Below are 87,087 nucleotides of genomic sequence, written 5' to 3'. Positions count from 1 at the left end.
AAAATCCCCTTCCGCGAACGAAAGGGGAGAGACGGCGTGCGCCGGATGCACCTACGCTGGCATTACCCAGATCAGGTCGGGTCAATGACGGATACGTCATACTCTCAGCCCGGTTCCCCGAGCTCCCCTCTTGTTCGATTCGATTATATCACGTTTTCTGCCGTAAGGCAACTCAACGGACGACGTCGAGGATGATCGGCGGAACCGGGACCGCCTGATCGACGATCTCGAAGGCCTCGCGGACGGATCCGCGGATCTCGTCGGTGATCGCCGCGTCCGCATAGATGCGGGCGAGGGTCTCGCCCTTCTTGACCTTGGCGCCGACCTTCCGTTCGAGCACGACGCCGACGTTCGGATCGATCACGTCGTCCTTGGTGGCGCGGCCGCCGCCGAGCTTCATCGTCGCGAGGCCGATCGGCAGCGCCCGGATCGTCTTCACGAATCCAGCGCGCGGCGCCTTGACCTCCTCGATCCGTTTTGCGGTCACGAAACCGTCGAGCGTTTCGAGCCGGCCGCCCTGCGCGGCGATGAATTCCTTGAACTTGGCGAGCGCCTTGCCGTTACGGAGATTCGCGCGGAGGAGGTCCTTCGCGGCGGTTGCGGACGAAGCCTTCCCGGCGCGGTAGACCATCTCGGAGCCGATCTCGAGGCAGAGCTCCTCGAGGTCCGCGGGACCGTGGCCGGAGAGCGTCTCGTACGCTTCCGCGACTTCGAGGCGGTTTCCGACGGCGAAGCCGAGCGGCTGGTCCATGCCGGTGATGAAGGCGGCGACCTGCCGGCCGCAGGCGTTTCCGATGGACACCATCAGGCGCGACAGCCGGGTCGCGTCCGCGAGCGTCTTCATGAAGGCGCCGTCGCCGATCTTGACGTCGAGGCAGATGACGTCGGCGCCGCTCGCGAGCTTCTTCGACATGATCGAGGAGGCGATCAGCGGAATCGACGGCACCGACCCGGTGACGTCGCGGAGCGCGTACATCAGCTTGTCGGCGGGGACGAGTTCGGCGGTCTGGCCGGCGACGGCGATGCCGATGTCGTTCACCTGGCGGACGAACCGTTCGGGCGTGAGGGCGATCGTGCAGCCGGGGATCGACTCGAGCTTGTCGAGGGTGCCGCCGGTGTGGCCGAGGCCGCGACCGGAGAGTTTCGCGACCTTCGCGCCGGCGGAGGCGACGAGCGGGCCGAGGATCAGGGTCGTCTTGTCGCCGACGCCGCCGGTCGAGTGCTTGTCGACCTTGACGCCGTCGATCGACGAGAGGTCGATGACGTCGCCGGAATGCCACATCGCCTCGGTGAGGAGCGCGGCCTCCGCGTCGGTCATGCCCTGGAAATAAACGGCCATGAGCCAGGCGCTCATCTGGTAATCCGGAACCGTACCCTTGACGTAGCCGTGGATGACGTAGTTGATTTCTTCGGCGGTGAGGGCGTGCCCGTCCCGCTTTTTCTCGATGATGTCGACCATTCTCATGAAAATCCACCTCGCGAATCAATTATATCACAAACTGACGGTCCCTTATAGTATAATTGTGGACGGTGATTCCAATGAACCGGATCTGCATGGTGCGTCACGGCGAGACCGACGCCAACAGGAACATGATCGTCCAAGGACGGATCGACAACCCCCTGAATGAGAAGGGCGTCGCCCAGGCGAACGCGATCGCCGCCTCCTTCATCGCCAAAGGCGAGGTCTTCGACATCGTCGTCTCGAGCCCCCTGAAACGCGCGCAGGCGACCGCGGCGATCATCGCCGCCCGTCTCGGGCATCCTGCGGTCGAACTCGACCCGGGCTTCCTCGAGCGCGATTTCGGCGACCACGACGGAAAGCCGATCGACGCCGACTACGCGCGGGCGGTCATCGAGAACCGGATCCCGCGGATGGAACGGCACGAAGTCCTCGAAAAGCGCGTCTTCTCCGCCCTGACGGCGCTCTGCGCCCGTCACCCCGGCAAGCGGATCCTGATCGTCGCCCACTCGCACGTGATCAAGGCAGTGCTGGTAAGTCTGCTTCCGCCGACCGAGTTCCACTACGCCTCGTATCTCGCCAACTGCTCGGCGAACCACCTCGAGTTCAAGGACGGGATCTTCCGCGTCCTCGACTACAACCAAACCACCCAATGACGACAAAGGACGGCCGAAGCCGTCCTTTTTCATATTCATCGACCGAAGACGATGGCTCCTGCCTGGCGATTCAGACGAGGAGCGAATCCTCTTTGCGGATCGCCGGGAACCAGGCGACGGGTGTCGGAAAGGCGGTGCCGTTGGCCGGATTGAACGCCGTCGTGTGGTTCCGCAGGTCCTCCACCAGGAAGTCGCGGATCAGAAAGGAGGTCGTCGTGATGTTCCTCCCGTCGAGGAAGTCGTAATAGGTCTTGTCGAAGATGTAGTCGACCGCGCCGACGGTGTACCACGCGTCCGGATCGACGGTCATCCCGTCGATCGTCAGGAGCCCCATTCCGTACGAATAGCCGACGCCGTCGTCGAACACGACGTCGTCGCTCTTCTCCATCACGCTCTCGTAGAACGCGGTGATCTGCGCGCCGGTCATTTCGCAGGTCTTGATGTAGTTGTCGAACGGATAGATCGTGATCATGTCGCCCATCGTGACGGTTCCCTGTTCCATCGTGACGCGGAACCCCCCCGCGTTGACGGCCCCGATGTCCACGCCCGCATAGTCGCGGATGGCCGAGGCTCCCCACGGAGCGAGAAGCGATGACGAGAACGCGTACTGCGCGGTCGCCAGCGCCTCTCCGACGAATTCGACGTAACCGGGTTCGGTTTCGTACTCCGCGAGGATCGCGTTCGCCTCCGCGCTTTGCGTGAGCCCGGTGTTGCCGATGATCTCGGCGGCCCCGGCGGACACCTGGCCAGCCTGGCGGTCGTAGACCAGCGTGATCTTCGCGATCAGCGAGTTGGGATAGCTCGAAGTCTGAGCGAAGGGCAGGGCGGTCCCGGAGCGGACGATCGACGAGGCGATCGAGGTATGGCTGTGTCCGTTGAAGATCGCGTCGACCTTCCTGTTTCCGGTCAGGTTCGCGATCTCGTTGTTCGTCGCGGAAGAGTATTCGTGGATCGAGGCGACGATGACCCGGCATCCTTCCGTGGTCCGGAGATATTCCGCGTATTCGGCCACGGTATCGGCCGCGTCGAGGAATTCGTAACCGACCACCCGGGACGCGGAGATCGAGTTGATGACGGCGCCGATCACGCCGATGATCCCGACCTTGACGCCGTTCACGTCGACGATCGCGTAGGGCCGCGTCCAGGGCATCGGTTCCCCCGTCTCGACCGAGACGATGTTCGCGGCGAGGAAGGGGAAGTCGGCTTCGCCGTTACTGGTATTCCCGTCGGCGTAGGCGGCGATCTTGTCGATGCCCCAGTCGAACTCGTGGTTTCCGATCGTGAAGGCGTCGAACCCGACGTAATTCATCACTTCGAGGAGCGGGCGTCCGTAATAGTAGTTCGAGAGCGCCGTTCCCTGGAACATGTCGCCGCTCGCGAGCACGATCACGTCGTCCTCGTTTTCCTGTTTGTTCGCCAGCAGGGCGGCGGCCTTCGAGAATGCCTTTGCGTCATAGTTGTAGGAGAGGGACGTATAGTAGGCGCCGCCGTGGACGTCGTTCATCGAGAAGAGTTCGATCGTCTGGTAGCGTTCCGCCGTGGTCGTCGAGACCGTCGATCCGGACGTCGGCGCGGTCGTGGTGGTCGTCTCCGTCGTGGTGGTTCCGGTCGAGGTCGGAACGGTTCCGGTGATCGGAAGCGTCGACGTGGTCGATGTCGGTGCCGACGTCGTCGCGGTCGTGACGGTCGTCGTGGTGGAAATCATCCCGCATCCCGCGGCCGACAGGACCGCGAGGAGCGAAAGGAGCAAAATCAGGATTCGTTTCATGGGTACACTCCCGAAAAAGGCATCATTTTATTATATCCCATCCCGTCGGAAAAGGAAAGACGGCATTTTCGATGAAAAAAAGGGGGGAGGATCGCTCGGGCGATCCTCCCCCGCCGGGAGTCCGGTGCTTACGGCAGATAGTTGAGGTAGTCGGTGATGCCGGTCTTCGTGAGGAAGAGGGCGACGTTGCCGTCCATGTAGTCGGCGGCGTCGAGGGCGTAGAACGGGTCGAGGCCGTCGGCCGCTTCGATCTGCGGGGTGAGCGTGTCGCGCACGATCATCGAGTCGAGGATGATTCCGAGGTCGGTCTCCGACTTGCCGGAAAGACCGGCGATCGAGAAGTCGGCGTCCGTGAAGTCGCCCGTACCGAGGACCGAGACGGCGCGGATGAAGTTGCGCACCTCGACCTTCGTGGTGACGCCGGCGATGCCGTAGTACGAGGATTTCGCCATGTCCGGAGTGGTGATCTCCATGTTCCCCTGAAGCATGTTGTGGATCGTCACGTGGATCGAGGCGGAGACGAGCAGGGCGTCGATCTGCGCTTCGGAGAGCCCGGTGATCGTGCCCGCCGGCATGGCCGCGCCGTAGCCGCCGAGGCCGAGGACGTTGAAGGCCTCGAGGAGGGCGACGAGCTCGTCCTGGACGATCTGGACGGAAGCGACGCCGTCGACCTGGATCGCCGCGCGCATCTGCGTCGGGACCACGAGGTCGGTCGCGCCGGCGACCATCGTCGTCTCGTCGTCGGCGACGGAAAGCATCGCGTCGGAGATCGTCGCCTGGAGCGACGCCGAGGCGAGGAGGTCGTTCATGTCGACGGCATTGGCGAAGAGCGTGCCGATCGAGAAGTCGAGCGAATCGAAGCCGTCGAGGTCGAGCAGGTCGAGGGCGCCGATCAGGGCGACGATCTCGTCCTTGGCGACGTATTCGACGGTGCCGCGCTGGATCCGGATCGGGCTGTTCGCATTCTCGACGTCGACGTCGGGGATGAGGAGCGTGCCGGCGGCGGTGGTGAGGAGCTGGTCGGAGATGGTCGCGTGGATCGAGGCCGAGGCGAGCAGGGTCGCGAGGTTGCCTTCTTCCGTCAGGTTCGAGAGAGTGAATTCGCCCGAGGTGACCGCGGTGACGTCGGTGACATCGAGGACCTCGAGGGCGTCGAACATCGCGCCGATCTCGGCGGCGGTGACGTAGGTGGTCTGGTTCCCGACGGGACCGACGGTGACGACGACGTCCTCGCCGTCCTCGTCCAGGGCCGGGACGATCAGGATCGCGCCGCCGAGGGAAAGGAGCTGGTCGGAGATCGTCGCCTGCATGATCGCGGAGTCGAGCAGGGCCGCGCGGATGTCGGGATCGCTGAAGAAACTGAGCGACACCGTTCCTCCGAAGGCGGTCGGGTCGGTGATCTGGAGGGCGTCGAGCGCGGCGATGACCGCCTCGAGCTCGTCCTGGGAGATGTATTCGGTGGCTTCGATGCCGTCGCCGACGGTGATGCGGACTTCGGTCGTGCCGTCCTCTTCGACGTACGGGACCGTGATCGCGCCGCCGGCGATCGAGAGCAGCTGGGCGGAGATGGTGGCGTGGAGGATGGCCGAATCCAGCAGGATCGGCATCTTCTCGAGCAGGGCGGATGCGTCAAGCGCGTTGAAGTTCGCGAAATCCTCGACGTTGAGCGCATAGACCGCCTTGAGGACATTCCCGAGTTCGGCGACGGAGATGACGACGACGTCCCCGAGGGTTTCGCGGATGGCGTTGCCGTCCTGATCGTAGTAGGGAACGGTCATGACCGATCCAGCCTCGGCGGTCGCCGAGATGATCAGGTCGGACATGGTCGCGTGCAGGATGTCGGATCCGAAGAGGGTCGCGATCTTGGCGTCGTCGAGGACGCCGGGGGTGTCGCCCTCGAGGTTCGCGATGATGCCGGCATCGAATCCCATGTTGTCGAAATCGGAGATGCCGAGGACGCGGAGCGAGGCGAAGACCGCTTTGATCTCGACGGCGGAAACGACCGTGACGGCGACGCCGTCGACCTCGTACGTGGTGGCGTCGAGGACCGTCGACGGGATCACGAGATCCTCGCCGGCGATGTCGGCGATCAGGTTTCCGACGGTGGCGGACAGAATCTGGCTGTCGAGCAGGACGTCGACCTGGGCGTCGCTGAGCGAGAGTACGGCGGCGAAGTCGAAGTTCTCCGGATCGGCGCCGGCGGTCTCGACGAGCAGCTTGAAGGCGTGGACGAGGGCGAGCATCTCGCTCTTGAGGAGGTAGCCGTCGCCGTCGAAGACGGAATCCGGAATGACGAGCGGGTTGTCGCCCGTCGGCAGCTGGGTGGTGACGACGTTGGAGAGGGTCGCGGTGAGGATCGAGGAGCCGAAGATGGCGTCGATGGCGTCGTCGGAGAGGGCGCTTACGACGTCGAGGCCGATGTTCTCGAAGTCGATCGAGCCGGCGACCTCGACGATCGCGTTCAGGGCCGTGAGGAGGTTCCTGAGTTCGCCGTTTTCGACGATGTTGCCTTCGTCGTCGAGCGTGTCGTACCAAACGACGCCGTCGGGGACGATCAGGATCCCGTCGAGGTCCTCGATCCCTGCTTCGCCGGAGAGGACGTAGACGAGAGCGGTCGTGATCAGCTTGGAATCGAGAAGCATCGTCAGGTCGGCGGAACCGACCGCGCCGAGGAGCAGGGCGATGTCGACGTTCTCCATGTTCGTGAGGTCGATGCCGGCCGCGTCGAGGGCGTCGAAGATCGTGCCCGCGACGTTCGCGACGACCGCGAGTTCCCGACGGAGGGCGATCGTCTCGCCCTCGTAGGTGAAGGACATGACCGAGTCGAAGAGGTAGAGCGAGAGCGGCGCCGCCGCCGTCCCCTCGCCGATCACGATCATGTCGCCGATCTGGACGAGCGGATTGGACTCGTAGGCGTCGACGAACTCGACGACGTAGGCGGTCGCTTCCGCGAGACCCGCATCGCCTTCGGCGAGCGGGATCAGCGACTGCGACGCCTCGTAGATCCGGTCGCGGTCCAGGGGCGCCGCAAGCGGCACCGACGGCACCAGTTCGGTCACGCTGCCGACGATCGAGACGACGCCGCCGAGCATGATGAACAGGACGAAGAGCGCGAGCGCGCCGTTGGCGAGCCCGAAGACGCCGCCGAGCAGGCGGTTCTTGGATGAACCGGACTTTTCGTGGATGAAGATCATCCGGACGATCCACATCAGGATCTTCCAGACGATCAGGCCGACGGTGAAGTAGGCGACCGTGTAGCCGATCTTCACCACGAACTGGCCGATGCCCAGAAGCAGAGCCGTCAGTTCGGGTCCTCCCGCGCCGAGGTCGAAATCCCCGGCGAAGAACTGGAGGAGCGGCGTCATCGCCTCCCCGATGCTCGTGTATGAGGACAGCGAGGAATCGATCTGGCCGAGGGCGGTGCCCAGAGCCGGATTCTCGTAGGTCCACAGGAACCCAACGACCGCGTCGAGGGTGAGGAAGAACAAAGCGTAGAAGGCCGCCATCGTGACAAACGAGAAGAGCGACTTCTTGAAGCCTTTGGCCAGTCCGCCGAGCAGACCGAGGCCGAGGATGCCGAAAAACACGATGTTCAGGATCATTGACATGCTGAGGTTATCTGGCATTTCGTGCGACTCCTTCCGCGCGCATGGTGTCGCGCTTATCTTTATTATATAGCATCGATGGGCGATATCAACGGCGCGCGCTCGGTTTTTTCCGGTTTTTTTCCTTGCGCGGACGGACGCATCCCTCTTCATATACGCGAGAGGAATGGCTCCGATTGGCAGAATGAAAAAAAGGGAGGGACCGAAGTCCCTCCTTGAAGCAGTGGCGGATGTTGCGGATCAGTCGACGAAGGCGATGTAGCGCTCGATGCCGGCTTCGGTCATGAACGTGGCCGCGTTGTCGTCTTCGTAGTCCGTGGCGACGATCGTGTAGAGCGGCGGCAGCGGGAAGACGGCGGCGTTCATGTCGCTGACGGCCTGCTCGACCTGCGGCGTGACGATGTTGCGGATGATCATCGAGTCGAACATGATGTCGCGCTTGTTCGCATCCATGGTGACGAACGACGTGAGATCGAACGAGGCGTTCGTGAAGTTGACGCCGACGAGCTGGTTGACGCCGACGATGAAGTACGCGACCTCGGCGGCCTTGGTCAGTCCGACGATGCCGTACAGCGTTTCCTTGGCCTTGTCCGGGACGTCGACCGTCGGGTTGCCGAGAAGCATGTTGTGGACGGTGACGTGAAGCGATCCGGACTCGTAGATGTCCATCTGGGTCGCATAGGAGAGCGAGTTGATCGTGCCGACGTTCATCGCGGAGCCGAACGAGGTGAATCCGAGCTTGTCGAGGCCGTCGAGGAGAGCGAGCAGTTCCGCTTCCTCGATCTGCACGTAGGCGGCGAGGCCGACGGTGATGTCCTGACGGAACACGGTCGGGACGACCAGGTCGCTGGAACCCGCGACCATCGTCGTCTCGTCCTTCGTCGGGGCGGCGAGGAGCGAATCGGAGATCGTCGCCTGCATCGAGGCGGAGGCGAGGAGGACGGCGAAATCGGCGTCGAAGATGTTCTCGAGCGAGATGTCGAGGGCGCCGAAGTCCTTGAGACCCATCGCGTCGAGGGCGTCGAGCAGGTCGCTGATCTCGGCGACGGTGATGAATTCGGTGCCGGAGACGGTCACGCGGATCGCCGCGTCGCCGTTTTCGACGTCGGTGTCGGGGACCAGGAGCGCTCCGCCGGTGTCGTTGAGCAATTGGTCGGAGATCGTCGCGTGCATGATCGCCGAGAGCAGGATCGTCGCCTTCTGGGCGAAGAACCGGTCGGAGGAGATGCCACCGCCGAAGCTGTCGAGGTCGGAGAATCCCATCGCGTCGAGGGCGGTGAAGAGCCTTCCGAGCTCGTCGCGGTCGACATAGTCGACGGTCCCTACGGTCCGGCGGATCCTGTTCGCGTCGGCGTCGCCGGCGATCGTGTAGGCCGGAATCGTGAGGGCGTCGTCGAGGCCGCCGTCGTCCCAGGCGAGGACTTCCGCGGAGATCGTCGCCTGCATCGTCGCGGAGGCGAGGATCGTGGCCGTTTCGGTGAAGAACTTGGAGGTGTCGATCGAAGCCGCGATCGAGAGGTCGCCGTACCCCATCGCGAGCAGGGCGTCGATCAGGTGCTTGAGCTCGCCCTTGGCGATGAAGTCGGTGCCGGTCACGGCGAGTCGGACCGCGTTTGCGGCGATGGCGCCGTCCTGGGTGTAGGCCGGGACGATCAGGATGTCGTCGTCGTCGAGGCCGAGGACCGTCTGGGAGATGGTCGCGTGCATCGACGCCGAGGCGAAGAGGATGTCCTGGTCGGAGGAGTCTTCGACGTTGGCGAGGTTGACCGCGCCCGAGAAGTTGGTGTCGCCGGAGAGTCCGAGGACGCCGAGCGCGTCGAACAGGTGGCCGATCTCGGCCTTGGTGATGTAGTCCGTCTCGAGTCCGAGGGGACCCGCGGAGAGGCGGACGACGACGCCGTCGACGTCGGTCGTCGGCACGAGCATGGTGCTTGAGCCGAGGTTGAACATCTCGAGCGAGATCTTCGCCTGGAGGATCGCCGACCGGAGCACGGAAGCGCGCTGGACTGGATCGTAGAAGGCGGAGATGTTGATGTCGCCGGAGAACTCGGTGAGGACGTCGCCGGAGAAGCCGAGCGTCTCGAGGCCGTCGAACAGGTATCCGAGTTCGTCTTCGACGATGTATTCGGTCGTGAAGCCGACCGCGCCGACGGTCGTGCGGACGTGGGTCGCGGCGACGAGTTCGTCGTAATCTTCGGTCCCGTAGGGGATCGCGAGCGTGGCGGCTCCGAGGTTGGCCAGCTCCGTCGAGATCTTGGCGTGGATGATCGCGGAGGAAAGGACCTGCGGACGCTTGATGTCGTCGAAGAGCGGGGTCAGGTCGAAGTCGCCCGTGAATCCGGCGCCGAGGACGTCGCCCGAGAAGCCCAGCAGTTTCATCGCGTTGAAGAGGTTGTCGAGTTCGCCTTCGACAATGTATTCGGTCGTGAAGCCGACGTCCCCGACCGTCTCGCGCACGGCGCTCGTACCGTCCGCGGCGGTGTAGGGGATCGCGAGGGTGGCGGTGTCGAGGTTGGCCAGTTCGGTCGAGATCTTGGCGTGGATGATCGCGGAGGAAAGCACCTCGGGACGCTTGGCTTCGTCGAAGAGGGCCGTCAGGTCGAAGTCGCCCGTGAATCCGGCGCCAAGGACGTCGCCCGAGAAGCCGAGCAGTTCCATCGCCTCGAAGAGACTGTCGAGTTCGCCTTCGACGATGCATTCGGTCGTGAAGCCGACGTCGCCGACCGTCGCGCGCACGGCGGTGACGCCGTCCGCGGCGGTGTACGGGATCGCGAGGGTCGCGGCGCCGAGGTTGGCCAGCTCGACCGAGATCTTGGCGTGGATGATCGCGGAGGAAAGCACCTCGGGGCGCTTGACCTCGTCGAAGAGCGCCGTCAGGTTGAAGTCGCCGGTGAAGCCTTCGCCGAGGACGTCGCCCGAGAATCCGAGCAGTTCCATCGCTTCGAAGAGATTGTCGAGTTCGCCATCGACGATGTATTCGGTCGTGAAGCCGACGTCGCCGACCGTCGCGCGCACGGCCGTGACGCCGTCCGCGGCGGTATAGGGGATCGCGAGCGTGGCCCCGAGTCCGATCAGTTCCTCGGAGATCTTGGCGTGCACGATGGCGGAGGAGAGCACGGTCGAACGCTCATAGGTCGGGTCGTCGTCGCGGAAGAGGGCGGCGGCGGAGATGTTGCCGTCGAAGCCCTGGATGTCGCCGGTGAAGCCGAGCAGTTCGAGCGCCTCGAACATGCGGGCGAGTTCCGTGGCATCGACGTATTCGGTTTCGTAGCCGACGTCGCCGACGGTCGTGCGGATCTCGGTGATGCCGTCTGCGCCGACGTAGGGGATCGAAAGCGTTTCGGCGCCGAGACCGGTCAGTTCGGAGGAGATGCGGGCGTGAAGCGTCGCGGAAGCGAGGATCTCCGCGCGCGGCACCGTCTCGAAGAGCGACGTCATGCTCACCTCGCCGTCGAAGTTCTGGATGTCGCCGGAGAAGCCGAGTTGCGCGAGACCGACGAAGAGGTTCACGAGCTCGCTCTTGAGGACGTACTCGGTCGCGGTCTCGTCGCTGCCGACGGTCACGCGGATCGCGGTCGTCCCGTCCGCGGCGAGGTAGGGGACGTCGACCACGGCGGCGCCGAGGTTGAAGATCTCCTTCGAGATGCGCGCCTGCAGGATGACGGAGTCGAGGACGTCGTCGCGCTCGGTCTCGTCGAAGAGGGCGGCGAGGTTCAGGGTGCCGTCGAAGTTCTCGATGTTGCCGTCGATGCCGAGGGTGCGGAGACCGACGAAGAAGGCGTCGATCTCGACCTTCTTCACGAATTCGGTGGTGAAGCCCGGATCGCCGACGGTGATACGGACCAAGTCCGCGGGCGTCGAACCGGTCTCGGCGTAGAAGGGCACCTGGACGGTTTCGGGATCGAAGTTGACGAGCGTGTCGGAGATCATCGCGTGCATGATCGCGGACGAGAGGATGACGGTCCGCTTGGCGTCGTCGAAGAACGCCGAGTAGTCGACGTCGCCGGAGAACTGCGAGAGGTCGCCGGAGATGCCGAGTTTCTTGAGCGCGTCGAAGAGGTCCGCGAGTTCGGCCTTGTCGATGAATTCGGTCGCAAGGACGGTGACGCGGATGTCGGTCGCGCCGGTGGCGTCGACGTACGGGACGACGAGCATGTCGATCCCGAGGATCTGCTTGGAGATCGTCGCGTGCATGATCGCGGAATCGAGGAGCACGTCCATCTCGGCGATGATCGTGTCCATGTCGAGGGCGTCGACGGCGTTGAAGTCGCTGACGTTCAGGGCATGGAGGGCGTAGAGGGTGGCGTCGAGTTCGGCGATCGAGACATACTCGACGAGGAGGTCGGTGTAAAGGACGGCGATGCCGTCGACGTCCTGTTCGGGGACGACCACGAGCGCTTCTTCTCCCGGATCGGCGGCGGTGAGGTCGAAGAACATCTTCGAGAACGACGCGTGGATGATGGCCGAGGCGAAGAGCGTGTTGAGTTTCGACTGGTCGAGGGTGGTCGGGTCGATCTCGTCCTCGAGCCGGTCGATGACGGTCGCGTCGAGCGCGACCGAGAAGTCGGTGAAGCCGAGCAGTTCGAGCGAATCGAACATCGCGCCGAGCTCGTCGGCGGAGATCATCGTGACCGGATCGACGGCGCCGATCTGGCGTGTGATCTCGATGGCGGTCTCCCCCGGCAGTCCGTAGTTCATCGTATAGTCGTCGGGAACGACGATCATCTCGGCCTCGATGTCGAGGATCTGCTTGGAGATCGTCGCATGCAGGATCGCCGAGGCGATCAGTTCGTCGAAGTGCGCCATCACGTTCTCGAGCGAGAGCGAGGAGACGTTGTCGAAGTCGGTGATGCCGAGGCTGTTGAGGGCGGAAAGGACGCTCTCGAGCTCGGCGACGGCGATGTATTCGATCGCCGTGAGCGGATCGTCGTAGATGACCGGGAGCCCGTCCCAGTCGGTCTCGGGAACGATCACGAGCGGATCCTCGCCGGGATCGGCGGCGGTCAGATCGTCGAACATGTTGGAGATCGAGGCGTGGATGATCGCGGATCCGAACAGGACGTCGAGTTTCGCGGAATCGAGCGTCGTCGGGTCGCCGTCGACCTGGAGGGTGGAGATGATCGAGGCGTCGAGCGAGACCGAGAAGTCGGTGAAGCCGAGCAGCTCGATCGCGTCGAACATCGCGCTCAATTCGTCGGGGTCGACCAGGTCGACGGGATCGGCGAGCCCGACGGCGCGGACGATCTCGACGTCTTCTTCCGTCGGAAGTCCGTAGTCGCGGGTGTAGTCGGAGGGAACGACGATCATCGCGGCGTCGATGTCGAGGATCTGCTTGGAGATCGTCGCATGGAGGATGGCGGAGGCGATCAGATCGTCGAAGTGCGCCATCACGTTGTCGAGCGAGAGCGAGGAGACGTTGTTGAAGTCGGTGATGCCGAGGCTGTTGAGGGCGGAGAGGACGTTCTCGAGCTCGGCGACGGCGACGTACTCGATCGCCGTCAGCGGATCGTCATAGACGACCGGGACTCCGTCCCAGTCGGTTTCGGGGACGATCACGAGCGGATCCTCGCCGGGATCGGCGGCGGTCAGGTCGTCGAACATGTTGGAGATCGAGGCGTGGATGATGGCGGATCCGAAGAGGACGTCGAGTTTCGCGGGATCGAGCGTCGTCGGGTCGCCTTCGACCTGAAGGGTGGAGATGATCGAGGCGTCGAGCGAGACCGAGAAATCGGTGAAGCCGAGCAGTTCGATCGCGTCGAACATGGCCGTCAGCTCGGATTCGCTGATCAACTCGACGGGGGTGAGGACGCCGACGGTGCGGACGATCTCGACGTCCGCTTCGGTCGGAAGACCGTAATCGAAGGTGTAGGCGTCGGGGACGACGATCATGTCGGCCTCGATGTCGAGGATCTGCTTGGAGATCGTCGCATGCAGGATCGCCGAGACGATGAGGTCTTCGAAATGCGCCATCACGTTGTCGAGCGAGAGCGAGGAGACGTTGTTGAAGTCGGTGATGCCGAGGCTGAAGAGCGCCTTCAGGACGTTCTCGAGTTCCGCCTGGGAGACGTAATCGACGCCGTGATCGAGGTACTTCACGGGGATGCCGTCCCAGTCGGTCTCGGGGACGATCACGAGCGGGTCTTCCCCCGGATCGGCGGCGGTCAGGTCGAGGAGCATCTTCGAGATCGTCGCGCGCAGGATATACGAGGAGAACAGCGTGTCCAGCTTGTCGCCGTCGAGCGTCCCCGGGGTTTCCTCCGATTCGAGGTTCTCGATGATCGAGGCGTCGAAGGCGATGCTTTCGGTCGAGGTGATGCCGAGGATCGTGAGCGAGTCGATGATGTTGATCAGTTCCGACTTGGCGATGTAGGTGGTGGTTCCGGACACGGCCTGGACGTAGAACGCGTCGAGACCGTCGCCGTGGACGGTCGGGATCACGATCGTCGCCTCCTCGCCGACCGGCGGGGTGGCGAGGTCGAGGAGGACGTCGGAGATGGTCGCGTGCAGGACCGCCGAATCGAGCAGGGTTCCGATGTTGTCGAGGATCGGACCGAGGTCGGTGAAGGACATGGTCGCGAAATCGTTGAAACCGAGCGCCTTGAAGGAGCGCAGGATCGCCTTCAGTTCGTCGGTCGAGACGTAGTCGAAGCCGTGGTCGACGAAGGTGACGGGGACACCGTCGACGTCGAAGTCGGGGATCACGACCATCGCCTCCTGGCCGGGTTCGACCTCGATGAGATCGAGCACCATCTTCGAAACGGACGCCCGGAGGATCACCGAGGCGAACATCGTGTCGAGCTTGCCCTCGTCGAGCACCGTGGGATCGGCCTCGGAGGCGAACTTGTCGATGATCGTGGCGTCGAGCGCGAGCGCGTCGAAGTTGGTGATGTCGAGGAGCGTGAGCGCGTCGAAGATCCTGTCGAGTTCGGCGCGGACGATGAACGGCGTGCCGCCGACGGTCAGCTTGACCGCTTCTTCCGGATCGCCGTAGGCGTCCGGGACGACGATCATCCCGCCCTCGAGGTTGATGAGCAGGTCGGAGACGGTCGCATGCAGAATCGCCGAATCGAGCAGAAGGTCGATGTTGTCGATGATCGGGCCGATGTCGTCCATGCTGAAGTTCTCGAAGTCGAGGTCGAGGGCGTAGACGCCCTTGAGGATCGCGGCGAGTTCCCCGGCGTCGATCATGTCGGTGCCGTCGATCGGGTCGTCGTACAGGATCGGGTCGCCGTTGACGTCGAGCGACGGGACGACCACGATCGAGTCCGCGCCGCCGGTCATGTCGAGCAGGACCTTGGCGATCGTGGCGCGGAGGATCGAAGAGGCGAAGAGCGAATCGAGTTTGTCGTCGTCGAGTTCGCCGGGGACGTCGCCCTCGAGGTTGACGAGGATCGCAGCGGAGAATTCGAAGTTCTCGAAGTCGTCGATGCCGAGCGCGAGCACGGCGGCGAAGACGTTTCGGATTTCTTCGGCGGAGATGACTTCGAGCGGGAGTTCGTCGACCAGGATCGACGTGCGGGCGCTGCCGGGGACGACGAGCTGCTCGATTTCCATCGTGTTCACGTAGTTGCCGAGGGTGGCGGTGAGGACCTGGGAGGCGAGGATGACGTCGAGGTCTGCGCCCGTGAGGGTGAAGATCTTGCCGACGTCGAAGCCCATCTCGGCGCAGGCATCGTCGCCCTCGTCGCAGAGGAGCGTCTCGGCGGCGAGCTTGAGGGCGCGGGCGACGGCGATGAATTCTTCCTTGACGATGTAGCCGTTCGCATCCTTGACGGCGTCGGGGACGATCAGCTCGAATCCGCCGGTATCGAGCGCGGCGAGTTGCGCCGACAGCGACGCGACGAGCACCTGCGACTGGAAGAGGGCGTCGATCGTGTCGTCGGTCAACAGCGCGATGTCGGCGATGCCGATGTTCTCGAAGTCGATGCCGGCCGCGACCGCGACGACCGCGTTGATGGCGAGGAGGATGTTGCGGAGTTCGCCGGCGACGACGAGGTTGCCGTCGTCGTCATAGACGTCGTACCAGACGATGTCGGCGGGGACGACGATGAAATCGGCGAGTCCCGGCAGCGCGACGGCGCCCGAAAGGACGTTCACGACCGCGTTGGTGAAGAGTTTGGAATCGAGCAGGAGGGTGAAGTCGACGGCGGCGACGGCACTCAGGATCGCGCTGTAGTTCGCTCCGGCCTCGCCCTGGATGTCGCCCATCGTGAGGCCGGTGTCGAGCACCGCCCCGAGGAAGGCGCCCATCGCGCGGAACTCGTCGGCCCAGACGATGTCGGCGGGAACCGTGATGATGGCGTTGACCTGGTCGCCGGCCATTTCGAGGACCGGTTCGATCGCGACGAGGACGGCGAGGTTGACGAGGTCCGAGTCGGCGAGCGAGTCGAACAGGTCGCGGACCATGTCGCCGTCGACGGTGACCGTGTTCAGGTCGATGTCGTCTTCGAAGTAGCCGGTGGCGTTGACGATGTCGAAGCCGACCGCGGCGATGACGCCGAGCTTGTCGAGTTCGGCCGCCCAGTCGAGGGCGTAGAGTTCTTCCGTCGGCAATTCGAGTTCGATGTCCGAGATGTCGGCGGCGACCTCGATTCCGAGCGGGATGAGGGTGGTGATCAGGTCGGACTGCCCGAGCATGTTGAAGACGGCGGTGACGTCGTCGCTCGTGATCGTGGAGAGATCGCCGGTCTCGACGACCTCCATGCCGAGGGCATAACCGGCGATGCCGGCGAACACCGAGAGTTCGTGGCGGAAGGCGATCCGTTCGGTCTCGGTTTCGGACGTATCGACGTCGATCGACAGGACCGTGTCGAACAGGTGGAAGGTCAGCGGAACGGGGGTGCCGCCGTCGTCGAAGGTGAGCTGCGAGGACAGTTGGACGGCGAGGTTCGCGTCGTAGGCCGCGACCAGTTCGTTCATCATGTCGAGCTGGTCCTGGAGTTCGGGCGGGATCGTCGGCATCGTGAACGCCGTGAGCATCGATTGCGAGGCCTCGTAGACGCTGCTACGCGGGAACTCGAGCTCGACGGTCTCCTCTTCGGTCGGGATCAGGGTCGTCATGCTCTTGACGATGTCGAACAGGCCGGAGAGCGAGACGATCAGGACGAAGACGCCGACGGCGGCTTCGAGGACGCCGAAGACGGCGCCGAGCAAGCGGTTCTTGGAGCGGTACTTGTCGTTCTTGGAGCCGCCCTTCAGGAAAATCGCGAAGAGAATCGCGCAGATGATTTTATAAATGAGCCAGAATATGGTAAAATATAGGACGGCATAGACGATTTTTAGGACGAACGTCCCGATGCCCTCGACGAGGGCGAGAAGATGGGCGTTGGCGAGCAGGTCCGCGTAATCCGTGCCGGCGAAGTGGCCGGCCGCGACCGTGACCGCGCCGCCGATCGAGTTCGCGGTCCCGATCCCCGGGATCATCCCCTCGAGGTACTGCCCGAGCAGGGACCCGATCTGGGGGTTCTCGTAGGACCACAGGAAGTCCGAGACGGGTCCGATCGTGACGAAGAACCCCACGATCAGAAGCAGGTACGTGAGGAACGACCAGATCGACTTCTTGAATCCTTTCAGAAACCCGAACAGGGCGCCTAGTCCGAGCGCACCGTAGATGGCGAGATCGAAATAGGTCTTGAAATCGAGATTGTCAGGCATGGGCACCTCCGGGTACGAAATCATAGATATCAACTTCAATTATATAGCATTCCTCGGAAATCACAACCTCGTCCCCGGCTTTCTTTCGGTTTTTATCTCCATTCCGTATGTTTTCCCGCTCCTTCGCGGCAATTGCCGCGAGGGCGCGCAAAGGTGGGTGAGTCCATGAAACGGATCCTGGCGCTTCTCGTCGCAGCCCTTTCGCTGTCGCTTTTCGGCTGCGCCGGCTTCTACTTCCCCTTCCCCGTCCGCACCACCACCGCGACGACCGCGGCGATCACCGGAGAAGGCACCTTCACCTACCTCGACGGGGACTACTACGCCTACCCGTACTACAGCTCGCCCAACTACCACCTGAACAACGTCGACGCGTACAACGACGTCCTCCTCGCCACCCGCAACCACATCCGTCGGGTCAACGTCCAGGTCCATTCGACCGTCTACCGCATCGGTCAGATCTTCCCCGGCATCACCCAGACGCTCGTCGAGGCGTCCTCCTCCGGATCCGGAGTCGTCTTCCTTGATCGCGATGGCTACTACTACGTTCTGACCAACCATCACGTGATCGACGACCTCGGCTATACCGCCTCGTACGAGATCATCGCCTTCGGCGACGACGAAGCCCAACCGGCCGAACTCGTCTGTCAGGACGCCGATCTCGACCTCGCCGTCCTCCGCTTTGCGAAGCAGAACCGGACGACGGTCGAACTCATCGACTGGACGACGCGGCTGCGCACGCGGCTGACTCCCGGGGAACTCGTGCTCGCCGTCGGAAATCCGCTTTCGGTCGAGAACAACGTCACCTTCGGCGAGTTCATCGCCCTCGAGACGATCGAGAACGCCCCCTACAAGGTGCTCTACCACAGCGCCACGATCCACGAGGGTTCTTCGGGCGGCGCGCTCGTCGACCTCGACGGGAACCTCCTCGGCATCAACGCCTGGGGATCCGAGGATTCGGACGAGGAATCGTTCGCGATCCCGGTCCAGGTCGTCTACGTCTTCCTCGCGAACAACGGCCTGGCCGATTGACCGACATTGAAAAAGGATTCCGGCCGGAATCCTTTTTTTTGTATCGTTTCAGTCGATTCGGATCGCGACTTCCAGGGCGGGGCGCCCTTCGGGACGGATCGTGACGGTCTGTTGCCCGCGGATCCCGGTCGTCTTCACGTAGACGCCGACGGAGCCGCCGAGCAGCGACTGGACCCTCGGTCCGATCACCGCGAGGCCCGGAGTCGTTTCCACCGTGAACGCGTCGAAGGCGTAGGGGAGCTCGTTTCCGCGCTCGTCCGTCATCCGGACCACGATCCGGGTGGCGTCGTAGGTGTCGCCGTGGACCAGGACGGAATCGTCGGCGACGGCCGAGAGGACCATCGACCGGTGCGCGCCCTTCGTGACCGCGACGACCGGCTTGTCGTCCCGATACCCCTCGTAGACGTATTTCGCGCCTTCCTTCCCCCAGTCGCCGATGTACTTGCCGTAAAGGCGTTCGGCCTCGGCGAAGGTGAAGCCCTTGACGGTCATCAGCCAGAGGGCGCGGAGCTTGTCGGAAAGCGGCAGGTCCATGCCGTGCCGGCCGAAGGCGACGAGCACCTTCTTCACCATCCGCGCGGTCCGCTTCGGATAGTCCTCGTTCTTCTCGATCTGGTCGCCGTAGTAGTCGTCGACGACGACCGGGGCGTAGGGAGCGTTCGGATAGTCCTTCCAGGCGGAATAGAAGGTGTCGATGTAGGTGTCGTTCTTGTACACCTTGACGTAGTCGCAGTTCGTGAAGACGACGGTCGGCGGGATCCGCGAGAGGGCGTGGTCGCCCATCGCCATCGTCGAGGCGACGACGAGCATCGGGCGATCCTGCCGCTGCGAGGCGTAGGCCGCCGCGGCGTATTTCGGGAGGCGGAACATGTCCATCACCCCGTGGTAGCAGATCCGGTCGCCGGAACCGAAGTCGACGTGGGTGTTGTAGTCGTTCATGCACCAGCCGATCGCGCCGCAGGCGTCCTCGCGGGCGAAACTGGCGTCGATCACGCGCATGTGCCGGAGCGCGTGCTCGACGCGCTTCGCCTCGTGGTCGTACTTCTTCGTCGGGAAGATGTGGCCGTTGTGCTCGGTGACGAGGTAGGGAACCTCGGCCTTCGCCGCCTTGCGCGGCCTTATCAGGCCGGGGTTGTCGCCGACGTGGCTGAAGTCGTTGTAGGTGTACACGTCCTCGAGCAGCTCGCTGCCCCTGAAGTTGCGGACGCCGCCGGTCTGGCGGGAATCGTCGAGGGCGTGGGCGATCTCGTTGGTCTTCTCGTAGAAGTCGTGGTCGTCGGGGGATTCGTTGATGCGGACGCCCCAGAGCACGATCGACGGATGGTTCGCGTGGGCCCTGATCATCGCCTCCAGGTTCTCGCAGGACAGCTGCTTGAAGTGCTCGTCGCCGATGTACTGCCAGCCGGGGATCTCCTCGAAGACGAGCAGGCCGAGTTCGTCGCAGCGGTCGATGAAGTGGTCGCTCTGCATGTAGTGCGAGGTACGGACGAGATTCACCCCGAGTTCGTTCTTGAGGATTTCGGCGTCCTTCGCCTGGATCCGCTTCGGCATCGCGTAGCCGACGTAGGGATAGCTCTGGTGGCGGTTGAGACCGACGAGCTTGATCTTGCGGTTGTTCAGGACGAAGCCCTCGTGGGTGAACTGGGCGGTGCGGAAGCCGAAGCGCACGACCTCGCGGTCGAACTCGACGCCATCCAGCAGGACGGCGACCTCGATGTCGTAGAGGACCGGCGATTCGAGGTTCCAGCGTTCGACCCCGTGGCACTCGTATTGCACATCGAAGGTCCGGCCGTCGATCTGCGGCACGATGTCGAACCGGAACGCCTCGACGGCGTCGCGACGGATCGAAACGACCGCCGAGAGCGCGCCGGCGGATTCTTCGGAGAGGGTTCCGCGGACGTCGAGGATCATGTCCTCGAGCGCCAGGCTCGGCGCTTCGGAGGTTCGGACGAACAGACGCTCGAGGTGTCGTTTCGGACGCACCTGGAGTTCAACCTCGCGGTAGATCCCGCCGTAGCAGAGGTAGTCGACGACGTTCCCGAAGGGCGGGACGTCCTTGATTTCGCGGGAATCGACCTTGACGAACAGGCGGTTGGTCCCGTCCTTCTTCAAGAGGTCGGTGACGTCGAACGCAAACGGGGTGAAGCCGCCCTCGTGCCTGCCGACGAAGGTGCCGTTCATCCAGACCTCGGCGACGGTCATGACGGCGCCGAAACGGATGAAGGTGCGGTCGCCTTCATCGGTCGCGGGAGTCTCGAAATCGCGCACGTAGGAGGAGACGAACTGGTAGTCGCGCTCGTCGAAGTCGTTCAGCGGCAGTTCCTTCACCGTGTGCGGGATCGACACGGAGGTCATTCCCTCCGGCAGCGCGGCTGCGGTCGGGTAGCCTTCTTCGAAAACGGGTGCGAAGAGCCAGTCGAAGTTCAGGGGAATGTTCTTTCTCATCGTGGGGTCGTCCTTTCCAATGCCTTGAGGTGGTAGACGCGGGAGCCGAAATCGCCCATCAGGCGGACGTCGGCGTTGTAGCCGGAACCGATGAAGCGCTGCTTCGGAACGAAACCGAGGTTTTTCAGGACGTCGCCCCCGACGGTCAGGTCCTCCGTCTCCGCGGGCATCAAGTAGTGGTTCGCGAGGAGATGGAAGAGGACGCCCTTCGCCGGCAGGCGGATCGGCAGCGCGTGCCGTGCGAGGTCGCCGAAGGTGCGCAGGTTGAAATACTGGCGGCGGTTCTCGATCCGGTACTCCGCGTCCTCGGTGAGGCCGGCGACGGGCACGCGTTCGGCCGGTCCGTTCGGCTTCGCGAGCACCTGGTAGAGGCCGACGACGGCTTCGCGGCCGTCCTCCGCGACGCTCATCCAGAGGCAGTCGTTGCCCGTAAAGGGACTCTTCAGGCGGTAGAAGCGCCCGAACTGGAGGAGACGGCGGTGCTCCTTGTAGAAGGCGATCTGACGCCGGATTACGGCGCGGTCGAAGCGCGACAGCTTCGTGAAGTCGAGTTCGTAGCCGAGCAGTCCGAAGATCGCCGTGTTGAACCGGGTTTCGAGCGGCGTCGAGCGGATCGTCTGGGCGTTCGGGACGGCGCTCACATGCGCCCCCATCGTCGACGGCGGATACGCCATCGAGGTGCCGTACTGGATGTAGAGCCGCTCGATCCCGTCGGTGTCGTCGGAGGTCCACGTCTGCGGCATGTACCTTAGCATCCCGAGGTCGAAGCGGTTTCCGCCGGAGGCGCACGATTCGAAGAGGATTCCCGGATAGCGGCTTGTCAGACGCTCGAGGAGTTCGTACAGGCCGAGGACGTAGCGGTGCCAGAACTCGCCCTGGTGCGACGCGTCGAGCCCGCCCGAGAAGACGTCGGAGAGGCTGCGGTTCATGTCCCACTTGCAGTAGGCGACGTTCGCCCCGTCGAAGAGCGCGCACAGCTTCGCGTAGAGGTGGTCGCGGACCTCGGGCCGGGTCAGGTCGAGGACGAGCTGGTGCCGTCCGAGCGAAGCGGGGCGGGCGGGATGGCGGATCGCCCAGTCGGGATGCGCGCGGAAGAGGTCGGAATCGGGACTCACCATCTCCGGCTCGACCCAGATCCCGAAGGACAGGCCGAGGCGGTTGATCCTCTTGGCGAGGCCGGCGACGCCGCCGGGCAGCTTGCGGCGGTCGGCGTCCCAGTCGCCGAGCGAGGTGGTGTCGTCGTCGCGGCGTCCGAACCAGCCGTCGTCGAGCACGAAGAGTTCGACGCCCGCCTTTTTGGCGAGGCGGGCGAGTCTCATGATCCGGCGTTCGTTGAAGTCGAAGAAGGTGGCTTCCCAGTTGTTGGCGAGGATCGGCCGCTCCTTCTTCCGCCAGGCGGGGTTGACGAGATGGTCGTTCACGACCGTATGGAGGTTCTGCGAGAGCCGCGTCATGCCTTCGGCGGAGTAGGTGAGGACGGCCTCCGGCGTCAGAAACGAGGCTCCGGGCTCGAGCCGCCATTCGAAGTCGAAGGAGTTGATCCCGATCATCGTCCGCAGGAGGCCGTGCGGGTTGACCTCGGCGGTCGCCTCGAAGTTTCCGCTGTAGACGAGCGCGAAGCCGTAACAGTCCCCCGCATCCTCGGTCGTGTACGGCCGCTTGACGGCGACGAAGGGATTGTGGTCGGCGGAGGAGACGCCGCGCTTCGAATCGATCTTGACGATGCCGGGGCGGAGCGTCCGGTCGTGGACGTGCCGCTCGCGGATCCAGGCGCCGTCGAGCGTCACGAGCTCGTAGTCGCCGGCGGGGAAGTCGACGCCCGCCGACAGGCACTTCCTGATCGTCGCCGGCTCGCTCGACGCGTTCCGGACGACGATCCGGCGGACGATCGCGTCCGCCTGTTCGAAGACGGCGTAGTAGAGGTCGATCGCCAGTCCCGCGACGGGATCGAAGACCTCGACCCTGAGTGTCGGGATCGGTCCGCGGTCGCCCGCGTCGGTCTCGGGAAGACCCGGGAACGACGGCTTGTCGGCCAGGATCTCGTGACCGACGACCTTGAAGTCGGTGATCCGGGATCCGTCCGAAAGCTGGAAGTGGACCATCGGGTCGCGATAGTCTCCCTTGCCGTAGGAACTGATCTCCAGACGGGCGAGGTTGAGGTTGAAGGAGCGGTCCGCCTCGTCGTAGACGATCTGCGAGCCGACCTCGATCCTGTGCGCGATCTCGAGCGCGGCGGGATCGACGGGATCGGCGAGCCGGGCGCCGTAGTAGACGTGGCCGAGATGCCCCGAGGGCAGGATCCGGCAGACGTATGAGGTATTCGCGGTGAAGAGGTGGAACGTCTTCTTCGCTTCGTCGAAAAGGATCATCGGTCGTGCCTCCCGCCCGCGTCGTCGAAGAGGCTCCGGGCGATCATCGCGGCGGCGTGCGCCGGATCGTACAGGGGACGGATGATGCGGATCGAGGGCGAGACTTTGCGGATGTTTCCGAGGAACAGGTCGCGGTAGATGGTGTCGGCGTTGCCGAGACCGCCGACGACGGTGAGGTCGCAGTCGGTGAAGCCGAGCTTCTCGTAGACCGTCTGGACGAGCAGGCGGATCTCGTCGGCGGCGTCGACGACGATCTTGTAGGCGTACTGGTCGACGGTCGCGAACGCCGTGACGATCGGCGCGAGCTTCGCGACCTCGGTGCGGTTGATCTGGTCGAAGTACTTGACGAGCCTGGCGAAGTCGTGGATGCCGAGCGCGCCCCTGAGGGCTTCGCCGAAGACGGTGTCGGGATGGCGGCCGTCGAGGACGCGGGCGTAGTGCTTGAGCGCCATGAACCCGAGGTCGAAGCCGCTGCCGGCGTCGCCTTCCTTGAAATGGTAGCCGCCGGTGCGCCAGCTTCTGCCTTCCTTCATGCCGAAGCAGACAGATCCGGTACCGATAATGAGGGCCATCCCCTCGAGCGTGCCGTTGCCGCTCGCGAGGGCGTTGACGACGTCGTTCTCGGCGCCGAGGACGGCGTCCCCGGGAACGAACGGAAGGGTCTTGAGGGAAGCGACGTAGCGGGTTCTGTCGTGCTCGCCGGCGATGCCGCCGAGTCCGGCGAAGACGGCCGAAAGCGGACGCTTGACCGGGAGCGCTTCATAGGTCGTCATCAGGCTCGTGAGCGACGTCTCGAGCGGTACGGTGTCGATCGACGAGGCAGGTCCGAAGGCCTGCGCCACGATCGCGCCGTGTTCGTCCATGAGGCAGGCATGCGTCTTCGTGCCGCCGCCGTCGAATCCGAGGAAATGTCTGGTTTCCATCTGGAGCACCCCTTCATAAAAGATGACACCTCTCACGGGCATCATCGCGATATGGATAATCCGCTTTCTTCCGGGTTCGTCACCGGGTCTCGGTGGCGATCACGTAGTGCTTGAAGTAGGGAACGACGATGAAGAGCGCGAGCAGGGCGCCGTAGACGATCTGAAGGCCGACCGCGAGGGCGATCAGCCAGACCTCGGAGTACGCCGTGCCGGCGACGATGTTGTCGACGAGGACGCCCGAGAGGAACGCCGGGGAGATGATCAGATAATACTGGAAACGAAGCGGGATGATGCCGTTGCTGTAGAGGATCGCCGTCAGCGAGAAGATCACGATGTAGCCGATGTAGGAAAGCGACAGGATCGCCGAGGTCTTGCTGATGATGGAGAGAGAGAGTCCGATCAGGATGTGCAGCGCCATGCCGAGCGAATAGGCGAGGAACAGGAGGCCGAAGTTGATGTCGTAGCGGGCGAAGGCCAGGGCGGCGATGAAGAAGACGATCGGAATCGTCATCACGACGAAGGCCGAGACGATCTTCGAGAAGACGAGGTAGGCGGACTTGAGCGGCGAGAACACGAAGGGCAGCAGCGTGCCCTCCTCGCGGTCGATGAAGAGCGAGATCGAGAAGACGACGACCGGAAGGATGAAGATGCTGACATAGATGAAGTTCGTCGGATCGATCATCGGAAACAGCGCGATCGCGAACGAAAAGACGAGCGACAGGATCGCGATGAAGAGAATGATCCGATAGCTCCACAGTCTCTTCAGGTCGCTCAGCACGAGATTGATGAATGTCTTCGTCATGAAAGGTCCTCCCCGGTTTCGATGCGGTAGATCTCCGCGCCCGACATGGTACGCGTTTCAAGCGATTCGACGTCCTTGCCTTTCAAGAATGTCGCGAAATCCGATCCTCCGACCATCGCGGCAGGGAATCGTGCCTGCCTCGAGAAGCCGCGGTCGCGATACCCGACGACGATCACGCGGTCGCCGTAGCGGGCATTCAGTTCCGCGGCGGGGACCGTCTTGACGGTACCCGAACGGCCGATGAAGGCGATCCGATCGGCGACACCCATCAACGATTCGAAATCGGTGCCATATAGTATTATTGTAATTCCATTACCTCTTCTTTTCAACAACATTTGGCAAATGCGCTTGCGTTCCGGATCGCCGATGCCTTCGAACGGTTCTTCGACGACGAGCGGATCGGATCCGGACGCGATCGTAGCCGCCGTTCGGACGAAACGTCTCATGGCGTCGGGCAGCCGGTCGATGCGGATGTCGCCGACGTCCGCAAGTCCGAGTTCATCGACGAGGTCGTCTTCGCCGTTCACGGGACGCTCTCCGACCCGCTTCAGGTTCCAGCGTAGGGTGCGTTCCTCGCGGAGCGGAACTCTCGAGTTCTCCTCGGGATCGGTCTCTCTGGCGAATAGCCACGCTCCGAGGGAAGCCAATGAATCCGGACGGCGACGGCCCGCCGGAATCCTTCGCGTGAGAGTCCGTGCGAGATCCAGAGGCCCGAAAATCGCGAGGATCTCGCCCTTGAAGTATTCGATCTCCATCGTCGGGCGATGGTCATCGGAATCGGCGACGATCCTCGCCGTTTCACGGTCGCAGGGACGATGATCTGTCTTCAAATCCACAAATGCGGCATTCATGACCGCGTCCGCGAGGACCGCGGGATCGATCCAACCCCGATCGTTGCGACCGACTTCGTCGATCCGGTACAGAACCATTCTGGCGAGATTGGCGAAAAGTGCCGTCCTTTCCGGATTCTCGCCGAGCGCGTCGAGGGTTACGGTAGATTCGACGACAAATGCCTCGATCGGGGATCGATCGATGATATGCACGATTTCGCTTCGGTCCGCGATCCGTTCGTCATCGATCCTCGCATAGAGGTCTAGATAGCGTCGGTCTCGCTCCCAAAGGCGGTGCATCGTCGAGATCATGAGCTTCAGCGTGATGCGGACGCTCTCTTTCTCGAGGATCGTCGCGCGGTCGGCGGCGAGTTCTTCCGCATGTCTTGCGAAAAGCGTCTCCAGAAGCGCGATGAACAGGTCCATTTTCTCTGAAAAACGGTAGTAGAAACTGCCTTTGTTGAAGGCGGATCGCTTCAGGATCTCGTTCAGGGAGGCCGCTTCGTACCCTTTGGACGAGAATTCTCCGAGAGTCTCTTCCAGAAGCCGGGGATTGTTTTGAAGAAAATACGAGCGGTCGATCGGTGTGTTCTTCATGTAAATAACCTCGATTATACCATCTGGTCTATACCATCTGGTATAATCATAGGCGATCGGTTTGAAAATGTCAATAGATCATCGATTAAAGGCCGCTTTTGGCGCCGGAATCGAGAATAATGAAAGAGCGCCATCCGAAGATGACGCTCGATAGCGTTATTTGAACCTTTTTCCGAACCTTTGCGCGAGGAAGGTCCGTAGTGCACCGTACTGCATCGGATTCTCAAACGACTTGAGGTCGACGATGTATGTCCTTCGTTCGTTGTCGTAGATGACCATGAACTCCCTGCCGGTCGCGATTCGGACGATCTCATCGTACTTGAGCGTCCTCGACTTCGGGCCCCGCATCTCCGGTTCGACGTTTTCTGGATGGACGAAACGGCCGTCGATTTCGATGCCCTCGTCGCCGAAGAGATATGTTCGGATGATCGGATGTTCCGCGATCGGGCTCTTCTTCAGCGCCTTGTTGCGGGTCGTGATCTGGATCACGTATGTCAGGATCGCGTAGGCGACGATCATGCCGAGGATCAGCACCGCCGTCTCCCACTCGCCGACCGAGAAGGAATAACCGGCCGCGACGGCGGCGCCGACGGCGATGATCGAGAAGTTCTTCTTGAAGAAGTTCGCGAGATAATATCGATTGAATCGGATGATCGTATCGCGGTCGTAAAGCGTCTCGTTGTAGGTTCTCATGAACGATACTCCGTTTCCCGGGCGAAGAGCGAGAACGTCATCGGATAGACGCCGATGGCGATGAAGACCATCGCGAAGTAGCGCAGCCCGTCGAGGAGGACGGCGAGCGCCGCGAGCAGCTTCTGACCCTCAAGCAACTCCGTACCGTCGACGATGAACCCGAAGATCGCCTTCAATCCGAGGCGGATTCCCATCACGATCGCGACGCCCAAGGCGAAGCGGATCAGGTTGCGCCAGAGGATCCGGTGGTTCTTGAAATCGACCTTCTTCGCTTCGAACCGGACGCCGAGGACGAATCCGAGCATCGCGCCGATCATCTTGAAGGTGCCTTCCATCTTATCGTAGAGGTTGGCGGCGTCGGTCAGTCCGCCGGCCGCTTCGATCGTCGCGAAGCGCCAGACGAAGACGCCGACCGCCAGGATCACGCCGCCGATCGCGATCGCGTCGTAGAGCCGTCGCGTCGCGGCGCTGTATTTCGAGAAGACGACCTGGAGTCCGACCGCGAGGAAGATGCCGAGCGCGGCGCCGACAACGACGTCCGAAAGATAGTGGGCTCCGAGGTACATCCGGCTGACGGCGACAAGGACGATGACGACCGTCGAGGCGATCGTGAGCCAACGCTTCTTCAGCCACGCCGAGAGGCTGCCGAAGACGGTCGCCGCCCCCTGCGTGTGACCGGAGGGGAAAGCATAGCCGGTGGCCGTGTCGGGGCGGATGTTCTCGACGCCGACGGGGTCGGCGACGAACGGACGGGGCCGCTGGACGATCGTCTTGATCGTGCTGTTCAGGAACAGCGAGATGAAGACGGTGACGCCGACATACTCGCCGACCTTCTTGTCGTGGCACCAGTACAGGTACCCGAGCACGCCGATGATGATCAGTTCCTCGCCGAACATCGTGAAGAATTGGAACACCGCGTCGAGGAAGCCGTTGCTGAAACTTTGCATCCAGCGGATCAGGTCCAGTTCAAATTCCATCGTTTCCACGCTCCTTATCGTATACGTGACGCGCGATCGCCGCGGCGACGCCGTCATGACGGTTGGACAGGGTGATGAAGCGGGCCGCCGCCTTGACGCCTGGCTTGGCGTTGTCCATCGCAATGCCGATGCCGGCGGCCCTGATCATCGCGATGTCGTTTTCCTCGTCCCCGATCGCAATGACGTCCTCGCGGGGAATTCTGAGCGTTCGGTACAGGTTTTCGAGCGCCGCGCCCTTCGTTCCTTCCGGATGGACGAACTCGAGCAGGCGATCCCATGATTTGAAGACAGAGTAGCGTTCCGTGATCGCCTTCGGCAGCGTGCGCCGGAGTTCGTCGAGCCGTTCGGCATCGTCGAGGACGAGAATCTTGTAGACGGCGTCGTCGCGGTCATAGGTCTCCATGTGGATGCGCATGACCGGCTTTCGTTCATCCGGAGACGCCTCAAGATGCTGGACGATGTCGTGGGACAGGTAGATGCGGTTCTCGGCGTAGACGTGCAGCTTGAATCCCCGCGGCACCAGTTCAGCTGCGATCGCGCGGACATCCTCCTTGTGGAGCATGCGCTTCATCATCACCGCAAACGGATGAGTCCGAACGGTCAGGACGCCGTTGAAGGCGATGAAGAAGGCCCGATCGGACTCCATCAGGGCGAGTGGCGCGACGATCTTCACGATCTCCGCATAGGTCCGCCCCGAGGCGATGACCACGACATGACTGTCGGCCTTGAGCCGCTCGATTGCCACCCGCGTGGTCTCGGTGATGCGACCGTATTCGTTCAGCAGCGTTCCGTCGATGTCGAGACAGACGATCTTCGGCATGGTTCTCCTCCGCGAGCGCTACGCGCTTAATACCATTGTATCATCACCGACGCGATTTGACGATGGAAAACCGCCATTCGCAAGGCGGATGGCGGTCGGATTCAGCGGGAATGGGTCGGTGTCGGATAGAGGCGCTTGAACTCCTCCATCTTTTCGGCGACGATCGTTTCGACCCGCTTCGCGAGTTCGACGGTGTCGATGCCCTCGTATTCGGCCGGCGTGATCCGCGGAAAGACATGGAGGCGCACGTTGCAAGGGAGGATGCGCCCCTTGCGATTGATCTCGTGCATGTCGTAGACCGCCACCGGGATGATGTCGGCCCCGGCCTTCGTCGCCAGCTTGAACGATCCTGGCTTGAAGGCGATGATGTCGTTCGAATAGGTGCGGCGCCCCTCCGGATAGATCCCGAAGGGCTGTCCCCCCTTGACGCGCTTGATTCCCTCGAGGATCGACTGCATCGCCGTTCGATCGGCATTCGGCGAGATCGGGATGCATCCGATCGAGGCGAGCATGTCACCGACGAGGAATTGCTTGAAGAGGACCTCCTTGGAGATGAATGCCACCGGATGGCGCCGGAAGACGAGCTTCAGGTACATCGGATCCGAAGCCTCGATGTGATTGGAATAGATCACGAAGTTTTCGTCGTGCGGAAGGTTCTCGAGTCCCGTCGCGATCAGCCGCACCCGGAGGATGACGACGTAGTAGTAGTGGACGAACGCGAGCAAGAGACGATGCTTGAACATGCTCGTATGGTCGAGCTTGAGGACGACCATGACGAAGATCAGGAACCCGAGGAGGATCGCGAGCCAGGCGACGAGCGCCCCGAGGAAGACGCCCGTGACGGCGAGGACGCCGAGGAATCCGGCGGGAACGGCGCCGAAGACGGCGTAGAGGACGGCGACGGCGGCCGACAGGATCAGATGCAGGATCGGCAGCATGTCACTTCCTCCTTTCGTAGACGGCGAAGCGGAGTCCTTCTTCTTCTCTTTGGGACGAAAGCGCGAAGCCGTCGAGCGAAAAGAAGTCGAGTCTCACGTCGCCCTCGTGGGCGTGCTCGACATGAGTGACGTAGAGGCGGTCGGCGTACGGCCACGCCGCTTCGAAGACCGCCTTCCCGCCGATCACGAAGACCTCGTCGGGATGGAAAGAGGCGAGGAACGCCTCGAGGTCGGCGACGACCTCGACGTCGGTCCGGGCGAGCGTGCCGCGGGTGGCGACGAGGTTGTCCCTTCCGGGGAGCGGCTTGCCGAGGCGGGCCAGGATCGACTCGAAGGTGCGACGCCCCATCAGGACGCGGTGCCCGAGGGTCGTCTGCTTGAAATAACGCAGGTCGGCGGGATAGTTCCAGGGAAGGTCGTTGCCCTTCCCGATGGTCTTGTTCGGATCGATCGCGAAGATCAGGCTGATCATCAGACCGCCACCTTTCCCTTGATCGCCGGATGCGGGTCGTAGCCGACGAGCTCGACGTCCTCGTAGACGAAGTCGGCGATGTCGGCGACCTTGCGCCGGAAGACGACGCGCGGCAGCGGCCGCGGCTCCCGCGCGAGCTGCGCGTTCACCTGGTTGAGATGGTTCGCATAGATGTGGCAGTCGCCGAAGGTATGGACGAAAGTGCCCGGCTTCAGGCCGCAGACCTCGGCGACCATGAGGGTCAGGAGGGCGTAGGAAGCGATGTTGAAGGGGACGCCGAGGAAGGCGTCGGCGCTCCGCTGGTAGAGCTGGCAGGAAAGTTTCCCGTCGGCGACGTTGAACTGGAAGAGCGTATGGCACGGCGGGAGCGCCATGTCCTCGACTTCGGCCGGATTCCATGCGGAGACGATCAGACGCCGGCTGTCGGGGTTTCGCCTGATCTCGTCGATGACGTTTCTGAGCTGGTCGATCGGGCCGCGTGCGCCCGGCCAGGCGCGCCACTGCCGGCCGTAGACGGGACCGAGGTCGCCGTGCTTCCTCGCGAACGCGTCGTCAGTCTTGATCCGCGCGACGAATCCATCGAGCGATTCGCCCTGGTAGTCGGCGGAGTTCCGATAGGTCTCGTAGGGCCATTCGTTCCAGATCCGGACGTCGTGGTCGACGAGGTACTTGATGTTGGTGTCGCCCTTGATGAACCAGAGCAGTTCGTGCACGATCGACTTCATGTGCACCTTCTTGGTGGTGAGGAGCGGAAAGCCTTCCGCGAGGTCGAAACGCATCTGGTACCCGAAGGCCGAGATCGTTCCGGTATGGGTCCGGTCGTCCTTCCGGACGCCGTGGTCGAGGATGTGTCTAAGGAACTCCAGGTACTGTCTCATCGCGGATCACCCAAGTGAATTATAGCATCATCGCATCGCAAAAAAAAGAAAAAAGATATGCTTTCACATATCTTAATCCCGGCTCGGACTGATGAAGGAGATCTTCTCGACGATGATTTCCGGATAGCTGAACGTCTTCTTGTTCTCCATCACGTATTCCTTTTGGGCGAGCCGCGCCTTGACGCCGATCACGGACCCCTTCTTGCAGTAGTCGACGGTCGCCTCGGCGACTCCCGACCAGAGCGTGCAGTTGAAGAAGTCGGTCTCGTACTCGTTCGTCTCGCCGCTCTTGAAGCCGCGCTGGACGGCGATGCGGATCGTCGCGACGCTTCTTCCCTCCTCCGACTTGCGGAGTTCGGGATCGTGGGTCAGACGACCCACGAGGATGACCTGGTTCAACATGTCTTGTCCCCCTTTCGGTACGACGCCATTCTACCATCGCCTTGGGAGACTGTCGAATCGCGGATCCGTGCGAAAAAGCGGCGAAAGGAGGCGAGGTTTCGCAACGAGCGGGGAAAATCCGGTCGTCCCGACGCCCGCCAACGACGCGGGCGGACGCGTTTGCGAAACCCAAGCAGGATCCGCAAATCGAAAAAAAAGGACGCCTGGTCCTCAGGCGTCCGGTTCGGAATCGGGATCGGCGGCGCCGATCTCGAAATAGGGCCTCTTCTCGAGCCGCATCGCGTTCGCCGCGAGCATCGAGGGGAAGGCCGCGACCGCCTTGTTCAAGGCGGCGGCGGTGGCGTTGTAGAGACGGCGGGCGTTCGCGAGCTGCTCCTCGGTGAGGGGAAGCGCACCCTCGAGGTCGGCGACGAGCCGGTCCGCGGATGCGCCGCGGCGGGCGATTTCGGCGACGAGGTCGCGCGCACATGCGTCGATCTCCCCGGCGAACGACGCCTTGTCGGCGATCGAGGCGTTCGCGGGCACGCCGTTCTGCCAGCGGAGACTGGCGAAACGACCGCGCTCGACGCCCGCTTCGGGAAAGACCGTCTCGTCGAGCTTCGCGATCGTCGCGAACCGCTGCGTCAGGGCATGGTCGACGGCCGCCTCGGCCTCGAGGACGGCGCGTGCACGCTTGCGCAGACTCTGGCTGGTGATGATTCCCCAGACGACGACGGCGACGGCGAGGAAGGCCGCGCCCAGACCGACGTAGGAACCGGTGCTCATCAGGGTGATCATGGCGTCACCTCCGGCAGTGCTCAGCGGAACAGGATGCAGGCCTTGACGGCCTTCTGCCATCCCGCGTACAGCTTCTTGCGCAGTTCGGGGGCGATCACGGGCTTGTAGACCTTGTCGACGCCCCACATCGCCTTGATCTCGGTCATCGTCCAGAAGCCGACGGCGAGACCGGCGAGATAGCACGCACCGAGCGCTGTCGTCTCGCTCGTCACGGGCTTGTCGATGTAGAGATCGAGGATGTCGCTTTGGAACTGCATGAGGAAGTCGTTGTTCGAGGCGCCGCCGTCGACGCGCAGGCGCGTCAGCCGGATCTTCGACTCGTCCTCCATCACGTCTAGGACGTCCTTGGTCTGGTAGGCGATCGCCTCGAGCGTCGCCCGCACGATGTGCTGGCGCTTCGTGCCGCGGGTGATCCCGAAGATCGCGCCCTTGGCGTCCATCTCCCAGTATGGGGTGCCGAGGCCGACGAAGGCGGGGACGAAATAGACGCCGAGGTTGTCCTCGACCTCCTTCGCGTACGCCTCGGTCTCGGACGACTTGGCGATCACGCGGAGACCGTCGCGGAGCCACTGGACGGCGGAGCCGCCGACGAAGATCGAGCCTTCGAGGGCGTAGGTGATCTCGCCGTCCAGACCCCAGGCGATCGTCGTCAAAAGCCCCTTGGCGGAGCGGATCGGCTTCTTGCCGGTGTTCATCAGGATGAAGCATCCGGTGCCGTAGGTGTTCTTGACGTCGCCGGGGGAGAAGCAGGTCTGGCCGAAGAGGGCGGCCTGCTGGTCACCGGCGATGCCGGCGATCGGGACCTCGAAGCCGTAGAAGGCGTTCTTCGCGGTGAGGCCGTAGATCTTCGAGGAGTCGTGGACCTCGGGAAGCATCGAGGCAGGCACGCCGAAGAGGGTCAGGAGTTCGGGATCCCAGCGCTTCTCGAAGATGTCGAAGAGGAGCGTGCGGGAGGCGTTCGAATAGTCGGTCACGTGCTTCTTGCCGTTGGTGAGGTTCCAGATGATCCAGGTGTCGATCGTCCCGAAGAGGAGTTCGCCGCGGTCGGCGGCTTCGCGCGCTCCCTTGACGTTGTCGAGGATCCACTTCACCTTCGTGCCTGAGAAGTAGGGATCGATCAGAAGCCCCGTCTTCTGCCGGACGAGCTCTTCCTTCCCCGCCTTGCGGAGCTCCTCGCAGATCCGGGCGGTCTGCTTGGACTGCCACACGATCGCCTGGTAGACGGGCTTGCCGGTCTTTTTGTTCCAGACGACGGTGGTCTCGCGCTGGTTGGTGATGCCGATGCCGGCGATCTGGTTGGGGGAGAGCTTCGCCTTCATCAGGCACTCGCTGATGCAGACGGAGACCGATCCCCAGATCTCGCTCGGATCGTGCAGGACGTAGCCGGGTTCGGGGAAGTACTGCGTGAACTCGTGCTGGCTCATGCAGGCGATCCTTCCCGTCTTGTCGAAGATGATCGCCCGCGAGGACGTGGTCCCCTGGTCGATGGCGAGTATGTATTTGTCCAAGTCGGTCACCTCTCGGCTTAATTATATCAAATCGGCTTGGATATTCATCCTCGAAATGATATAATGGTGCCAAGATCGATTCATTAAAAATGAGAGGTGCGAAGGATGGAGAAACTGATCGTCAAGAATTCCGTTGGAAACGACATCCACGTCTATCTGTACGACGGCGCCACCGCCCCGGTGAAGGGCGTCGTCCATTTGATCCACGGCGTCAGCGAGCACATCGCCCGCTACGGCCTGTTCGCCGAGTTCCTGAACAGGAACGGCTACGTCGCCGTCGGCTGCGACTTCCTCGGCCACGGCCTGTCGACCGACACGAACGCCTACGTCCACTACGCCGACAGGGACGGGGACAGGATCGCCTACGAGTCGATCACCCTCGTCCAGGACTTCATCAAGCAGCGGTATCCCGACCTGCCCGTCTTCGTCCTCGGCCACAGCATGGGCTCCTTCCTCGCCCGCCTCGCGCTTCTGAGAAAGCCCGACTTCTACAAGAAGGCGGTGCTCACGGGAACCGCGATGATGCCGCTCGGGCTGATCCGCTTCGGGATCCTCCTATCGACGGTGATCAAGGCGCTCCGGGGGCCGAAGTACGTCTCGCCGCTCCTCCAGAAGATGGGGATCGACGCCTATCCGGCGAAGATGCGCAAGGACGGCATCATCGGCGACCGCGACGTCGAGTGGCTCTCCAAGGACGTCGAGATCCAGAACTACTACGAGAAGTCGCCGATGTGCGGCCAGCCGGCGACGGTTTCCGCGAACAAGGACCTCTTCAAGTGGCTCGTCGTGATCAACGATCCGAAGCAGATCGCGACCGGAAGGAAGGACACCCCCCTCCTCTTCGCCTCCGGGAAGAACGACCCGCTCTCCGAGTACGGGAAGACCGTCCTGGAACTCGCCGCGGTTTACCGGAAGCTCGGCTATGTCGACGTGACCGACAAACTCTACGAGGACGACCGCCACGAGATCCTGAACGAACTCGACAAGGAGACCGTCTACCGGGACATCCTCACGTTCCTGGAAAAATAGTCCATGAACCGATTCGGAGCCTCCATGAGGCTCCTTTTTTTGAATCGGACGAAACGCCTCCCAGCGACCGATGCCGGCCGACGCCATTCCGGCTCTTCCCGAATTCGAGTTGTACATTTTTTACGATTGCACTTGTCAAAGAACGGAATGGGTGCTATGATATTATCGATATTCAATAATTCGAGGTGATTACATGACGCGTTTCCTGCTTGCCGCGCTGACATCGACGCTTGCAGTTCTGTGCATCGCGGCGCTTCAACCGGTCCATGTGCCCTACGGGATGCAAATCGACCCCAGTGCCGAACAAATCGCCTACTCCGTCGACCAATCGCCGACATACCGTTGGAACGACTGGACCTGCATCACCATCTACGATGGCGATCTGTCGTTCGTTTCCTCGCTCGCGGCGGCGCCATTCATCTACAGCGACCTGCATTATCTCCTGACCGGCGCCAGCACGTACGAGTTCGACGACGACGTCGAATCGGACGCGACGTTCATGGGCGACCTGTTCCTCGATCCGGACGGACACCGCATCGCGATCGTCACCGTGACGCTTCCGTATTCGTTCTACGTGAGCGACACGAACCAGCATGACGAAACCGTCCAGCATCTGGTCTTCAGCGCTTCTCCGGGATACGTCGTCACGACCTCGTCGCTGACCTCGCTGCTCGTCTTTTCCGACGGCGAGACGTTCCGGAACGGAGTCTACTCCGTCACGGAACCCAATGCCTATGTCACGCTGCCGGAGAACACGTTCACCCAATACTTCAAGCGTCCGCTCCTGCAATACTCGCTGATGGTCGAATACGTCGCCACCGCCGAGAGCGATCCGGATTTCTTCGAGTTCTCCGTCGATCTCGTCGAAGCGCGCAAGGAAACCGCATCGATCATGCTCGGATTCAACCGATTCAACGCCCCGAATACGTATTATCGCGGTTCGTCGCTCATCGGCACCGCAGAGGAGGAGTAGCATGACCGCATTCGCATCGATCCTCATGGTTGTCCTGATCGCGCTCGCGATCGCATTGATCGCCGGCATCATCTACATGCTCACGCGTCTGAACCGCGTCGATTTCGACGCCAGCGTCCGCCTGCTCAAGCGCGCCTACCTGGTTGCGGTCGTCCTGATCGTCGGTTCGAGCGTCATCGGCATCATCGCGGCCCTCCCCGCCATCACGATGTCGGAACTCTTCCTGATCGCGGTCGTCAAGACGGTAATCTATGTCGTCTTGCTCCTGAGGGTGCACTTCGACGTCAAGGCCTTGATCGACAATCTGGAGCGCAAGGCGGTCTTCGTGGCTGAAAACGTCGAACGCATCGATCGGATGGGACGCTCGTTCGTGTATCTGGTCCTGGTCGAGGTCGCAGCCGGACTGGTCATCCAGGGATTCGGCTTCCTCACGGGAACGTTGACCGAGTTCAACCTGTACCTGAACGCTCCGATCCTCCTCTATCTCGGCTTCGGACTGATGCTGATCGTCGTCGCGAAGGTCCTGAAGCTGGCGATCGAAATCCATGAGGAGAATCGACTCACGATATGATCGTCGTCGAACTCGACCGCATCCTCCGCGAACGCCGGATGACGGCCTCCGAACTATGCGCGATCATCGGCCTGACGGAAGCGAATCTGTCGATCCTCAGGAGCGGGAAGGCGCGCGCGATCCGCTTCACGACGCTCGACGCGATCTGCAGAGCCTTGTCCGTGACGCCGGGCGACATCCTCGGATGGAAGGAGGGCATTCAGCATGATGACGTGGAGTAGCGCCTTGCTCGTGCCCATGGCCTTGGTTCTGGTCTGCCTGATCTCGGTCGCCGCCGCCAGACGTCGCGATGCATGCCGGCGTACGGCGACGATCGGCCTGATCCTGATGATCGGGACGATCGCGACCATCGCCGTCCTCGCTTCCGTCGGCGCCGGTCAGGATCAGGCCGACGACTTTCTGGCCGTCGACCTCGACGTCGAGACGGCATTCCCGCTTGTCCTCGATTCGAACTACGGTCATCCCCGTCTCCTCGACGATGAGGGAAACGAGGTGCGGTATCTGATGGCGGATGGATCGATCTCGACGGCGTCGTCCTATCATCCGGTCTACCTCCGGCATTTCGAGGCTTTCGACGTCGTCGTGTTCTCCGTCAATCCCGTCGTCGGAATCACGGGCGATCGCTACGTCTTTCCGGATTACCGATACGAAGATTCGATGGAAGACCGGCTCTATGTGATCGTGCACGAGAATGGCTGGATGATCCCGGTGTCGTCCTATGATCTCATCGGTTCCGCCGTCGATCTGGCCAGTTTCCACCAATCCGGCGACGACAACTTCTCATTCGTTCTGTATCAACGTCACGCCCGATCCATCGCCGCCGTCGCGATCGTTGAAAGCGCGCGATACGATGAGGTCATGCCGGAGCAGATCCCCCCCCATCTCCGCCATCGCGAATTGATCGTCACCGACATCCACTTCTACACGTCGGGAGATCCTTCCGAGATTACCCGTTTCGCGGTGGGATCGAATGCTTCCCTTTGGGCGGACAGTTATGGGGAAGTCCGTGCGTTCTGGTTCGTCGACTCCGTATTGGGAATCGATGTCATGCCCGTGACTTCATCGCTATTCGTCGATACGCTCGTCTCCAGCGGATATGTCGTCGAAAGGAACGAAGACGTCTATTACGTCGGGCGCTCGGTCGATGCCCTCGGCTATTCGCTCTATCGAATCGAATCGGCATCCTCGGTTTCCGAAGTCCACAGATATCCCGGTACGGCGATCCCCGACTTGGCAGAATGGATGGATGCCATCCCCGAATGATGGCGCATCATGCCTGCAAACGAAAGACCGAACCGGAAGGAGTCCAGGGGGATCCGACCGGTTCGGTCTTTCTCTTCAGGCTTGTTCGATCAGCCCCGCGTCATCGCTATGGGCGTCGTTCACCCGCGTCGAGACCGGATGCAGGTCCATCGCCCCGGGGTCGAACGGGATCAGCAGCTTCGCGAGTTCCTCGACGCGTTCGTTCCCGCGGTCGAGCCAGATCTTCTCCTGTTCGCGCGTGAGGATCGCCGGCATGCGCTCGTGGACCGGTCGCGTGAGTTCGTTCGCGGCGGTCGTGACGATCGCGCAGGTATGCAGCTTCGTTCCGTCGGCACGCGTCCAGGTGCTGTAGAGTCCGGCCATCGCGAAGAGCGCGACGTCCTTCAGAAAGATCCGGTAGGGGATCTTCGACGTCCCTTCCTTCTTCCATTCGTAGTAGCCGTCCGCGAGCACGACGCAGCGCTTCGTCTTCATCGACTGCGCGTACGCCGGCCGTTCGAGGATCGTCTCGGCGCGCGCGTTGATCATCGCATAGGCGCTCTTCTCGTCCTTGGCGAACCACGGGACGAAACCCCATCGGAGCGTTCCGAGGCGGTACCTCTCGCCGTCGCCGACGACGGCTGCGACCGGCTGTCCCGGGGCGACGTTATACCGCGGGAGGGCGATCTCGGTGCCGACGACCGGGATCCCGTAGTATTCGTCGACGAGCCTTTCGAGTTCCTCGCGCACGACGCCGAGGATGAACCGTCCGCACATGATGCCACCTCCGCATCCATTATACCATGCCTTCGCCCTTCAGGATCTCGCCGATCGAGACGTAGCGGTCGCCGGCGACGACGACGTGGTCGGCGAGCCGGATCCCGAGCAGCTCCCCGGCCTCGCGGAACCGCTTCGTCACCGCGAGATCCTGCGGCGAGGGCGTCGGATCGCCCGACGGATGGTTGTGCGCGAGCACCACCTGGAAGGCGGAGCACTTGACGGCGTACTTGAAGACCTCGCGCGGATGCACGAGCGACTGGTTGAGGCCGCCGACGAAGATCGTCCGCTTCTCGACGAGTGCGAGCCGCGCGTCGAGGTAGAGCGCGACCATCGTCTCCTGTTTCAGCGGCGCGAGGTCGTCTTTCACGATCAGGAAGACGTCACGCGCGCCGAGCACCTTCGGCCGCTCCGGCTCGCTTTCGAGCGCACGTCGTCCGAGTTCGAGCGCCGCGAGCAGGATCCCCGCCTTCGTCTTCCCCATCCCGGCGTGGGATGCGAGTTCGGGAAGCGTCTTCTCCCTGAGCCCCCGCGCCCCCTTCGCCTCGAACAGGATCTCCTTGGCGACGTCGATCGCCGAATGGTCCTTCGTCCCGGTCCGAAGCAGGATCGCCACCAGTTCGTGCGTCCCGAGGTTCTCCGCGCCGTAGCGCTCCAGCCGTTCCCGCGGCCGTTCCGCCGCCGGCATCTCCATGATCCGATCCATCCGATCCCCTCCGATGAAAACGTCGCGGCCCCACGGGGTCGCGACGTCTGTTCATGGGACGAGGATCCTGCGGATCGCGGAGACGAAGTAGAGGGAACCGCAGACGAGGAGGATCTCGTCTTCACCGAGGTTCCGCAGGTTCGAAAACGCGGCTTCGAAGTCCGCATGGACGAACTTGCGCGGATGCGCGCTCTCCTCGTAAAGCTCCTGCGCGGTCGCGACGCGGTGGTAGTCGATCGCGGTGAAGTGGAACTCGTCGACGAAGGAATCGAGGAGGCCGATCACGGCCTTGTGGTCCTTGTCCTTCATCATGCAGAAGAGGCACTTGACCTTCTTCCCCGGGAAGACGGCCGCGACCGCCGGGCGGAGGGTCTCGAAGGCGCCGATGTTGTGGGCGCCGTCGAGCACGATCCGATGCTCGAAGATCTCGAAGCGGCCCGGCCAGGTCGTGCGCTTCAGCCCGTCATAGATATTACGCGCGGTGACGGCGATTGCTTGCCGGTCGGCGAGGCCCCGGATCGTCTCGATCGCAAGCGCGGCGTTTTTCACCTGGTGTGCGCCGGCGAGGCCGAGGTCGTAACGGACCCCCTTCCACGAAAAGGAAGTGGCCTCACCGATCGCGACGTCACCCGCCTCGCGGGCGTCGATGAAGGCGATGGGCGCGTGCGCCTCGTGGCAGTGCATCGTAAAGAGCGGGATCAGTTGTTCCTTGTCCTCCGTCGTATAGAGCGGGCGGTACGGCTTGACGATCCCGAGCTTGTTCAGGGCGATGCTCTCGAGGGTGTTCCCGAGCTGTTTCATGTGGTCGAAGTTGATGTTGGTGATGCAGGACGCCTCCGGCAGGATCACGTTGGTGGCGTCGTAGAGGCCGCCGAGGCCGACCTCGATCACGCCCCATTCGACCTTCTCGTCGCGGAACCAGAGGAAGCACATGAGGGTGACGATCTCGAAGAAGGTGATCGAGTCGCCGGTCTCGGCGTAATAGGCGTCCCAGAGGTCGTGCAGGAAGTTCGCGTACTTGACGACGGTCCCGTCGGGGATGTATTCGTCGCCGATGCCGATGCGTTCGTTGAAGCTGACGACATAGGGGGAGGTATAGACGCCGGTCTTGTATCCGGCGCAGTGGAGGATGTTCTTCAGGTAGTTGGCGGTCGAGCCCTTGCCGTTGGTGCCGGCGACGTGGATCGACCTGAACGCATCCTGCGGGTCGCCCAGCCGGCGGCAGCACGCCCGCATCCGGGTCAGGTCCGTCTTCTCGCCGAAGCGGTGGGAGTTCTCGATCCACGCGATCGCTTCCGTGACGTTTGCGAACATGTTATCGCCTGACGGCCTCCAGGCGCTCGCGCGCCAGCCGCAGATTCTCTGCGTAGTCCGCCCGCTTCGCCTGTTCGGCGTCGATCTTGGCGGCGGGGGCCTTCGCGAGGAAGGCGGGATTCTCGAGCATCGCGTCGCTTCTTCTGATCTCGCCCTCGAGACGCTCGATCTCCTTATTGAGACGAGCGACCTCGGCGGCGATGTCGACGAGCGATCCGAGCGGCAGGTACAGGGTCGCGCCCGGGAGGATGACGGTGAGCGCATGTTCGACCGGGGGTAGGTCGGAGGCGATCTCGAGTCTGCCCGGGTTCAGGAACTTGACGAGCAGGCGGCGGTTCTCCTCGAGGAAGGCCGCGGTCAAATCGGATTCAGTGCGGATCAGGACGTCGACGGGCTTGCCCGGGGCGACGTTGTATTCGCTCCGGACCTGGCGGACGCCGACGATCAGTTCGAAGACGCGGTTAAGCGAGGACGCATCGGCGATCGGCAGGCGGTCGGCGGTCGGCCACGGCGCGCGCATGATCGAGGGTTCGACGTGCGGCAGCTTCTGCCAGATTTCTTCGGTCACGAACGGCATGAACGGATGGAGCGCCCGCACGATCGCGGAGAGGACGTGCAGGAGCACGGCCCGCGTCTCGCGCTCGCCGATGGAAAGCTTCGCGATCTCCACGTACCAGCTGGCGAAGTCGTTCCAGGCGAAGTTGTAGAGCTTCTTCGCCGCCTCTCCGAATTCGTACTTGTCGAAGTCGGCGTTCGCGCCGTCCAGGGTCTCGTCGAGGCGTCCGAGGATCCAGCGTTCGGCGACGCCTTGCGGCAGCGGATCGAGTTTCATGTCCGCGACGGTGGCGCCCTCGGTGTTCATGAGGACGTAGCGCGAGATGTTCCAGAGCTTGTTGATGAAGTTCCAGGCGGCCTCGACCTTCTCCGGTTCGTAGCGGAGGTCGAGTCCCGGACTGGAGTTGGTGGAGATGAAGTAGCGGAGGGCGTCGGCGCCGTACTGGGCGATCACGTCCTGTGGGTCGACGCCGTTGCCGAGCGACTTCGACATCTTCCTTCCTTCCGCGTCGCGGATCAGTCCGTGGATCAGGCACTGACGGAACGGACTCTCGCCGGTGAACTCGATCGCCTGGAAGATCATCCGGGCGACCCAGAAGAAGATGATGTCGTAGCCGGTGACGAGCACGTCGGTCGGATAGAAGCGCGCGAGGTCGATCGTCTTCTTCGGCCAGCCGAGGGTCGAGAACGGCCAGAGCGCGGAGGAGAACCAGGTGTCGAGGACGTCCTCGTCCTGGCGCCAGCCGTCGCCTTCCGGCGCCGTCCGGCCGCAATGGATCTCCTCGCCCCTATACCAGACCGGGATCCGGTGACCCCACCAGAGCTGGCGCGAGATGCACCAGTCCTCGATCGATTCCATCCAGTTGACGAAAATCTTCTTGAAGCGCTCGGGGACGAACTCGACCGTATTTTTTTCGACTGCGTTCTTCGCGAGCAGGTCCATCCGCACGAACCACTGCTTCGAAAGCCGCGGTTCGACGATCACTCCGGTGCGTTCGGAATGGCCGACGTTGTGGGTCACGGGTTCGACCTTGAGAAGCAGGCCGAGGGCCTTCAGGTCGGAAACGAGCGCCTTCCGGCAGGCGAAGCGTTCCATCCCCTCGTAGCGGCCAGCCCGCGCGTTCATCGTGCCGTCCTCGTTCATGCACAGGGGCATCTCGAGCTTGTGGCGCTTTCCGACCTCGAAGTCGTTCGGGTCGTGGGCTGGCGTGACCTTGACGATGCCGGTCCCGAAGGCGCGGTCGACGTAGGCGTCGGCGATCACCGGGATCGCGCGGTCCGTCGTCGGGATCCTGACCTGTTTCCCGATCAGTCCCGCAAACCGCGGGTCTTCGGGATGGACCATGAGCGCGACGTCGCCGAACATCGTCTCGGGACGGGTCGTGGCGACCGTGAGTCCGCCCGTGGATCCGTCCGCGAACGGATAGGTGACGTGGTAGAAGGCACCCTGGATGTCGAGATGCTCGATCTCGATGTTGGAGAGCGCGGTCTTGGCCTCGACGTCCCAGTTGATGATGCGTTCGCCGCGGTAGATGTAGCCCTTCTCGTAGAGGCGGACGAAGACCTCGTTCACGGCCTCTGAGAGACCCTCGTCGAGGGTGAAGCGCTCGCGGTCGTAGTCGAGCGAGAGGCCGATGCCCTTCCACTGCTCGCGGATGATCGAGGCGTATTCTTCCTTCCAGCTCCAGGCGGCCTTCAGGTACTTCTCGCGGCCCAAGTCGTAGCGACTGACGCCCTGCGCCCTGAGGCGCTGGTCGACCTTCGCCTGGGTGGCGATGCCGGCGTGGTCCATGCCGGGCAGATAGAGGGCGTCGTAGCCCTGCATCCGCTTGCGGCGGATCAGGATGTCCTGGAGGGTGGTGTCCCAGGTGTGGCCGAGGTGGAGCTTGCCGGTGACGTTCGGCGGCGGGATCACGACGCAGAACGGCGGCTTCGTCGGATCATTCGCCTTGAAGCAGCCCTGTTCCAGCCAGAATTCGTATTTGCCGGATTCGACCTCGGCGTGTTCGTATTTCGGTTTCATGTCGATCATGAGTAGCGTCTCCCTTCGACGAGATTGCGCTCGCCCGCGAAATAGGCCCGGATCGTCTCCAGGTTGTCCGACGAATGGATCTCGGGCAGGTTGGCGATGGTGAACCAGCCGAACCCGAGCGATTCGTCATCGTTGATCTTGAGTTGTCCACCGACGACGCGGCCAACGAAACTGTGGCAGATGACCTCGGCCCTGTCCTTCTTCCGCCAGGTCATCGAGGGGTTGACGAAGACGCCGACGAAGCCGGAAATCTCGACGTCGAGGTCCGTCTCCTCCTTGACTTCGCGGATCGCGCCTTGGGCGATCGGTTCGTCCAGTTCGAGGAGTCCGCCGGGCAGGCCCCATTTCAGATTGTCGCTCCGCTTCTGCAGGAGGATCTCGCCCTTGTCGTTCGGGATCACCACGCAGGCGGCGTTCAGGATGATCTTGGCGTCCCCGACGAGGCCCCGGATCCAGGCGATGTAGCTCTTCTTGTCCATCATGTTCCCTTCTTTCAAATAAAAACGCCGTCCTCGGAAAAGGACGACGAAGTCGCGGTACCACCTTTGTTCCGGCTTGCGCCGGCACTCGACCCCGTAACGCAGGGATGCGTCCGCGGCTACTCGATTCGCCGCGGCTGCTTCACGGCGACGTTCACGGAGCCTGGCGTGGACCTCGCACCGATCGGTCCGCTCGCTTGAGCCGGTTTTCCGCTACTCTTCCGCTTCACAGCATTTCTTTCTTCCATTATACATCATTTCGTCCGCAAGTAAAGCGGAATCGGGTCGAAACTCAGCGACAGCGCTTGAGGACGCGTTCGGATTCCGGGGCGGACAGTTCGTGGAAACGTTCGACGATCAGGATCCCGGCGCAGAACGAGGTCTTCATGAAGGAGACCGCGTAGCGGCCGCCGAGTCCGGAAAGGACGGCTTCGAACGTGTGGTAGTGTTCCGTCGGATCCCAGGCCTCGAGGTTCGCGAGGCGGCACGCCTCGCGCTCGCGCCCGTCGGCGAAGAGGACGTCGCCGACGTAGATCCGGCCGAACGGCGCAAGCAGGCCGACGAGCCGGTCGAGGAAGGCGACGAGGTCCGTTTCCGGGAGATGGTGCATCGCCCAGGTCGAGACGATCGCGTCAAAGCCGCCGGAGACTTCCGGAAGTTCGCGCGTGAAGTCGCCCTGGAGGAGGGTCGCCTCGGGGAGGCGCAGGCGGCAGATCTCGAGCATTCCGCCCGACAGGTCAATGCCGGTGACTTCGATGGTCTCGGGCGCCAGCCGGGTCTCGAAAAGACCGGTACCGATGCCGAGGTCGAGGACCTTCGCGCGTCCGAGGCGGGCGCGACCGGCGATTTCCGCCGCGATCAAATCGAGGGTACGCTGGTACCCCGCGAACGGAAACTCGTTGTCCCTGTCGCTTTCGACCACACCCTGGTCGTAGCCGGCGGCCAGGCGGTCGAACAGACTCTGGATCATGGCGATTCCCCCGATGGTCAGGATTGGACGGCTTGGTCGATCCGCTGCCAGACGGCGTCGACGTTCTCCTTCGTCTTCGAGGAGAAGACGAGGATCTCGTCCGCCGTTTCCGGTTTCAGAGCCGCCCTGATCGCGCGGAGCTGGACGGCGCGTTCGTTGTTGGAGAGCTTGTCGGCCTTCGTGAGCACGACGGTCACGGGCAGGCCGTGGTTCTTGTAATAGGCGTACATCGTCAGGTCGTCGGCCGAGGGGATCCGCCGGAAATCGAGCAGGAGGATGCCGATGGCGAGCTTCGGGGTGACGGCGAAGTATTCCTCGATCATCGAAGAGAAGCGCTCGATCTCGGTCTTCGGGGCGGCGGCATAGCCGTAGCCGGGGATGTCGACGAGGTAGAAGGCGCGGTTGATCAGGAAGAAGTTGAGGAGCCGGGTCTTGCCCGGGGTCGCCGAGACGCGGGCGACCTTGTGGTTGTTCAGGATCGCGTTGATGAAGGACGACTTCCCGACGTTCGACCGGCCGGCGACGACGACCTCGGGGAGGTCGTCCTTGGGATACTGGGCGGGACGGACGCAGGATCCGAAGAATTCGATGGACTTGACGATCATGGGGGCCTCCTAGCGCCGGTCGAGGACGCGGAGCACCACGACCTTGAGATAGAATGATTCCTCGCTGCCGAGCAGCGTCGGATGGTCCTTCCCCTGTGTGCGGAACTCGATCATCTGGACGATGCGGCCGGCGTCGACGCCGGCCTCGAGGAGCATCTCGAGGAAGAGCGCGGGGGTCATGTAGTGCGAGCAGGAACAGCTGACGAGGTAGCCGCCGTGGCGGACCAGGCGGAGTCCCTGGATGTTGATCTCCTTGTAGCCGGCGTAGGCGTTCGCGAGATTCTCGACGTTCTTGGTGAACGCCGGCGGGTCGAGCACGACGACGTCGTACTGATTCCCCTTCGCGAACTCCTCGCGCAGGAGGCTGAAGACGTCGGCCTTGATGACGGAAACGTTCGCAAATCCGTTCAGCGCCGCGTTCTTCTCGATGCGGTCGCAGGCGGACGCCGAGATGTCGACGCAGACGACCGATTTCGCGCCCGCCTTCGCGGCCGCGAGGCCGAAGCCGCCGGTGTGCGAGAAGCAGTCGAGGACGTCCTTCCCGCGGACGTAGGGGGCGATCGCCGCATGGTTCTCGCGCTGGTCGAGGAAGGATCCGGTCTTCTGGCCGTTCTTGACGTCGACGTCCATCAGGACGCCGTTCTCCTCGACCCGGACCAAGTCCGGGACGGTGCCGTAGAGGACGCCCTTGGCCTCCTCGAGGCCTTCCTTGATGCGGACCGCGACGTCGCTGCGCTCGTAGATGCCCTGAGGGGCGAAGAGTTCGACCAAGAGTTCGACGAACATCGCCTTGCGCTTCTCGATGCCGAGCGAGAGCACCTGGACGACGAGCCAGTCCTCGTACTTGTCGACGATCAGTCCCGGGATCCCGTCGGACTCGGCGAAGAAGGCGCGGTAGGAACCGGTGAAGCCGAGTTCCCTGCGCGCCGCGTCGGCGGCGCGGAGACGCTCCTTGAAGAAGGCGCGGTCGATCGCGACGTCATCGCGGGCGAGGATCCGGACGAGGATCTTCGAGGCGGTGTTGAGATAGCCCTTCCCGATGAAATCGCCCTTGGCGGAATAGACGTTCGCGAGTTCGCCGGAGACGATCTCGCCCTCGATCCTGGCGACTTCGTTGCCATAGACCCAGGCGTGTCCGTTCCGGATTCGGACTTCTTCCTTCGGTTTCAGTATCAGCCTGCAGCCATCCATCCGGTCCACCTCGCTTCTTCTTCCATTATAGCATAGACGCCAACGTTTCGCACCCCTTGGGGTAACGAGTCTCGCCTTGCGTCAGGGACGACGGTAGACGACGGAAACCCGGGCGGAGGAATCGAGCGCGGGTATAAGCGCCTTCAGATCATCCAGGGTGATCCGGTCGATCGCCTCGATCAGCTCGAACACGTCCACGTCCTCGAGCTCGTAGTCGAGGATGAATCCGGCGAGCGCCGAGACGCTGTTGAAGGACTGCACCGAATTGCCGACGAGGCGCCGCTTGGCGGTCTCGAAGCGCACCGGATCGAGATGGTCGGCCGCATGGTCGAAGAGCGCCCAAAGCGCCTTCGCCGCGGACGCCGGCTTCTTCGTCTCGGTATAGACGACGAGATGTCCGTAGTCGGGTTCGCACTGCGCGGACGCTTCGAACGCCTCGTTCACGAAGCCCTTGCGGACGAGGTCGCGGTGGTTCTTGGACGCCTTCCCGAAAAGGCAGTCGAAGAGAAACGCCCAGGCGATCTCCTCGACGTCGTTCTGAAAGCACGACTTCCCGTTCGGACGCCCGAACTTCACGCCCAGCATGAGCATGTCGTTCCTGATGTCCTTCTTCTTCGTCACCGCCGTCTTGGCGGGGATCCGTGATTCGGGAACACTGGCACGTTCCGGCCGCACGCCGCCGGGGAGGGGAATCCCCTCCGCGAACGCGAAGACGGCCTCGGGGTCGACGTCGCCGACGACCAGGAGGCGCATGTTCGAGGGCACGTAGTAGGCCGCGTGCGCGCGCCGCAGGACCTCGGAGTCGATCGCCTGGATCGACTTCGCGGTGCCGGCGATCGGATGGGCGACCGGATGGGCGGCGTAGAGCGCGTGCAGGAAGTCCTCGTAGATCAGATCGTTGACGTCGTCCTCGTACATCTGGATCTCGCGGGCGATGATCGACCGCTCCTTGAGGACGCCCGCCTCCGGGATCGACGGATGGAACACGAGCGAAAAGAGCAGCTCCGCGGCCGGTTCCCAGGCCTCGGTGGTGGAACAGTAGTAATCGGTGACGTCGGCGGCGGTGTAGGCGTTCACCTGCGCCCCGACGCGGGCGAACGCCTGCGACGGGTCCGCCTCCTCGTTCTCGAAGAGCATGTGCTCGAGGAAGTGCGCGGTTCCCTGCGGAAACGCGTTCAGGCCCCTTGCGCCGTCCTCGTCGATCGACCCGAACTCGACGGCGAGGTGGATCTCGGTCTTGTGGAAGCCGGGTTTGGGCACGACCGCGACCCGAAGGCCGGCGGAGGTGGTCTTCCGGACGATGGTCTCGTTCAGTTTCCTCGCGAACGCGGTGTCCATCAGCGGTTCCTCCCCGTGAGCCGGTACTCGGTGTCCTCGATCAGAAGCGCGATCTGCGCCGCGACGGCTTCGGCGGTGACGGCCTGCACGGCAGCGACCGCCCGGTCGAGGTCGTAGGGGATCCCGTAGAGGCGGTCGAAGTGGGCGTGGTCGGCGACGATCCCGCGGAGCGAGTCGGTCGACTGCCGCATCCGCTTGACGACGGCGTTCTTGGCGATGGTCAGGTCGTCCTCGCTGAAGCGGCCGGCGGCGAGGTCGTCCTTCACCCGCCCGATGACCGCGGAGGCCTGGTCCTCGCGTCCCGGCTCGACGCCGGCGGAGACGAAGACGGCGCCCTTGCCGGCGGCGTAGACGCTGTAGACGTAATAGCAGAGGTGCTCCTTCTCCCGCACCGTGCGGAAGAGCATCGACGTGTCGGAGTCCCCGAAGAGGGCGTTTCCCACGACGGCGGCGTAGTAGTCCTTCGAGCCCGACCGCGTCGGGAGGCGGTAGCCGAGGACGAGCCGCGCCTGGCTGACGTCGCCTTCCTCGACGACGCGTTGAACGTCGGTAATGTCCTTGGTCTCGGTGTCGGTCCAGACGGGGACCGTCGGGCGCGGCGAAAAGGCGAAGCGGCGGGAGAACGCCCTGGCGATCTCGTCGGAATCGAAGTCGCCGACGGCGACCGCCTCGACGAAGTCATTAGCGAGCATGTCCCGATACGCCTCCGTGAGGCCTTCGGGCGTGACCTTGTCGAGGGTGTCGTAGTCGCCCTTGGCGCGGTAGCGGGCGAGTTCGTCCTTGAACATCGCCTCGGACATCCGCTGGAAGGCGTATTCGGCCTTGTCGGCGTAGTCCGCCTCGATGTCCTCCCGGAGGAGCCGGACCTCGTCTTTCACGACGCCGGCGCGGATCAGCCCGCGGTAGGTCCGCGGGCGCAACACGACGTCATGGAAGAGGTCGAGCGCCTCGTCGAGCACCCGGGCATCGCCGGGGAGGTAATGGTCGTTCACGACCGAAAGCGAGAAGGTGACGACGGACATCATCCCCTGCTTCGCCACGCCGGCGCCGACCTGGGCGCCGTAGAGGCGGTCGCAACGATTCTGGAAGAGCCGTTTCGTGGGCAGGGTCGCGGTCCCGTCGAGGAGCGCATACGGCAAAAGCGCCCGGAGATTCAGGGTCTCCGGGCGAAAGGGTGCGCTGAAGCGCAGCTGGAAATAGGACGTCTTGAACTTCGTCGTCGGCACCAGCCGGAGCCGGTAGCCTTCCATCTCGAGGAGCCGGGGTTCCGGATCCCGACGTTCGCCGCGGATCACAGGGCCTCGAGGGCGACCTTCATCATGTTCGTGAAGGCCTTCTCGCGCTCTTCGGCGGTGGTCTCCTCGCGGGTGACGAGCGAATCGGAGATCGTGAGCAGGCAGCCGGCTTCCTTCCCGAGCACCCTGGCGTTGTGGAAGAGCGCGAACGACTCCATCTCGACGGCGAGGCAGCCGTGCTCCGCGAGGATCGTCCTGAAGGGCGTGCCGCCCTCGCGGTAGAACACGTCGGAGGAGTGGACCGTGCCGCGATGGACCGGGACGCCGATCCGCGCCGCCGCTTCCGCAAGGCTTTCGACGAGCGCCGGGGTCGCCGGAATCAGATGCTCGGGCGCGCCGCTCTGCGCCATGGCGTAGTTCGATTCGCTCCACGAGTGGTCGACGAGCATCACGTCGAAGAGCTTCAGGTCGGGCGTGTAGGCGCCGGCGGAGCCGACGCGGACGATCCGCTCGACGCCGTAGAACTTGAAGAGCTCGTACGAGTAGATGCCGATCGAGGGCATGCCCATGCCGGAGCCCATGACGGAGACCGGCTTGCCCTTGTAGGTGCCGGTGTAGCCGAACATGTTGCGGACCTGGTTGAACTGGACGGGATGGTCGAGGAACTTCTCCGCGATGTACTTCGCGCGGAGCGGGTCGCCGGGCATCAGGACGGTCTTGGCGATGTCGCCGGGTCTGGCGCTGTTGTGGGGGGTTGCCATGTCAATCATTCCTTTCGGGTTCGGCGGAAGCCGCGTCGGCGGGCGCCGGGGATTCGGCGAAGGCCGCGATCCGCGCGACCGCCTCTTCGTCGCCGTAGACGTGGAAGCGGTAGGCGTTCTTCATCAGTTCGGAGCGGAAGCCGACGAGCGGGACCTTCGCCTCGGAAACCGATTCGAAGATCCGGAAGTCGACGCCGACGGGGACGGTGATCGAGTCCTTCGGGCTCTTCGCGAAGGCCGGCTGGTTGAACGCCTCGAGCGAAAGGCGGCCGTCCTCGAGGAAGAGGCCGGAGCGCTTGAGGAGCAGCGAGTTGCCGAGCTTCTCGACCATCGGGACGTACAGTTCCACGTGCGGATGCTTCTCCTGCACGTAGGCGAGGTGGGAGGCGAGGGCGCGGCGGTAGCGGCGGGCGGTGGAGAAGTCGCGGACGACGCTGTAGAGCACGCCGCCGAGTCCGGCGGCGACGCCGCCGACCCAGTCGATCGCGCCGACCAGGAGCATGTAGAAGGCGAAGACGAGCGCCGCGTAGAAGGCGGCGTGGATCGCGATCCTGTCCGCCTTGAGCGGCGCCACCGCCTGCAGGGTGCCTTCGATGACGCGGTCCTGGAGGGACATCAGTAGCCGGACCCTTCGCCCGCGGTCATCAGGGCGACGCCGTTGGAGGTGCCGATCCGGGTCGCGCCGGCTTCGAGCATCTTCTCGAGGTCTTCCTTCGTCTTCACCCCGCCGGCGGCCTTGACGGCCTTGCCGGAAGCTTCCTTCATGATCTTCACGTCTTCGGCGGTGGCGCCGGCGGTGCCGAAGCCGGTGGAGGTCTTCACGAAGGTCGCGCCGGTCTTCCCGACGACGGCGCTCGTGCGGGCGATCTCCTCCTTCGAGAGGTAACAGGTCTCGATGATGACCTTGACGACGCGCCCCTGCGCGGCCTTGACGATCCGTTCGATCTCGGACTGGACGTAGGCGTCGTCGCCTTGCTTGACGCGGCCGACGTTTATGACCATGTCGATCTCGTCGGCGCCGTTTTGGACGGCGTCGAGGGTCTCGAAGACCTTCGTCTCGGTCGTGTTCGCGCCGAGCGGGAAGCCGATGACCGTGCAGACCAGCACGCCGGTCCCGGCGAGCTTCTCCTTGGCGTATTTGACCCACGCGGGGTTGAGGCAGACGCTCTTGAATTGCCACCGGGCCGCCTCGGCGACGAGCTGGTCGATGTCCTTCGCGGTGCCGAAGGCCTTGAGGTAGGTGTGGTCGATGTACTGGTTCACGTTCATGTCGTTTCCCTCCCTGGGAAGATGCGTTCGGAAAGCAGGAGGATCCCCTTGAGGATCCAGCCGACCGACAGGGCGTAGGCGATCGTGCCGAGCCCGACGGCGCCGAGGCCGTTGCCGGATAGATATCCGATCGCGATCGCCAGACCGACGATCAGCGATTCGTTGAGCGTGCGCGCCGCCGAGAGCTTGAATTTGGTGACGTGCGCGGTGAAGAACATGAGTTCGTCGAAGATCCCCGCCGGCAGCTTCGTGCGGATCAGGATCGAAGAACCGAGCGGGATCGCGAGCGCCGAGACGGCGAAGGCGACCCACGCCGCCGCCCCGGTCGGATGGAAGTCCTTGAGGACGACCAGACCCCAGAAGTCGGCGATCGGCGAGAAGATCGCGACCTGGGCGACGAGGAAGGTGAACTTCCAGGTGCGGAAGAAGACGGAGAGGAAGAGGATGTAGACGGCACAGATGATGGCCGAGGTGAGACCGAAGGTGAGGCCGGTGACCGTGCTCAGGACCGCCGTCAGGGTGTCGCCGGGATTCCCGCCGAAGCCGGTGCGAAACGACAGCACCACCCCGAAGGAGATGCATGCGATCCCGAGGACGTAGAGGAGGATGTTCCTGGGGGTGAGGCGGGCGCGCATCGGAGACTTCACACCTCAGCCGCGGACGACCGCGGCGCAGCGCGGGCAGAGACCGTCGTCGTCGACGGCGTCCACCACCTGCCAGCAGCGCTCGCAGGCCGTGCCGGGGGCAGGTTCGACGTCGATCGAGACGTCGACGGCCTTGAAGCTGCCGTAGCCGTCCTTCCTGACCTCGAAGCGGGAGACGATGAAGACGCGGGCGAGGTCGACCTGCAGGCGCGCGAGGAGCGCCTCGACGCGGCCCTTCGGGTAGATCGTGACCTTGGCGTTCAGGGACTTGCCGATGACCTTCGCGGCGCGGGCTTCCTCGAGCGCCTTCTGGACGGTCTCGCGGAAGGAGAGGAACTCGTCGTAGTTGGCTTCGAGGGTCTCGTCCCACGCCTCGACCGGAGGCATCCGGAGGAGCGCGGCGTCCTCCTCGTCCCTGTGCGGCAGGTAGCCGTAGGCTTCGGAAGCGGTGTGCGGCAGGATCGGGCAGAGCAGCCGGATCAGGGCGTCGGTCATGCGGTACAGGACCGTCTGGACGGCGCGGCGCGAGGGGTCGTCCTTCTTCTCGATGTAGAGGATGTCCTTCGCGAAGTCGAGGTAGAACGAGCTCGCGAAGGTGACGAAGTTGGCCGCCTTGCGGGACACGTCGTCGAAGCGGAAGTCTTCGTAGGCGGACAGGCATTCCCGTACGAGCCGGCGGGTCTTCCCGAGGAAATAGCGGTCGATCTCGGTCATCCTCGACTCGTCGACCTGGTCGACGTGGAAGTCGAAGTCGGCGAGGTTGCCCAGCAGGAACTTGAAGGTGTTTCGGATCTTTCGGTAGGTCTCGGCGACCTGGTTCACGAGTTCGTCGGAGATGCGCACGTCGGACTGGTAGTCGACGGAAGCGACCCAGAGTCTCAGGATGTCGGCGCCGAGCTGCTCCATCACCTTGTTCGGGTCGACGACGTTGCCGAGCGACTTCGACATCTTCCGCCCCTCGCCGTCGAGCACGAAGCCGTGCGAGACGAGCGTGCGGTAGGGGGCGGCGCCCTCGGTGGCGACGCCGGTCGTGAGCGAGCTGTTGAACCAGCCGCGGTACTGGTCGGAGCCCTCGAGGTAGAGGTCGGCCGGATACGGCTGGCCGCGGTCGATCATCGCCCCGTGGTGCGTCGAGCCGGAATCGAACCAGACGTCCATGATGTCGGTCTCCTTCGCGAAGCGTCCGTTCGGGCTGTCCGGATGGGTGAATCCGGGCGGCAGGAGTTCTTCGGCGGAGCGCTCGAACCAGGCGTTGGAGCCTTCCTTCTCGAAGATTGCGGCGACGTGCTCGATCACGTCCTTGTCGAGGACGGCGGTGCCCTTCTCGGTGTAGAACGCCGGGATCGGGACGCCCCAGGCGCGCTGCCGGGAGATGCACCAGGCCTCGCGCTCCCTGATCATGTTGCCGAGGCGGACGTCGCCCCAGGACGGATACCATTTGACGGACTCGATCGCCCGGAGGATGTCGTCCTTGAGCTTCTCGATCGAGGCGAACCACTGCGGCGTGGCGCGGAAGATGACCGGCTTCTTGGTGCGCCAGTCGTGGGGATAGCTGTGGCGGATGGTGCCGGACTTGAGGAGCGCGCCGCATTCCTCGAGGGCGAGGATCACGGCGGGGTTGCAGTCGTCGACGAACAGGCCGGCGAAGCGGGGGCCGGCGTCGGCGGTCATGCAGCCGCGGGCGTCGACCGGGCAGAAGACGGGCAGGCCGTACTTCTGGCCGACGTTGAAGTCGTCCTCGCCGTGGCCGGGGGCGGTATGCACGAGGCCGGTGCCGTCCTCGGTGGTGACGTGGTCGCCTAAAATCACCGGCGAGGTGCGGTCGTAGAGCGGATGGCGGTAGGTGACGCCCTCGAGTTCGCTTCCGGAGACGGTCTTCTGAATGTCGGTCCTGAGGAGCTGGAGTTCGGTCGCGACCGCCTCGAGGCGACTCTTCGCGAGCACGAGCAGACGCCCGGTCTCGGTCTTCACGACGACGTACTCGATCTCGGGACCGGCCGCGACCGCGAGATTCGCGGGGATCGTCCACGGCGTCGTCGTCCAGATCAGGAGCTCGGCGCCCTTGGGAAGGATGCCCTTGGCGGAGACGACCGGCAGGGCGACGAAGATCGACGGCGAGGAAACGTCGAAGTATTCGATCTCGGCCTCGGCGAGCGCCGATTCCGAGGAGGGCGACCAGTAGACGGGCTTCAGGCCCTTGTAGATCAGGCCCTTCTCGACCATCCGGGCGAAGAGGCGGAGCTGCGCCGCCTCGAAGGCGCGGTCGAGGGTGATGTAGGGCTTGTCCCACTCGCCGAGGATGCCGAGGCGGCGGAACTGGCCCTTCTGGATCTCGACCTGCTCGAGCGCGTAGGTCTCGCAGAGGCGGCGGAACGCCGCCACCGACATCGACTTGCGGTCGACCTTGCGGTCCTTGGAGAGGGCGTTCTCGATCGGCAGGCCGTGGGTGTCCCAGCCCGGGATGTAGCGGACGTAGTGGCCGGTCATCGTCTTGTAGCGCAGGACGAAGTCCTTCAGGGACTTGTTCAGGGCGTGGCCGACGTGGATCGAGCCGTTGGCGTAGGGCGGCCCGTCGTGCAGGACGTACTCGGGCAGTCCGTGGTTGCGCTCCAGGAGCTTCTCGTAGAGGTTGAGCTCATCCCAGCGTTTCTGGATGAGCGGCTCCTTCTGACCGAGGTTCCCGCGCATCGGAAACTCGGTTTCGGGCATGAGCAGGGTGTCTTTCCAGTTCTTCTTTTCCATGATTTCCTCCGTGCAGGTCCGCGGGAACGAAAAAATCGCCCCCGAAAAAGGGCGATTGCCTGGAACCGCGGTGCCACCTTCATTCCGGCTTGCGCCGGCACTCGAAGCCCTTAACGCGGGCGGACGCGACCGTCTACTTGGTTCGACGGCCGGCTCACGGGGGATGGCGTGAAGGCGGATTCCGGACGTCTCACCGTTCGTCCGGTCTCTTGAAATCCGTGGGGATCACGTCGTGTCCCGATCATCGCAGATGCATGATTCTTGAATATTATACTACATTTCGCGCGCGAAATCAAGCGCGGCCGCACGCCGCCTCCGGACTTCGCGGAACCGGAGTCACTTCTTCGAGCCGTACTGGTTGACGAACTTCGTGAGCGTCGGTCCGTTCAGGTCGCTCTTCTGCGCCATCAGGTAGATCTTGTCCTGGATCCTGACGATCTCGCCGTCGCAGGCGTAGAGCACGCCGGTGAGGAAGAGGAGGTTCTCGTTGGCCTCCTGGATCAGGCAGTCCGAGAAGTTGAGCACGATCGGGATCCGATGCATGATCTTCTCCGCGTACTCGTAGATCTTGGCGGTGTCGTGGACGCGGAAGAACTCGAGCTGCTCGAATCCGACGTCGGTGGTCTTGACCGGTTGCTTCTTCTGAAAGAGTCCCATCATCATTCCTCGCTTCTGAACAGGATCGAGCCGAGCCGCACGTGCGTGGCGCCGGCCTGAAGGGCGAGCCTGTAGTCGCCGCTCATCCCCATCGACAGGTAGGCGCAGGGGGCGTGGAGCCACCCCTCGGCGCGGATCGCGTCGCGCAGCCGCGCGAGCCGTAAAAACGTCTCGAGCACGACCGCATCCTCGGCCTCGGCGGCCATGCCCATCAGGCCGACCACCCTTATTCTATCATACTCCGCGAGATCCTTGACGAAATCCCGCAGGTTTTCCGGTTCGACGCCGTCCTTCGACGGTTCGCCGGAGACGTGCACCTCGACGAAACAATCGAGGGGGGTCGTCCGCCGCTTCTGAATCTCGGCGGCGAGGCGGAGACTGTCGAGCGAATGCAGGCAGTCGATCGTCTCGACGACGCCTTTCGCCTTGTTCGACTGGAGGTGGCCGATGAAGTGCCAGCGGATCGGCAGGTCCGAAAGCGCGGCGCGCTTTTCGAGATAGCTGTCGGTCCGGTTCTCGCCGACGTCCGTGACGCCGAGGCGGGAAAGTTCGGCGATCGTGTCGGCGCCGACGTACTTGGTCGCGGCGACGAGCGTGGCCGATCCGAGGTCGCGTCTGACCGTTTCGAGGTTCTTCGCGAGATTCATGGCGTCCACGTCCTTTCAGCGCCGATAGGTGCGGGCGGAGGCGTACGAGGCGATTCCCGTGACGACGACGAGGCCGATCGCGACCACAAGCCGCGCGCTCTCCGACAGGTCGCCGAACGCGAGCGCCGCGAACGCTCCCGCGCCGAGGACGACGTAGGAAACGACGATCGCGAGCAGGCGCTTCTTGTCCGCGCTATTCAAGCTCCCCGACCTTCTTCTTCAGCTCCGCGAGCCCGGAGGAGGTGCGGTTCCCGAGCTTGAGCGGGGTGATCGAGGTGTAGCCGTTCTCGGCCGCCCACAGGTCGGTCCCGGGGATGAAGTCGTACGGCAGGTAGGAACGCTTGTTCTTGTACACGCCCTCGGGTCCCTCGACGTAGTAGTGGTGCATCGGCCGGAAGGCGATGTCGGTCACCATCACGCCCTTCGAGGTCTCGTAGCGTTTGGAGGGAAAGTTGACGTTCAATACGTAGTTGCGCGAGGTCAGGTCGTGGTCGACGATGTAGCGCATGACCTCGTCGAAATGCTTCTCGGCGGGCCCGTAGTGGCCGAAGTCGCACGAGAAGGCGATCGCCGGGACGCGCGCCTTGAGCGCCTCCATGGCGGCGCCGACGGTGCCGGAGTAGATCGTGTCGATCCCGATGTTGAGGCCGTCGTTGATCCCGGAGAGGACCAGGTCGGGCTTCAGGTCGAGGCCGAAGATGCCGAAGTGGACGGCGTCGGCGGGCGTGCCCTCGACGCTGTAGAGTCCTTCTTCCTGGCGGTAGGCCTTCGACTGGAACCAGCCGCCGCGGGAGACCGAGGCGCCGCTCATGTGCGTATGGGGGGCGACGACGGTGACGTCGCCGTACTTCTTCGCGAGGTCTGCAAGCAGCCTGATCCCGACGGCCTGGTAGCCGTCGTCGTTGGTGACGAGGATCTTCATCGGGGCAGCTCGATCCGCTTCTCGAGCTTCGGGTTCGGACGATAGCCGACGAAGGTATGGCCGATCTTCTGGACGACGGCGATCTGACGCTCCGAAAGCGCCAGGGCGACCTCGTCGAAGTCGCTCGCGGCGGTGTCGAGGAGGGCGATCTTGACGAGTTCGTTCTTCCGGACGAAGTCGTCGATCGCGGAGAGCAGCGTGGGGGTGAGCCCCTCCTTGCCCACCTGGAAGGCGGCCGGACGCGTCATCGCGAGGCTTCTGAGCTTGCTTTTCTGTTTCCCGGTCAGTTCGATCATGGGATTCCTTTCTTACGCCGAAGCATAGAGCGGGAGAAGCACCGCGAGGCTCAGGGCGTAGTAGATGACGAGGGTGGCGATGTCGGCGAGGGTCGTGATGAACGGTCCGGAGGCCACGGCCGGGTCCTTCTTGAGCCAGCTCATGAGGAGCGGGACGAACGCCCCGAGGACCGTTGCCGTCAGAAGCGCGACGGCGATCGCGAAGGCCGTGACGGCGCCGATCGCGATGTCCCGCGCGGCCGGCGGCCAGCCGTCGGCGATCGCGGCGGTGACGACGCCGACGCCGAACACGACCAGACCGATCCCGAGGCCCTCGATCAGACCGGTGACGATCTCGCGGCGCAGGGTCCGTTTGATCTGCGCGCGTTTCAGGACGTTGTCGTTCTTGGCGAGGTAGCGGATCATGACGGCGAGCGACTGCGTCCCCGAATTGCCCGACATGTCGAGGAGGAGCGGCAGGAAGATCGCGAGCTCCGCGGCCAGGCGGCGGGCGCCGTCGGAACTGGTGAAGGCGCCGTCGAAGAGCGAGAGCGCGATCGAGGACAGGGTCGAGAGCGCGAGCAGGACGAGGAGCCAGGGCAACCGGCTCTTCACCGACAGTTTGACCGACTTCTCCTCGGCCGCGATCTCGGCCGGGGCGACCGAGGCGAACTTGGCATAGTCTTCCGTCTTGATCTCGTCGATGACGTCCATCAGGTCGTCGTAGGTGACGATCCCGACGATCCGTCCGTCCTCGGCGATCGGCATCGAGGAGTTGCCGTAGTCGAGCATCATCCGCGCCACCGTCTCCTTCGAGGCGTGCGGGTCGGCGGAGACGACGTGCGGTTCCATGATCTCGCCGATCGTCTGCGAGGCGCGGGCGAGGATCAGGTCCTTGAGGTGGAGGGAGCCGACCAGCTTCTGCTTGTCGACGACGTAGAGGATCGAGATGTACTCGGTCTCGCCGGCGATGCCGGTGAGCTTCTTCATCGCGTCGGGGACCTTCATCGAGACGCCGAGTTCGACGAAGCTGTTGGACATCACCGAGCCGATCTCGACGTCGGCGTAGCTCCAGTACTTCTTCAGTTCGTTGCGTTTCTTCGGGGAGAGCTGGTTGACGAGGTCGATGTCGCTTTCAGTCTCCTCGAGGTACTGCAAAAGGTCGACGGCATCGTCGGTGTCCATCGCGTCGATGACGGCGACGGCCGCCGGCGTCGGGATCTCGCGGATGCAGGAAATGGCGTCTTCCCGCTCGAAATGCTCGAACACGTTTGCGGCGACGGCGACCGGGACGGCGGCGAAGAAGCGACGGCGGAGCTCCGGTTCGAGGCCGAGGAGCGCATGCGAGACGTCGAACGGATGGTATTCGTCGAGCAGCGTGACGAAGGCGGGGTCGTCCAGACGGGTCCGGATCAGGTCGGCCACTTCCGCGACATAGTCGCGTTCGGCGAGTTCTTCCTTGAGTTCCTCGTTCATGGCGTCACCCCCTCACATCAGCCCGCCGAGCAGGAGCGCGGCGAGACCGAAGTAGATGAGAAGCGAGAGGATGTCGTTGATCGTCGTGATGAACGGTCCGGAGGCGACCGCGGGATCGATTTTGACGAGCTTGCAGAGGATCGGCACGAAGGCACCGGCGACGGTCGAGACCGTGAGCGCGACGGCGATCGCGAGCGCGATCACGGCGGCGAACGGAAGCGTTTCGGAAAACGACGCGCCGTCGAGGGTGCGGAGGCCGAGGACCAGTCCGAAGACGACGACCCCGAGGACGAGGCCGTTGACGAGACCGGTCAGAAGTTCGTGGAACAGGTGGATCGACCGTTCCTTCCGGGTCTCGAGTCGGTTGTCGGCGAACAGCTGGATGATGACGCCGAGGCTCTGGGTGCCGGTGTTGCCGCACATCGAGAGCACCATCGGCATGAACAGCGCGAGCGTCGGAATCGCGGCGATCACGCCCTCGAAGCCGGCCACCACGGAACTCGTGACGACGTCGAGCAGAAGCAGGATGATCAGCCACGGCATGCGCTTCCGCACTGCGACGGCGGCCGACTCCTTCTCGTCGTCGACCTCGACGTCGGCGACCGCGGCGAGCTTGGCATAGTCCTCGTCGCTCTCTTCGTTCTGCGCCTCGATCATGTCGTCGAAGGAGAGGATCCCGAGGATGCGGCCGTCGTCGCCGACGACCGGCAGGAGCATGAAGTCGTAGTCGCGCATGATCCCGATCGCCTCTTCCTTGCGGGTGGTCGGGGTCACGGTGACGAGGTTGGTCGTCATCAGTTCGCGGATCGGGGTGTCGGGGCGGTTTCCGGAGGAGATGATCTCGCGGAGCGAGAGCACGCCGACGAGGACGCCGTCCTCGACGACGTAGAGGTTGTTGATGAACTCGGTCTTCCCGGCGGCGTCGACGAGCGCGCGGATCGCCTGCTTGACGGTCAGGGTCGGGGGAATCGCGACGAAGACGTCGTTCATGATCGAGCCGACGAGGTCGTCGTCGTAGTCGATCATGGCCTTGATGCCGTTGCGACGCTCGAGCGTGAGGAGGGCGAGGAACCGGACCCGCTCGTCGCGGTCCTTGAAGGCCTGCAAAAGGTCGACGAGGTCGTCGCCCTCCATCCCGTTCAGGATCCGGGCGGCGTCCGGAAGGGGCAGTTCCTTGACGTAGACGACGGCGTCCTCGGGATCGAGATGCTCGAAGACGTCGGCGAGGGTGGCGCCGTCGAGGAGGGCGTAGAACTTCTTCCGCTCGGCGGGATCGAACAGCGGGAGGGCCTGCGAGAGGTCGAAGTCGTGAAAGTCGGAAAGGCGCTCCTTCTTCTCGTCGACGCGGCGGTCGGAGCGCACGATCTCGACGATTTCGAGTTCGAACGGCGTCCGGATGTCGTTTTCTTCGTTCATCGGAATCCCTCCTTCCATCAGTCCATTGTACCATCATTCGAGGTTGTTTACAACCTCCGGAAAATAAGAATCAGGCCAAGCGCGGAAACGCTCGGCCTGATGGGTCGCGGAAACGGGGTTGCCTACTTCTTGAAACGGTCCTTGAGCCACGAGGGGATCGAGACGTCCTCGGGTTCTTCTTCGGGCTTCTTCGGCTGCTGCTTCTCGACCTCGCGCTTGACCTTCTCCTCTTTCTTGACTTCCTTCTTCGACTTCGGCGGTTCCTTCGCGGGAACCGGTTCGACGGCCGGGATCACCGGCTTCGGTTCGGTCTTGAGGAGCTGTTCGCGCTTGAGCGGGTCGTCGGAGAAGCCGGTCGCGATCACGGTGACGACGATCTCGTCGCCGAGGTCGGTGTTGATCGCGGACCCGTAGATGACGTTGATGTCGGTCGTCGAGCTCTTCTGGATCTCGTCGACGATCTCGTGGATCTCGTAGAGCGAGGCGTTGAGGCCGGAGGTGATGTTGACGATGGCGTCGGTGGCGCCGTTGATCGAGGTTTCGAGGAGCGGGCTCCGGATTGCGTCGCGGGCGGCTTCGACGGCGCGGTTCTCGCCGGAGGCGATGCCGATGCCCATGAGCGCGGTGCCCTTGTCCTTCATGACGGTCTTGACGTCGGCGAAGTCGACGTTGACGACGCCGGGGACGGCGATGATCTCGGTGATGCCCTGGACGCCCTGGCGGAGGACGTTGTCGGCCTCGCGGAAGGCGTCGAGGTAGGGCGTGTCCTTCTCGACGACGTAGAGCAGCTTGTCGTTGGGAATCACGATCAGGGTGTCGACGTAGGGACGGAGTTCCTCGACGCCCTGCATCGCGACGGTGGTGCGCTTGCGGCCTTCGAAGGAGAACGGCTTGGTCACGATGCCGATCGTGAGGCAGCCCATCTCGCGGGCGATGCGGGCGATCACCGGCGCGGCGCCGGTGCCGGTGCCGCCGCCCATGCCGGCGGTGATGAAGACCATGTCGGTGTCCGACAGGATCTCGCGGATCTCGTCTTCGGATTCGAGGGCGGCCTGGCGGCCGACCTCGGGATTGGCGCCGGCGCCGAGTCCGCGCGTGAGCATCTTCCCGAGCTGCAGGCGGACGTCCGCCTTGGAGAGGCGGAGGACCTGGGCGTCGGTGTTCATCGCGATGAATTCCACGCCCTGGACGTCGTTCTCGATCATGCGGTTGATGGCCGAGCCGCCGCCGCCGCCGACGCCGATGACCTTGATCATCGGTTTCTGGTTGAAATTCTCATTCATGTCGAACATGGAGGACCCCCCTGGCGCAGCTTCGTCGCGGTTTTGTGAAAACCCGGCGTGATGCTCTGCGCACGGCCTTCGGACACGATCTTGACGCCGGTCCGAAGCGGTGCGCGCTTTATAATCATTATACGTAATGTCGGGCGAATATTCAATAAGAGGAACGTATAATTCGATGTCCGGACGAACGTCCCTAGCGATAGTACCGGGCGAAGAAAGCGTCCTTGAAGGCGACGAGCCGGTCTTCCCTGACGGCGGCGCGGATCGCGTGCATCAGCCCCTTCAGGAAATGGAGGTTGTGATAGGTGACGAGCCGGAGTCCGAGGATCTCGTCGGCCTTGAAGAGGTGCCGGAGGTAGGAGCGGGTGTAGGTGCGGCAGACCTTGCAGTCGCAGTCGGGATCGAGCGGGCCCATGTCGTTTTCGTATTCCCGGTTCTTGATCACGACCTTGCCGTGCGAGGTCATCGCCGTGCCGTGGCGGGCGATCCGCGTCGGCAGCACGCAGTCGAACATGTCGACGCCGTTCATCGCGCCGACGATCAGGTCGTCGGGGGAACCGACGCCCATCAGGTAGCGCGGCTTGTCCTTCGGAAGCAGTTCGTCCATGTAGCCAAGGACCTCGTACATCTCGGCCTTGGTCTCGCCGATCGCGAGACCTCCGATCGAGTATCCCGGAAAGTCGATCTTCTGCAGTTCCGACGCGCAATAGGCGCGCAGGTCGCGGTGCGGTCCGCCCTGGACGATGCCGAACAGCGCCTGGCCGTCGGGGTCGGCGTGCGCGGCTTTGCCGCGCGCGGCCCACCGGACGGTCCGTTCGACGGACTTCTTCATGTAGTCGTAGGACGAATCGAACGGCGGACACTCGTCGAAGCTCATGATGATGTCGGCGCCGAGATTGTTCTGGACGCGGATGCTGTCCTCGGGGGTCATGAACAGGCGCTCGCCCGACAGATGATGCCGGAACTCGACGCCTTCCTCCCTGATCTTGCGGATCTTGGAGAGGCTGAAGACCTGGAATCCGCCCGAGTCGGTAAGCAGGCCGCCGTCCCATCTCATGAACCCGCGGATCCCGCCGTGGGCCTTGACGACGGCGTCCCCCGGCTGCAGCCAGAGATGGTAGGTGTTGCCGAGGATGAGGCCGTCGCTCACTTCCATCGTCTCCTGCGGGTCGAGCGTCTTGACGGTCGCCTGGGTGCCGACGGGCATGAAGATCGGCGTCTCGAAGTCGCCGTGGGACGTATGCAGGACGCCGATCCGGGCTTTCGTCTCGCGGGATGCGCGGACGACGTCGAAAGAGAACGGCATCGCCTTCAGCCGATCAGAGGATGGTGCCGTAGACGACGCCGGAAACGCCGGCGGCGTTCCCTTCGTCGGTATCGATGTGCATCGCCGTGGCGAAGTCGGCGCGGACGCGGCAGACGACGTCGCCGAAGATCAGCGAGCGGCCTTCGGTGTCGATGCGGACGAGGACCTTCTCCTTGTCCGAAAGACCCCAGGCGGCGGCGTCGGCCGGCGTCAGATGGATGTGGCGCTTGGCGATGATGACGCCCTCGGAGACGGTGATCTCGCCCTTCGGACCGACGATGCGGCAGGGGGCGCTGGCCTTGATGTCGCCGGATTCGCGGACCGGGGCGACGATCCCGATCGAGCGCGCGTCAGTGAGCGAAAGCTCGACCTGGGTGTCCTTGCGGACCGGACCGAGGATCGAGATGCCGGCGAGCTCCTTCTTCGGGCCGACGACGGTGACGCGTTCCTCGGCGGCGTACTGGCCGGGTTGGGAGAGGGGTTTCTTGACGGTAAGCTGGTATCCCGGGCCGAACAGCGTCTCGAGCGCGGTGGGGGACAGGTGCACATGACGTGCGGAAACTTCGACGAGTATTTTCTTTTCCATGGATGGAACCTCCTATAGGGACTTTGCGTGGATGGATGGAGCGGGCATCAATGCTTCGACGGCAGGATCAGCATTGCGTCGCCGAACGAGAAGAAACGGTACTTTTCGGCGATCGCGGCGGCGTAGGCGGAAAACACGATCTCCTTCGAGGCGAAGGCGGAAACGAGCATCACGAGCGTCGACTTGGGCAAATGGAAGTTGGTGATGAGACCGTCGATCGCCCGGAACCGGAAGCCCGGATAGATGAAGATGTCGGTCCATCCGGAAGCCGGAACGAAGCGGCCGTATTTCGCCATCACCGTCTCGAGCGTCCGCGTCGAGGTGGTGCCGACGGCGATGATCCGGCGACCTTCGCGGCGCGCGTCCTCGAGCGTCGCGGCCGTTTCGGCCGAGAGCGCGTAGAACTCGGAATGCATCCTGTGCGTCGTCACGTCCTCGACGGCGACGGGCCGGAAGGTACCGAGGCCGACGTGGAGGGTGAGGGAGGCGACGGTGACGCCATGGGCGCGGATCCGGTCGAGCAGTTCGGGGGTGAAATGCAGTCCGGCGGTCGGGGCCGCGGCCGATCCGACGACCTTCGAGTAGACGGTCTGGTAGCGGTCGCGGTCGGCGAGCTGTTCGTGGATGTACGGCGGCAGCGGCATCTCGCCGAGACGGTCGAGCAGTTCGAGGAACACGCCGTCGTAGGCGAAGCGGAGAAGGCGGATGCCCTCCTCGCCGACGCCCACGCAGGTCGCCTCGAGGAGTCCGTCGCCGAAGACGATCACGCTCTGTTCGCGGACCCGTTTGGCGGGTTTCGCGAGCGTCTCCCAGACGTCGCCCTCGAGTTGCCGGAGGAGCAGGATCTCGATCGCGGCGGCGGTGTCGCGCTTGATGCCGGCGAGCCGGGCGGGGAGGACCCGGGTGTCGTTCACGACGAGCACGTCGCCCTTTTCGAGATATTCGACGATGTTGTAGAAATGGTCGTGGACGAGCTCGAACGAATCGCGCCGGCAGACCAGAAGGCGCGAGCCCTGACGGTCCGAAAGAGGCGTCTGGGCGATCAGTTCGGGCGGAAGGACATAATCGAAATCGGAAGTCTTCATGTTCAGAACAGGCTGCCCTGGTATCCTTTCTTGAGATGCTGGTATCCCTTCTCGGTGACGACCCGGCCGCGGGGCGTCCGGCTGACGAAGCCCATCTGGATGAGATAGGGTTCGTACACGTCTTCGAGCGTCGTCGGGTCCTCGCTGATCGAGGTGGCGATCGTCTCGAGACCGACGGGACCGCCGCGATACTTGTCGATGATCGCGGCGAGGTACTCGCGGTCCTTGCGGTCGAGTCCGGTCTCGTCGATCTTGAGTTTTTCGAGCGCCGTCTTGGTCACGGCGGCAGTGACGACGCCGTCGTTCAGGACATCGGCGAAGTCGCGGACGCGGCGGAACAGGCGGTTGACGATGCGGGGGGTGCCGCGGCTGCGCTTGGCGAGTTCGCTCACGGCCGATTCGTCGATCGTGCAGTCGTAGATCCTCGCGGTGCGGCGACAGATGATCTCGAGGTCGGGGACATCGTAGAAGTCGAGCTTGTGGACGATTCCGAAACGATCGCGGAGCGGCCCGGTGAGGTCGCCGTAGCGCGTCGTCGCGCCGATCAGCGTGAACGGCGGGAGGTCGACGCGGATCGATTTGGCGCCCGCATCCTTCCCGACGACGATGTCGATCACGAAGTCCTCCATCGAGGAATAGAGGATCTCCTCGACGATCTTCGGCAAACGGTGGATCTCGTCGATGAAGAGCACGTCGCCCGGTTCGAGCGACGTCAGGATCGCGGCGAGGTCGCCGGTGCGCTCGATCGTCGGACCGCTGCAGGTTTTCATCGAGACGCCCATCTCGTTGGCGATCACCTGGGCGAGCGTCGTCTTCCCGAGTCCGGGAGGACCGTAGAGGAGGACGTGGTCGAGGGTCTCCTGCCGCTTCTTCGCGGCTTCGACGGCGACCTGGATCATCTCCTTGACGTTCGGCTGGCCGATGAACTCCGTGAACCGCTGGGGTCTGAGCGTCGCTTCGATCTCGTCGTCGACGAGCAGATTGTTGGCTATCACGCGTTTGTCCATCGTCTCCACCTCACATCCATTATATCAAAAAGCGGACGAAATTAACCTCGTTATTTTCCGGTCATTCGGTTGAAAAAAAGGACGGTATCGTCTATAATGACATTAATGGTCACGCCCGGGGTGGAAGAATGGCAGTAAAGCGCGTCGTCAAGCCAAACGAATCGCATCCGTCGACCCCCGTTTCCGAGCTGCGCGCCGCGCAACTCGCGGAGATCGACCGGACAGTCCGCGAAATCGAGCAGCAATACGACTTGGAAATCGCGAAAATCCAAGCAGATTTCGCTGTTTTCGAAGCGGAACGGAGAATGGAATACGAGCGACACGAAAGCGACTTCGGCGCGGCCCTGAAGGCCGTCGAGGACGAATACGCGGCGCTGTTCGCCATGCTCGACGCCGACCAGGCCGCCCACGCGGAGAAACTCGGCGGGGAACTCGCGGCCGAGGACGCGAAGTACCTCGAGATCGTCAAGGACTTCCAGACGATCCAGAACGAAGCCTTCGCCAAGTACCAGGAGATGAGCAAGAACGCCGCGGCCGCGATCGACCGGGAGGCGGAGATCCACCGCCGCTTCGTCGACGGCGAGGAACACCGCCTCGAGGAAATCAAGCGCGGCTATGCGGCGAGAAACGACGAGCAGTACGAACAGCTCCTGCGCGCCATGGACCAGTCCCGGAACATGCTCGACCAGCTCGCGCGCGATCTGGGCGACAGCGCCTTCAACGACGCCAAGTTCCTCTCCCAGGCGATCCTGCAGGTGCTCGAGAACCTGCGCGACACGAAGAACAAGATCACCGCCCTCTTCAAGACGACGACGTCCGTCTACGCCGCCAAGAAAAAGAAGATCGACGACCTTTCCGCCGTCCGCCAGAAGCCGCACTCGGTCGTAAACCAGTCGCTCGTCGACCAGTTCGTCCGCCAGATCGCGGCGGTCGAGAAGGAGAAGGCCAACTTCGACCGGCTCGTGAACGAGGAACTCGAGGAATCGAAGTCGATCATCGGGGGGAAGATCGTCGACGCCGACTCCCGGAACAAGCGTGCCGAGTGCGAGAAGTACATCATGATGTACCAGATCGTGATCGCCAAGGCGAAGTTCCTCCTCAAGCGCAACCAGCGGATGAGCGACCTGCTCGTCTCCAAATACCAGACCGAGATCCACAAGATCAAGGTCGACTCCTTCCGTCGCGTCGAGGAGGTCAAGCTCGCCTACTACATGCCGAGCCAGTTCTACCAGAACTCGATCAACCTCTATTCGAACTTCGCGTTCTTCGTGAACGAGTCGTTCGACGAGATCGACAACATGCTCTCCGACTTCATCCGCTTCAACCAGCTCCTGACCCAGACGCGGGTCCAGTACATCCAGACGTCGGCGAAGGTCTTCGCCGACTTCAAGGTCGACATGCTCGTGACCGTGAACGCCGTGACCGCGAAGCTCTCCGAACTGATCGCCGACATCGACCGCATCTCCACCGACATCATCGCCCTCGAGTCCAACAACCGCCTCGAGGTCGCCGAGGTCAAGAAGCAGATGGAGAACGCCGAGATCACCGGCGACTACCACAAATACCTGAAGAACCTCGAGTTCGACCGCTTCTTCGCCGACTTCCAGCACGACAACAACGCCAAGGCGATCCAGATCCGGGCCGACGAGAACGACCAGCTCCTGCAGATCGAGCGCAAGGCCACCGCGGCCAACCGCGAGCGCCGCGTCGAGATCGCCGAGTCGCGCCGCGACCGCGCCCTCGTCATGCTCGAGAAGGAGATCCACGACCAGGCCCTCGACAAGCAGTTCGTCCTTGCCGAAGCCGCCTTCCGCCGTCAGTCCGCGCTGATCGACGAGGAGGCGAAGCGCCGGACCGCCGCGGCGCTCGCCGTAGGCGACCGCACCGACCGGCTCTACGAAGCCGCCTTTCGCGAACGCGAACGCGTCCTCGAGACGACCCGCGCCGACGGCTCCGCCGCCGTCGTCGACTACGTCCGACGGACGCAGAAGTTGATCGACCTCGACCGGACCCGGACCGCCGCGGCGAAGGACTACGTCGCCGAGGTCGACGATCCCCGCAAGCGCGCCTACTTGCTCGAGGGCGAGCGCAACCGCGCCCTTCGCGCGCTCGACCTCACCTTCATGAAGGAGACCGCGGCGCATCGCCGCGCGATCGACTACTACCACCACTACGCCTACGTCGCCAACCGCCATCTCATCGAGCGCGTCGACCGCCACCTGACCGCCTTCGGACGGCTGCTTCTCGACCTCCGTCCGGAGACCATCGACCTCCAGATCGAATCGCTTTCGCTCTCGCGCTTCTACCGCTACGAGGTCCTCGCCTCGATGGATGAGGCGAAATCGACGATCGCCGAAATCGCCCGCAAGGCCGAATCGCACGATCTCGCCGGCGAAACCCTCGCCGCGATCGAGACGGCGTTTGCGCGCTTCGCGATCCTGTCCGCGGAACGTTCGTTCCCGATCCGCGGGGCGACCCGCCGGCGGAAGGCGATCGAAGGCTTCTACGTCGAGGCGATCCTGATCCTGCGCGACTACGAAGCCGTCCTCGACCGCTTCTTCGACCGCCTGCTCGACGCCACGATCACGCGCGATGTCCTCGTCGTCCACGACGCGATGCAAGCCTCCGAGCGCAAGAAGACGATCGTCGACCAGCACTACGACCTCGAGATCTGGCGCGCCGCCCGCCGGCCGTTGAAGGACGGGGAACACTTCGCCGCCCTCGACGGCGAGCACCGTTCCTTCGAAACCGCGATGTCCGAACGCGTCTATCGCCTGAACCGAAGCTACGAAGAGGGCGTCGACGAGGAGCACCGCCGCCTCGCCTTCGTCAAGAAGCGCCTCGACCGCGACCTGCACGGCGTCCGCCGCGACATCAAGCGCGACGTCGCGACAATCGAGAAGGACCGGCGCGACGGCCACTCTCTCGCGAAAATCCGTTTCGACCGTCTGGTCGCCGCCTACGAGGACATGAAGCTCTCGCTCCACGAGAAGATGGAAGCGGAGAACCGCGCGATCGACGCGAAACTCGAGGAGCGCGAGAACGAGATCAAGGCCCGGCTCGATTCCCTCGCCACCACCGTCCAAGGGCTCCCCGCCCAGAAACAGGAGCGGCTCGACGTGCTCGACGCCGACAAGACCGCGCTCGTCGTCGCCCGCAAGAAGATCCTCGAGGCCGAACTCTCCGAACTCGAGAGCCTCAAGTTCAACGCCCGGCCGATGTTCGTCTCGAAGATCCAGGCGATCCGCGACCGCCTCCCGCAGGACTACGTCGACCTCTACCGCCGGATGGCGAAGGCCGAGGACGACTACGTCCGCGAGCACCGCACCACCGAGGAGACCTTCGACGCCGCCTTCCAGCGGTTCGTCGAGAACCAGAAGGAATACGAGGCGATCATCGCCAACGACGCCGTCGTGATGCATCCCTTCGACCGCCAGGTCGACGTCACCGACCGGATCCTGCAGAAGACCGACGAGGCCTTCAGGGACTCGATGGCGAAGGCCGAAGGCACCCGCGACCAGATCCGCGAACGCACCGCCGAAACCGCCGAAACGCAGAAACGCATCCTGAACGAATAGAGGAGGTGACCCCCATGGCCAAGGAACCCGAACGCGAACAGACCCGCACGACCCTCGCCTCCGACCACAAGAACGCCGTCGGCGCCGCCTTCGCCGCGGAGGCGTCGCTTTACGAGGATTTCTTTCAGCGCATCACCCATCGCGCGAAGACCCACCGCGCGATCACGCTGAACAACCTCACCGCCGTCGAGGAGCGTCTCGATACGCTCAAGGACGAGGCGGCGAAGCTCAAGGACTCGATCTTCTTCCACGACGAGGAGGTCGTCGTCGAACGCTCCCAGATCATCCGCGCGACCGAGACCGCCGTCCACGACCACAATGTCGCGATCCTCGACTACGACCGCCTCAACGCGGCCAAGGTGATCGACGCCGCGGACGATCTGTCCCGCTCGCTTCTGGTCGTCAAGACCGACTTCTTCAAGACCCAGGAACGCGAGTACCTCCAGGCCCTGATCGGCACCGAGGACTACTTCGAGTTCTACATGCAGAAATCGACCGAGTTCCAGTCAGTCCTGGTCCGCTACGAAACCGAGATCGCGAAGATCTTCCAGTCGCTCGACGCCGAGATCGAGGGCATGGACGCCCTGATCGGGAAGATCATCCGCGACAAGAACGCCAAGGTCGCCTCAATCGAATCGTTCTACGACCGCGAGATGAAGCACTACTGGGACAACCAGTACACCTACAGCGCCGAACCCGACCCGACCTCGATCGAGATCCAGGCGATCGCCTCGGACAAGATCAACCAGTTCAACGCCTACAAGGAGCACTCGCTCCGCCGCGACGCCGACATCAAGCGGGCGCTCGAGGCGGACTACGCGGCCGTCTACGACCGCGTCTACCAGCACCTCCTCCGCCGCGCCTCGTACGCCCTCGTCGACAAGTACGACTTCTTCGACGATCCGGAGCGCTACCTCGACCTCGCCAGACGCCGCGTCGCGGCGCTCTCCGCCGAGAAGAAGCATCCGGGCCTGCAGGCCGCGGCGCACAACCTGAAGCGCCTCGAGGCCTGGACCGCGATCCGCGACAAGGCGCGCAGGCGCGCCGACTTCATGCTCCGCCGGCAGCTGCTCGAGAAGAAGCGCCTGCTGCTGCTCGCCGAGGCCGAGACGGCGCGGGCGATCGGGAAGATGGCCCGTTCGCTCGACGAATACCTCGCCGTGATCCGGATCGACCCGTTCCTCGCGCAGACGCTCGGCGACGAGTCGAGCAAGGCGATCAAGGAAGAGCGCCTCGAACTCTCGATGCTCCGCGTGAACAAGGAGCTCAAGACCAACATCAACTACGACATCCAGTCGGCCAAGATCAAGAGCCAGATCAACGGACTCGAGACGAAACTGACCCACGCCGTCAACCGCCAGATGCTCGCGGAGGAATCCGAACTGCTCCAGAAGATCGCCGACATCAACGACTTCGCGATCGAGAGCCGAGCCCGTATCGAGGCCCTCCGGCATTCCGTCGATCGCGAGCGGATCGAGGTCGCGCGCGTCGAGCGCGCCGCCAACGTCCACCTCTCCTGGCTCGTCGATTCGCTCAACACCGACCGCATGTGGCTCTCGCTCGTCTTCGACGAACTCGTCAAGCGCGTCCGCGAGGGGGAGACCCACGAGGTCTACGTGGTCGAGGCGAAGGCCGAGATCGAACTGCTCCTGAAGGAATACGAGATGAAGGCGATCCACTTCAAGACCGCCTACGAGAACGAGCTCGCCTTCCTCGTGATGCAGAAGTCGCGCGTCGCCGAGGAGACGAAGATCGACCACGACTTCATCCTCACGACCTACCAGAACCAGATGCGCTTCGCGCGCGAACAGGTCGAGTTCGCCGAGAGCGAGTACCGTCTCCGCCTCGAATCGCTCGCCGATGCCGTCGAGGACGAGCGCCGCTTCCACCGCGAGGCGATCGACAACGTCCGCGATCGCTTCGGGCGTGAGATCCGGCTCGCCGAGGACGAGTACCAGGCCCGGCTCTACACCGAGGCGCAGCGCCTCGAGCTCGAACAGGATCCGAAGAAGCGAAAGTCGATCCAGGGCGAACTCAACCGCCAGCGTCAGCTCCGCGATTCGAAGGTGAACATGCTCGTGAGGTCGCAGTCCGACGACGAGGCCATCGCCGCCGCAAGCCGCGAGCTCTCCCGTCTCGACGACTATCTCGAGGAGGGCGCCCGCGAGGCGGAACGCCTCAAAGACGCCACCGTCGCGCAGTTCACCGCCCTCTACGAATACGCCCGCGTCCGCTACGAGGCGCTCAAGCCCTACCTCGACTCCTCCGTCGACGTCCTCGACCCGGCGTTCTTCGATTCCCTGCAGAAGATCAACGACCGCCGCCACTACGAACTGAAGCTCGCCGAGGCCCGTCTCGACGATCGCATCGGGCCGCTCCTCGACCGGTACCGCGAGGTCTTTTTCAAGCAGACCGCCGGCTACGACCGGGCCCAGTACCTCGAACTCGTCGACGCGATCATGGCGTCGCGGGAACGTTCCGAGGCGGTCTACCGCACCGGCCTCGAGGCCGTCGAGAAGGAATACCGGGAACGGCTTTCCGTCGTCGCCGCGTCCGAAACCGCGTCGAAGGCCGCCTGCGACGGCGCCCGCGCGGAACTGAAGGGGCGCACCGACGCCGCCCGCGCGCAGCTCGAGACCCGCGCCGCGGCGCTCGAGACCGCCTACGTCGCCGAAGTCGCGCAGGCGTCCGACACGCTCCAGAAGACGATCGCCCGGCTGACCGCGGAATATCAGGACGCGCTCCGCTCGCACACCCAGATCTCGCGCGAGCTCTCCGACGACTTCGCCCGCTTCCTGCAGGCGAACCGGAAGTACGTGAAGACGGCGATGCGCCAGGTGAAGTACCGTCGGATCGTCGCGCCGCTGCGCCGCGCCAACGCCAAGAAGACGGCTAGGATCGTCCGCGACATCCGGAAGAAATACCGCCGCTACGCGATCACGATCGAATAGTCATCGAAACAGAAAGGCGCCGGATGCCCGTTCCCACGGACATCCGGCGCCTTTTCTTCATTCGCGGCGCAGGTTCTCGAAGAAGCCCTCGCGGTCGGCGAGGAAGCGGGACAGAAGCGAGAACGCCTCGATCTCACTGTATTTCCGCCTGCGGATCGACGTTCCCTCGAATGACAGGATGTCGGCTTCGGGAATCCCGGCGAGGACCGGCGAATGGGTCGCGATCAGAAACTGGCATCCTTCCGCGACCCCCTGGTCGATCATGACGAGCAGTGCGAGCTGGTTCTGGAAGGAGAGCGGCGTCTCCGGTTCGTCGAGCAGGAAGAGCGAGTCGGGGCGGAGCCGGGAGGCGAAGAAGTCGAGGTAGCTTTCGCCGTGGGAGGAGGCGGAGAGGTCGCGGCCGTACATCCCGTCGAGCTCGGCGAGGGTGCGTTCCGCCGGCGCCGCCGCCATCATCTTCGCGAAGTCGGACTTGCGGGTGTATTCCTTGGCGACGCGGTCGAGTTCTTCGTGGGCGTACTCCTTCTCGGCGGCGATGTACCTCAGGTACGTGGCGAAGTCGGATGCGGCGAAGTGGAAGCCTTTGGGCCGGACCGGACGGAAGACGGTCTCGACGAAGGCGGACGCCTGGCGGAAGAGCGCGGCCCGGGACCGATTCAGCGGATCGTCCTGGGCGATCCGCACCAGCCCCGCCTTCGCCCCGACGAGGTCGAGGAGGGTCGACTTCCCGCTCCCGTTCTCGCCGATCAGGACCGTGACCGGAGCGGTGAGGACGAGGTCGAGGTCGCCGGACAGCGCCGGCACCGTGAAGGGATAGGCGGGCGGACGCCCCGGGAGCAGCCGGATCCGTTCGAGCCTGGACATCGTCTCAGCCGATCCGCTTCAGGAGCGAAGCGCCGATGTCGGGGGCGGCGACGCCGAAGTCGTCGGCGACGGTCGCGCCGATGTCGGCGAAGGTGTCGGAATCGGGCAGGATGCGGCCGGCGAGCCCCTTGGCGAACAGGAAGAGCGGGACGTACTCGCGGGTGTGGTCCGTGCCCGCGTGGGTCGGGTCGTTGCCGTGATCGGCGGTGATCATGAGGAGGTCGTCGTCGCGCAGCAGGGGGATCAGGTCGGCGAGGTCGCGGTCGAACTCCTCGAGCGCGAGCTTGTAGCCGAAGGGGTCGCGGCGATGGCCGTACATCGCGTCGAAGTCGACGAGGTTGACGAAGCAGAGACCGGTGAAGTCGGCCTTCGCGATCGCCTTCGTCTTTTCCATTCCGTCGTGGTTCGAGACGATGCCGTGGTGCGCGGTGATCCCGGAGCCGTTGAAGATGTCGCGGATCTTCCCGACCGAGATGACATCGAGCCCCGCCTCCGCGAGACGGTCCAGGACCGTCGGGGCGAAGGGGGAGAGGGCGTAGTCGTGGCGGTTCGGGGTGCGGCGGAAGCCGTCTTTGGCGTTCCCGACGTAGGGACGGGCGATCACCCTTCCCACCTTCCATTCGGGCCGGAGGGTGAGTTCGCGGGCGACGTGGCAGTCGTGGTAGAGTTCCTCGAGCGGGATGACCTCCTCGTGGGCGGCGATCTGCAGGACCGAGTCGGCCGAGGTGTAGACGATCAGGTCGCCGGTCTTCATCTGGTGCGGCCCGAGTTCGACGAGGATCTCGGTGCCGGAGGCGGCCTTGTTTCCGACGACCTTGCGGCCGGTCTCGCGTTCGAGCGCGGCGATCAGTTCGGGGGGGAAGCCGGTGTCGGTGAACGTCTGGAAGGGGATCGAGGTCTTGAGCCCCATGATCTCCCAGTGGCCGGTCATCGTGTCCTTGCCGGCGGAGAGCTCCGCCATCTTCAGGGCGACGGCGCGGGGGGATGCGGTCGGCGGGACGCCCTCGATCGCGGTCAGGTTTCCGTAGCCGAAGGACTGAAGCGTCGGCAGATGGATCCCGCGGGTCGCGCGGGAAAGGTTTCCGATGGTGTCGGCTCCGACGTCGCCGAACTTGGCGGCGTCCGGCATCGCGCCGCAGCCGACCGAATCCATCACGATGAGGAAGATGCGCTTGTAGGTCATGGTCTGTTCTCCTTCTTTTCTTTGGCGGCGCGCGGATGGGCCGCCTCGTAGGCGTCCCGCAGGCGAAGCTGCGAGACGTGGGTGTAGATCTCGGTGGTGACGACGTCCTCGTGGCCGAGCAGTTCCTGCACGGCGCGCAGGTCGGCGCCGTTTTCGAGCATGTCGGTGGCGAAGGAATGGCGGAACGTGTGCGGCGAGACCGGCTTCTCGATCCCGGCCGCTTCGGCGAGCTTCTTCACGATCTTGAAGAAGCCGACGCGCGAGAGCCGGGTGCCGTTCTTGTTCACGAAGACGCCCTCCTTCGCGGCCGGATGGATCAGCGGGCGGGAGTCGACGAGGTAGCGGCGGAGGGCGAGGACGGTCGGTTCTCCGAGCGGGACGATGCGCTCCTTCCCGCCCTTCCCGAGGACGTGGACGACGCCGTTGGGCAGATGCAGGTCGGCGATCTTCAGGTTGAGGAGCTCGGAGACGCGCAGGCCCGAACCGTAGGCGAGTTCGACGAGCGCGACGTTGCGGAGGGCGAGCGGCGACTCGTCGGCGCGCGCGGCCAGAAGCAGCCGCTCGATCTCGACGCGGTTCATCACCACCGGCAGGGTCCGCTGCGCCTTCGGCTGCCGGACGGCCTCGATCACGTTTCGGGGGACGAGGCCTTCCGATTCGGCGTAGCGGTGGAACGACTTGATCGCCGAGAGCTTCCGCTGGATGCTCTTGACGGCGAGGCCGTCGCGCTTCATCTTCGCGAGGTAGTTGAGCGCATACGTCTTCGTGATCTGATCGATCCGGACGGCATGGTAGTTCTTCTCCATGAACTCGAGGTACTTCTCGAGGTCGGAGCGGTAGGAGGACAGGGTGTTCTTCGCGAGGTTCCGGGTGATCCGGAGGTAGTAGACGTATTCCTTCAGGAGCTTGTCGTTCATCCCCGGCACCTCACGCGAAGCTCCGCTCGACGTAGTTCATGAGCATGAACCCCTTCTCGGTCAGGCGGATCGACCGGCCGTCGATCGCGACGAGGCCCTCGGCCTCGTTCTGGCGCAGGCGCGGGAACCGGAGGAGGACGTCGACCTTGAAGCGGAGCCAGAGGTCGGTCACGTCGATCCCGGAGGCCTTCCGAAGACCCATCACGCAGGCCTCGCGGACCGGATCGCACGGATCGGGAATGCGTCCGCCGACGCCGCTCTTCTTCACGGCGGCGAGGTAGCGCGACAGCGTCGTTTCGTTGTGGAACCGGACCCCGTGCGAAAGCGAATGCGCCCCCATCCCGACGCCGAGATAGTCGTGCACGTCCCAGTAGAGCAGGTTGTGCTTCGACTCGAAGCCGGCGATCGCGAAGTTCGAGACTTCGTAGCGGAGGTAGCCGCGGGCCGGAAGGGTACGGTTGACGAGTTCCGCCATCGCCGCTTCGGTCTCCTCGTCAAGCGGTTCCAGGCGGCCTTCCTTCCATTCGTGGTACAGGATCGTCCGCGGCTCGAGGATCAGGGTATAGAACGACAGGTGGGTCGGCTGGAGGCGGGTCGCGAAATCGAGGTCGCGGCCGAGTTCCTCGACCGTCTGGGTCGGCAGGGCGTAGATGAAGTCGAGGTTGACGTTGTAGAAGTGGATGTCGTGGAGCGCGCGCATCGCCCGCTCGACGTCCTCCCGCCCGTGGGTCCGTCCCATCAGGCCGAGGAGCCGCGGTTCGCCGGACTGGACCCCGAGGGAGAGGCGGGTGACGCCCTTCGCCTTCAGCATCCTCGCGAATTCGCCGTCGACGTCGTTCGGATTCGCCTCGACCGTGAATTCCTTCAGATGCGGGACGTTCACGACGCTTGCGAGGAAGTCGCACAGGTCGGAAAGCGCCTCGACGCCGAGGGAGGAGGGGGTGCCGCCGCCGACGTAGACGGTGTCGACGTCAGAAACCTCGGCGCGGACGGCGTCGAGTTCGGTCTTGAGGGCTTCGAGATACTGTTCGCGGACCGGTGCCGGCGCGACCGTCTTGGGAAAGTCGCAGTAGGCGCAGATGCGGTCGCAGAACGGAATGTGCACGTAAAGTCCCTTGGACAATGTGATCACCTGACATTATGTTAACATAAAAGCGCGAAAAGCGACAGCGATCGGCATCGGATCGCGAAAAAAGACGCCGTGACGGGTCCGTCACGGCGTCGTTCACGGATTCGGCTGCGGGACGATCGTCACCTCGAGGCGACAGGCGGTGCGCCCGCAGTCGAAACCGATGTAGTAGGTGCCGTCCGCAGGCGCCGTGAAGAACGGAGAGCCGCCGTGGAAGTAGATCCCGGCGGAATTCGCGACCCCGATCGAGAGCGCCATGTCCGTGCCCGTCCATTCGATCAGGTAGTCGCCCGCCTCGAGTTCGATCCGGAGCCAATGGAATCCGCTGCCGCCGGCGACGAAGACGCGGGTCGTCTCGTCCGGCCGGGCGTCGACCGCGGCCCCGAACGTCTGCGTCGGCAGGCCGTAGTACGGATCCTCGGGCTCGGTGCGCGCCGGGACGTCGCGGAGCGCGAGGGAGGTCGTCACGCCGATGTCGAAGGTGAATTCGATGCCCTGCATCATGAACTCGAAGTCCTCGAGCGTCGCCGCGATCGAGAGGGTGTCCTCGCGGTTGTCGATGTCGACGAGAAGATCGACCGCGACGTCGGCGAGATCTTCGCGTTCAAGCCCGGACGCGGCCGCGATCTCAGTCGCCATCTCGTAGCCGAAGCCCTCCTCCGCGCCGAGATCGACGGAGAGCCCGAAGGTCCCGTCGTCGTTTCTGACGATTCCCTCGAAGTCGTCGATGCCGATGGCGGTGCGGTCCCCGGCTTCGAATCCCGAGAGCGCCGCGAGGTCGTCTTCGGTGAAGCCGTCGATCGGGTACAGGACGTCTTCCCCGACCCACTGGTAGGCGACCTTAGCGTCCTCTTCCTCGAAGACGAGGATCCGCGTCGTCTCGCCGTCCGACGTGACGGTCGCGTCGATCAGGAAATCGTCGAGGTAGACGTCGCTTTCGATGTCGTAGGAAAACGACTCCGACTGCTCGTAGCCGAGATAGCGGTATCTTGCGTCGACCGTCGTCGACATCGTGTAGGAATAGGCGTCGGCGCCGGCGAACTTCATCTCGAAGAACGCGCTCTGCGACATGAACCCGAGCCGTTCGACCGCGGTGGCGAGGGCGCATCCGGAAAGCAGGAAGGAAACGGTCAGGACGGAAAGAAATCGCAGAGTTCGCTTCATCATGGTCCCCCATCGGCGCGACGGTGAACGATTGCGCGCCCATGTCGATTATACCATCGTTTCGGACGAATGAAAAGAAAAAACGAAAAGGACGACGATCAGTTGTCGTCGTCCAGCCGGAGCACGCTCATGAAGGCTTCCTGGGGAATCTCGACCGAACCGACGGCCTTCATCCGCTTCTTGCCTTCCTTCTGCTTGTTGAGGAGCTTCATCTTGCGGGAGATGTCGCCGCCGTAGCACTTCGCGAGCACGTCCTTGCGGAGCGCCTTGATGTTCGTGCGGGCGATGATCTTGGAGCCGAGCGCCGCCTGCACGGGGATCTCGAACAGCTGGCGCGGGATCAGTTCCTTCAGCTTGATGCACATCTTCGAGCCGCGGTCGTAGGCGAAGTCCTGGTGGACGATGATCGCCAGGGCGTCGACCGGCTCGCCGTTCAGGAGGATGTCCATCCTCGTGAGCTTGGAGGTGCGGTAGCCGTGGAGCTCGTAGTCGAGCGAGGCGTAGCCCTTCGTGTAGGACTTGAGCTTGTCGAAGAAGTCGAAGATGATCTCCGCGAGCGGCATCTCGTAGAGGAGCTCGACGCGGGACGTGGAGATGTACTGCATGTCCTTGAAGACGCCGCGCTTGTACTGGCAGAGCTCCATGATGTTCCCGACATAGTCGGAGGGGGTGATGATCGTCGCCTTCACGATCGGTTCCTCGATGTGGTCGACCTTCGAGGGGTCGGGCAGCATCGCCGGATTGTCGATCTCGATCACGCTTCCGTCGGTGAGGACGACCTTGTAGCCGACGGAGGGGGCGGTGGCGATGATGTTCATGTCGAACTCGCGTTCCATCCGCTCCTGGAAGATCTCCATGTGGAGCAGGCCGAGGAAGCCGATGCGGAAGCCGAAGCCGAGTGCCTGGGAGGTCTCGGGTTCGTACTGCAGGGCGGCGTCGGAGAGCTTCATCTTCTCGAGCGCGTCCTTGAGGTCCTGGTAGTCGTCGGCCTCGACCGGATAGATCCCGCAGTAGACCATCGGCGTGAGCCGGCGGTAGCCCGGAAGCGGCGCGGATGCGGGGCGCGTCGCGGAGGTGACGGTGTCGCCGACGTGGATCGTCTCGATGTTCTTGATCTGGGCGGTGAACCAGCCGACGTCGCCGGCCGCGAGAAACGGACGCGACTCCTCCTTGGGAGTGAAGACGCCGGTCTCCATGACCTCGTATTCGGCGGCGGTCGCCATCATCCGGATGCGGTCGCCCTTTTTGATCAGGCCGTTCATCACGCGCACGAGCGGGACGACGCCGCGGTAGGTGTCGTAGTAGGAGTCGAAGATGAGGCACTGGAGCGGTTCGTCGACCGACCCGGACGGGGCCGGGACGTTCTTGACCACGGCTTCGAGGATCTCGATGATCCCGATGCCCATCTTCGCGGAGGCCGGGATCGCGGCGTTCCCGTCGAGCCCGATCGTGTCGGCGAGTTCCTTCCGGACCTTCTCGACGTCGGCGGACGGCAGGTCGATCTTGTTGATGACGGAGACGATCTCGAGGTCGTTGTCGAGGGCGAGGTAGACGTTGGCGAGCGTCTGCGCCTCGATCCCCTGCGAGGCGTCGACGACGAGGATCGCGCCGTCGCACGCGGCGAGCGAGCGCGAGACCTCGTAGGTGAAGTCGACGTGGCCGGGGGTGTCGATCAGGTGGAAGACGTAGTGCTGTCCGTCCTTGCTCTTGTACTGGAGTTCGACGCTGTTCAGCTTGATGGTGATCCCGCGCTCGCGCTCGAGGTCCATCGAGTCGAGCAGCTGGTTCTTCATCTCGCGCTCGGGAACGGCGTCGCACGCCTGGAGGATGCGGTCGGCGAGCGTCGACTTGCCGTGGTCGATGTGCGCGATGATCGAGAAGTTGCGGATGTGCTTCTGGCGTTCCTGCAGTTCCAACTTGTCCGGCATGGCGTTCGCCTCCTCTCCGTTGCGGTCTTATTCTATCACAAACAGCCGTTTTTTGCAGTAAAAAAAGCATAATGGGTTGGATTATGCTTTTTTCGGCCGGATGATGTGTAAGCCATGTTCTGTCCCCCCTGCGGGGTGGCGATCATTTATCTACGGCTTTCGCCGTCGGTCGGCTGGATTCAGTTCTCCGCCTTCCGTTCCCCTACCGAAATTTGGGTTTCTAGCTTGTGGGGTTTACCGCGTTTCATCCTTGCGTGTTCCGCAAGGCTCGTCTCTGTGGCACCTTGGGGCTACCGGGGCCTTTGACATCCCTTTCGCCGCCGTCACCGATTGCTCGGTGCCCATACTTATCGGTTCGTATGGCGCAAACGTTACGGGCGTCGCAGCCCGTGCTAGCATGGACTTTCCTAACGCCGAAGCGCTCGATCGCCCGATCATCCGACACCTTATTATAACACGTTTCCCTACTTTTTCAGCGATTCGAGGATGGCCTTGCGCGACAGGTCGACGCGGCCCTTCTCGTCGATCTCGGTGACCTTCACCGTGATCATGTCGCCGAGCTTGACGACGTCCTCGACGCGCTCGACGCGCTTTTCCGCGAGCTTCGAGATGTGGCAGAGGCCGTCCTGGCCGGGCCACAGTTCGACGAAGCAGCCGAACTTCTCGATGCGGACCACCTTGCCGGTGTAGATTTCGCCGACCTGGACTTCGCGGACGATGTCGGCGACGAGCTTCATCGCCTGGTCGATCCAGTAGACGTCCGTGTGCATGAAGATGACGCGGCCGTCCTGCTCGATGTCGATCTTGACCTCGTTGCAGCGCTCGACGATCGACTGGATCATCTTTCCGCCGGGGCCGATGACGTCGCGGATCTTGTCGACGTTGATGCGCATGATCTTGACCTTCGGGGCGTACTTGGAGAGTTCCTTGCGCGGTTCGGGAATCGCCGCGAGCATGACGTCGAGGATCTGCAGACGTCCCTTGCGGGCCTGTTCGAGGGCTTCCTGCATGACTTCGCGGGAGATGCCGTCGACCTTGATGTCCATCTGCAGGGCGGTGATGCCGTCCTTCGTGCCGGCGATCTTGAAGTCCATGTCCCCGAAGTGGTCCTCGAGGCCCTGGATGTCGGTGAGGATCGTGACCTTGTCGCCCTTCTTGACGAGGCCCATCGCGATGCCCGCGACCGGCGCCTTGATCGGGACGCCCGCGGCCATGAGCGACATCGTGCCGGAGCAGATCGTCGCCTGCGACGAGGAGCCGTTGGACTCGAGGACTTCGGAGACGACGCGGATCGCGTACGGGAACTCGTCCTCGGACGGGATCACCTGGAGGAGGGCCCGTTCGCCGAGGGCGCCGTGGCCGACTTCACGCCGTCCGGGGGAGCCGTAGCGGCCCGTCGATCCGACCGAGAACTGCGGGAAGTTGTAGTGCAGCATGAACCTTTTCTCGTCGTCGAGGGTGACGCCTTCGATCAGCTGCGCGTCGCGCAGCGGGCCGAGCGTCGTCGCGGCGAAGACCTGGGTCTGACCGCGGGTGAAGAGGGCGGAGCCGTGGGTGCGTTCGAACAGGTCGACCTCGGCCGCAAGCGGGCGGATCTCGTCGCAGGCGCGTCCGTCCGGACGGATCCTGTCTTCCGTGATGAGCCGGCGGACTTCGTCGACGAGGATGGCTTCGAGCACCTTGTTCACGAAGTAGATGTTCTTCTTGATTTCGTCCTTGTCGAGGCCCTGGGCCTTGAACTGTTCCTCGAGGGTGGTGCGGACCTCTTCGTTGACGGCTTCGATCGCGTCGCCGCGCTCGAGCTTTTCCTTGATTACGATCGCCTTGACGATGCGGCCGCCGTCGAGTTCGCGGACGGCCTTGTCGATCTCGGCGGGGACGGTCTCGTAGAGAACCTCGATCAGGGGCTTGGCGTTCTCGGCGATGATCATCTCCTGGAAGGCGACGAGCGTCTTGATCTGCTCGTGTCCGAACATGATCGCTTCGAGCATGTCGGCTTCGGAGACCTGCTTGGCGCCGGCCTCGACCATGTTCACGGCGTACTTCGTGCCGGCGATGGTGAGGTCGATGTCCGACTGGAGGGATTCCTCCGCCGTCGGGCAGCAGACCAGCTTGCCGTTCACGCGGCCGACCTGGACCATCGCGACGGGGCCGTTGAACGGCACGCCGCCGAGGCCGAGCGAGAGCGACGACCCGATCAGGGCGGCGATCTCCGGCGAGTTGTCCGGGTTCACCGACATGACGGTGTTGATGATCTGGACTTCGTTTCTGAAGTTCTCGTCGAACAACGGGCGGATCGGACGGTCGATCGCGCGGGCGTTCAGCGTCTCGTGCTCCGAGGGACGGCCTTCGCGGCGGAAGAAGCCGCCCGGGATCTTGCCGACGGAGTACATCTTTTCCTGGTACAGGACCATCAGGGGGAAGTAATCGAGATCCTCCTTCGGTTCGCCGACGACCGCGACGGAGAGCACGGCCGAATCGTTGAATCTCACCAAAGCCGCTCCGGTGGCCTGTTTGGCGAGCTGCCCGACCTCGACCTGCAGCGTGCGGCCGAAGAAATCGAGCTTGTACACTTTCTTTTCTGTGGTTTCACTCATTTATGTCTACCTCTTTTCGGTTGATGATCGCGTTCATAGAACCATTATACCATCGCGACGGATGAAATCATCCGTCCTTCGTCCCGCCTGACAAAAGATAAGCACCCAAAAGGACTTTGGGTGCTTCGGCGTTCGGCTAGCGGCGCAGGCTGAGTTTCTGGATCAGCGTCTGGTAGCGCTCGGGAGAGACCTTCTGCAGGTAATCGAGCAGGCTTCTGCGTTTCCCGACCTTCATCAACAGACCGCGTTTGGAATGGAAGTCGTGCGCATGAACCTGCAGATGCTGGTTCAGGAGCGCGATCTCCTCGGTGAGCAGGGCGATCTGGATCTCGGGGGAACCGGTGTCCCCTTCCTTGAACTGGTACGCCTTGACGATTTCCTGGGTCTTTGCTTTGGACAGTGCCATGGTGTTTCCTCCTGTGTTTTGACTTACCCGGATCCGGAGCCGACGCCGGAGAACGTCGGTTTCAGGTGCGGGCGCGATAATGATTATACCACGAAGGGGGGCCCGATGCAAGGAATTTCTACGCGATCTGGGCGCGGATCCCGGCGAGGATCAGATGCATCGCGTACGTGTCCAGGCCGCAGTAGCTCCTGAGGTCGCGGAGGGTCTTCTCCCGCTCCTCGGGCTCGAGTTCGTCGAGCGACGCGTAGGCGAGGTACGCCTGCACGCCGTTCGCGATGGGCATGCCCTCGTAGTCCGCCCCGCCGAGTGCCGGCAGGACCTTCTTGAGCGAGTAGGTCCCGTCGAGGTCGGGATGGTAGTAGTTGTAGGTCTCGGCGGCTTCCTTCGTGAAGCCGGCCGAAAGGAAGAAGTCGGCGTCGTTCTTGACCGCCTTGAGGAGGTCGAAGAGCCGTCCCGCAAGCTCGCGCAGCCGGTCGGCGTGCTCGGGGAAGAGGGTCGCCAGTTCGACGAGCCGGTTCTTCTCGAAGTTCTGGTTGTAGACGACGACGGACGAATCGCCCGGCGGGATCGCCGTCAGGAGCGCCTCGACGAATTCGCGTCGGCGGTCGGCGCCGTCCTTCGCGACCCACTCGCGGTGCGTGGCGGGGTCGTCGCGGCCGGGATCGTCCCCGGGGCGTTCGACGACGTGGACGGAGAACTGGAAGAGGCTCTGGGAATACGGCGATTCGCCGCGGAAGCGCGGCAGGATCGCCGGGAACGCCTCGAAGTCGAGCAGGTAGAGCGGATAACGGAGGGTGTCGAGGTAGGTCTTCAGCTTGATCTTGTTATAGAACGGCCGCTCGTTCTCGACGCAGTACCTTTGCATCAGGTTCTTCTCCCGCTTGAGCCAGGAGATCGGCACGTCGAGCATGTCGACGACACCCTGGTTCACGAGTTCGTAGGTGTCGTGGACGACGTCCTCGCCGGGCAGGCTCTCGACGAACCCCTGGTGCTGGAAGAAATAGTGGAAGACGGAATGGCGCTTGGGCAGATGCGAGAAGCAGTACTCGACGTAGGGGCACTGGAACGACATTCCCCGGCGGCACTCGCTCTTCACGAGCGGGCAGCGGGAGTCGTCGTCGAGCTCGACGTGGTTGATCATCCGGTAGAGGTCGATCTCGATCGTCTCGGCCATCCGCCGCGCGATCTGGGTGAGGTCGAAGGCGACGATCAGGCTCGGACCGTACCCGCCCGGGTTGCCGTCGTGGACGTACTCGTGGTTCAGGACGACGAGCAGCTGCTTGACCGCGTGCGGCCGGAACAGCCGGTCGAGGATGAAGTTCTTGAAGGCGACGTCGTAGACGATCCGGCCGAGGTCGGTATGGCGGTCGGTCAGCTTCGCGAGCTTGTCGTCGAAGTTCGTCTTGAAGGCGTCCGAGACGCCGCGGAGGTCGGGGACGTACATGTTCCGCTCGTCCTTCACGAACAGCGGATACTTCGTCCGGTTCACCGAGAACTGCATCGCGAGCAGCTCGCGCGACGTCATCGGCACGAACGTGAGCGCCTCGAAGACGCCGTCGAAGGAAAGCAGCAGGTCGGGCGCGGTCGCGAGCCGGTAGCCGTCGTGGAAGGCGTAGGTGAACTCCTTGTCGACGTCGATCTTCATGTCCGGGCGCTGCGAGAGGATCTTCGTCACGACGACGTCGCGCATCGTCCTGACCGCGTCGTCGGTCAGCCGGTACTGCCGGTTCTTCTGGAGTTCGACGGTCTCGTCGGCGTCGTACTCGGCGGTCGCCGAGTACGCCACGATGCCGCCCAGATGCCGGAACTCGGCGTACTTCTCGTCGGACTTGGTCGGGTTGTACTTGCGCGCCGTGGAGCGTCGTTCCAGCGGCGAGAAGCGCCGGCAGCGCAGATGGTTCAAGAGATCGATGACGGTGACGACCATGGCGAACCTCCTTCGTGACGGACCCATGCCCATTATAGCACATCCGGCGCCGAAGAAAAAGAACGATCTCCGCGCCGCGGAAACCGTTCCATCGTCCTTTCGCTCAATCGAGGGTATTCATCAGGCCGACGAGCTCGCGCTCGTGGATGTTCGCGCCGTAGGGATTTTCGCTCTCGTAGCCCTCAAGCAGCGCGAGGAAGTCGTAGAGTCCGATCCAGGACGGTTCGCACCCCTTCTCCCGCTCTTCGACGGTCAGCGCCCGCGTCACGGTCGCTCCCGTCGGTTCGCAGCGGAAATAGTGCGTCTCCCAGATCGAATCGACGAAGTATTCGATCACGATACAGCCTTCCGCGATCGCGCGGACGACCTCGCCGGTCTCCTCGCGGATCTCGCGCTCGACGCAGGCGGACAGCGATTCGTCCGCTTCGCGGCCGCCGCCCGGAAGGGTGGTGACGTCGAGGCCGTCGCTGTGGACGACGAGGATCCTTTCATCCTTCAGGACTACGCCGCGGCAGCTGACGCGGCGCGGCTGATTGGCGATGTCGCGGCGCTCGAGGCCGTCGCCGAAGATTTCGATGATCATGACGCGATCGCCTCCAATGCCCGTCGGACGGGCTTTCTGATGAGATCGATCACCGGACCGATCGCGACGGCGAAGACGACGGTCGTGACGCCGATGTTGAAGCGGACGCCCCAATAGCCGAAGGCGAGGCCGGTGGCCACCGCGAGGAAGAGCGCGAGGATCTCGCCGTAGAGCTTTCCGCGGCCGTGCGAGGCCTTGAAGATCGCCGCGAGCGCGAGGCAGAGCTCGTCGAGCGCGGGCATCGGGTATGCGCACCAGGCGATGATGTTGAGTCCGACCGCGCAGATCGCGACCGCGGTCAGAAGGTAGAGCCAGTTCCACACCCAGAGCGCCGATGCCACGTTCGGGATCAGTCCGTACAGGAGGATCAGGTCGATCTCGGCGCCGATGAAGAAGCTGATCGCGATCGGAAACAGGACCCAGACGGTGAACTTCTTCTTCTGGGCGAGGTAGGCGAGCGGCGTGAGCACCGCCGCCGCGATCGAGTTCAGGTAGCGGTAATCGAGCGGAATGCCGTCGTGGAGGTTCTTGAAGAAGGCGTCCCACGAGGACATCCCGAGGTTCGTGTTGAGCATGAGCGACACCGTCAGGCCGAGGAGCATGAGGCCGAAGACGTAGACGACGGTCTTCTTCAACGTGAATCGCATGGATGCTTCCTCTCGATCTCGGCTGCGGCCTCGATCCCCGAGACCATCGCGTCGACGATCCGCTTTTCCCTGATGACGCGGTCGCCGCCGACGAAGACCTTCGGGTCGGTCGTCGCGTACGGCGAGACTTCCGGTGCCAAGCGGATGCCGGTGCCCTCGAAGAGGGCGTCCGAGGACGCCTGGCCGATCGCGAAGACGACGGAGTCGCAGGCGATCGGGACGTCCGAACCGGGCACCGTGCGGATCCGGCCGCGCGGCGAGGCGGCGTCGTGGACGAGTTCGGTGCGTTCGCAGTGGAGAATCCCGTCCTGGTAGGAGGTCGGATTCAGGAGGACCTCGATGGTCACGCCTTCGGCGAGGGTCTCGGCGATCTCCTTCGGGCTTGCGGGGGCTTCCGCGAGCGTGCGCCGGTAGACGACCGTGACCGTCCGCCCGAGCTGGGCGAGGGTGCGGGCGGTGTCGCAGGCGACGCTGCCGAGTCCGACGACGGCGACGCGGCGGCCGAGCAGCCTGCCGAGGTCGGCGGGCGAATGGACGACGCGGTTCAGAAGGTCGATCGCATAGTGGACGTCGGGTCCGGAGAATCCCGGGACGAGCTGCGGGACGTCGAGCCCGTGGGCGACGAAGACCGAATCGTAGCGGTCGACCAGGTCGGTGAGGGAGGCATCCCTGCCGACGCGGAAGTTGTAGCGGACGTCGACCTTGAGCTTGGCGAGCTTGACCTCGATCGAGGACAGGTCGCTCGCGTCGAAGCGGAACGGCGGTACGAGGTTCCAGATCGCTCCGCCGATGCGCGGATTGGCCTCGACGGCGTCGACGCGGTAGCCCTTCTCGGCCATCGCGATCGCGTTGGCGAGGCCGGCGGGTCCCATCCCGACGACGAGGTGGCGGTGGTCCCGCATCGCCGTCGGAACCGCCGCCTCGCCCCAGAAGAGGAGGGCGACGCCGCGTTCGACGAAGCCGATCCTGACCGGCTTCTTGATCTTGTTCAGGGTGCAGGCGCCCTCGCAGAGGACTTCCTGCTGGCAGAGCGCGCCGCACAGTTCGGGCAGCTTCGAAGTCTTGTCCCAGAGCCGCTTCCCGCCGGCGAAGTCGCCGTTCTTGACGGCCTTCATCAGCGCCGGGATGTCGTTGTGCGCGGGGCAGGCGACCTGGCAGGGACGGTGCTTGCAGTCGAGGCAGCGGGCGGCCTCGGCGATCAGATCCTGGAAACGGTCCATCGCGGCCCCCTAGTCCAGAAGCGCCGCGATCGACGCTTCCTGCATCTCGGCGGGGACCTCGTGGCCGACCTGGTAGAGGGCGATCGAGACGTCGTCGTGGCCCGCGCGGGCGAGCGCGTCGTGGAAGTCGACGGCGTAACGGTAGTCGACGACCGCGTCGTCGAGGCCGCTCGCGATCACGATCCGGGTCTTCATGTAGGCGGCGTAGTCGGGGCCGATCTCGAGCGCGTCGAGTTCGGGGCGGAGGCGTTCGAGTTCGGAGAGGCCGATCTGATCCGACTTGGTCACGGCGTAGTGGCGCATCATGTCGGGAGTGCCGATGAAGGGGACGATCGCCTTCGCGGGATAGTGTTTCGGCATCTGGAAGGCGATGTGGCCGCCCATGCTGGTGCCGGAGAAGGAGATCAGGGGGGCATAGGCCGCATAGGCGGTGCGCGCGAGATGCGCGAGGTCGGCGCAGGTCCGGAGGATCACGCCGGGCATCGCCATCGTGCAGGCGCGACCGTCGCCGGTCCCGTAGGGGGCTTCGCGGCGGGCACCGTGCATGAACGCGTCGACCGCGACCGCGAGGAAGCCGTTTTCGGCGAAGCGGGTCGCGAGGTCGGCGACGTGGGCGCGTTCGCCGGTATGACCGTGGACGACGAACATGACGCCGCGGACGGTGCCGGCGTCTTCGTCACGGTATTCGGTGAGGGGAATGCCGTCGATGAGACGGTCGAGGGTCTGGATCATCGGTCGTTCCTTTCGCTTGCGAATCTGACATCATTATACGCCGGGCGGGGGCGTTTGACAACGAAAACCGCCCGCGGGATGCGGGCGGCCGGATTCAGTTCTTGAGGGCGAAGGCGAGGACGTCGTCGATCGTTTCGGCGAAGCCGATCTCGAGCACGTCGCGGACTTCCTTCGGGATCTCCTCGACGTCCTTCTCGTTTCCCTTCGGGATGATGATCCGCTTGAGGCCGGAGCGGGCGGCGGAGATCGCCTTCTCCTTGAGGCCGCCGATCGGCAGGACGCGGCCTTTCAGGGTGATCTCGCCGGTCATCCCGACGAAGCGGTCGACCTTGCGGTGCGAGAGCGCCGAGACGAGCGCGGTCGCCATCGTCACGCCCGCGGACGGGCCGTCCTTCGGGATCGCGCCTTCGGGGACGTGGATGTGGATGTCGGACTTCTCGAAGAGGGTCGGGTCGATCCCGTAGTCCTTCGCGTTCGTGCGGACGTAGGAGAGGGCGGCGAGCGCCGATTCCTTCATCACGTTGCCGAGGTTGCCGGTGGTGAGCATCGCCGTCTTGCCCTCGTAG

The 87,087-nt window shown here is 63.6% G+C and carries 68 protein-coding genes, 1 other RNA gene, 1 riboswitch and 1 other annotated feature; of the genes, 9 read left to right on the top strand and 60 right to left on the bottom strand.

The features are described from left to right. Positions 1–50: 50 nt before the first annotated feature. Positions 51–129: riboswitch (TPP riboswitch) on the bottom strand. A gap of 43 nt (positions 130–172) precedes the next feature. Continuing rightward, on the bottom strand, positions 173–1,465 hold the full coding sequence (locus tag WC509_05345) for a pyrimidine-nucleoside phosphorylase (GenBank protein ID MFA5006868.1): 1,293 nt from the start codon (positions 1,463–1,465) through the stop codon (positions 173–175). Between the two features lie 74 nt (positions 1,466–1,539). Here WC509_05345 and WC509_05340 point away from each other — a divergent pair, with 74 nt between their 5' ends. Then, positions 1,540–2,115 carry a histidine phosphatase family protein gene (locus tag WC509_05340; protein ID MFA5006867.1) on the top strand — a complete coding sequence of 192 codons (576 nt, stop codon included), beginning with the start codon at positions 1,540–1,542 and terminating at the stop codon, positions 2,113–2,115. 70 nt (positions 2,116–2,185) lie between these two features. On the opposite strand, the gene WC509_05335 is transcribed toward WC509_05340, so the two are convergent. From WC509_05335 to WC509_05325, 3 genes are all read right to left on the bottom strand, one after another. Further along, the gene (locus WC509_05335; GenBank protein MFA5006866.1) at positions 2,186–3,883 is read right to left on the bottom strand and encodes a 5'-nucleotidase C-terminal domain-containing protein; all 1,698 of its coding nucleotides are present in this window, start codon (positions 3,881–3,883) and stop codon (positions 2,186–2,188) included. 128 nt (positions 3,884–4,011) lie between these two features. Further along, positions 4,012–7,509: a hypothetical protein gene (locus WC509_05330; GenBank protein MFA5006865.1), complete on the bottom strand. Its 3,498-nt coding sequence runs from the start codon at positions 7,507–7,509 to the stop codon at positions 4,012–4,014. 219 nt (positions 7,510–7,728) lie between these two features. Then, the gene (locus WC509_05325; protein MFA5006864.1) at positions 7,729–17,142 is read right to left on the bottom strand and encodes a hypothetical protein; all 9,414 of its coding nucleotides are present in this window, start codon (positions 17,140–17,142) and stop codon (positions 7,729–7,731) included. Between the two features lie 165 nt (positions 17,143–17,307). Here WC509_05325 and WC509_05320 point away from each other — a divergent pair, with 165 nt between their 5' ends. Further along, positions 17,308–18,171, top strand: a complete 864-nt coding sequence (locus WC509_05320; GenBank protein ID MFA5006863.1) for a trypsin-like peptidase domain-containing protein — start codon at positions 17,308–17,310, stop codon at positions 18,169–18,171. Between the two features lie 48 nt (positions 18,172–18,219). Here WC509_05320 and WC509_05315 read toward each other — a convergent pair whose 3' ends face one another. The 14 genes from WC509_05315 to glpK form a co-directional block, all read right to left on the bottom strand. Beyond that, on the bottom strand, positions 18,220–20,616 hold the full coding sequence (locus tag WC509_05315) for a glycoside hydrolase family 2 TIM barrel-domain containing protein (protein ID MFA5006862.1): 2,397 nt from the start codon (positions 20,614–20,616) through the stop codon (positions 18,220–18,222). Further along, positions 20,613–22,985 carry an alpha-galactosidase gene (locus WC509_05310; GenBank protein MFA5006861.1) on the bottom strand — a complete coding sequence of 791 codons (2,373 nt, stop codon included), beginning with the start codon at positions 22,983–22,985 and terminating at the stop codon, positions 20,613–20,615. The genes WC509_05315 and WC509_05310 overlap by 4 nt, the downstream gene beginning before the upstream one ends. Beyond that, positions 22,982–23,908 carry a BadF/BadG/BcrA/BcrD ATPase family protein gene (locus tag WC509_05305; GenBank protein MFA5006860.1) on the bottom strand — a complete coding sequence of 309 codons (927 nt, stop codon included), beginning with the start codon at positions 23,906–23,908 and terminating at the stop codon, positions 22,982–22,984. The genes WC509_05310 and WC509_05305 overlap by 4 nt, the downstream gene beginning before the upstream one ends. Positions 23,909–23,987: 79 nt before the next feature. Continuing rightward, a complete protein-coding gene (locus WC509_05300) occupies positions 23,988–24,710 on the bottom strand; it encodes a hypothetical protein (protein MFA5006859.1) in 723 nt (240 codons plus the stop codon). After that, the gene (locus WC509_05295; GenBank protein MFA5006858.1) at positions 24,707–26,137 is read right to left on the bottom strand and encodes a TetR family transcriptional regulator; all 1,431 of its coding nucleotides are present in this window, start codon (positions 26,135–26,137) and stop codon (positions 24,707–24,709) included. The genes WC509_05300 and WC509_05295 overlap by 4 nt, the downstream gene beginning before the upstream one ends. A gap of 156 nt (positions 26,138–26,293) precedes the next feature. Next, entirely contained in the window at positions 26,294–26,830 is a 537-nt protein-coding gene (locus WC509_05290; protein MFA5006857.1) for a hypothetical protein, read from the bottom strand. After that, positions 26,827–27,807, bottom strand: a complete 981-nt coding sequence (locus WC509_05285; protein ID MFA5006856.1) for a phosphatase PAP2 family protein — start codon at positions 27,805–27,807, stop codon at positions 26,827–26,829. The genes WC509_05290 and WC509_05285 overlap by 4 nt, the downstream gene beginning before the upstream one ends. Continuing rightward, positions 27,797–28,627, bottom strand: a complete 831-nt coding sequence (locus tag WC509_05280) for a Cof-type HAD-IIB family hydrolase (GenBank protein ID MFA5006855.1) — start codon at positions 28,625–28,627, stop codon at positions 27,797–27,799. The genes WC509_05285 and WC509_05280 overlap by 11 nt, the downstream gene beginning before the upstream one ends. A 101-nt stretch (positions 28,628–28,728) precedes the next feature. Continuing rightward, a complete protein-coding gene (locus WC509_05275) occupies positions 28,729–29,565 on the bottom strand; it encodes a lysophospholipid acyltransferase family protein (protein MFA5006854.1) in 837 nt (278 codons plus the stop codon). Between the two features lies 1 nt (position 29,566). Then, the gene (locus tag WC509_05270; GenBank protein ID MFA5006853.1) at positions 29,567–30,037 is read right to left on the bottom strand and encodes a dihydrofolate reductase; all 471 of its coding nucleotides are present in this window, start codon (positions 30,035–30,037) and stop codon (positions 29,567–29,569) included. Then, positions 30,037–30,915: a thymidylate synthase gene (gene thyA / locus WC509_05265; GenBank protein ID MFA5006852.1), complete on the bottom strand. Its 879-nt coding sequence runs from the start codon at positions 30,913–30,915 to the stop codon at positions 30,037–30,039. The genes WC509_05270 and thyA overlap by 1 nt, the downstream gene beginning before the upstream one ends. 72 nt (positions 30,916–30,987) lie before the next feature. Then, complete coding sequence (locus WC509_05260) at positions 30,988–31,317, bottom strand: single-stranded DNA-binding protein (protein ID MFA5006851.1); 330 nt, start codon at positions 31,315–31,317, stop codon at positions 30,988–30,990. A gap of 210 nt (positions 31,318–31,527) precedes the next feature. After that, entirely contained in the window at positions 31,528–32,094 is a 567-nt protein-coding gene (locus WC509_05255; protein ID MFA5006850.1) for a LemA family protein, read from the bottom strand. A 20-nt stretch (positions 32,095–32,114) separates the two neighbouring features. Then, on the bottom strand, positions 32,115–33,602 hold the full coding sequence (gene glpK / locus WC509_05250) for a glycerol kinase GlpK (protein MFA5006849.1): 1,488 nt from the start codon (positions 33,600–33,602) through the stop codon (positions 32,115–32,117). A gap of 105 nt (positions 33,603–33,707) precedes the next feature. Between glpK and WC509_05245 the strand changes: the two genes are divergently transcribed. The 5 genes from WC509_05245 to WC509_05225 all read left to right on the top strand — a co-directional run bounded on the left by WC509_05245 (position 33,708) and on the right by WC509_05225 (position 37,438). Next, positions 33,708–34,631: an alpha/beta hydrolase gene (locus tag WC509_05245; GenBank protein ID MFA5006848.1), complete on the top strand. Its 924-nt coding sequence runs from the start codon at positions 33,708–33,710 to the stop codon at positions 34,629–34,631. A gap of 193 nt (positions 34,632–34,824) precedes the next feature. Beyond that, on the top strand, positions 34,825–35,604 hold the full coding sequence (locus WC509_05240) for a hypothetical protein (GenBank protein MFA5006847.1): 780 nt from the start codon (positions 34,825–34,827) through the stop codon (positions 35,602–35,604). 1 nt (position 35,605) lies between these two features. After that, on the top strand, positions 35,606–36,175 hold the full coding sequence (locus WC509_05235) for a DUF2975 domain-containing protein (GenBank protein MFA5006846.1): 570 nt from the start codon (positions 35,606–35,608) through the stop codon (positions 36,173–36,175). After that, a complete protein-coding gene (locus tag WC509_05230) occupies positions 36,172–36,396 on the top strand; it encodes a helix-turn-helix transcriptional regulator (GenBank protein MFA5006845.1) in 225 nt (74 codons plus the stop codon). Before WC509_05235 ends, WC509_05230 begins: the two co-directional genes overlap by 4 nt. Continuing rightward, positions 36,383–37,438: a hypothetical protein gene (locus tag WC509_05225; GenBank protein ID MFA5006844.1), complete on the top strand. Its 1,056-nt coding sequence runs from the start codon at positions 36,383–36,385 to the stop codon at positions 37,436–37,438. The genes WC509_05230 and WC509_05225 overlap by 14 nt, the downstream gene beginning before the upstream one ends. A 75-nt stretch (positions 37,439–37,513) precedes the next feature. Here the strand turns inward: WC509_05225 and WC509_05220 are convergent, their stop codons facing one another. The 27 genes from WC509_05220 to ruvB form a co-directional block, all read right to left on the bottom strand. Next, on the bottom strand, positions 37,514–38,194 hold the full coding sequence (locus WC509_05220; protein ID MFA5006843.1) for an SOS response-associated peptidase: 681 nt from the start codon (positions 38,192–38,194) through the stop codon (positions 37,514–37,516). Positions 38,195–38,213: 19 nt separating this feature from the next. Beyond that, positions 38,214–38,900: a DNA repair protein RadC gene (gene radC / locus WC509_05215; protein ID MFA5006842.1), complete on the bottom strand. Its 687-nt coding sequence runs from the start codon at positions 38,898–38,900 to the stop codon at positions 38,214–38,216. A 51-nt stretch (positions 38,901–38,951) separates the two neighbouring features. Beyond that, the gene (locus tag WC509_05210) at positions 38,952–40,214 is read right to left on the bottom strand and encodes a folylpolyglutamate synthase/dihydrofolate synthase family protein (GenBank protein ID MFA5006841.1); all 1,263 of its coding nucleotides are present in this window, start codon (positions 40,212–40,214) and stop codon (positions 38,952–38,954) included. Between the two features lies 1 nt (position 40,215). Further along, positions 40,216–42,801: a valine--tRNA ligase gene (locus WC509_05205; protein ID MFA5006840.1), complete on the bottom strand. Its 2,586-nt coding sequence runs from the start codon at positions 42,799–42,801 to the stop codon at positions 40,216–40,218. Beyond that, entirely contained in the window at positions 42,798–43,280 is a 483-nt protein-coding gene (locus tag WC509_05200) for an NUDIX domain-containing protein (protein ID MFA5006839.1), read from the bottom strand. Before WC509_05200 ends, WC509_05205 begins: the two co-directional genes overlap by 4 nt. 36 nt (positions 43,281–43,316) lie before the next feature. After that, positions 43,317–43,519, bottom strand: a binding site (T-box leader). Positions 43,520–43,572: 53 nt separating this feature from the next. Then, on the bottom strand, positions 43,573–44,250 hold the full coding sequence (locus tag WC509_05195) for a class I SAM-dependent methyltransferase (GenBank protein ID MFA5006838.1): 678 nt from the start codon (positions 44,248–44,250) through the stop codon (positions 43,573–43,575). A gap of 17 nt (positions 44,251–44,267) precedes the next feature. Then, positions 44,268–44,855: a ribosome biogenesis GTP-binding protein YihA/YsxC gene (gene yihA, locus WC509_05190; protein MFA5006837.1), complete on the bottom strand. Its 588-nt coding sequence runs from the start codon at positions 44,853–44,855 to the stop codon at positions 44,268–44,270. 9 nt (positions 44,856–44,864) lie between these two features. Then, complete coding sequence (locus WC509_05185; GenBank protein ID MFA5006836.1) at positions 44,865–46,046, bottom strand: class I SAM-dependent rRNA methyltransferase; 1,182 nt, start codon at positions 46,044–46,046, stop codon at positions 44,865–44,867. A gap of 81 nt (positions 46,047–46,127) precedes the next feature. Then, complete coding sequence (locus tag WC509_05180) at positions 46,128–47,384, bottom strand: pitrilysin family protein (protein ID MFA5006835.1); 1,257 nt, start codon at positions 47,382–47,384, stop codon at positions 46,128–46,130. Beyond that, positions 47,384–48,679, bottom strand: coding sequence for an insulinase family protein (locus WC509_05175; GenBank protein ID MFA5006834.1), 1,296 nt, complete (start codon positions 48,677–48,679; stop codon positions 47,384–47,386). The genes WC509_05180 and WC509_05175 overlap by 1 nt, the downstream gene beginning before the upstream one ends. Further along, positions 48,676–49,380, bottom strand: coding sequence for a purine-nucleoside phosphorylase (gene deoD, locus WC509_05170; GenBank protein ID MFA5006833.1), 705 nt, complete (start codon positions 49,378–49,380; stop codon positions 48,676–48,678). The genes WC509_05175 and deoD overlap by 4 nt, the downstream gene beginning before the upstream one ends. Before the next feature lies 1 nt (position 49,381). Continuing rightward, positions 49,382–49,996 carry a hypothetical protein gene (locus WC509_05165; protein ID MFA5006832.1) on the bottom strand — a complete coding sequence of 205 codons (615 nt, stop codon included), beginning with the start codon at positions 49,994–49,996 and terminating at the stop codon, positions 49,382–49,384. Next, positions 49,996–50,649 (bottom strand): deoxyribose-phosphate aldolase, encoded by a 654-nt coding sequence (deoC, locus tag WC509_05160; protein ID MFA5006831.1) that lies wholly within the window; start codon positions 50,647–50,649, stop codon positions 49,996–49,998. The genes WC509_05165 and deoC overlap by 1 nt, the downstream gene beginning before the upstream one ends. Continuing rightward, entirely contained in the window at positions 50,646–51,284 is a 639-nt protein-coding gene (locus tag WC509_05155) for a hypothetical protein (protein ID MFA5006830.1), read from the bottom strand. Before WC509_05155 ends, deoC begins: the two co-directional genes overlap by 4 nt. A gap of 15 nt (positions 51,285–51,299) precedes the next feature. After that, the gene (gene ileS, locus WC509_05150) at positions 51,300–54,035 is read right to left on the bottom strand and encodes an isoleucine--tRNA ligase (GenBank protein MFA5006829.1); all 2,736 of its coding nucleotides are present in this window, start codon (positions 54,033–54,035) and stop codon (positions 51,300–51,302) included. 336 nt (positions 54,036–54,371) lie between these two features. After that, positions 54,372–54,692, bottom strand: a complete 321-nt coding sequence (locus WC509_05145) for a cell division protein SepF (GenBank protein ID MFA5006828.1) — start codon at positions 54,690–54,692, stop codon at positions 54,372–54,374. 2 nt (positions 54,693–54,694) lie between these two features. Next, positions 54,695–55,339, bottom strand: a complete 645-nt coding sequence (locus tag WC509_05140) for a YggS family pyridoxal phosphate-dependent enzyme (protein ID MFA5006827.1) — start codon at positions 55,337–55,339, stop codon at positions 54,695–54,697. A gap of 15 nt (positions 55,340–55,354) precedes the next feature. Further along, positions 55,355–55,540, bottom strand: coding sequence for a hypothetical protein (locus tag WC509_05135; protein MFA5006826.1), 186 nt, complete (start codon positions 55,538–55,540; stop codon positions 55,355–55,357). Further along, a complete protein-coding gene (surE, locus tag WC509_05130) occupies positions 55,533–56,261 on the bottom strand; it encodes a 5'/3'-nucleotidase SurE (GenBank protein ID MFA5006825.1) in 729 nt (242 codons plus the stop codon). Before surE ends, WC509_05135 begins: the two co-directional genes overlap by 8 nt. Further along, complete coding sequence (locus WC509_05125) at positions 56,258–56,557, bottom strand: YhbY family RNA-binding protein (GenBank protein ID MFA5006824.1); 300 nt, start codon at positions 56,555–56,557, stop codon at positions 56,258–56,260. The genes surE and WC509_05125 overlap by 4 nt, the downstream gene beginning before the upstream one ends. Before the next feature lie 12 nt (positions 56,558–56,569). Beyond that, a complete protein-coding gene (gene mgtE / locus WC509_05120) occupies positions 56,570–58,012 on the bottom strand; it encodes a magnesium transporter (GenBank protein ID MFA5006823.1) in 1,443 nt (480 codons plus the stop codon). Between the two features lie 12 nt (positions 58,013–58,024). Further along, positions 58,025–59,428, bottom strand: a complete 1,404-nt coding sequence (gene mgtE / locus WC509_05115; protein MFA5006822.1) for a magnesium transporter — start codon at positions 59,426–59,428, stop codon at positions 58,025–58,027. A gap of 122 nt (positions 59,429–59,550) precedes the next feature. Next, positions 59,551–60,720, bottom strand: a complete 1,170-nt coding sequence (gene ftsZ / locus WC509_05110; GenBank protein ID MFA5006821.1) for a cell division protein FtsZ — start codon at positions 60,718–60,720, stop codon at positions 59,551–59,553. 184 nt (positions 60,721–60,904) lie between these two features. Next, positions 60,905–62,017: a tRNA guanosine(34) transglycosylase Tgt gene (tgt, locus tag WC509_05105; GenBank protein ID MFA5006820.1), complete on the bottom strand. Its 1,113-nt coding sequence runs from the start codon at positions 62,015–62,017 to the stop codon at positions 60,905–60,907. 13 nt (positions 62,018–62,030) lie between these two features. Then, positions 62,031–62,603, bottom strand: a complete 573-nt coding sequence (locus tag WC509_05100) for a phosphate propanoyltransferase (protein ID MFA5006819.1) — start codon at positions 62,601–62,603, stop codon at positions 62,031–62,033. A gap of 47 nt (positions 62,604–62,650) precedes the next feature. Then, positions 62,651–63,688 (bottom strand): tRNA preQ1(34) S-adenosylmethionine ribosyltransferase-isomerase QueA, encoded by a 1,038-nt coding sequence (queA, locus tag WC509_05095; GenBank protein ID MFA5006818.1) that lies wholly within the window; start codon positions 63,686–63,688, stop codon positions 62,651–62,653. A gap of 2 nt (positions 63,689–63,690) precedes the next feature. Beyond that, positions 63,691–64,695: a Holliday junction branch migration DNA helicase RuvB gene (gene ruvB / locus WC509_05090; protein MFA5006817.1), complete on the bottom strand. Its 1,005-nt coding sequence runs from the start codon at positions 64,693–64,695 to the stop codon at positions 63,691–63,693. A gap of 128 nt (positions 64,696–64,823) precedes the next feature. On the opposite strand from ruvB, the gene WC509_05085 reads away from it, so the two are divergent. After that, positions 64,824–68,273 carry a hypothetical protein gene (locus WC509_05085; protein ID MFA5006816.1) on the top strand — a complete coding sequence of 1,150 codons (3,450 nt, stop codon included), beginning with the start codon at positions 64,824–64,826 and terminating at the stop codon, positions 68,271–68,273. Between the two features lie 14 nt (positions 68,274–68,287). Beyond that, entirely contained in the window at positions 68,288–71,224 is a 2,937-nt protein-coding gene (locus WC509_05080) for a hypothetical protein (protein ID MFA5006815.1), read from the top strand. A 57-nt stretch (positions 71,225–71,281) separates the two neighbouring features. Here WC509_05080 and WC509_05075 read toward each other — a convergent pair whose 3' ends face one another. The 15 genes from WC509_05075 to WC509_05005 all read right to left on the bottom strand — a co-directional run. Continuing rightward, positions 71,282–72,088, bottom strand: coding sequence for an AAA family ATPase (locus tag WC509_05075; GenBank protein ID MFA5006814.1), 807 nt, complete (start codon positions 72,086–72,088; stop codon positions 71,282–71,284). Positions 72,089–72,092: 4 nt separating this feature from the next. Further along, positions 72,093–73,271: a phosphopentomutase gene (locus WC509_05070; GenBank protein ID MFA5006813.1), complete on the bottom strand. Its 1,179-nt coding sequence runs from the start codon at positions 73,269–73,271 to the stop codon at positions 72,093–72,095. Next, positions 73,268–74,188, bottom strand: a complete 921-nt coding sequence (xerD, locus tag WC509_05065) for a site-specific tyrosine recombinase XerD (protein ID MFA5006812.1) — start codon at positions 74,186–74,188, stop codon at positions 73,268–73,270. The genes WC509_05070 and xerD overlap by 4 nt, the downstream gene beginning before the upstream one ends. Before the next feature lie 10 nt (positions 74,189–74,198). After that, positions 74,199–75,311, bottom strand: coding sequence for a radical SAM family heme chaperone HemW (hemW, locus tag WC509_05060; GenBank protein MFA5006811.1), 1,113 nt, complete (start codon positions 75,309–75,311; stop codon positions 74,199–74,201). Positions 75,312–75,413: 102 nt separating this feature from the next. Next, complete coding sequence (locus WC509_05055) at positions 75,414–76,481, bottom strand: hypothetical protein (GenBank protein ID MFA5006810.1); 1,068 nt, start codon at positions 76,479–76,481, stop codon at positions 75,414–75,416. Between the two features lie 98 nt (positions 76,482–76,579). Further along, on the bottom strand, positions 76,580–78,409 hold the full coding sequence (lepA, locus tag WC509_05050) for a translation elongation factor 4 (protein MFA5006809.1): 1,830 nt from the start codon (positions 78,407–78,409) through the stop codon (positions 76,580–76,582). 103 nt (positions 78,410–78,512) lie between these two features. Then, positions 78,513–78,847: RNase P RNA component class B (rnpB, locus tag WC509_05045), an RNA gene on the bottom strand. 26 nt (positions 78,848–78,873) lie between these two features. Next, positions 78,874–81,006, bottom strand: coding sequence for a polyribonucleotide nucleotidyltransferase (pnp, locus tag WC509_05040; GenBank protein ID MFA5006808.1), 2,133 nt, complete (start codon positions 81,004–81,006; stop codon positions 78,874–78,876). A 136-nt stretch (positions 81,007–81,142) separates the two neighbouring features. After that, the gene (gene rpsO, locus WC509_05035) at positions 81,143–81,412 is read right to left on the bottom strand and encodes a 30S ribosomal protein S15 (protein MFA5006807.1); all 270 of its coding nucleotides are present in this window, start codon (positions 81,410–81,412) and stop codon (positions 81,143–81,145) included. A gap of 118 nt (positions 81,413–81,530) precedes the next feature. Next, positions 81,531–83,339, bottom strand: coding sequence for a DUF2779 domain-containing protein (locus WC509_05030; GenBank protein ID MFA5006806.1), 1,809 nt, complete (start codon positions 83,337–83,339; stop codon positions 81,531–81,533). Between the two features lie 103 nt (positions 83,340–83,442). Continuing rightward, positions 83,443–83,922: an NUDIX hydrolase gene (locus tag WC509_05025; GenBank protein ID MFA5006805.1), complete on the bottom strand. Its 480-nt coding sequence runs from the start codon at positions 83,920–83,922 to the stop codon at positions 83,443–83,445. Next, positions 83,919–84,569 carry a DUF6198 family protein gene (locus WC509_05020; GenBank protein ID MFA5006804.1) on the bottom strand — a complete coding sequence of 217 codons (651 nt, stop codon included), beginning with the start codon at positions 84,567–84,569 and terminating at the stop codon, positions 83,919–83,921. The genes WC509_05025 and WC509_05020 overlap by 4 nt, the downstream gene beginning before the upstream one ends. Continuing rightward, on the bottom strand, positions 84,554–85,789 hold the full coding sequence (locus WC509_05015) for an FAD-dependent oxidoreductase (protein ID MFA5006803.1): 1,236 nt from the start codon (positions 85,787–85,789) through the stop codon (positions 84,554–84,556). The genes WC509_05020 and WC509_05015 overlap by 16 nt, the downstream gene beginning before the upstream one ends. 9 nt (positions 85,790–85,798) lie before the next feature. Continuing rightward, on the bottom strand, positions 85,799–86,521 hold the full coding sequence (locus tag WC509_05010; GenBank protein MFA5006802.1) for an alpha/beta hydrolase: 723 nt from the start codon (positions 86,519–86,521) through the stop codon (positions 85,799–85,801). 94 nt (positions 86,522–86,615) lie between these two features. Continuing rightward, on the bottom strand, positions 86,616–87,087 hold a 472-nt coding region (locus WC509_05005; protein ID MFA5006801.1), incomplete at its 5' end, for a S16 family serine protease.

Source organism: Candidatus Izemoplasmatales bacterium (genome assembly GCA_041649275.1).
Classification (GTDB): domain Bacteria; phylum Bacillota_I; class Bacilli_A; order Izemoplasmatales; family Hujiaoplasmataceae; genus UBA12489.
The sequence above is the reverse complement of the archived record's forward strand: the minus strand, read 5'-3'. Positions and strand labels throughout refer to the sequence as shown.

What these genes read in the sequence shown, in the direction of transcription:
- WC509_05345 (MFA5006868.1), bottom strand. Translation starts at nt 1,465, where the DNA reads ATGAGAATGGTCGACATCATCGAGAAAAAGCGGGACGGGCACGCCCTC.
- WC509_05340 (MFA5006867.1), top strand. Translation starts at nt 1,540, where the DNA reads ATGAACCGGATCTGCATGGTGCGTCACGGCGAGACCGACGCCAACAGG.
- WC509_05335 (MFA5006866.1), bottom strand. Translation starts at nt 3,883, where the DNA reads ATGAAACGAATCCTGATTTTGCTCCTTTCGCTCCTCGCGGTCCTGTCG.
- WC509_05330 (MFA5006865.1), bottom strand. Translation starts at nt 7,509, where the DNA reads ATGCCAGATAACCTCAGCATGTCAATGATCCTGAACATCGTGTTTTTC.
- WC509_05325 (MFA5006864.1), bottom strand. Translation starts at nt 17,142, where the DNA reads ATGCCTGACAATCTCGATTTCAAGACCTATTTCGATCTCGCCATCTAC.
- WC509_05320 (MFA5006863.1), top strand. Translation starts at nt 17,308, where the DNA reads ATGAAACGGATCCTGGCGCTTCTCGTCGCAGCCCTTTCGCTGTCGCTT.
- WC509_05315 (MFA5006862.1), bottom strand. Translation starts at nt 20,616, where the DNA reads ATGAGAAAGAACATTCCCCTGAACTTCGACTGGCTCTTCGCACCCGTT.
- WC509_05310 (MFA5006861.1), bottom strand. Translation starts at nt 22,985, where the DNA reads ATGATCCTTTTCGACGAAGCGAAGAAGACGTTCCACCTCTTCACCGCG.
- WC509_05305 (MFA5006860.1), bottom strand. Translation starts at nt 23,908, where the DNA reads ATGGAAACCAGACATTTCCTCGGATTCGACGGCGGCGGCACGAAGACG.
- WC509_05300 (MFA5006859.1), bottom strand. Translation starts at nt 24,710, where the DNA reads ATGACGAAGACATTCATCAATCTCGTGCTGAGCGACCTGAAGAGACTG.
- WC509_05295 (MFA5006858.1), bottom strand. Translation starts at nt 26,137, where the DNA reads ATGAAGAACACACCGATCGACCGCTCGTATTTTCTTCAAAACAATCCC.
- WC509_05290 (MFA5006857.1), bottom strand. Translation starts at nt 26,830, where the DNA reads ATGAGAACCTACAACGAGACGCTTTACGACCGCGATACGATCATCCGA.
- WC509_05285 (MFA5006856.1), bottom strand. Translation starts at nt 27,807, where the DNA reads ATGGAATTTGAACTGGACCTGATCCGCTGGATGCAAAGTTTCAGCAAC.
- WC509_05280 (MFA5006855.1), bottom strand. Translation starts at nt 28,627, where the DNA reads ATGCCGAAGATCGTCTGTCTCGACATCGACGGAACGCTGCTGAACGAA.
- WC509_05275 (MFA5006854.1), bottom strand. Translation starts at nt 29,565, where the DNA reads ATGCTGCCGATCCTGCATCTGATCCTGTCGGCCGCCGTCGCCGTCCTC.
- WC509_05270 (MFA5006853.1), bottom strand. Translation starts at nt 30,037, where the DNA reads ATGATCAGCCTGATCTTCGCGATCGATCCGAACAAGACCATCGGGAAG.
- thyA (MFA5006852.1), bottom strand. Translation starts at nt 30,915, where the DNA reads ATGAGACAGTACCTGGAGTTCCTTAGACACATCCTCGACCACGGCGTC.
- WC509_05260 (MFA5006851.1), bottom strand. Translation starts at nt 31,317, where the DNA reads ATGTTGAACCAGGTCATCCTCGTGGGTCGTCTGACCCACGATCCCGAA.
- WC509_05255 (MFA5006850.1), bottom strand. Translation starts at nt 32,094, where the DNA reads ATGATCACCCTGATGAGCACCGGTTCCTACGTCGGTCTGGGCGCGGCC.
- WC509_05245 (MFA5006848.1), top strand. Translation starts at nt 33,708, where the DNA reads ATGGAGAAACTGATCGTCAAGAATTCCGTTGGAAACGACATCCACGTC.
- WC509_05240 (MFA5006847.1), top strand. Translation starts at nt 34,825, where the DNA reads ATGACGCGTTTCCTGCTTGCCGCGCTGACATCGACGCTTGCAGTTCTG.
- WC509_05235 (MFA5006846.1), top strand. Translation starts at nt 35,606, where the DNA reads ATGACCGCATTCGCATCGATCCTCATGGTTGTCCTGATCGCGCTCGCG.
- WC509_05230 (MFA5006845.1), top strand. Translation starts at nt 36,172, where the DNA reads ATGATCGTCGTCGAACTCGACCGCATCCTCCGCGAACGCCGGATGACG.
- WC509_05225 (MFA5006844.1), top strand. Translation starts at nt 36,383, where the DNA reads ATGACGTGGAGTAGCGCCTTGCTCGTGCCCATGGCCTTGGTTCTGGTC.
- WC509_05220 (MFA5006843.1), bottom strand. Translation starts at nt 38,194, where the DNA reads ATGTGCGGACGGTTCATCCTCGGCGTCGTGCGCGAGGAACTCGAAAGG.
- radC (MFA5006842.1), bottom strand. Translation starts at nt 38,900, where the DNA reads ATGGATCGGATCATGGAGATGCCGGCGGCGGAACGGCCGCGGGAACGG.
- WC509_05210 (MFA5006841.1), bottom strand. Translation starts at nt 40,214, where the DNA reads ATGTTCGCAAACGTCACGGAAGCGATCGCGTGGATCGAGAACTCCCAC.
- WC509_05205 (MFA5006840.1), bottom strand. Translation starts at nt 42,801, where the DNA reads ATGATCGACATGAAACCGAAATACGAACACGCCGAGGTCGAATCCGGC.
- WC509_05200 (MFA5006839.1), bottom strand. Translation starts at nt 43,280, where the DNA reads ATGGACAAGAAGAGCTACATCGCCTGGATCCGGGGCCTCGTCGGGGAC.
- WC509_05195 (MFA5006838.1), bottom strand. Translation starts at nt 44,250, where the DNA reads ATGATCCAGAGTCTGTTCGACCGCCTGGCCGCCGGCTACGACCAGGGT.
- yihA (MFA5006837.1), bottom strand. Translation starts at nt 44,855, where the DNA reads ATGATCGTCAAGTCCATCGAATTCTTCGGATCCTGCGTCCGTCCCGCC.
- WC509_05185 (MFA5006836.1), bottom strand. Translation starts at nt 46,046, where the DNA reads ATGGATGGCTGCAGGCTGATACTGAAACCGAAGGAAGAAGTCCGAATC.
- WC509_05180 (MFA5006835.1), bottom strand. Translation starts at nt 47,384, where the DNA reads ATGGACACCGCGTTCGCGAGGAAACTGAACGAGACCATCGTCCGGAAG.
- deoD (MFA5006833.1), bottom strand. Translation starts at nt 49,380, where the DNA reads ATGGCAACCCCCCACAACAGCGCCAGACCCGGCGACATCGCCAAGACC.
- WC509_05165 (MFA5006832.1), bottom strand. Translation starts at nt 49,996, where the DNA reads ATGTCCCTCCAGGACCGCGTCATCGAAGGCACCCTGCAGGCGGTGGCG.
- deoC (MFA5006831.1), bottom strand. Translation starts at nt 50,649, where the DNA reads ATGAACGTGAACCAGTACATCGACCACACCTACCTCAAGGCCTTCGGC.
- WC509_05155 (MFA5006830.1), bottom strand. Translation starts at nt 51,284, where the DNA reads ATGCGCGCCCGCCTCACCCCCAGGAACATCCTCCTCTACGTCCTCGGG.
- ileS (MFA5006829.1), bottom strand. Translation starts at nt 54,035, where the DNA reads ATGGAAAAGAAGAACTGGAAAGACACCCTGCTCATGCCCGAAACCGAG.
- WC509_05145 (MFA5006828.1), bottom strand. Translation starts at nt 54,692, where the DNA reads ATGGGACTCTTTCAGAAGAAGCAACCGGTCAAGACCACCGACGTCGGA.
- WC509_05140 (MFA5006827.1), bottom strand. Translation starts at nt 55,339, where the DNA reads ATGAATCTCGCGAAGAACCTCGAAACGGTCAGACGCGACCTCGGATCG.
- surE (MFA5006825.1), bottom strand. Translation starts at nt 56,261, where the DNA reads ATGAAGATCCTCGTCACCAACGACGACGGCTACCAGGCCGTCGGGATC.
- WC509_05125 (MFA5006824.1), bottom strand. Translation starts at nt 56,557, where the DNA reads ATGATCGAACTGACCGGGAAACAGAAAAGCAAGCTCAGAAGCCTCGCG.
- mgtE (MFA5006823.1), bottom strand. Translation starts at nt 58,012, where the DNA reads ATGAACGAGGAACTCAAGGAAGAACTCGCCGAACGCGACTATGTCGCG.
- mgtE (MFA5006822.1), bottom strand. Translation starts at nt 59,428, where the DNA reads ATGAACGAAGAAAACGACATCCGGACGCCGTTCGAACTCGAAATCGTC.
- ftsZ (MFA5006821.1), bottom strand. Translation starts at nt 60,720, where the DNA reads ATGTTCGACATGAATGAGAATTTCAACCAGAAACCGATGATCAAGGTC.
- tgt (MFA5006820.1), bottom strand. Translation starts at nt 62,017, where the DNA reads ATGCCGTTCTCTTTCGACGTCGTCCGCGCATCCCGCGAGACGAAAGCC.
- WC509_05100 (MFA5006819.1), bottom strand. Translation starts at nt 62,603, where the DNA reads ATGGAAAAGAAAATACTCGTCGAAGTTTCCGCACGTCATGTGCACCTG.
- queA (MFA5006818.1), bottom strand. Translation starts at nt 63,688, where the DNA reads ATGAAGACTTCCGATTTCGATTATGTCCTTCCGCCCGAACTGATCGCC.
- ruvB (MFA5006817.1), bottom strand. Translation starts at nt 64,695, where the DNA reads ATGGACAAACGCGTGATAGCCAACAATCTGCTCGTCGACGACGAGATC.
- WC509_05085 (MFA5006816.1), top strand. Translation starts at nt 64,824, where the DNA reads ATGGCAGTAAAGCGCGTCGTCAAGCCAAACGAATCGCATCCGTCGACC.
- WC509_05080 (MFA5006815.1), top strand. Translation starts at nt 68,288, where the DNA reads ATGGCCAAGGAACCCGAACGCGAACAGACCCGCACGACCCTCGCCTCC.
- WC509_05075 (MFA5006814.1), bottom strand. Translation starts at nt 72,088, where the DNA reads ATGTCCAGGCTCGAACGGATCCGGCTGCTCCCGGGGCGTCCGCCCGCC.
- WC509_05070 (MFA5006813.1), bottom strand. Translation starts at nt 73,271, where the DNA reads ATGACCTACAAGCGCATCTTCCTCATCGTGATGGATTCGGTCGGCTGC.
- xerD (MFA5006812.1), bottom strand. Translation starts at nt 74,188, where the DNA reads ATGAACGACAAGCTCCTGAAGGAATACGTCTACTACCTCCGGATCACC.
- WC509_05055 (MFA5006810.1), bottom strand. Translation starts at nt 76,481, where the DNA reads ATGAAGCGAACTCTGCGATTTCTTTCCGTCCTGACCGTTTCCTTCCTG.
- lepA (MFA5006809.1), bottom strand. Translation starts at nt 78,409, where the DNA reads ATGCCGGACAAGTTGGAACTGCAGGAACGCCAGAAGCACATCCGCAAC.
- pnp (MFA5006808.1), bottom strand. Translation starts at nt 81,006, where the DNA reads ATGAGTGAAACCACAGAAAAGAAAGTGTACAAGCTCGATTTCTTCGGC.
- rpsO (MFA5006807.1), bottom strand. Translation starts at nt 81,412, where the DNA reads ATGGCACTGTCCAAAGCAAAGACCCAGGAAATCGTCAAGGCGTACCAG.
- WC509_05030 (MFA5006806.1), bottom strand. Translation starts at nt 83,339, where the DNA reads ATGGTCGTCACCGTCATCGATCTCTTGAACCATCTGCGCTGCCGGCGC.
- WC509_05025 (MFA5006805.1), bottom strand. Translation starts at nt 83,922, where the DNA reads ATGATCATCGAAATCTTCGGCGACGGCCTCGAGCGCCGCGACATCGCC.
- WC509_05020 (MFA5006804.1), bottom strand. Translation starts at nt 84,569, where the DNA reads ATGCGATTCACGTTGAAGAAGACCGTCGTCTACGTCTTCGGCCTCATG.
- WC509_05015 (MFA5006803.1), bottom strand. Translation starts at nt 85,789, where the DNA reads ATGGACCGTTTCCAGGATCTGATCGCCGAGGCCGCCCGCTGCCTCGAC.
- WC509_05010 (MFA5006802.1), bottom strand. Translation starts at nt 86,521, where the DNA reads ATGATCCAGACCCTCGACCGTCTCATCGACGGCATTCCCCTCACCGAA.